The sequence below is a fragment of the Rhizobium sp. CG4 genome (assembly GCF_023701965.1).
GTDB lineage: Bacteria > Pseudomonadota > Alphaproteobacteria > Rhizobiales > Rhizobiaceae > Agrobacterium.
The window spans coordinates 1-113,385 of the sequence record NZ_JABAEG010000003.1 but is presented as its reverse complement, the minus strand read 5'-3'; the positions used below and the strand labels follow the sequence as shown (position 1 = coordinate 113,385).

General features: G+C 54.9%; 111 protein-coding genes and 2 pseudogenes (1 of these 113 only partly in view). 49 read left to right on the top strand and 64 right to left on the bottom strand.

What is annotated here, in order from left to right:
- Window positions 1–516 carry the 3' portion of a membrane protein insertase YidC gene (gene yidC / locus HGO37_RS10795; RefSeq protein WP_250983333.1) on the top strand. 1,287 nt of this gene lie to the left of the window's left edge, so the window shows 516 of its 1,803 coding nt (coding positions 1,288–1,803); the start codon falls outside the window, past its left edge; it ends in the stop codon at window positions 514–516.
- A complete protein-coding gene (gene yihA / locus HGO37_RS10790) occupies window positions 513–1,166 on the top strand; it encodes a ribosome biogenesis GTP-binding protein YihA/YsxC (protein ID WP_192486682.1) in 654 nt (217 codons plus the stop codon). Before yidC ends, yihA begins: the two co-directional genes overlap by 4 nt.
- Before the next feature lie 17 nt (window positions 1,167–1,183).
- On the opposite strand, the gene HGO37_RS10785 is transcribed toward yihA, so the two are convergent.
- Window positions 1,184–1,555 carry a hypothetical protein gene (locus HGO37_RS10785; protein WP_250983332.1) on the bottom strand — a complete coding sequence of 124 codons (372 nt, stop codon included), beginning with the start codon at window positions 1,553–1,555 and terminating at the stop codon, window positions 1,184–1,186.
- Window positions 1,556–1,786: 231 nt separating this feature from the next.
- Here HGO37_RS10785 and argB point away from each other — a divergent pair, with 231 nt between their 5' ends.
- A complete protein-coding gene (gene argB / locus HGO37_RS10780; protein WP_192486680.1) occupies window positions 1,787–2,671 on the top strand; it encodes an acetylglutamate kinase in 885 nt (294 codons plus the stop codon).
- 69 nt (window positions 2,672–2,740) lie between these two features.
- Here the strand turns inward: argB and HGO37_RS10775 are convergent, their stop codons facing one another.
- Window positions 2,741–3,643, bottom strand: a complete 903-nt coding sequence (locus HGO37_RS10775; protein WP_250983687.1) for an EamA family transporter — start codon at window positions 3,641–3,643, stop codon at window positions 2,741–2,743.
- A gap of 208 nt (window positions 3,644–3,851) precedes the next feature.
- On the opposite strand from HGO37_RS10775, the gene HGO37_RS10770 reads away from it, so the two are divergent.
- Together HGO37_RS10770 and HGO37_RS10765 are read left to right on the top strand one after the other, a co-directional pair.
- Entirely contained in the window at window positions 3,852–4,577 is a 726-nt protein-coding gene (locus tag HGO37_RS10770) for a pyrimidine 5'-nucleotidase (RefSeq protein WP_192486679.1), read from the top strand.
- A gap of 123 nt (window positions 4,578–4,700) precedes the next feature.
- Window positions 4,701–5,297, top strand: a complete 597-nt coding sequence (locus HGO37_RS10765; RefSeq protein WP_250983331.1) for an EF-hand domain-containing protein — start codon at window positions 4,701–4,703, stop codon at window positions 5,295–5,297.
- Between the two features lie 96 nt (window positions 5,298–5,393).
- Here the strand turns inward: HGO37_RS10765 and HGO37_RS10760 are convergent, their stop codons facing one another.
- Together HGO37_RS10760 and HGO37_RS10755 are read right to left on the bottom strand one after the other, a co-directional pair.
- Window positions 5,394–5,651: a BQ00720 family protein gene (locus HGO37_RS10760; protein ID WP_192486677.1), complete on the bottom strand. Its 258-nt coding sequence runs from the start codon at window positions 5,649–5,651 to the stop codon at window positions 5,394–5,396.
- Between the two features lie 130 nt (window positions 5,652–5,781).
- Complete coding sequence (locus HGO37_RS10755; protein ID WP_250983330.1) at window positions 5,782–6,207, bottom strand: Hsp20 family protein; 426 nt, start codon at window positions 6,205–6,207, stop codon at window positions 5,782–5,784.
- A gap of 191 nt (window positions 6,208–6,398) precedes the next feature.
- Between HGO37_RS10755 and HGO37_RS10750 the strand changes: the two genes are divergently transcribed.
- Window positions 6,399–7,340, top strand: a complete 942-nt coding sequence (locus HGO37_RS10750) for a nucleoside hydrolase (protein WP_250983329.1) — start codon at window positions 6,399–6,401, stop codon at window positions 7,338–7,340.
- Between the two features lie 99 nt (window positions 7,341–7,439).
- Here HGO37_RS10750 and HGO37_RS10745 read toward each other — a convergent pair whose 3' ends face one another.
- Window positions 7,440–9,773, bottom strand: coding sequence for a methyl-accepting chemotaxis protein (locus HGO37_RS10745; RefSeq protein ID WP_250983686.1), 2,334 nt, complete (start codon window positions 9,771–9,773; stop codon window positions 7,440–7,442).
- Window positions 9,774–10,025: 252 nt separating this feature from the next.
- On the bottom strand, window positions 10,026–10,895 hold the full coding sequence (locus tag HGO37_RS10740) for an LOG family protein (protein WP_250983328.1): 870 nt from the start codon (window positions 10,893–10,895) through the stop codon (window positions 10,026–10,028).
- Window positions 10,896–11,122: 227 nt separating this feature from the next.
- Between HGO37_RS10740 and dapD the strand changes: the two genes are divergently transcribed.
- The 3 genes from dapD to HGO37_RS10725 are packed head-to-tail and all read left to right on the top strand — an operon-like array spanning window position 11,123 to window position 13,769.
- A complete protein-coding gene (dapD, locus tag HGO37_RS10735; RefSeq protein ID WP_192486672.1) occupies window positions 11,123–11,977 on the top strand; it encodes a 2,3,4,5-tetrahydropyridine-2,6-dicarboxylate N-succinyltransferase in 855 nt (284 codons plus the stop codon).
- Between the two features lie 15 nt (window positions 11,978–11,992).
- Window positions 11,993–13,186: a succinyl-diaminopimelate desuccinylase gene (dapE, locus tag HGO37_RS10730; protein ID WP_250983327.1), complete on the top strand. Its 1,194-nt coding sequence runs from the start codon at window positions 11,993–11,995 to the stop codon at window positions 13,184–13,186.
- Window positions 13,173–13,769, top strand: coding sequence for a hypothetical protein (locus HGO37_RS10725; protein WP_250983326.1), 597 nt, complete (start codon window positions 13,173–13,175; stop codon window positions 13,767–13,769). The genes dapE and HGO37_RS10725 overlap by 14 nt, the downstream gene beginning before the upstream one ends.
- A gap of 29 nt (window positions 13,770–13,798) precedes the next feature.
- Here the strand turns inward: HGO37_RS10725 and truA are convergent, their stop codons facing one another.
- From truA to HGO37_RS10705, 4 genes are all read right to left on the bottom strand, one after another.
- Window positions 13,799–14,605, bottom strand: coding sequence for a tRNA pseudouridine(38-40) synthase TruA (gene truA, locus HGO37_RS10720; RefSeq protein ID WP_250983325.1), 807 nt, complete (start codon window positions 14,603–14,605; stop codon window positions 13,799–13,801).
- Window positions 14,605–15,540, bottom strand: coding sequence for a methionyl-tRNA formyltransferase (fmt, locus tag HGO37_RS10715; RefSeq protein WP_250983324.1), 936 nt, complete (start codon window positions 15,538–15,540; stop codon window positions 14,605–14,607). The genes truA and fmt overlap by 1 nt, the downstream gene beginning before the upstream one ends.
- Window positions 15,541–15,606: 66 nt before the next feature.
- Window positions 15,607–16,119: a peptide deformylase gene (gene def, locus HGO37_RS10710; protein ID WP_250983323.1), complete on the bottom strand. Its 513-nt coding sequence runs from the start codon at window positions 16,117–16,119 to the stop codon at window positions 15,607–15,609.
- Window positions 16,120–16,214: 95 nt separating this feature from the next.
- Window positions 16,215–17,723, bottom strand: a complete 1,509-nt coding sequence (locus HGO37_RS10705; protein WP_250983322.1) for a globin-coupled sensor protein — start codon at window positions 17,721–17,723, stop codon at window positions 16,215–16,217.
- 194 nt (window positions 17,724–17,917) lie between these two features.
- On the opposite strand from HGO37_RS10705, the gene HGO37_RS10700 reads away from it, so the two are divergent.
- Together HGO37_RS10700 and HGO37_RS10695 are read left to right on the top strand one after the other, a co-directional pair.
- Window positions 17,918–19,108 carry a DNA recombination protein RmuC gene (locus HGO37_RS10700; protein WP_250983321.1) on the top strand — a complete coding sequence of 397 codons (1,191 nt, stop codon included), beginning with the start codon at window positions 17,918–17,920 and terminating at the stop codon, window positions 19,106–19,108.
- A gap of 46 nt (window positions 19,109–19,154) precedes the next feature.
- Entirely contained in the window at window positions 19,155–20,054 is a 900-nt protein-coding gene (locus HGO37_RS10695) for a ribokinase (protein WP_250983320.1), read from the top strand.
- A gap of 86 nt (window positions 20,055–20,140) precedes the next feature.
- Here the strand turns inward: HGO37_RS10695 and trmB are convergent, their stop codons facing one another.
- The 8 genes from trmB to miaB form a co-directional block, all read right to left on the bottom strand.
- Complete coding sequence (gene trmB / locus HGO37_RS10690) at window positions 20,141–20,845, bottom strand: tRNA (guanosine(46)-N7)-methyltransferase TrmB (protein WP_250983319.1); 705 nt, start codon at window positions 20,843–20,845, stop codon at window positions 20,141–20,143.
- An 8-nt stretch (window positions 20,846–20,853) separates the two neighbouring features.
- Entirely contained in the window at window positions 20,854–22,092 is a 1,239-nt protein-coding gene (metK, locus tag HGO37_RS10685) for a methionine adenosyltransferase (protein WP_250983318.1), read from the bottom strand.
- Window positions 22,093–22,298: 206 nt separating this feature from the next.
- Window positions 22,299–22,715: a helix-turn-helix domain-containing protein gene (locus tag HGO37_RS10680; RefSeq protein WP_192486661.1), complete on the bottom strand. Its 417-nt coding sequence runs from the start codon at window positions 22,713–22,715 to the stop codon at window positions 22,299–22,301.
- Between the two features lie 244 nt (window positions 22,716–22,959).
- Window positions 22,960–24,549, bottom strand: coding sequence for an apolipoprotein N-acyltransferase (gene lnt / locus HGO37_RS10675; RefSeq protein ID WP_250983317.1), 1,590 nt, complete (start codon window positions 24,547–24,549; stop codon window positions 22,960–22,962).
- Between the two features lie 339 nt (window positions 24,550–24,888).
- A complete protein-coding gene (locus tag HGO37_RS10670; RefSeq protein ID WP_192486659.1) occupies window positions 24,889–26,022 on the bottom strand; it encodes a hemolysin family protein in 1,134 nt (377 codons plus the stop codon).
- Window positions 26,023–26,037: 15 nt separating this feature from the next.
- On the bottom strand, window positions 26,038–26,547 hold the full coding sequence (gene ybeY, locus HGO37_RS10665; RefSeq protein WP_250983316.1) for an rRNA maturation RNase YbeY: 510 nt from the start codon (window positions 26,545–26,547) through the stop codon (window positions 26,038–26,040).
- Between the two features lie 30 nt (window positions 26,548–26,577).
- Window positions 26,578–27,633, bottom strand: a complete 1,056-nt coding sequence (locus tag HGO37_RS10660; RefSeq protein WP_250983315.1) for a PhoH family protein — start codon at window positions 27,631–27,633, stop codon at window positions 26,578–26,580.
- A 38-nt stretch (window positions 27,634–27,671) separates the two neighbouring features.
- Window positions 27,672–29,075, bottom strand: a complete 1,404-nt coding sequence (miaB, locus tag HGO37_RS10655) for a tRNA (N6-isopentenyl adenosine(37)-C2)-methylthiotransferase MiaB (protein WP_250983314.1) — start codon at window positions 29,073–29,075, stop codon at window positions 27,672–27,674.
- Between the two features lie 223 nt (window positions 29,076–29,298).
- Between miaB and HGO37_RS10650 the strand changes: the two genes are divergently transcribed.
- On the top strand, window positions 29,299–30,423 hold the full coding sequence (locus HGO37_RS10650; protein ID WP_250983313.1) for a helix-turn-helix transcriptional regulator: 1,125 nt from the start codon (window positions 29,299–29,301) through the stop codon (window positions 30,421–30,423).
- Between the two features lie 3 nt (window positions 30,424–30,426).
- On the opposite strand, the gene olsA is transcribed toward HGO37_RS10650, so the two are convergent.
- From olsA to sppA, 19 genes are all read right to left on the bottom strand, one after another.
- Window positions 30,427–31,218 carry a lyso-ornithine lipid O-acyltransferase gene (olsA, locus tag HGO37_RS10645; RefSeq protein ID WP_250983685.1) on the bottom strand — a complete coding sequence of 264 codons (792 nt, stop codon included), beginning with the start codon at window positions 31,216–31,218 and terminating at the stop codon, window positions 30,427–30,429.
- Window positions 31,219–31,241: 23 nt separating this feature from the next.
- Window positions 31,242–31,670 (bottom strand): Fur family transcriptional regulator, encoded by a 429-nt coding sequence (locus HGO37_RS10640; protein WP_250983312.1) that lies wholly within the window; start codon window positions 31,668–31,670, stop codon window positions 31,242–31,244.
- A gap of 72 nt (window positions 31,671–31,742) precedes the next feature.
- A complete protein-coding gene (gene rimI, locus HGO37_RS10635) occupies window positions 31,743–32,237 on the bottom strand; it encodes a ribosomal protein S18-alanine N-acetyltransferase (protein ID WP_192486653.1) in 495 nt (164 codons plus the stop codon).
- Window positions 32,238–32,277: 40 nt separating this feature from the next.
- On the bottom strand, window positions 32,278–32,946 hold the full coding sequence (gene tsaB, locus HGO37_RS10630; protein WP_250983311.1) for a tRNA (adenosine(37)-N6)-threonylcarbamoyltransferase complex dimerization subunit type 1 TsaB: 669 nt from the start codon (window positions 32,944–32,946) through the stop codon (window positions 32,278–32,280).
- A 17-nt stretch (window positions 32,947–32,963) separates the two neighbouring features.
- Window positions 32,964–33,527 (bottom strand): NifU family protein, encoded by a 564-nt coding sequence (locus HGO37_RS10625; RefSeq protein WP_192486651.1) that lies wholly within the window; start codon window positions 33,525–33,527, stop codon window positions 32,964–32,966.
- Between the two features lie 222 nt (window positions 33,528–33,749).
- Window positions 33,750–34,241 carry a universal stress protein gene (locus HGO37_RS10620; protein ID WP_192486650.1) on the bottom strand — a complete coding sequence of 164 codons (492 nt, stop codon included), beginning with the start codon at window positions 34,239–34,241 and terminating at the stop codon, window positions 33,750–33,752.
- Window positions 34,242–34,364: 123 nt separating this feature from the next.
- Window positions 34,365–35,429, bottom strand: a complete 1,065-nt coding sequence (gene trpS / locus HGO37_RS10615; protein ID WP_250983310.1) for a tryptophan--tRNA ligase — start codon at window positions 35,427–35,429, stop codon at window positions 34,365–34,367.
- Between the two features lie 80 nt (window positions 35,430–35,509).
- Complete coding sequence (locus HGO37_RS10610; RefSeq protein WP_250983309.1) at window positions 35,510–35,929, bottom strand: VOC family protein; 420 nt, start codon at window positions 35,927–35,929, stop codon at window positions 35,510–35,512.
- Window positions 35,926–37,518 carry a murein biosynthesis integral membrane protein MurJ gene (gene murJ, locus HGO37_RS10605; RefSeq protein ID WP_250983308.1) on the bottom strand — a complete coding sequence of 531 codons (1,593 nt, stop codon included), beginning with the start codon at window positions 37,516–37,518 and terminating at the stop codon, window positions 35,926–35,928. The genes HGO37_RS10610 and murJ overlap by 4 nt, the downstream gene beginning before the upstream one ends.
- Window positions 37,515–40,337 (bottom strand): [protein-PII] uridylyltransferase, encoded by a 2,823-nt coding sequence (locus tag HGO37_RS10600; RefSeq protein WP_312946690.1) that lies wholly within the window; start codon window positions 40,335–40,337, stop codon window positions 37,515–37,517. The genes murJ and HGO37_RS10600 overlap by 4 nt, the downstream gene beginning before the upstream one ends.
- A 97-nt stretch (window positions 40,338–40,434) precedes the next feature.
- Complete coding sequence (gene mutS, locus HGO37_RS10595; protein ID WP_250983684.1) at window positions 40,435–43,086, bottom strand: DNA mismatch repair protein MutS; 2,652 nt, start codon at window positions 43,084–43,086, stop codon at window positions 40,435–40,437.
- A 214-nt stretch (window positions 43,087–43,300) separates the two neighbouring features.
- Window positions 43,301–44,182 carry a l-ornithine N(alpha)-acyltransferase gene (gene olsB, locus HGO37_RS10590; RefSeq protein ID WP_250983307.1) on the bottom strand — a complete coding sequence of 294 codons (882 nt, stop codon included), beginning with the start codon at window positions 44,180–44,182 and terminating at the stop codon, window positions 43,301–43,303.
- 134 nt (window positions 44,183–44,316) lie between these two features.
- Entirely contained in the window at window positions 44,317–46,563 is a 2,247-nt protein-coding gene (locus HGO37_RS10585) for a hybrid sensor histidine kinase/response regulator (RefSeq protein WP_250983306.1), read from the bottom strand.
- A 55-nt stretch (window positions 46,564–46,618) separates the two neighbouring features.
- The gene (gene lspA, locus HGO37_RS10580; RefSeq protein WP_502941407.1) at window positions 46,619–47,104 is read right to left on the bottom strand and encodes a signal peptidase II; all 486 of its coding nucleotides are present in this window, start codon (window positions 47,102–47,104) and stop codon (window positions 46,619–46,621) included.
- A 14-nt stretch (window positions 47,105–47,118) separates the two neighbouring features.
- Window positions 47,119–47,979 carry a TrmH family RNA methyltransferase gene (locus tag HGO37_RS10575; protein ID WP_250983304.1) on the bottom strand — a complete coding sequence of 287 codons (861 nt, stop codon included), beginning with the start codon at window positions 47,977–47,979 and terminating at the stop codon, window positions 47,119–47,121.
- Window positions 47,976–49,133, bottom strand: a complete 1,158-nt coding sequence (locus HGO37_RS10570; protein ID WP_250983303.1) for a class I SAM-dependent methyltransferase — start codon at window positions 49,131–49,133, stop codon at window positions 47,976–47,978. Before HGO37_RS10570 ends, HGO37_RS10575 begins: the two co-directional genes overlap by 4 nt.
- A gap of 128 nt (window positions 49,134–49,261) precedes the next feature.
- Window positions 49,262–49,609 (bottom strand): DUF1049 domain-containing protein, encoded by a 348-nt coding sequence (locus tag HGO37_RS10565; protein WP_192486640.1) that lies wholly within the window; start codon window positions 49,607–49,609, stop codon window positions 49,262–49,264.
- A 70-nt stretch (window positions 49,610–49,679) separates the two neighbouring features.
- Entirely contained in the window at window positions 49,680–49,991 is a 312-nt protein-coding gene (locus HGO37_RS10560; RefSeq protein ID WP_192486639.1) for an integration host factor subunit beta, read from the bottom strand.
- 26 nt (window positions 49,992–50,017) lie between these two features.
- Complete coding sequence (gene sppA, locus HGO37_RS10555; RefSeq protein ID WP_250983302.1) at window positions 50,018–50,971, bottom strand: signal peptide peptidase SppA; 954 nt, start codon at window positions 50,969–50,971, stop codon at window positions 50,018–50,020.
- Between the two features lie 249 nt (window positions 50,972–51,220).
- Here sppA and lptC point away from each other — a divergent pair, with 249 nt between their 5' ends.
- From lptC to HGO37_RS10520, 7 genes are all read left to right on the top strand, one after another.
- Complete coding sequence (gene lptC, locus HGO37_RS10550; RefSeq protein ID WP_192486637.1) at window positions 51,221–51,886, top strand: LPS export ABC transporter periplasmic protein LptC; 666 nt, start codon at window positions 51,221–51,223, stop codon at window positions 51,884–51,886.
- 81 nt (window positions 51,887–51,967) lie between these two features.
- On the top strand, window positions 51,968–52,462 hold the full coding sequence (locus tag HGO37_RS10545) for an LptA/OstA family protein (RefSeq protein ID WP_250983683.1): 495 nt from the start codon (window positions 51,968–51,970) through the stop codon (window positions 52,460–52,462).
- A gap of 33 nt (window positions 52,463–52,495) precedes the next feature.
- Window positions 52,496–53,281 (top strand): LPS export ABC transporter ATP-binding protein, encoded by a 786-nt coding sequence (gene lptB, locus HGO37_RS10540; RefSeq protein WP_192487798.1) that lies wholly within the window; start codon window positions 52,496–52,498, stop codon window positions 53,279–53,281.
- 154 nt (window positions 53,282–53,435) lie between these two features.
- Window positions 53,436–54,971 carry an RNA polymerase factor sigma-54 gene (gene rpoN, locus HGO37_RS10535; RefSeq protein WP_250983301.1) on the top strand — a complete coding sequence of 512 codons (1,536 nt, stop codon included), beginning with the start codon at window positions 53,436–53,438 and terminating at the stop codon, window positions 54,969–54,971.
- 250 nt (window positions 54,972–55,221) lie between these two features.
- The gene (gene hpf, locus HGO37_RS10530; RefSeq protein WP_192486634.1) at window positions 55,222–55,797 is read left to right on the top strand and encodes a ribosome hibernation-promoting factor, HPF/YfiA family; all 576 of its coding nucleotides are present in this window, start codon (window positions 55,222–55,224) and stop codon (window positions 55,795–55,797) included.
- 72 nt (window positions 55,798–55,869) lie between these two features.
- Entirely contained in the window at window positions 55,870–56,331 is a 462-nt protein-coding gene (gene ptsN, locus HGO37_RS10525; protein WP_192487797.1) for a PTS IIA-like nitrogen regulatory protein PtsN, read from the top strand.
- 133 nt (window positions 56,332–56,464) lie between these two features.
- Window positions 56,465–57,610, top strand: coding sequence for a dienelactone hydrolase family protein (locus HGO37_RS10520; RefSeq protein WP_250983300.1), 1,146 nt, complete (start codon window positions 56,465–56,467; stop codon window positions 57,608–57,610).
- A 60-nt stretch (window positions 57,611–57,670) separates the two neighbouring features.
- Here the strand turns inward: HGO37_RS10520 and grpE are convergent, their stop codons facing one another.
- Both grpE and hrcA read right to left on the bottom strand, forming a co-directional pair.
- The gene (grpE, locus tag HGO37_RS10515) at window positions 57,671–58,321 is read right to left on the bottom strand and encodes a nucleotide exchange factor GrpE (protein WP_250983299.1); all 651 of its coding nucleotides are present in this window, start codon (window positions 58,319–58,321) and stop codon (window positions 57,671–57,673) included.
- A gap of 119 nt (window positions 58,322–58,440) precedes the next feature.
- Entirely contained in the window at window positions 58,441–59,532 is a 1,092-nt protein-coding gene (gene hrcA / locus HGO37_RS10510; protein WP_192487796.1) for a heat-inducible transcriptional repressor HrcA, read from the bottom strand.
- A gap of 186 nt (window positions 59,533–59,718) precedes the next feature.
- On the opposite strand from hrcA, the gene rph reads away from it, so the two are divergent.
- The 3 genes from rph to hemW are packed head-to-tail and all read left to right on the top strand — an operon-like array spanning window position 59,719 to window position 62,299.
- Window positions 59,719–60,435 (top strand): ribonuclease PH, encoded by a 717-nt coding sequence (rph, locus tag HGO37_RS10505; RefSeq protein WP_192486631.1) that lies wholly within the window; start codon window positions 59,719–59,721, stop codon window positions 60,433–60,435.
- A 14-nt stretch (window positions 60,436–60,449) separates the two neighbouring features.
- Complete coding sequence (rdgB, locus tag HGO37_RS10500) at window positions 60,450–61,094, top strand: RdgB/HAM1 family non-canonical purine NTP pyrophosphatase (RefSeq protein ID WP_250983298.1); 645 nt, start codon at window positions 60,450–60,452, stop codon at window positions 61,092–61,094.
- Entirely contained in the window at window positions 61,094–62,299 is a 1,206-nt protein-coding gene (hemW, locus tag HGO37_RS10495; RefSeq protein WP_250983682.1) for a radical SAM family heme chaperone HemW, read from the top strand. Before rdgB ends, hemW begins: the two co-directional genes overlap by 1 nt.
- A gap of 18 nt (window positions 62,300–62,317) precedes the next feature.
- On the opposite strand, the gene HGO37_RS10490 is transcribed toward hemW, so the two are convergent.
- Window positions 62,318–62,629, bottom strand: a complete 312-nt coding sequence (locus HGO37_RS10490; RefSeq protein WP_250983297.1) for an Rdx family protein — start codon at window positions 62,627–62,629, stop codon at window positions 62,318–62,320.
- Window positions 62,630–62,759: 130 nt separating this feature from the next.
- Between HGO37_RS10490 and HGO37_RS10485 the strand changes: the two genes are divergently transcribed.
- The 4 genes from HGO37_RS10485 to HGO37_RS10470 all read left to right on the top strand — a co-directional run bounded on the left by HGO37_RS10485 (window position 62,760) and on the right by HGO37_RS10470 (window position 66,028).
- On the top strand, window positions 62,760–63,209 hold the full coding sequence (locus HGO37_RS10485) for a DoxX family protein (RefSeq protein WP_250983296.1): 450 nt from the start codon (window positions 62,760–62,762) through the stop codon (window positions 63,207–63,209).
- 121 nt (window positions 63,210–63,330) lie between these two features.
- Window positions 63,331–64,086: a type 1 glutamine amidotransferase gene (locus tag HGO37_RS10480; RefSeq protein ID WP_250983295.1), complete on the top strand. Its 756-nt coding sequence runs from the start codon at window positions 63,331–63,333 to the stop codon at window positions 64,084–64,086.
- Between the two features lie 373 nt (window positions 64,087–64,459).
- Window positions 64,460–65,524, top strand: coding sequence for a glycoside hydrolase family 25 protein (locus tag HGO37_RS10475; protein WP_250983294.1), 1,065 nt, complete (start codon window positions 64,460–64,462; stop codon window positions 65,522–65,524).
- 150 nt (window positions 65,525–65,674) lie between these two features.
- Window positions 65,675–66,028: a hypothetical protein gene (locus HGO37_RS10470; RefSeq protein ID WP_192486625.1), complete on the top strand. Its 354-nt coding sequence runs from the start codon at window positions 65,675–65,677 to the stop codon at window positions 66,026–66,028.
- Window positions 66,029–66,163: 135 nt separating this feature from the next.
- On the opposite strand, the gene lepA is transcribed toward HGO37_RS10470, so the two are convergent.
- The 3 genes from lepA to HGO37_RS10455 all read right to left on the bottom strand — a co-directional run bounded on the left by lepA (window position 66,164) and on the right by HGO37_RS10455 (window position 69,536).
- The gene (gene lepA, locus HGO37_RS10465) at window positions 66,164–68,002 is read right to left on the bottom strand and encodes a translation elongation factor 4 (RefSeq protein WP_250983681.1); all 1,839 of its coding nucleotides are present in this window, start codon (window positions 68,000–68,002) and stop codon (window positions 66,164–66,166) included.
- Between the two features lie 61 nt (window positions 68,003–68,063).
- Complete coding sequence (locus tag HGO37_RS10460) at window positions 68,064–68,933, bottom strand: carbon-nitrogen hydrolase family protein (protein ID WP_250983293.1); 870 nt, start codon at window positions 68,931–68,933, stop codon at window positions 68,064–68,066.
- 3 nt (window positions 68,934–68,936) lie between these two features.
- A complete protein-coding gene (locus HGO37_RS10455) occupies window positions 68,937–69,536 on the bottom strand; it encodes a GNAT family N-acetyltransferase (RefSeq protein ID WP_250983292.1) in 600 nt (199 codons plus the stop codon).
- Window positions 69,537–69,644: 108 nt separating this feature from the next.
- Between HGO37_RS10455 and HGO37_RS10450 the strand changes: the two genes are divergently transcribed.
- The 3 genes from HGO37_RS10450 to HGO37_RS10440 all read left to right on the top strand — a co-directional run bounded on the left by HGO37_RS10450 (window position 69,645) and on the right by HGO37_RS10440 (window position 71,318).
- Entirely contained in the window at window positions 69,645–70,046 is a 402-nt protein-coding gene (locus tag HGO37_RS10450; protein WP_250983291.1) for a ketosteroid isomerase-related protein, read from the top strand.
- Between the two features lie 111 nt (window positions 70,047–70,157).
- Complete coding sequence (locus HGO37_RS10445; protein ID WP_250983290.1) at window positions 70,158–70,727, top strand: helix-turn-helix domain-containing protein; 570 nt, start codon at window positions 70,158–70,160, stop codon at window positions 70,725–70,727.
- Between the two features lie 72 nt (window positions 70,728–70,799).
- The gene (locus HGO37_RS10440; protein WP_250983289.1) at window positions 70,800–71,318 is read left to right on the top strand and encodes a GNAT family N-acetyltransferase; all 519 of its coding nucleotides are present in this window, start codon (window positions 70,800–70,802) and stop codon (window positions 71,316–71,318) included.
- A 45-nt stretch (window positions 71,319–71,363) separates the two neighbouring features.
- Here HGO37_RS10440 and HGO37_RS10435 read toward each other — a convergent pair whose 3' ends face one another.
- Window positions 71,364–72,437 (bottom strand): alpha/beta hydrolase family protein, encoded by a 1,074-nt coding sequence (locus HGO37_RS10435; protein ID WP_250983288.1) that lies wholly within the window; start codon window positions 72,435–72,437, stop codon window positions 71,364–71,366.
- 181 nt (window positions 72,438–72,618) lie between these two features.
- Here HGO37_RS10435 and HGO37_RS10430 point away from each other — a divergent pair.
- Window positions 72,619–73,744: pseudogene (locus HGO37_RS10430) on the top strand (helix-turn-helix domain-containing protein).
- Here HGO37_RS10430 and HGO37_RS10425 read toward each other — a convergent pair.
- A complete protein-coding gene (locus tag HGO37_RS10425; RefSeq protein WP_250983287.1) occupies window positions 73,708–74,811 on the bottom strand; it encodes a TRAP transporter substrate-binding protein in 1,104 nt (367 codons plus the stop codon). The pseudogene HGO37_RS10430 and the gene HGO37_RS10425 sit on opposite strands and share 37 nt — an antisense overlap.
- A 416-nt stretch (window positions 74,812–75,227) precedes the next feature.
- Between HGO37_RS10425 and HGO37_RS10420 the strand changes: the two genes are divergently transcribed.
- On the top strand, window positions 75,228–77,621 hold the full coding sequence (locus HGO37_RS10420) for a phosphoketolase family protein (protein WP_250983286.1): 2,394 nt from the start codon (window positions 75,228–75,230) through the stop codon (window positions 77,619–77,621).
- 55 nt (window positions 77,622–77,676) lie between these two features.
- Here the strand turns inward: HGO37_RS10420 and HGO37_RS10415 are convergent, their stop codons facing one another.
- Window positions 77,677–78,144, bottom strand: coding sequence for a group III truncated hemoglobin (locus tag HGO37_RS10415; protein ID WP_250983680.1), 468 nt, complete (start codon window positions 78,142–78,144; stop codon window positions 77,677–77,679).
- A 150-nt stretch (window positions 78,145–78,294) separates the two neighbouring features.
- On the opposite strand from HGO37_RS10415, the gene mbfA reads away from it, so the two are divergent.
- Window positions 78,295–79,278, top strand: coding sequence for an iron exporter MbfA (gene mbfA, locus HGO37_RS10410; RefSeq protein WP_250983285.1), 984 nt, complete (start codon window positions 78,295–78,297; stop codon window positions 79,276–79,278).
- Here the strand turns inward: mbfA and HGO37_RS10405 are convergent.
- Both HGO37_RS10405 and HGO37_RS10400 read right to left on the bottom strand, forming a co-directional pair.
- Window positions 79,218–80,843, bottom strand: a complete 1,626-nt coding sequence (locus tag HGO37_RS10405) for an ABC-F family ATP-binding cassette domain-containing protein (RefSeq protein WP_250983284.1) — start codon at window positions 80,841–80,843, stop codon at window positions 79,218–79,220. The two genes, mbfA and HGO37_RS10405, sit on opposite strands and share 61 nt — an antisense overlap.
- A 247-nt stretch (window positions 80,844–81,090) precedes the next feature.
- A complete protein-coding gene (locus tag HGO37_RS10400) occupies window positions 81,091–81,489 on the bottom strand; it encodes a RidA family protein (RefSeq protein WP_192486614.1) in 399 nt (132 codons plus the stop codon).
- 205 nt (window positions 81,490–81,694) lie between these two features.
- Between HGO37_RS10400 and HGO37_RS10395 the strand changes: the two genes are divergently transcribed.
- On the top strand, window positions 81,695–82,288 hold the full coding sequence (locus tag HGO37_RS10395) for a TetR/AcrR family transcriptional regulator (RefSeq protein ID WP_250983283.1): 594 nt from the start codon (window positions 81,695–81,697) through the stop codon (window positions 82,286–82,288).
- Window positions 82,289–82,324: 36 nt separating this feature from the next.
- Here HGO37_RS10395 and HGO37_RS10390 read toward each other — a convergent pair whose 3' ends face one another.
- A complete protein-coding gene (locus tag HGO37_RS10390; protein ID WP_250983282.1) occupies window positions 82,325–82,939 on the bottom strand; it encodes a transglutaminase-like cysteine peptidase in 615 nt (204 codons plus the stop codon).
- Between the two features lie 97 nt (window positions 82,940–83,036).
- Complete coding sequence (locus HGO37_RS10385; protein ID WP_250983281.1) at window positions 83,037–83,849, bottom strand: alpha/beta hydrolase; 813 nt, start codon at window positions 83,847–83,849, stop codon at window positions 83,037–83,039.
- Window positions 83,850–84,030: 181 nt separating this feature from the next.
- Between HGO37_RS10385 and infC the strand changes: the two genes are divergently transcribed.
- The 6 genes from infC (at window position 84,031) to pheT (ending at window position 89,991) form a co-directional block, all read left to right on the top strand.
- Window positions 84,031–84,567, top strand: a complete 537-nt coding sequence (gene infC, locus HGO37_RS10380; protein WP_250983679.1) for a translation initiation factor IF-3 — start codon at window positions 84,031–84,033, stop codon at window positions 84,565–84,567.
- Window positions 84,568–84,726: 159 nt separating this feature from the next.
- Entirely contained in the window at window positions 84,727–84,930 is a 204-nt protein-coding gene (gene rpmI / locus HGO37_RS10375) for a 50S ribosomal protein L35 (protein ID WP_192486610.1), read from the top strand.
- A gap of 40 nt (window positions 84,931–84,970) precedes the next feature.
- Window positions 84,971–85,375, top strand: a complete 405-nt coding sequence (rplT, locus tag HGO37_RS10370) for a 50S ribosomal protein L20 (protein WP_192486609.1) — start codon at window positions 84,971–84,973, stop codon at window positions 85,373–85,375.
- A 226-nt stretch (window positions 85,376–85,601) separates the two neighbouring features.
- Window positions 85,602–86,480: a BUD32 family EKC/KEOPS complex subunit gene (locus HGO37_RS10365; RefSeq protein ID WP_192486608.1), complete on the top strand. Its 879-nt coding sequence runs from the start codon at window positions 85,602–85,604 to the stop codon at window positions 86,478–86,480.
- Complete coding sequence (gene pheS, locus HGO37_RS10360; protein WP_192486607.1) at window positions 86,473–87,555, top strand: phenylalanine--tRNA ligase subunit alpha; 1,083 nt, start codon at window positions 86,473–86,475, stop codon at window positions 87,553–87,555. The genes HGO37_RS10365 and pheS overlap by 8 nt, the downstream gene beginning before the upstream one ends.
- A 12-nt stretch (window positions 87,556–87,567) precedes the next feature.
- The gene (gene pheT / locus HGO37_RS10355; protein WP_250983280.1) at window positions 87,568–89,991 is read left to right on the top strand and encodes a phenylalanine--tRNA ligase subunit beta; all 2,424 of its coding nucleotides are present in this window, start codon (window positions 87,568–87,570) and stop codon (window positions 89,989–89,991) included.
- Between the two features lie 79 nt (window positions 89,992–90,070).
- Here the strand turns inward: pheT and HGO37_RS10350 are convergent, their stop codons facing one another.
- On the bottom strand, window positions 90,071–90,964 hold the full coding sequence (locus HGO37_RS10350) for a DMT family transporter (RefSeq protein WP_250983279.1): 894 nt from the start codon (window positions 90,962–90,964) through the stop codon (window positions 90,071–90,073).
- A gap of 157 nt (window positions 90,965–91,121) precedes the next feature.
- On the opposite strand from HGO37_RS10350, the gene HGO37_RS10345 reads away from it, so the two are divergent.
- Complete coding sequence (locus HGO37_RS10345; protein ID WP_502941406.1) at window positions 91,122–91,994, top strand: helix-turn-helix domain-containing protein; 873 nt, start codon at window positions 91,122–91,124, stop codon at window positions 91,992–91,994.
- Window positions 91,995–92,003: 9 nt separating this feature from the next.
- Here HGO37_RS10345 and HGO37_RS10340 read toward each other — a convergent pair whose 3' ends face one another.
- On the bottom strand, window positions 92,004–93,005 hold the full coding sequence (locus HGO37_RS10340; protein ID WP_250983278.1) for an aldo/keto reductase: 1,002 nt from the start codon (window positions 93,003–93,005) through the stop codon (window positions 92,004–92,006).
- Between the two features lie 115 nt (window positions 93,006–93,120).
- Between HGO37_RS10340 and HGO37_RS10335 the strand changes: the two genes are divergently transcribed.
- Window positions 93,121–94,011 (top strand): LysR family transcriptional regulator, encoded by an 891-nt coding sequence (locus tag HGO37_RS10335; protein ID WP_250983277.1) that lies wholly within the window; start codon window positions 93,121–93,123, stop codon window positions 94,009–94,011.
- On the opposite strand, the gene HGO37_RS10330 is transcribed toward HGO37_RS10335, so the two are convergent.
- The 4 genes from HGO37_RS10330 to HGO37_RS10315 all read right to left on the bottom strand — a co-directional run bounded on the left by HGO37_RS10330 (window position 94,012) and on the right by HGO37_RS10315 (window position 97,088).
- Window positions 94,012–94,455, bottom strand: a complete 444-nt coding sequence (locus HGO37_RS10330) for a GNAT family N-acetyltransferase (protein WP_250983276.1) — start codon at window positions 94,453–94,455, stop codon at window positions 94,012–94,014.
- Window positions 94,455–95,405: an aldo/keto reductase gene (locus HGO37_RS10325; RefSeq protein WP_250983275.1), complete on the bottom strand. Its 951-nt coding sequence runs from the start codon at window positions 95,403–95,405 to the stop codon at window positions 94,455–94,457. Before HGO37_RS10325 ends, HGO37_RS10330 begins: the two co-directional genes overlap by 1 nt.
- Window positions 95,406–95,523: 118 nt before the next feature.
- Entirely contained in the window at window positions 95,524–96,528 is a 1,005-nt protein-coding gene (locus HGO37_RS10320; protein ID WP_250983677.1) for a GlxA family transcriptional regulator, read from the bottom strand.
- Window positions 96,528–97,088, bottom strand: coding sequence for an isochorismatase family protein (locus HGO37_RS10315; RefSeq protein ID WP_250983274.1), 561 nt, complete (start codon window positions 97,086–97,088; stop codon window positions 96,528–96,530). The genes HGO37_RS10320 and HGO37_RS10315 overlap by 1 nt, the downstream gene beginning before the upstream one ends.
- A 184-nt stretch (window positions 97,089–97,272) precedes the next feature.
- On the opposite strand from HGO37_RS10315, the gene HGO37_RS10310 reads away from it, so the two are divergent.
- Entirely contained in the window at window positions 97,273–98,259 is a 987-nt protein-coding gene (locus HGO37_RS10310) for a Gfo/Idh/MocA family protein (RefSeq protein WP_250983273.1), read from the top strand.
- Between the two features lie 25 nt (window positions 98,260–98,284).
- On the opposite strand, the gene HGO37_RS10305 is transcribed toward HGO37_RS10310, so the two are convergent.
- A complete protein-coding gene (locus HGO37_RS10305) occupies window positions 98,285–98,671 on the bottom strand; it encodes a GtrA family protein (protein WP_250983272.1) in 387 nt (128 codons plus the stop codon).
- Window positions 98,668–99,672 (bottom strand): glycosyltransferase, encoded by a 1,005-nt coding sequence (locus HGO37_RS10300; protein WP_250983271.1) that lies wholly within the window; start codon window positions 99,670–99,672, stop codon window positions 98,668–98,670. Before HGO37_RS10300 ends, HGO37_RS10305 begins: the two co-directional genes overlap by 4 nt.
- A 123-nt stretch (window positions 99,673–99,795) precedes the next feature.
- On the opposite strand from HGO37_RS10300, the gene HGO37_RS10295 reads away from it, so the two are divergent.
- Complete coding sequence (locus HGO37_RS10295; RefSeq protein ID WP_250983270.1) at window positions 99,796–101,640, top strand: hypothetical protein; 1,845 nt, start codon at window positions 99,796–99,798, stop codon at window positions 101,638–101,640.
- Window positions 101,641–101,669: 29 nt separating this feature from the next.
- Here the strand turns inward: HGO37_RS10295 and HGO37_RS10290 are convergent, their stop codons facing one another.
- Window positions 101,670–101,900, bottom strand: a complete 231-nt coding sequence (locus HGO37_RS10290; RefSeq protein ID WP_250983269.1) for a hypothetical protein — start codon at window positions 101,898–101,900, stop codon at window positions 101,670–101,672.
- 189 nt (window positions 101,901–102,089) lie between these two features.
- Here HGO37_RS10290 and xseA point away from each other — a divergent pair, with 189 nt between their 5' ends.
- Window positions 102,090–103,691, top strand: coding sequence for an exodeoxyribonuclease VII large subunit (xseA, locus tag HGO37_RS10285; protein WP_250983268.1), 1,602 nt, complete (start codon window positions 102,090–102,092; stop codon window positions 103,689–103,691).
- 49 nt (window positions 103,692–103,740) lie between these two features.
- Here xseA and HGO37_RS10280 read toward each other — a convergent pair whose 3' ends face one another.
- Together HGO37_RS10280 and HGO37_RS10275 are read right to left on the bottom strand one after the other, a co-directional pair.
- Window positions 103,741–104,943 carry a mandelate racemase/muconate lactonizing enzyme family protein gene (locus HGO37_RS10280; protein ID WP_192486594.1) on the bottom strand — a complete coding sequence of 401 codons (1,203 nt, stop codon included), beginning with the start codon at window positions 104,941–104,943 and terminating at the stop codon, window positions 103,741–103,743.
- 61 nt (window positions 104,944–105,004) lie between these two features.
- Window positions 105,005–105,712 (bottom strand): FadR/GntR family transcriptional regulator, encoded by a 708-nt coding sequence (locus tag HGO37_RS10275; RefSeq protein ID WP_250983267.1) that lies wholly within the window; start codon window positions 105,710–105,712, stop codon window positions 105,005–105,007.
- Between the two features lie 547 nt (window positions 105,713–106,259).
- On the opposite strand from HGO37_RS10275, the gene HGO37_RS10270 reads away from it, so the two are divergent.
- Window positions 106,260–107,123 (top strand): EamA family transporter, encoded by an 864-nt coding sequence (locus HGO37_RS10270; RefSeq protein WP_250983266.1) that lies wholly within the window; start codon window positions 106,260–106,262, stop codon window positions 107,121–107,123.
- Between the two features lie 3 nt (window positions 107,124–107,126).
- On the opposite strand, the gene HGO37_RS10265 is transcribed toward HGO37_RS10270, so the two are convergent.
- The 3 genes from HGO37_RS10265 to HGO37_RS10255 all read right to left on the bottom strand — a co-directional run bounded on the left by HGO37_RS10265 (window position 107,127) and on the right by HGO37_RS10255 (window position 109,365).
- A complete protein-coding gene (locus tag HGO37_RS10265; RefSeq protein ID WP_250983265.1) occupies window positions 107,127–108,374 on the bottom strand; it encodes an aminopeptidase in 1,248 nt (415 codons plus the stop codon).
- A 152-nt stretch (window positions 108,375–108,526) separates the two neighbouring features.
- Window positions 108,527–109,003 carry a Cys-tRNA(Pro) deacylase gene (ybaK, locus tag HGO37_RS10260; protein WP_250983264.1) on the bottom strand — a complete coding sequence of 159 codons (477 nt, stop codon included), beginning with the start codon at window positions 109,001–109,003 and terminating at the stop codon, window positions 108,527–108,529.
- Window positions 109,004–109,014: 11 nt separating this feature from the next.
- Window positions 109,015–109,365 carry an ArsC family reductase gene (locus HGO37_RS10255; protein ID WP_250983263.1) on the bottom strand — a complete coding sequence of 117 codons (351 nt, stop codon included), beginning with the start codon at window positions 109,363–109,365 and terminating at the stop codon, window positions 109,015–109,017.
- Between the two features lie 181 nt (window positions 109,366–109,546).
- Here HGO37_RS10255 and HGO37_RS10250 point away from each other — a divergent pair, with 181 nt between their 5' ends.
- The 4 genes and pseudogenes from HGO37_RS10250 to HGO37_RS10235 form a co-directional block, all read left to right on the top strand.
- On the top strand, window positions 109,547–109,714 hold the full coding sequence (locus HGO37_RS10250; protein ID WP_250983262.1) for a hypothetical protein: 168 nt from the start codon (window positions 109,547–109,549) through the stop codon (window positions 109,712–109,714).
- A 298-nt stretch (window positions 109,715–110,012) separates the two neighbouring features.
- Window positions 110,013–110,651 carry a 5'-methylthioadenosine/S-adenosylhomocysteine nucleosidase gene (locus HGO37_RS10245; protein ID WP_250983261.1) on the top strand — a complete coding sequence of 213 codons (639 nt, stop codon included), beginning with the start codon at window positions 110,013–110,015 and terminating at the stop codon, window positions 110,649–110,651.
- Between the two features lie 82 nt (window positions 110,652–110,733).
- Entirely contained in the window at window positions 110,734–112,296 is a 1,563-nt protein-coding gene (gene guaA, locus HGO37_RS10240) for a glutamine-hydrolyzing GMP synthase (RefSeq protein ID WP_250983260.1), read from the top strand.
- 800 nt (window positions 112,297–113,096) lie between these two features.
- A pseudogene (locus HGO37_RS10235) lies at window positions 113,097–113,321 on the top strand (LysR substrate-binding domain-containing protein); the annotation flags it as partial.
- Between the last annotated feature and the right edge of the window lie 64 nt (window positions 113,322–113,385).

The window sequence follows — 113,385 nt, the reverse complement described above, 5'->3', positions numbered from 1 at the left end:
CAGCAGGCGATGATGGCGCTTTACAAGGAAGAGAAGATCAACCCGGTGGCCGGTTGCTGGCCGATGCTGCTGCAGATCCCGGTGTTCTTCGCGCTCTACAAGGTTATCTACGTTACCATCGAAATGCGCCATGCGCCGTTCTTTGGCTGGATCCACGACCTTTCCGCGCCAGATCCGACCTCCCTGTTCAACCTGTTCGGTCTGCTGCCTTATGACGTACCACACTTCTTGATGATTGGTGTATGGCCGCTCATCATGGGTATCACGATGTTCCTGCAGATGCGCATGAACCCGACCCCGCCAGATCCAACACAGGCCATGATCTTCACTTGGATGCCGCTGATCTTCACGTTCATGCTCGCTTCCTTCCCGGCTGGTCTGGTTATTTACTGGGCATGGAACAACACCCTGTCGATCAGCCAGCAGGCACTTATCATGAAGCGTCATGGCGCAAAGATTGAGCTGTTTGACAATCTCAAGGGCTTGTTCAAACGCAAAACGGCCGAACCGAAATGACGACAGGTTTACCTCAGGAAAAACCGCTGTTCGGACGGCCATGGATCTTCATTCGCGGTGTACCCGCCATGAAGTTCCTGCCGCCTGAGGGACCGCCGGAAATCGCATTTGCCGGGCGCTCCAACGTGGGCAAGTCCTCGCTTATCAATGCGCTGGTTGGCCATAAGGGTCTGGCCCGCACATCGAACACGCCGGGCCGTACGCAGGAACTCAACTACTTCGTGCCGGACGGTTATTCGGGCCAGGAAAACGATCTTCCGCCGATGGCGCTGGTCGATATGCCCGGTTACGGATACGCACAGGCTCCGAAAGAGCAGGTCGATGCATGGACCAAGCTGGTCTTTGACTACCTGCGTGGCCGTGCGACGTTGAAGCGCGTTTATGTGCTGATAGATTCCCGCCACGGCGTGAAGAAAAACGACGACGAAGTGTTTACGCTTCTGGACAAGGCCGCCATTTCCTATCAGCTCGTTCTGACCAAGACCGACAAGATCAAGGAAGCTGGCGTACCGCGTCTGATGAGCGAAACTCTTGAGAAAATCCGCAAGCACCCTGCCGCTTACCCGGAAGTGCTTGCCACATCGTCGGAAAAGTCATCCGGCCTTGATGAATTGCGGGCTGAAATAGTGCGGACTGTCGGCTACGTCTGAGATACAGCTCCTGTCATTCAGTGCATGAATGACAGGAGTACCGCAAAAAATATCGCCGCGAAGGCGATGGCGCGCCAGAAGCGCACAGAATTCCAAAGATATGCCAGAGTCAGTCTTTTTGTCGCGTGTTGCCGCGCCTGCATCATCGCAATCGCTGCAGTCTGTGTCTGTAATTTTCCGGCATAGGCTGTGTGAGTAGCCTGTTCTTCAAACGCGACCTGCTGCAAATTGGCCTGCCAGCGGCTGACCATTAGCGCAAATGACCGGTCTTGCCGGATACGCCGCGTCAATTGCTCGTGAACCTCAGGCGGCAATGCACCCAGCACATATTCTCCGGCCAGTATCTCGTCTTTCATACCGCTTTGCTTGTTGCTGTCCGGCATGGTCATTTGCCGTCCACTCCCTGTCATCACTTTTGTTGTTTTGACACATGCGCCTCCCGCACAATGTGCCCTATCCGACCAAGCTCTGCCTATTCCCCGCGCCTGTCAATCGCCGGAAAATCACACCCTCGCGGAATTTATGGTTTTAACGTCCGTCAGGCACATTAAGCGATTGAGATTATTCCCTCCGTCAAAAACTTGCGCTAAAAGGCCGCAACCAACGACGAGGGTTTTTCCATGGCAAGTTCTGAAAGCGAAATGCAAGCACGGCTTCTGGCGCAAGCCCTGCCCTTCATGCAGAAATACGAAAATAAAACCATCGTCGTGAAATATGGCGGCCATGCCATGGGCGATCCTGCACTGGGCAAGGCCTTCGCCGAAGACATCGCACTTCTCAAGCAGTCCGGTATCAACCCTATCGTCGTGCATGGCGGCGGTCCGCAGATCGGCGCGATGCTGGCCAAGATGGGCATTGAATCGAAGTTTGAAAATGGTCTGCGCGTTACCGACGCCAAGACCGTCGAAATCGTTGAAATGGTTCTGGCCGGTTCAATTAACAAGGAAATCGTTGCCCTGATCAACCAGACCGGCGAATGGGCCATCGGTCTGTGCGGCAAGGACGGCAACATGGTGTTTGCTGAAAAAGCCAAAAAGACGGTTATCGACCCGGACAGCAACATCGAGCGCGTTCTCGATCTCGGCTTCGTCGGTGAAGTTGTTGAAGTCGACCGCACGCTTCTCGACCTGCTAGCCAAGTCTGAGATGATTCCGGTTATCGCACCTGTTGCACCGGGCCGCGATGGCGCGACCTACAACATCAACGCCGATACCTTTGCCGGTGCTATCGCTGGTGCGCTGCACGCCACACGCCTGCTTTTCCTCACCGACGTTGAAGGCGTTCTGGACAAGAACAAGGAACTCATCAAGGAACTGACCGTGTCGCAGGCCCGCGCGCTGATCAAGGACGGCACGATTTCCGGTGGCATGATCCCCAAGGTCGAAACCTGCATTGATGCGATCAAGGCTGGCGTTCAGGGCGTTGTCATTCTCAATGGCAAGACCGCCCACTCGGTTCTGCTGGAAATCTTCACCGAAGGTGCCGGCACGCTGATCGTTCCCTGATCATCGGATTTAATCGCCGTTTTACATGCCCGGCCGGAAAGTTTTTTGCACTTTCCGGCCGGGCTTTTTTTACCAGAACAATAGACCCAAGATGCCGCTGACGATCAGCAGGCACCCTGCAAGCTCCATGGCATTGATCCGTTCGCGAAACAGGAACCATGACGCCATGAAGGTGAATATCAGTTCGATCTGGCCAAGCGCCCTTACATAGGCCACCTGCTGCAAGGTCATCGCCGTAAACCAGCAAGCCGAGCCCACAACACCAGCTATTCCCACCAGTGCAGACGAGCGCCATGTGACAAGGACCTGCACGATTTCCCGTTTGTCTTTCCATGCCATCCAGATCAGCATGAAGGCCGTCTGAAAGGTGGTGACGCAGGCAAGCGTAACCGCGGCAGACATGATCGGCCCCGCCCCTTCAAGAGACAGCGACGCGCTGCGATAGGCAACCGCTGAAATACCAAAAACACCGCCAGACGCGATGCCGATCAGGGCTGTCCGGCTGGTCAGAGCCGTCAATGTATTGCGCCAGGAAAGCGGCATGCGCGCCATGGAAATTGTCATTACGCCGATAACACCGACAAAGATTGCCGCGATGGTACCCGTCGTCAGCTTTTCACCCAACAGTATAAAACCGAACAGGGCTGCCTGCACCGGCTCGGTCTTCGAGTAGGCGGTACCGACCGCGAAATTCCTCAGCGAGAACAGATGCACCAGCAGCATCGTGGCGAAGATTTGCGCCAGTCCACCGATCACTGCCCAAGCAAAAAAGGCCGCATGAAAGCTGGGGAATGTCTGCACGGCTGCGAAATACAGAAATAGCACATAGGCTATGGCAATCGGAAAGCCGTAGCCGAACCGCACAAAGCTCGCACCGCGTGTTCCGAGCGAGCCCTGCAAATGCTTCTGCAATGCCGAGCGCAGGTTCTGCATGAAGGCAGCAGCGATAGTGATGGGTATCCAGAGTTCCATGATGTTTGACGACAGCATCGGCTCGAAAATCGGGCAGGATTTCCGGAAAGCTCGGTGCGAAGCTTCCATAGGTTAGAGCATCCTTTGAGCGTCCTGAAGGACGTATGGTGCATTATCATGCGGCACTTGCAGGCCCCAAGCCCGGAAAGCGGTGCAAGCCGTCACCTTTTCGATTTTCTTTGCCGTTGCGAGGGTGCATAAGAAAGCTATGACAGCAAAGCCACACAATCTCCCTCAGAACTCTGATTTCGACCACGTACGCGACTGGGTGTTTGACCTCGATAACACTCTGTACCCGCACCACATCAATCTGTTCGAGCAGATTGATCGCAACATGACCGCCTACGTGTCAGAGCTGTTGCAATTGGAGGCCGACGAGGCCAGGGCTTTGCAAAAACGGTATTATCACGAGCACGGCACCACCCTGCAGGGGTTGATGATCCATTATGGCATTGATCCCAATGACTTCCTCGAGAAGGCACATGCCATCGACTATTCGCCGCTTCTGCCACATCCGGAGCTGGGTGAGGCAATCAAGGCGCTTCCGGGCCGCAAGTTCATTCTGACCAATGGCAGCGTAAAACACGCCCAAGCCGCCGCAGGGGCACTGGGTATTCTCGATCAGTTCGAAGATATTTTCGATATTGTTGCCGCAGGCTACCTACCAAAACCTGCCAGCGCGACCTATGAAAAGTTTGCAGCCCTGACCAAGCTCGAAACAAATAAGGCCGCAATGTTTGAGGACTTGCCACGCAATCTGTCAGCGCCAAAGGCGCTCGGCATGAAGACCGTGTTGCTGGTGCCGCGCAATCTGGAAGGCATCGTCATGGAGCGGTGGGAAATTCCCGGCGAAACCGATGCCCACATCGATTACATCACCGATGATCTTACATCGTTCCTGACCCATCTGACAGGAATGAAAAATCCGGTTTAAAAAAGGCAGATAAGCCTGCTTTAACATTACAAAATCGTCACCCACATTACGGATGTTTAAGTGGTGTGGAGCGTAATGCGCCATTACTTTTTCCTCAGGGACACCAAAGGAAAGGTACTAGCGATGACTACAAAAAAGATCACCCTCACCGCTCTTGGTGCAGCACTTGTTCTTGGCAGCACAACAGTGGCCAGTTTTGCCGCACCAAGGGATCGGCACCCGCCGATGCCGCGTGAGGCGCTGTTCATTCATTTGCTCAAAGTAGCCGACACCGACAAGGATGGTAAAATTTCCAAGGCGGAATTCGACGCGAGACAGGAAGCCCTGTTTATCGAAGTCGACAAGGACAAGGATGGCTCGATCACGCCAAAGGAAATGCGCGAATACCGCAAGGCGAAGTTCGAGGAATTCCGTGCCAATAACCCGCGCCCGGAACGCGCAAATGCCGATGCTCCCAAAGATAAAAAGCATGAAGAGCACGCCAAGAACGATGACCGCCGTCACGGCGAAGGTCGTCATGGCGCTAAAGGCTGGGGTGAAGGTGGTCACGGCGGCAAGGGTGCCGGTTTCATGCTGATCCGTATGGCGGACAAGGACGAAAACGGTCAGCTCAGCAAGACCGAGGTTACTGAAGCCAGCGCAAAACTGTTTGAACGGCTGGATCGCAACAAGGATGGTGTCATCAGCATTGACGACATGCCAGATCGTCCATTCCCCTGAACGGACATGATCTAAAAAATAATGCCCGCCCGGTTTCTTGCCTGGCGGGCCTTACGGTCCACTAAGCTGCACACGCAGCTCCGTGTGACAAATCGATCAGTGAAGACTTACGGTCTTGAGGTGGTCTTCGGCAGCCTTGAAGAAGGTGCTGGAACGATTGTCAGTCAGCAGGATCGGTGTACCATCGGCACCGAACAATGCCCAAAGGTCAAGCTGCGGGTCGACATCAGGCGCTTCAGGAAAACAACGGCTGATTTCTTCAGCGCGCATGCGTCTGATGTAACCAACCTCACCTGCCCCAATATGAGCAAGCTGTGACTGCGTAAGGCGCGAATGCGCATCCTTCAAAAGCATTTTATGCCTCCACATTTGCGAACGCTGTCACCAGCGCCCTTCGGAACCTTACGTTCTCATGAACGTCCCTACGGTTCCGCCAAGACCTGTCGCACTCAGTGCCCTTATTCAGCAGACGGTGCGTTGCGTCCTACTGTGAAACGGAAATGTTAATTTTCTTCACCATATGGGAAATTTCCGGACGGACGAGATCAATGGAAAGCAGGCCATTGCGCAGACGCGCTTCACCCACTTTCATGCCCTCAGCCAGAACAAAAACGCGCTGGAATTGCCGGGCGGCAATACCGCGATGGAGAAAGTCGCGTTTTTCCTGTTCTTGCTGGCGCCCACGGATTATGAGTTGATTTTCGACTGTTGTGACATCAAGCTCTTCTTCGGAAAAGCCGGCAACAGCGATAGTTATGCGCAAGACATCATGTTTTCCGTCTTCGCCATGCAATCTCTCTATATTGTAGGGGGGATAGCCGTCATTGCCCTTGATCATGCGTTCAAGGGTCTTTTCGATAGCATCGAAACCCAGCACCACCGGGCTACCAAAAGGCGTCATACGGCTCATCTTCTGTCCTTGTTTTACCCAAGCGACGTTTTGCGAACCCGTCAATCGGCACTCGCAGACTTCAATATGGGAAGAGAAAGCCTGCCCTGCAAGGCCGTGTGGTGGACACATCCGCGGCTTCTGTCCAGCCAACTTGACAATCCACTTCGGAACGGTCGAAAAGAACCACCTCACTCAATTGCAGGCGCACCATGACCGAACGCAGAAAAATCATTATCGACACAGATCCCGGCCAAGACGATGCAGCTGCCATCATGCTGGCACTGGCGAGCCCGGAGCTTGAAGTTCTGGGCCTGACAGCCGTTGCCGGCAACGTGCCATTGCGTCTGACCAGCCGTAATGTCCGCATTATCTGCGAATTGTGCAATCGTACCGACGTTCCGGTTTACGAAGGCGCAGAGCGCCCGCTGGTGCGTGAACCGATTACCGCCGAACACGTCCACGGCAGTACGGGCCTCGATGGCGCTGACTTCGATGAACCGACCATGGCGGTGCAGGACCAGCATGCCGTTGATTTCATCATCGAGACGCTGCTGCGCGAACCGGCTGGCACAGTCACATTGTGCACACTGGGCGCCCTGACCAACATTGCCACGGCCCTCAACAAGGCACCTGAGATCGCTCCGCGCGTCAAGGAACTGGTGATGATGGGCGGCGGCTATTTTGAAGGCGGCAACATCACGCCAGCTGCAGAATTCAACATCTATGTCGACCCACAGGCGGCCGACATCGTGTTCCGTTCCGGTATTCCGATCGTCATGATGCCACTTGATGTGACACACAAGTTGCTGACAACAAAGGAACGCGTCGCGAAAATTCGTGACATCGGCACACGCCCGGCGCTGGCCATGGTTGGCATGCTGGAATTTTTCGAACGTTTCGATGTCGAGAAATATGGCTCGGACGGCGGCCCACTGCACGATCCTTCGGTTATCGCCTATCTAATCAAGCCGGAACTGTTCACCGGTCGTGATTGCAATGTCGAGATCGAAGTCAGCTCGGAACTGACCATTGGCGCAACAGTCGTTGATTGGTGGCACGTGACTGATCGCAAGCGCAATGCCCGTGTGATGGGTGGCGTTGATGCAGACGGTTTCTTTGCGCTTCTGACCGAGCGCTTCGCCCGCCTCTAATGCGGTGCTGAAATCACCAATACACCCATGAAAAAGCCACCGGATTGCGCCGGTGGCTTTTTTGTTTGGCAAACCTTGGCTTGTCTGGTCAGGCTTGGCTCAGAACTCAGTCCAATCTGCTTCCGCCAGCGCATTGGCACCCGACACGCGCGGCGCGGGACGCGCTGGCGCTCTTTTCACCTGATGTGACGGTGCAGGCGCGGCAGCAGAGCGCATGGTGCTGGCGACAGAGTGCAATGGATGGCCGGCAGTACCGGACACCGCAAACCTCGCCACCAGCGTTTTCAGCGTGTCGGCTTCGCCATTCAACGTCACGCTGGCAGCGGTCGTTTCTTCGACCATCGCAGCGTTCTGCTGGGTCACCTGATCCATCTGGTTGACCGCAGAGTTGATCTCCTTCAGACCGACGGCCTGCTCGCTGGCAGAAGCCGAAATCTGTCGGATCAATCCGTTAATCTCCATAACCTGCACGGCAATACGGTCCATTGTTTCGCCAGCACGACCGACGAGATCAACACCCTCATGCACCTGCGTGGACGAGGTGTTGATGAGTGCCTTGATTTCCTTGGCCGCGGTTGCGGAACGCTGCGCCAATTCACGCACTTCCTGCGCAACAACCGCAAAACCCTTGCCGGCATCACCGGCACGCGCCGCTTCAACACCGGCATTCAGCGCCAGCAGATTGGTCTGGAACGCAATCTCATCGATAACGCCGATAATCCGGGAAATTTCCTGCGAGGACTGGGCAATGCCGTTCATGGAATTGACGGCCTGCTTGACGACGTCACCGGACTTTCCAGCATCATCACAGGCGTGATTGACGGTCTCAGCCGCACGTTGGGCATTTTCGGCACTGGAGTTGACCTGAGCAGTCAGCTCGTTCAGTGCTGCGGCCGTTTCTTCAAGGCTTGCCGCCTGCTGTTCCGTACGGTGTGACAGGTCGCTGGCAGCACGGGTGATTTCACCGGTACCGTTGCCGATGCTGAACACGGTTGCGTTGACAGTCATCATCGTGTCTTCAAGGCTGGTCAGAGCGGAATTGAAATCGGTCTTGAGCTTTGCGTATTCGCCTGGGAAGTCATCCGTAATACGGAAGGCGAGATTGCCCATTGAAAGTTCATTCAAACCCCAGCCAAGCGCTGAAACGATATGCATCTGGATGCGGCCGTTTTCATTGCGCTCGGCTTCAGAGCGATTGCGCTCAACCTCGGCGGCGCTGCGCTGATGATCTGCATCCTGCTGGATGCGCAAGGAATCTGCCAGTTTGACACGGAAACCTTCCAACGCTTTAGCCACCTCACCGGTCTCATCCAGTCTTTGCTGGCCGGACACCGTGTGGTCGTAGTGGCCATTTTCCAGCGTCTTTACATCCTTTACCAGGGCTGCAAGCGGATTGCGCACGAAGAAGCGCACGGCGAAATAAAGCGTCGTGATAACCGCCGCCAGAATAACCAGCGCGCCGATCACCATCAGGAAGGTCTGCTCATTGACCGGCGCATTGAGTGCGCTATGCGGAATATCGACAAGCACGACCCACGTGGCATTGAGGCCCGGAACGGCAAATGGATAGACCAGCCGGTTGAACGGCGTGTCGGTATCCATGCCAAGATTTTCGATCAGCCCGCCAGTGCTATTGGAAATCGCAGCCTTGACGGTATCTGCGCCATTATCGGCATAGGCCTTCATATTGAGATCAGCAGAGGGCGGCACCAACCATTGTCCGCCCTGCGATACCAGAGTCACGCGACCAGTTCCGAATGGATGGATGGCCTGCAGCTTGGTCGAGAGCGATGCCAGCGAGATATCGACGCCCGCCACACCAATCATCTTGCCGCCGGACAAAACCGGATAGGCAAGTGAGGTCATGGTTGTCGGAACCTGGGTTCCTTCTGCCAGATACGGCTGGGTAATGGCACCTTTGCCGGTTTTTGCCGCCAACGAATACCATTCGGCGGCGTAGTCATTGTTGAAGGTCGAGAACTGAATTTCGCTGGTCTGGGTTTTCGACCAGTAAGGCGCAAATGCACCATTGGCGTTCATGCCAAGTTCGGTCTTGCCCGCCAGTTCCGTTGTCTGGCCATCAAACAGGCCGATCTGCTCGCAGAACCAGCTGCCGAAAGCAAATGCATTCTGTTCAACATTGGCTTTGAGGATGTTGACGATACCGGGGCGGTCCATCGACTTGCCCTCATGGGCACGTCCGATAACCCCGGCCATGGAACGCGCCGCACTTGCCATTTCCCCGACATCTGCGGAGATGGTGTTGGCGATCGCGCGCGCTTCCGTGTTGGCCTGCTCCATCGTCAGCGCGTGCACACGTTCGCTGGTCTGAAGGATAAGAAATGAATTGGATGCAACGAGAACCGTTGCAATGGCACCGCCTGTCGCAAGAATCAGCTTGGTCGAAAGCGACCTGATCTTGATATTGAACATCATTGCCTCAAATAAAACGCGCGAGTTTTGGCAAACCGGCACAATGGGTAACGAATAGGGGGATGTCTCCATCATGGAGGGTCTGTTCAGTGCAGACGGGTCGCATTAATCTCGACAATTGCAATTTATTCGATGTTTCCTAAAATTATTATAAATAGAGTCCGAAGCTCAAAAAAATAAACGGTCCACATCCCTAGATGGAGACCGTTTATCCTTGGGTTGTACTTTCACTCATCAAGTAATTGGCAAAAGTTAAACTGTATCCGGCTCATAAAACGACGCTACGATATCCCATGCCTGTTCTGCCGTTTCGGCAAAATGCAGCAATTCCATATCTTCCGGAGCAATGGTGCCGAAATCGGCCAGACCCTGGAAGTTGATGATCGAGTGCCAGAACTTCTCGCCAAACAGCACAACCGGAATACGGGCCATGCGCTTGGTCTGGATCAAAGTCACGCATTCAAACAGTTCATCCAGCGTGCCGAAACCGCCGGGGAAAATAACCACGGCCTTGGCGCGCATCAGAAAGTGCATCTTGCGGATGGCGAAATAGTGGAAGTTGAAGCTCAAATCCGGTGTGACATATTCATTGGGTGCCTGCTCATGCGGCAACAGAATGTTCAGACCAATCGATGGTGCGCCAACTTCCGAAGCGCCACGATTGCCGGCTTCCATGACGCCCGGACCGCCGCCTGTGACCACGACATATTCACGGTGATCGTATTTTGCGGCCTCTTCGGCGCACAGGCGAGCAAATTTACGGGCTTCGTCGTAGTAGACAGACGCCGCTTCAAGATTGGTCTTCTGGACATCATTCTTGGCAGCCCAGGCGGGCATGCCAGGGGCCGGAATTCGGGCACCGCCAAACATCACAACGGTGGATTTGATGCCGCGCTCGGTCAGCACCATTTCTGTCTTGAGAAGCTCAAGCTGCAGGCGGACCGGACGCAATTCTTCACTGCACAGGAAATCCGTGTCGACAAAGGCAAGGCGGTAGGACGGTGACGCCGATTGTGCGGTTTTCGGAATGACTTCCGCCTGATCGCGATCCGTCGAACTGCTTTTCAAAGGATCCCAAACACCGTCCTTCCGATGCAGCTTGCCGTTCTTTATTTTTGCCATTGCATTGCCTTTCCTTCACTCACGCCAACAGCGTTGACGCCATTCTCAAATCAGCGATCACCCTGCATGTCACCACACATGGTAAAGTCCATTCCGTTTTTTTGAAGCCATCTGCCCGACAGATCAAAAATTCATTCCGATTCCCGGACCAATGCTGTAGAGCATTTCCGAACATTGCCCGGGCTCTCCCGTCTGCAACGATAGTCAACGAAGTTTAAGGAATTCTCATGAGCAGCACCGATCTCGCTTCGCTTGAGCGCATCATTGAAACCGCATTCGACAATCGCGACACCGTTACGATTTCGACACGCGGTGAAATTCGTGATGCGGTCGAAACCTCCCTCAATCTTCTGGATGGTGGCAAAGCGCGTGTTGCTGAAAAGCAGGCTGACGGTTCTTGGAAAGTTAACCAGTGGCTGAAGAAGGCCGTGCTTTTGTCTTTCCGCCTCAATGACATGGGCATCATCAAGGGTGGTCCGGGTGCGTCCGTCTGGTGGGACAAGGTACCATCGAAGTTCGAAAACTGGGGCGAAAGCCAGTTTCGTGAAGCCGGTTTCCGCGCTGTTCCCAACGCTGTCGTGCGCCACTCTGCCTATGTGGCCAAGAATGTCGTGCTGATGCCATCCTTCGTCAACCTCGGCGCTTATGTCGATGAAGGCACCATGGTCGACACATGGGCAACCGTCGGCTCCTGCGCGCAGATCGGCAAGAATGTTCACCTGTCCGGCGGCGTTGGTATCGGTGGTGTTCTCGAGCCGCTGCAGGCCGGCCCGACCATCATCGAGGACAATTGCTTTATCGGCGCACGTTCCGAAGTGGTTGAAGGCTGTATCGTACGTGAAGGCGCCGTGCTTGGCATGGGCGTTTACATCGGCAAGTCCACTCGCATCGTTGACCGCGCCACCGGCGAAATCACCTATGGTGAAATTCCGCCATACTCGGTCGTGGTCTCCGGCACGATGCCGGGCAAGCCATTCCCGAACGGTGAGCCGGGCCCAAGCCTGTACTGCGCTGTGATCGTGAAGCGCGTCGATGAAAAGACCCGTTCCAAGACCGGCATCAATGAACTGCTGCGTGACTGAGTGAAAGTGCAAGACATGTCCGTGACCGATCCCGTTTCCAATCTCGCCGCCCTTATCCGTTGCCCGTCCGTGACACCGGCAGAAGGCGGCGCGCTATCATTGCTCGACAACTTGCTGACACCACTTGGTTTCAAAGTGGAGCGCATGACAGCGACGGAGGCGGGAACGCCGGACGTGGAAAACCTTTACGCCCGCATTGGCACCGATGGCCCGCACCTGATGTTTGCGGGTCATACCGACGTTGTGCCGGTTGGCGATGAAGCTGCGTGGAGCCACCCGCCTTTTTCCGCCGAAATTGCCGGTGGTGAAATGTATGGACGCGGTGCGGTGGACATGAAGGGCGGCATTGCCTGCTTTGCGGCGGCGATTGCCCGTTACATCGAAAAGAACGGCGCTCCGAAGGGTTCCGTCTCTTTCCTGATCACCGGTGACGAGGAAGGTCCGTCCATCAACGGCACCTCCAAACTTCTGGAATGGGCGGCGGCCAAGGGTGAAACCTGGGATGCCTGCCTGGTGGGTGAACCAACCAATCCTGACAGGCTCGGCGACATGATCAAGATCGGTCGTCGCGGATCGCTGTCCGGCCGTGTCACCGTACATGGTGTTCAGGGTCACGCTGCCTACCCGCATCTGGCCGACAATCCGCTTCGCGGTCTTTTGCAGTTGACGCATGCCCTGATGGACCCACCATTCGACCACGGCACGGAAAATTTCCAGCCGTCCAATCTGGAAGTCACCACAATCGACACCGGCAACCCGGCGACCAACGTCATTCCGGCCAAGGCGACCGCGTCGTTCAACATTCGTTTCAACGATACGTGGACCGCCGACAGCGTGAAGGCTGAAATCGTACGTCGTCTGGATGCCGCAGCGGCCGATGGCGCGCTGCGCCCGGACAGAACACCCGCCAAATACGATATCGTCTGGGCGGATCGTCCAAGCCACGTCTTCCTGACCCGTAACAACGCACTGATATCGTCGCTTTCCGGTGCAGTTGCCGGAGTGACTGGCAACGAGCCAAAACTTTCCACGACCGGTGGCACGTCGGATGCCCGTTTCATCAAGGATTATTGCCCTGTGGTGGAATTCGGTCTGGTCGGTCAGACCATGCATATGGTCGACGAGCGGGTGGCTGTTGCCGATCTGGAAACGCTGACCCATATCTACGAAACCTTTATCGAACGCTGGTTTGCCAATGCCGCCGATTAGCGAAGTGCGCTCTTACATGCATGGCCTCTGGCTGATGTTCTGTGGCGACCCGAAAGGTCAGAGTTATCTCGACCTTACGGATCGCGGCATGATGCGTTCGTTCTTTTCGGCGATCTGGAGCCTGCCCGCACTTTTGCTGTCCTGGTTCTGGTGGCAGCGGGCCTTCAAGGTCGAGCAGGTTCTGGAGAGCATGTCCGGCCCTTCCTATTACCTCAGACTGGCACTGGTTGAAGCTATCTGCTGGGTGGTGCCACTGGTTTTGATAGGCGGCTTGATGTTGATGTCCGATGTGCGCGGCAAGTTTCCCGCCGTGGTCACCGTCGTCAACTGGCTGAACCTGCCCTTTGCCTATGCTTCTGCCGCACTGGTGCTGATTGCCGTGGCTGTGCCGGGCATGCAGGGCTTTGTAGCGCTGTTGTGGTTTGCGCTGCTGTTGACGCTCGTCTGGACGTTTTCGCGCATCCTTAGCCTCATCCTCGGTAAACAGCCGCTATTGGTCTCGACAGCTGTCATGACCCTGCTTATTCCCGGCATGTTGCTATCGGAAGTGCTGCAGCGCTTTCTGGGTGTCTACCCCGGATAACCGTGTCGCGCGATGCGCCACAAGGCGGATTATGATAGATCGTCGGCGTCACTGGTTATTTCCGCACGCTCTTTTCGTGGTAGAATAACATCAGGATAATCCACCTGCATGAAATACAGCCCTTCGGGCGGCGCCACGGGCCCACAGGCTTTTCTGTCTCGCGCCTCAAGGGCTGCGCGTACATCCTGCGGGGTCATGGTGCCTTCACCTGCCAGCTTTAGGGTCCCGGCGAAAGACCGTATCTGGTTGTGCAGAAAGCTCTGCGCCGAGGCGCGAATTTCGATGATGTTACCGTTCCGCGTCACATCCAGCCGGTCAAGTGTGCGCACCGGGCTGTTGGCCTGACAGTGTGCAGACCGGAATGTCGTAAAGTCATGTCGACCGACCAGTGTCTGGGCCGCCGCATGCATGGCGTCATGGTCGAGATCCTTCGACACCCACCAGGCGCGTTTATGCTCCAGCGCAAGCCGCGATTTGCGCGATATGATGCGGTACAGATAATGCCGACGAACCGCAGAAAAACGCGCGTCAAAATCTTCGGTTACCGACATGACATCCAATATGGCGACCATGTCGCCAGCCATGGCAATATGGGCGTTCAAGGCATTTCTGAGCTTATAGGGCTCCCACTCCCGCGACAGATCCGCATGAATGACCTGTCCCATGGCATGGACGCCAGAATCGGTACGGCCAGAGCCACGGATCGACACGGTTTCGCCCGTTAAAGACGAAATAGCGTCTTCAATGGCAGACTGAACGGAACGATCGTTTTGCTGCCTTTGCCAACCGACAAAGGCGGTGCCGTCATATTCAACGGTCATACGGTAACGTGGCATCAGATCAGCCTCGTGCCTTCAGGCAACGCCGTTCCGCGCAGGAAATCGGCTGCGGCAAGCGGTTTGCCTCCGGCCTTCTGCAGACGCTGAAGACGGATTGCCCCCTCTGCACAGGCAACCAGCAACTGATTGTCCAGCACGGTGCCGGCAACACCATTGCCGTTTTCAAGTGTTGTTTCAAGAACCTTTACGCGTTCCAGCTTGCCGGAAATTTCGGTTTCAAACCAGGCACCTGGGAAGGGCGCCAAGCCGCGGATGTGGTTATGCACATCACGGGCCGGCCGTGCAAAAACGATACGCGCCTCAGCCTTGTCGATCTTGGATGCGTAGAGAACGCCATCCTGTGCCTGCTCTTGTAGCGGCAAGTCGTCGGCCTCCAGCTTGTTCATAGCCTGCGCCATCGCGCGTGCACCGGCAAACATCAACGCGTCATGCAGCTGTCCGGCCGTCATGTTTTCGCCGATCGGCACCTTGACGGTCAAGGCAACAGGGCCGGTATCCAGCCCCTTGTCCATTTTCATGACCATCATGCCTGTTTCCTTGTCACCAGCCATGATGGCACGCTGAATAGGTGCAGCGCCACGCCAGCGCGGAAGAAGTGAGGCATGGCCATTGTAGCAACCAAGCCGGGTTCCGGTCAGAATGGCTTCCGGCAACAACAGTCCATAGGCAACCACCACAGCAACATCCGCATCGAACGAGCGGAATTGTTGCCGGTCTTCCTCGGCCTTAAAATTGACGGGAGTGAACACCGGAATGCCGAGCAATTCAGCGGCCTGATGCACAGGGGATTTTTGAAGGTCCAGACCACGCCGCCCACCGGGACGCGGTGGCTGGCTGTAAACGGCCACCACCTGATGGCCAGCCTCCACGAGAGCCCGCAAGGTTGCCACCGAAAATTCCGGTGTTCCCATAAAGATGATGCGAAGAGACACGGACGCCTCCCTGAGTTTTGCGGCCCGGAGAAAACCTTGCCGGTTTAATGACCGGCACAGGCAGGATCAGGCTTTCGCCTTGGCGATCTTGGTGAATTTCTTGATGACCATATCGCGCTTCAGGCGCGAAATGTGGTCGATGAACAACACGCCGTTCAAATGGTCGATTTCATGCTGCAGGCAGGTTGCGAGCAGACCATCGGCTTCAAGGGTCTGCTGCTTACCAGTGCGGTCGACGTAATTGACCGTCAATCCGGCAGGGCGCTCCACTTCCGCATAATAATCGGGAATGGAAAGGCAGCCTTCTTCATAGGTCGACAGTTCATCCGTGGTTTTGACGATTTCCGGATTGATGAAAACAATCGGCGCTTTTTCTTCATCCTCACGGGACACGTCGATCACCAGCATACGGCGAGCGACGCCGATCTGGATGGCAGCAAGGCCAATACCGGGCGCATCATACATGGTTTCCAGCATGTCATCGGCAAGCTGGATGATTTGTGAATCAACCTGTTCGACTGGTGTTGAAACCTGTCTCAGCAAGGGATCTGGAAGAATGATAAGTGGTTTGATGGTCATGGCTTCCCATAACCCATCTGATTGCCAGAGGAAATGAAAAAACACATCATCGTCTCACCACGATAAATCATGCACTAAGCAGTCAGCCGATAAGCTCAGCCCGCCCGGCGCGCGGTTTCCCAACCCGCATTGGACTGGCGATGTGTGTCTCTCGTTTTGAACTTGTTGAGTGCACCGACAAGCTGCTCGACCTGGTGACGAAGCGTGACGGTTTCGGCCGAGGTCTGCTCAACCATTGCAGCATTTTGCTGGGTGATGGTGTCCATGGCGCCGATGGCGGAGTTCACTTCGCGTAAGCCGCCTGACTGATCCTCCGCAGCCGTTGCAATTTGGGATACGATGCGATCAATGTCGCCAATCCTGTCGGTGATCATGCGCAGGGCATCACCGGCATTGTTGACCAGGCCGACGCCTGACTGCACCTGACTGGTGCTCTGGGAGATCAGGGCTTTGATTTCTCTCGCGGCGTTGGCACAGCGTTGCGCCAGTTCACGCACCTCCTGCGCCACCACAGCAAATCCGCGCCCCGCCTCACCGGCCCGAGCGGCTTCAACCCCGGCATTCAGCGCAAGCAGGTTTGTCTGGAACGCAATCTCGTCGATCACACCGATGATTTTAGAGATTTCGCTGGATGAATGGGCGATATCTCCCATCGCCTTGACGGCGCTGGTGACCACCTCGCCGGAGGTTTGTGCATCACTCAGAGCTGCGCCGACGGCTGAGGCAGCCTGCTGTGCACCATTTGCCGTGACTGCCACGCTTTGGGTCAGTTCGTGCAGTGCAGCGGTGCTTTCTTCTAGGCCCGCCGCCTGTTGCTCGGTACGCTGCGAAAGATTTTCCGTCGCATTGGCAATACTGGTGGCGACATTCAGAATTTCTTCTGCCGTGTGGCGCACCGCCGCGATGGTGTCATTCAAGGTTTCAACCGAGACATTATAGTCATTGCCGATCTTTTCGAAATTATCAGGCAATTTTTCTGTCAGACGCGTCTCCAGATCGCCCTTGGAAAGAGCAGACAAAAGATTGGTGAGTGACGCAAGCGCCTGTTGCTGTTCGCGCAGATTGCGCTGGCGCTCTTCTTCGAGTTGCTTGCGCTGTGCGTCAAGAATTTCGAGGTAGATGGAAATGGAATAGTCCATATCCAGCACCGAAGCCTTGACGATTGCCGAAACGTCTTCCGCCAGTCCCTTGGACTTGCGTTTGCCAAATCGGGATGGCCAACGCTCTCTGACAACCGCATGGATCAGTTGTTCCATCAGCAGAGCGTAACCACCCATGTACCAGCGGGGTTCGAGACCGATACGGGCATGCGCCTGGCCAACCGCCTGCACGCCTTCAACGTATTTTTCATCGTAGGCTGCGGCACCGACAACACCCCAATGCTCGACCTGACGTTTTTTCGCACCCTGAATGTGATTTTCGTTGCGGAAAAATGCAGCCGTCTCGGGCGTCGACCGCACCTTGGTGTAGAACGTATCCAGCGCAGATCCGACATTACCCGCAATCACTGGATCAAGATCTTTCAGCCTCTTGCGCGCCTCAGTGTCCAAACCAATAAAATCGAGCCGCTTGGCGAGCACCTGTTTGCTGTCGTTGTTTGTCATGCACGGTCCCCTTAACCCCGATAAGGCCACGATCCCGGCTAAACCCGTCCGGAAACATGGTTAACCCTTGGTTACACCAATATTCCTTTCGAATTTGCTAAATTTAGAACTTTTTTATATCAGACATAAGCAGACAGTGGCGCGTGTTCTCGTTTTGATCTTCCGAATCAAACTGAATCCGGGTAGGTTCGGCCATGAGCATCGATTTTCCCGCACTCGGCATTACGATCTTGACCATTGGCGGCATGCAGGTTTCGGCAGGCGCAATCATCATTTGTTTGCTGCTGCTTTCCATTGCGTTGCCGTTGTTCGTATCAATGCGGTTTTCAAGGCGCAACGACGATGCCCGCGGCGAAGTGAGTACGCTGTTGCGCACTCAGGCGGAGTTGCATGGGCGTATCTCGGCACTGACGGAAACACTTTCCAACAAGCAGTCTGAAATGAGCCAACACCTTAATCAGCGGCTCGACGGCATGTCGCAACGACTTGGTGCCACGCTGACCGAACAGACAAAATCGACACACGACAATCTCAGCAAGCTTCAAGAACGGCTTGCAGTGATCGATGCCGCGCAAAGCAATATCCAGACCCTGGCGCGCGACGTTGTTGGCCTCCAAGCCATTCTATCCAACAAGCAGACGCGTGGCGCTTTTGGACAGGCGCGCATGGAAACGATCATTGCCGACGCCATGCCTTCCAATGCCTATGCGTTGCAGCCGACACTGTCGAATGGTTCTCGCCCCGACTGTACGGTGCGAATGCCGAACAATGCACCACCGCTGGTCATCGATGCCAAGTTTCCGCTGGAAGCCTGGAATTCCATGCGCGAGGAAACTTCGCCTGAAGTGCGCAAGCTTGCGGCCCAGCAATTCCGGCGTGACATGGAAGTGCATATCCGCGATATCGCGGAAAAATACCTGCTGGCAGGTGAAACACAGGATACGGCGTTTCTGTTCGTGCCATCGGAATCGATTTTTGCCGATATTCACCAGCATTTCGAAGCCATTGTGCAAAAAGCACACCGCATGCGGGTTGTTATCGTTTCACCATCGCTGCTGATGCTGTCGGTACAGGTTATCCAGTCCGTGCTGAAAGACCAGCGCATGCGCGAGCAGGCACATCTCATTCAAGGCGAGGTCGCGCTTTTGATGGATGATCTGAACCGGCTGGACGATCGTACCCGCAAACTGCAAGGGCATTTTCTGGCTGCACAGAAGGATGTGGACCAGATCATGACCTCCGCAGACAAGCTGACGAAGCGCGGCAACAAGATCGAGGCTCTCGATTTTGGCGGCGATACACCGGAGCAGCCTCAAGCGCCTTCTCCACAATCATTGGAGAGCCGAATAGGCAGCCTCAAGTTCCGGGTGGTTGACGACGAGTGACCCTGTCGGGCAAAGTCGGCGCCATTGAACATCAATTGGACATATCATGATTACTGTATTCGGCTCCATCAACATGGACCTCGTTGCCACTGCACAACGCCTGCCCAAACCGGGTGAAACCGTAACCGGGCAAACCTTTGCAACGGCAGCAGGCGGCAAGGGTGCCAATCAGGCGCTGGCAGCCAGACGGGCCGGAGCAAATGTCCGCATGGCCGGCGCTGCAGGCGATGACACCTTTGCAGGCTCTGCACTGGAGCTTCTCAGTGACGCCGGCGTTGACCTTACCACCGTCAAGACATCGCCGGGCGCGACCGGCACAGCTGTCATTCTGGTGGGCGAAGGCGGAGAGAACATGATTGCCGTCATTCCTGCGGCAAACGGTACGATCACGCCTGACGATGCGAGCAACGCGCTCGACGGCATGACGTCCGGCGATATCCTGATGCTGCAATTTGAAATTCCCGTCGAGGCCATTGAAGCTGCCTTGGCTGGCGCCAAACAAAAGGGCGTCACCAGCATCATCAATACGGCACCATTGACGCAGGACGCTGCTCGCATTTCTGCATTGGCCGACATCATCATCGCCAATGAAACCGAGTTTGAACTGCTAATTGGCAAGCAGGGCATTTCTGGCGAAGAGCGCCAACAGGCCATGCAGGATATGCATGCTCGTACCGGCCAAACCATCATCATAACGCTGGGTGCTGATGGCGTTATCGCCATGCGGGATGGCCAGTTGCACAAGGCTGCCGGTCTGAAGATCGAGCCGGTTGATACGGTGGGGGCCGGCGATACATTCTGCGGTTATCTGGCAGCCAGCCTCGACAAAGGTCTGGATTTTGCGACGGCGCTGACGCGTGCAGCCGCAGCCGGATCGCTGGCTTGCACCAAACATGGAGCCCAGCCGTCTATCCCGCTGGCCAGCGAGGTCGATCAGCAGGTCTGAGGGCAAATTGCTCGCCCATAGGGTTAAAATGAAAAGGCCGGGTCAAAACCCAGCTTTTTCATTGAATTCATTTTGAACGAGATACCTCAGACGCGAATAAACGTCAGATAGGCGGATGTTCGGCCCTCTCGTTTAGCCTTTGCCTCATACCGGGTTCCCGGCCATCCGGCGTAAGGTGTCTTCCAGTCCTCAGCAGACTTTGCGGTCCATTCAAAGCCGCCATGGTCGCGACAGTGGGTCAGCGTCCAGTTCACATAGGTGTCGATATCGGATGCGAAACAGAAAGTTCCGCCCGGCTTCAACACACGATGGAAGCGGCTGAGATTAACCGCAGAGACAAAGCGACGTTTCCAGTGCTTTTTCTTCGGCCATGGATCGGCATACAGCAGATCAATCTGATCGATCGAGGCCTCTGGCAACCAGTCGAGAAGCTGCGTGGCATCGTCATCATAAAGGCGGATATTTTCAATGCCGCGGTCGCCAACCTGCCGGAGCAGTTTTGCCATCGAGTTTACGAATGGTTCAACGCCGATGAAGCCGGTCGTTGGCTCTTCCTGCGCGCGGTGAACCAGATGCTCACCGCCACCAAAGCCGATTTCCAACCGCAGCTGGTCGACTGCGTTTGGGTACAGCGAAACAAGCGATGCGGGCGGCGCAGCATTGAGGTCTATTTTCAGCTCCGGCAACAATGTTGCGATATCATCGCTTTGCCGGTCACGCAGGGGTTTACCCTTGCGTCTGCCGAAAAATGCCTCAGTTGCGCGTGCGCGCCGCTCGCTATCGTCTGTCATACCTTGCTTTAAGCCTTCAATGCTTCCTTGAGCGGCTTGACCAAATCAAGCTTCTCCCAGGAGAACGAACCGTCACGTCCGGACTTGCGTCCGAAATGTCCATAGGACGCGGTCTTAGCATAAATAGGCTTGTTCAGGTCAAGGTGGCGACGAATACCAGTTGGGGACAGGTCGATAACCTTGCGGATACCCGCCTCAACCTGATCTTCCGTGACCTTGCCGGTGCCATGCAGATCGACATAAACGGACAGAGGCTGGGCAATGCCAATTGCATAGGAAAGCTGGATCGTGCACTTGTCGGAGAGGCCAGCTGCAACAACGTTCTTCGCGATGTAGCGCGCCGCATAAGCAGCTGAGCGGTCAACCTTGGTGGTGTCCTTGCCGGAGAATGCGCCGCCGCCGTGAGGTGCTGCACCACCGTAGGTGTCCACGATGATTTTGCGGCCGGTCAGGCCTGCATCCCCATCCGGGCCACCGATGACAAATTTACCGGTCGGGTTGATGTACCACTGGCAATCGTCAGCGATCTTCAGCGTACCGAGCGCTTCGCGAATGTAAGGTTCGACAACGGAACGTACCTTCTTGGAGTCCCAGCTTTCATCGAGGTGCTGGGTAGACAGAACGATCGAAGCAACCTCGGCAGGTTTGCCGTCTACGTACCGGACTGTAACCTGGCTCTTGGCATCCGGGCCGAGTTTTGCAGCGTCGCCATCACCCTTTTTACGGGCTGTCGCCAGCAACTGCAGGATCAGATGCGAATAATAGATTGGAGCCGGCATCAGTTCCGGTGTTTCGCGGCAGGCGTAACCGAACATGATACCTTGGTCGCCAGCACCTTCATCGCCCTGCTTGTCGGCAGCATTGTCCACGCCCTGTGCGATGTCAGCGGACTGCGAGTGCAACAGCACGTCAATCTTGGCGGTCTTCCAGTGAAAGCCATCCTGCTCGTAACCAATGTCTTTGATAGCGCGGCGTGCAGCGGCCTTGAACTTGGCAGGATTGATAACGTCTTTACCGGCTTTATCCTTCTTCATCAGGCTTGGCGGCAGGCGAACTTCACCAGCGATAACCACCCGATTTGTCGTGGCCAGGGTTTCGCATGCGATACGAACGCCCCAAGGGTCGACTTTGCACTTTACAGCTTCACGATAAACGAGATCGACGATTTCATCCGAAATACGATCACACACCTTATCCGGATGACCTTCGGCCACGGACTCGCTGGTGAAAAGGTAGTTGGCACGCATACGGGATTCCCCTCAAAGAAATGGCCTCTGCGTGTGTTAGTCATTTCACGTCAAAAAAACAAGGACACAACGACATAAATATATCTTTATGTCAGCAATTCTGTCGAATTTTGCCGCGAAACTCTACCAAACTGTAAAAAGCAAAAAGCCACCGCGATCTTTCAATCACGGCGGCAATCATGAACCATTCACAGTTTGTCGGATGCTTACTCGGCCTCGCCCTCAGCGGAGAGCGCCTTGACCAGATCCACGATACGACGACGAACCTTCGGATCAGAAATCTTCACGAAAGCGCGGTTGAGCTGCAGACCTTCTGAGGAGGACAGAAAATCAACAACGTAGTTCGAGCTGGACGCTTCTGCGCCAGTCGCCGAACCTGGCTGATCGCCCGGCGCGTCTTCGAAGAAAAAGGAAACAGGTACATTGAGGATACCAGCAATGTTCTGAAGACGGCTGGCGCCAACGCGGTTGGTGCCTTTTTCGTACTTCTGAATCTGCTGAAAGGTGATACCGAGACTTTCACCCAACTTTTCCTGGCTCATACCAAGCATTGTTCGGCGCAATCTGATCCGGCTACCAACATGAATGTCGATGGGATTTGGCTTCTTTTTATTCTCGGTCATAGTCAATGTCCTGACATCGATACGTTGCGTAATTGCAAAATGGCCAGCCTAGCTGGTCACTGCGGGTACTTCGCATTGCCGCAGCATTTTCCGCATCTTAAACACGTCAAAAACATGTCATCCGAAGCATGGAACAAGCTGCCAGCGACATCTTCAACGAAACGGTAGACCCAAAGTTCCCCACCATATACCATCTGCGTTGTAGCTATATGCAATATCACTATGCCTTTTTAGGGAATTTTGGTCAATTCTCCTTAAAAACTAAACCAAAGCGCGAAACTATTGCTATTATAAGCAGTACTCCAAAGATCAACCAAAAGTGATCCTTGCGAACACCCAGACGTACAGATTGAAGATCAGCACTACTCAGGGTAGCGTCAAAAATTCCTTTTTGACCGCTCGCAAGCCCTGCGACAATTTGTCCCATTGGGTCAATTACAGCCGAAATACCGTTATTTGCAGCACGAATCATGCTGACGCCGTTTTCGACCGCCCGTAAACGGGCCTGCAAAAAGTGCTGCGACGGCCCTGGTGTCTGGCCAAACCAGCCGTCATTGGTGATGTTGAGAAGCAGGGAAGCGCCCGCCAATCCACTGGCCAGTTCATTCGGGAAAATGGCTTCGTAGCAGATCAACGGATAGAAGCTTTGGCCACTCGGCAACGTCAGCACACTACGATTTGCTGCTGCAGAGAAACCGCCAGGAAGATTGACGATATTCTCGATGCCAAATCGGGTGAGGATATTCTCAAACGGCACATATTCGCCGAATGGCACCAGATGCACCTTGTCGGCTGCTCCCAGAATCTGGCCCTGACTATCAATCATGTAGATCGAATTATAGAAGCGTGGAGGCATTCCCGGTGCAGCTTCTTCGAACCGCACCGCTCCAGTCAAAAGAATCTGGCCGTCTTCCAGTACATCGGCAATTCTGACCAGTGCATCCGGGTTCTGGGTCAGAATGAACGGTACGGAAGTTTCAGGCCAGATGATAATATCGGGCCGCTTTTTACCGGCTGCAGCTGGCGTTGCCGTCAGGCTAAGGTGTTCTTCGAAAATTGCCGCCCTGTCGGTGTTTTCAAGCTTGCGCGATTGGTCGATGGCAGGTTGGACGATACGAACTGTCAGGCCGTCCTCTGTTCGCGCAGGCGCGGTGTAAATGCGATATGCACCATACCCCAGATGCGCGGCGACAAGCAGGACGGCGATAGCAATTCCTTGCGCCGCTCCGCGTCGCGTACCCAACAACGCGGGTGTGGAAAATACGAAGACCGCCAACATGCTGACCCCAAAAAGGCCGATGGCATGCGAGGACTGCATCATGATCGGAATGGGCATGGCGCCGTAACCGATGGCGTTCCAGGGAAAACCGGTGGCAACAAAACTTCTCAACCACTCGGCAAGGCCGAAGGCGGCAGCCAGTGCGGCGATACGCCCAAAACCTTCTGACCAGAAGATATGGGCAAGGCCTGTCGCAAGACCATAAAACAGCGCCAGAACGGCTGGCAGGCCCAGGATCGCCAAAGGCAGAGCCCAGGCAAATTCATCCGCTTCCAGCAGAAGCGCGTTACCAAGCCACCACAGGCCAGCAACAAAATAACCAAAACCGAACAGCCAGCCGATCCGCACCGATGACCACCAGCGGCTGGTACCACCACCATTGGCAGAGCCGACGGAACCGTCCATCAGCCAAACAAGCAGGGTGAAGGAGATAAACAGGGCTGCAAAAAAGCCGACCGGCGGAAGTGCCAGAGCGCCGAAAGCACCGGCAGCGATAGCCAGAACAGCGCGCCAGAAGCCCCCCATGAGCATGACCCTACCTGCAAGCCGCTCCATGTGGTCTCCGTTCCGTTGACTAGAATTAGCAGGATGCCCCGACCGAAATCCTGCGAGCCTTCGATGTTGCATTTTATCCGTCACATCGGAATGGGTGTGATCGAATCAAATACGCTGTATCTTGTCAGATAAACCAATTGGCATCAGAGGCACAAATATATCCGGTAGACAGCAATATTGAATTTCAAAAATGGTCTGTTGTCCTGCGGACATAATATGGTTTCGGCGCAATATAAGGCAGCACTTCTTGCCGCCACACTGCAAAACCGACATCGTTTACTTGGGGTTACAGAACAGGCGGCGACACCATGCAATCATTTGCCACCGCCTGCTCAAAATTTATGGCGTTTCGGCCTGTCCGGAAGCCTGACGCGAAAGGGAGGATGCAGCGATCAGAGCAGCGATTGGCTTATCTCCGTCGTTGTCTTCTCCGCTTGCATCGTGCCGCGTGATGCGAACACGTTTTACGCGACGACTGTCGGCATCGAGAATTTCAAACTCGAAGCCAGCAACGGCATGAACGGTTTCACCGGCAACCGGAATACGACCGAGCAGGAAGAAGATAAGGCCGCCAAGCGTATCCACTTCTTCCAGATGTTCCGCCACGTCGAAGTCAGGACCGATTGCCTGTTGCAACTCAGAAAGTTCCGCACGGGCATCCGCCACAACAGCACCATCCGCAAGACGGGTGAACATGGCCTCTTCGTTGTCATGCTCGTCGTCGATATCACCGACAACCATTTCGACGATGTCTTCGTGGCTGACAAGACCGTCGGCGCCACCATATTCGTCGATGACAAGAGCAAGCTGCGTGCGCTGCTGTTGCATGCTTTGCAACAGATTGGCCGCCAGCATGGAGGACGGCACGAACAGGATTTTGCGGACAAGGCCTGCTTCCTGCACCGTCTTTGTGAGATCAACACGTGCGAGATCAAAATCAGCGCGTGGCGTCTTTGGCGCCTTCACACCCTCAGCCTGCGCTGGCCGCGTACCGACCCGACGTTTGTTGCGCGCCTGCTTGCCGATATAGGCGAGCAAATCGCGAATGTGGATCATGCCACGGGCATCATCGAGGGTTTCAAGGTAGACCGGCATACGCGAACGCCCAGTTTCCTCAAAAAGGATCATGGCTTCGCCGATTGTCATGGTCTGGTCGATGGCATCAATATCCGTTCGCGGGATCATGATGTCTTCGACGCGCACTTCGCGAAAACGTAAGATATTGTTGAGCATTGCCCGTTCTTCGGGCGCAAAGGCTGTGGCGACATCCGCATCGGTCATCAGCGCATCAGCCAGGTCCTCACGCAGGCGTTCACCTTGCAGCGGCCTCAAAAGGCGTGAGAGACGGGACCAGAGTGTCCCTTTGGTTTTCTGTATCGAGTCCTGTCGTAACGGACTACTGCCCTCTTCCGATGAGGACTGCTCTCCCGTTTCCTTGCCCTGCTCAGAGGGTCTTGTCGAATGTTCGTTCATGGCTCCAGACTATAATTATGACAGCGGATCCTGTCCCGCATAGGGATCAGATAGTCCAAGCGAAGCCAAAATGCGAGTCTCAAGCAACTCCATTTCTTCCGCTTCCTCGGTTTCCATATGATCATACCCGAACAGATGCAGAAATCCATGCACCATAAGATGTGTCAGATGATCATCAAAAGTCTTTTCCAAATCAACAGCTTCGCGCTCTACCGTTTCGCGCGCAATGACGATATCGCCAAGCATTGGACCCGGCATACCGCCCGGTTCAAGCGGAAAAGCTGGGAAGGAAAGGACATTGGTTGCCTTGTCCTTATCCCGCCATTCGGCGTTGATTTCGCGGATTTCGGCGTCGTTGGTAAAGACGAGAGAAATCTCTGGAGCCATTTTCGGGAAGGGCTGTTTCTCTTCCTTTGCAAGAAACTGGGCGGCAGCGCCCAGCACCTTTTCACAAAGCGCGAGTAAAACGTCTTCTGAGGGCCAGGCATCGTCTTCGACTCTGATCTGGATATCCATTGCTGTCATTTCAGTATTTCGCTTTTTCGTGTCCAGATTTTATCTGTCCGTGTTCAGACTTTCATCCGGAACCGCTGTCTGCGCCTCGTATGCACGCACGATACGGGCAACCATCGGATGACGCACAACGTCCACATCCTTGAAGCGGACCACGGAAACACCTTCCACGCCGTTCAAAATCTGCAGTGCCTCAACAAGGCCAGACTTCACCCCGCGTGGCAAGTCGACCTGGCTCGGGTCACCGGTCACAATCATGCGGCCGTTTTCACCAAGGCGCGTCAGGAACATCTTCATCTGCATCGATGTGGTGTTTTGCGCTTCGTCGAGAATGACGGCAGCGTTGGCAAGCGTACGGCCACGCATGAAAGCGAGCGGAGCGATTTCGATCACTCCGGCCTGGATGGCACGCTCCACCTTGTCGCCCGGCATCATGTCGTAAAGCGCGTCATAGAGCGGGCGAAGGTACGGATCGACTTTTTCCTTCATGTCGCCAGGAAGGAAGCCAAGACGTTCACCAGCTTCAACAGCCGGGCGCGACAGAATGATGCGGTCCACCGCACCACGCTCAAGCAGCTGTGCCGCATGGGCAACCGCCAGATAGGTCTTACCGGTACCGGCTGGACCAACGCCGAAAACCAGTTCGGACTGCTCCAGCGCCCGCATGTAGACATCCTGCGTCGGCGTGCGGGCAGAAATAGTCTTTTTGCGAGTGGAAATCTGCGCCATGGAAAGCTTAACCTTGCCCTCCATCGTCGGCAGTGTCAGTTGGTCGTCAGCAGCTAGGACCATTCGGATTACGCCTTCAACGTCAGAAAGTTCAACAGAGCGGCCTTTCAGCAGGCTCTCATATAGTAGATCAAGCACACGGCGGGCCTGATTGGTAGCCACAACATCGCCGGTAATGGCAACCGAATTGCCTCGCGGCCTCGCGTCGATATTGAGGCGCTGTTCCAGCAATTTCAGATTCTGATCGTACTGCCCGAACAGCTCCCCAGCGATCCTGTTATTCTCGAACGTGAGGACGAAGTGATTGGCGTCGGTCGCGGCTGAACGTGGCTGGCGCGATGAAGGTGATACCAATTCGTGTGCGTTCAAGCGGTCAGGCTCCCGTCCCAGTAAGCTCCGGCTCCATCTTAACGCTCTGCCACCTCGGCAAACAAGCTGTTTGGACCCGTCGCGGTGATTCGTACATTTACAATGTCACCGATTTGCGATGTTTTTGCATCAAGATTCACAGACTGAAGCCACGGAGAACGGCCAATAAGCTGTCCCGGCATGCGTCCCGGCTTCTCCAGCAGGATATCCATGGTCTTGCCAACGAGCGATGCGGCAAATTCATTCTGCTGTTTCAGAAGCAAATTCTGAAGTCTTTCAAGGCGTTCCGACTTTACGTCTTCCGCAACCTGATCCGTCAGATCCGCTCCCGGCGTTCCCGGTCGTGTGGAATATTTGAACGAAAAAGCCTGTGCATATCTAACGGTTTCGACAATCATCAACGTGTCTTCGAAGTCCGCATCCGTCTCGCCGGGGAAACCAACGATAAAATCACCGGACATGGCGATGTCGGGACGTGCGACACGAATGCGCTCGATCAGCCGTATATACTCCGCGCCGGTGTGGCGACGGTTCATGGCTTTAAGAATGCGGTCCGAACCGGACTGCACCGGCAAGTGAAGGTAAGGCATGAGGATGCGCAGATTGCTGTGCGCGTCGATAAGACAGTCATCCATGTCGCGCGGATGGCTGGTCGTGTAACGAAGACGCGCCAAACCAGGGATTTCCGCCAGACGGTAAAGAAGCTGTGCCAGGCCCCACTCTTCACCCTTGGGGCCGGTTCCCTTCCACGCATTGACGTTCTGGCCAAGCAGCGTCAACTCGCGAACACCACCGTCAACCAGCTTCATTGCCTCGTCGACGATCTGCGAAACGGGACGCGATACTTCAGAACCACGGGTATAAGGCACCACGCAGAAAGTACAGAACTTGTCGCAACCTTCCTGAACGGTAAGGAACGCAGTGACACCACGCGTGCGGATCTTCGCCTTGTCGGCGACAGGCAGATGTTCAAATTTGTCTTCAACCGCGTAATCGGTCTCGATCACACGCTCGCCATCGCGCACCCGTTTCAGAGCGGCCGGCAGGCGATGATAGGTCTGCGGGCCAATCACCACGTCAACGGCCGGCGCACGGCGCAGAATTTCTTCGCCTTCAGCCTGTGCAACACAGCCGGCGACGCCAATCATGAATTCGCGGCCCTCTTCCTGACGCGACTTCTTCATGTCACGCAGGCGACCAAGCGCGGAATAGACCTTTTCAGCGGCCTTCTCGCGGATATGACAGGTATTGAGCAAAACGAGATCAGCCTCAGCCATGTCCTCTGTGGGCACATAACCGTCCTTCGCAAGAGCATCGCTCATGCGAACGGAATCGTAAGCATTCATCTGACAGCCGTAAGTCTTGATGAAAACCTTGCGGCTGTTGCTACCGTCACGGAGCGATTGATCTGTTTCGGCGATTGCTGTCGTTTGCTGTGTCATGGCGGTTACCTAGTCATTTTCAGGACCATATTAAACAGAAAAATATGCTGCAGGCTATTTTCGTCTTTAAAGCGCCTGCTAAGAGCAGCCGCGTTGACAGACTAAAGCCAATTGATAATTGCTAAATTTTTGCGATTTTCCGTCTGTAACTCTTGTGATTTTTACTGCTTATATAAGCTTGAAAGCTATGTTGAAGTATTGATCTCAAACACTACAGTTTTACATGAGTGAAATTCACCACGATATTGTCAGTCAAATCTATGCGGCAGGGCTTCTTCCAGAACTTTGGCCTTCTGTTATCGACAGCCTGTCAGATCAGGTCAAAGGGCGTGGCGGTTCGCTGTTTATCCTGACGGACGGACAATTGACCTGGGATGCACCCCAGGCGACTAAAACCATCATGGAAGAGTATATTGCCGGCGGGTGGGCGGACCGGAACGTGCGTCTTCAGCGTCTTCTCGAAAAAAGCTACCCTGCATTTGTCGTGGACAAAGACTTTTTCGAAGAAGACGAAATACAGAGCCTGGCGATTTTTCGTGACTTTCTGTCGCCAAGAGACATCGCATTTACTGCCGCGACGGTCATAAAAGGCTCTGGCGACGACATCGCGGTGTTTTCGGTCGATCGGCGGTTTGCGGAAGGTCGTTTCGCAGGTCCAGAGCTTGATTTCCTCAACACTATTCGCCCCCACCTCGGGCGAGCCGTGGCCCTCGCTGGCCGATTGAGGATGAAACAAACGATGACAGCAATGGCGACGCTGCAATTGCTTGGCATTCCGGCCGCAGTTCTGTCCCGGAATTCAAAGGTCATCGCCACCAATGCCTCGTTTGATAGGCTGGCAGGCCAGATGTTCCTTCCGGCAGCCTTCGGCCGTTTGGCCCTTTATGACAAACGCGCGGATGGCCTTTTACGGCAGGCGCTTGAAGGCACCATTGTGCAGCAGCGGTCGGTTCGTTCGATTGCCGTTCGCTCCGAAAACAGACTACCAACAGGCATCCTGCACGTCATTCCGGCCTGCATGCAGGCGCAGGATATTATCGGGGCTGGCGGAACATTGCTTATTCTGGCTCGTCCCATCGGGGATATCACCCTGAATGCGGAGTGGCTGAAAGGTCTTTATGATCTGTCACCCACTGAAGCACGGATTGCAGCCCAGCTTTCCGAAGGAAAGAGCTTGGAGAAAATCGCTTCGCAGACAGGGACCGCCAAGGAGACAGTGCGCACACACGTTAAACATCTGCTGCAAAAGACCGGATTTGCGCGCCAGATCGATTTCGTGCGTGCTGCCGGCAGCCTTGCCGCCATTCAACCGCAACTGTCGGACACCGCAGTGCTTTCCGAAGTGTAGCGACTACCGCCAATATCCACGAAGACTTTGCTGCAACATGCGGCGGATCGCTGCTGTAACACCAACCGCCAGATGTTTGCGGTTGTCACCGCGCTTGAAAGCGACGCTATCGCCGAATGTGACGTCAACTTCGAGCGCGCCTGATTTCAGGACGCCGACCAGATGCGGCAGAAGGGTTAGAGATCCCGGCCATGCGACGAGCGGACGATGGTAACGCCCCATCGCCATTCCATGAACACCGGTATAGGCTATTGCCACCGGTTGCACATAGACAATGCCACCCGGCACCTGCTCCACGGCGGTGGATGCAGCGCCAAACAGCGATGACTTGACCTCAAGAAGCCGGTTACCGTCCGATGTCGTTCCCTCAGGAAACAGCACAACAACCTCGCCGCCCGCCATCCTTTCGGCGATCTCGTTCACCTGCGTGCCCGTGCTGCGTTTCTGCTCACGGGTGACAAAAATGCTTTTCTGTAAACGTGCCAATACGCCGAAGACCGGCCAGTCTCGCACCTCAGTCTTGGCGATAAAAACCACATCAGTAATGCTGCCAAGGATCATGATGTCCTTCCAGGAGGCATGATTAACCGCCAGCATCAACGGGCGGTTTTTATCCGGTGTTCCATGGACGGTGATTTTCAGGCCAAGGGTGTGGCAGGCAGCACGATGCCAGAAACGCGGCAGCCAGCGTCGTATCTTTAGATCAAATGCCAGACCCAAAAGCTGAAATGGCAGCATAAGTAGGGTCAGCAACGTTAGAACGAAAACGAGATAGATAATCCGCAGCCACAGCATCATGACGTGACTACTCGCACCGCTCAGTGATCTTCAGGTTTTAGCGGTACACCGTAAAGTTCAAGACGGTGGTCCACCAGCTTGAACCCGTGCTCGCGAGCGATCTTTTCCTGCAGTGCCTCGATTTCTGCAGAGCGGAATTCAATCACAACGCCGTTCTTAAGATCAATCAGATGATCGTGATGTTCTTCTGGCACAGTTTCGTAACGAGAGCGACCATCACGAAAATCATGCCGTTCGATGATACCGGCATCTTCGAAAAGCTTTACAGTACGATACACGGTCGAGATGGAAATGCGTGGATCAACCTCAGACGATCGTCGATACAGCTCTTCCACATCAGGATGATCTTCCGATTCTTGTAAAACGCGGGCAATGACCCGACGCTGATCGGTCATGCGCATGCCACGTTCGGCGCATAGCTCTTCTAGCGTTTTGTTCAGATCTGTCACGTTGTAAGGCCTTCATATCAACGCCCCGCCCTCACGGAGAAGGCGGGATATAGAAAATGGTCATAAACGCAACTAGCGAAGATCGCGCCGCATGACAAGCGCCGTCGACTGTGTACCGTCGGGGGCTGTATAATAGGCCTTGCGTTCCGCGACCTGCTGGAAGCCCAGCTTGCGGTATAGCCCAAGACCTGCGGCATTGCTGGTATCAACTTCGAGGAACATGGAATCGGCGCCACGGCCTGCGGCCTCACGCACCGCCGCCTGCATCAGACGCCAGCCAAGACCCGCACGGCCCAATTTTTCCTGCACGGCAATGGTCAGAATTTCTGCTTCGCCACCTGCCTCACGGGCCAGCACAAAACCGGACAATGGCTTGCTGAAGAACGCGTTGGTCTGGCGTGCTACGAAGCCATAGCAATTGGATTGCACGAGAAGATTGCCAAACTCGTCTTCACTCCACGGCCGCGAGAACCGCAGCTTGTGCAGTTCGGCTATGGCATGGCTATCGTCTTGTACTAAAGGTACAATTTCGAACTGGGGCTTTAGTGTCAAATACTGATCGATCATCGCAGGGAATCACCGCATAAATACATATCATGCCCGATTATCAGGCATGGGCACGTCGTTCCAGCGCAAATCCCGTTTGCGGTCTGGCATCAGGGCCACGCAGGTAGAGCGGAGCCGGGCGAGGTCCGCCTTGCGGCCTGGCAGCACCAAGGCGTGCGACGGCGGTAATTTCAAACCGGTCAGGCTCCGCGGCATTGGCTTCGCCATTCAAAAGAATTGCAGCCGACCCGAAAACCTCACCACCAAGGCGTGAGAACAGGGAAATCGCATCATCCAATGGCAGCAGTTCCGCATTCGTGACAGACGAGCCATCGGCCGCAAAGGACTGGATGTAAACCTCGCCACGACGCGCATCCAACGCGATGGTGACAGGTTTCTGTCCATGCTGGTCCTGCCAATCCTTGGCCATCACCTCAAGCGTGGTTAGGCCGACAGCCTCAATGCCAAGGGACAAGGCAAAACCACGCGCGGCTGAAACACCGACACGAATGCCCGTGAAGGAACCAGGACCAATAGTGACAGCAATCCGCTGCACGGCCTTCAGGTCAAGATTGGCTGCTTCGAGTGCCTTATCGACGATTCCCATCAACCGCTCGGCGTGGCCTTTGCCGATGGTTTCACACACTCTGCCAAGGACGGCATCGCTGGCGCTGTCATAAACACAGGCGGCGCAGTCGCCTCCCGATGTATCAAGCGCCAGAACGATCATGCCATTTTGCCTTTGTATTAAACGGATTCGACAGCCTGCACTTCAGGAACGAAGTGCTTGAGCAGGTTCTGAACGCCGTGTTTCAATGTTGCGGTAGAAGATGGGCAGCCCGAGCATGCGCCCTTCATGTTAAGGAACACGGTGCCGTCCCGGAAACCACGGAAGGTGATGTCGCCACCATCCTGCGCCACAGCAGGACGAACGCGGCTGTCCAGCAGTTCCTTGATGGTAGCAACGATGGTCTCATCGCCTTCATCGAAGAACTCGTCTTCTTCGTCAGAAAACTCGGCGGTGCGTGCTTCACCCAGAATCGGACGACCCGACATGAAATGTTCCATGATCGAGCCCAGGATCGCAGGCTTCAGATGGTGCCATTCAGCACCTTCCTTGGTCACGGTGATGAAATCGAAACCGAAATACACACCGGTTACACTTGGAATTTCAAACAGTGTCTGCGCGAGCGGAGACGCCTGCGCCTGCTCTGCGTTCAGGAATTCTGCCGTGCCGGTTTCCAGCACAACGCGTCCGGGAAGAAATTTCAGCGTAGCCGGATTTGGAGTGGCTTCGGTCTGAATGAACATCACATGTCTCCTTCGGAGCGATCGGCGCCCCTGAATTTAGAATAGTTCAAAAATACGCCGGACAGGCTCATTCTTCAAGCCCGGACATGAGAATACATTCAACAAATGAGCTTTCGGCAAAGAAAGTCAATTTGTGCGTTTAAAGCATGTTGAACCGCACATCACCAATAGATGGTGCTTGCGCTGTTTGTTTTCGCACGCTCCTTGCCGCTTGGCGGACGCTCAGCAAAGTGCGTCAATTTCCTCGTCGCTCAGCGTATCTGGCAATACGGTAACAGGAATGGGGAATGCAGCCCCCCTGCCCGCTATGGACGAGACCAGCGGACCCGGGCCTTCCTTGGTTGAACCGGCAGCCAGGACCAAAATGGCAATATCCCGGTCTTCTTCAATCAAACCATGGATCTGTTCGGCGGCGGCACCTTCACGAATGACCACTTCCGGCTCTATACCGACGGTCTCACGTACTTTCTGCGCCGTTTTCGCCATCGAGGCTTCTGCCTCTTCCTGTGCCTCTGCCCGCATGATCTGCTCGACACCCAGCCACTGCTGGAAATCGCCATCCGGAATTACGTAAAGCAAAACAAGGCCGCCATTGGAGTTCTTGGCACGGCGACCCGCATAATGAACGGCCCTTTCGCATTCGGGCGTCCCGTCGATGACCGCCAGAAATTTACGGCGATGACCTTCAAGTCGAGACAGCCGTTTTGAAACCATAGAGCGTGCTCCCTGTTTCTGAAATTCCAGACGATGAAACTCGCCTTTGATACGATTGAGGCGGAGCTTATAGAAATTTGTCAAGCTGACAAGCCGCCCGCACAGACTGCGGGCGGCAAGTTATCACCTGAGAAAGCCAACGATATCGCGGACTTCATTCATGGTTTTTTCCGCAATCACGCCAGCCCGTTCAGAGCCATCTCTCAGAATGGCGTCGATGTGGTTGGTGTCGTCAAGCAGACGGCGCATTTCAAGATTGATCGGCGCCAGAACATTCACAGCCAGATCAATCAGTGCAGGCTTGAAGGCCGAGAACTGCTGTCCTCCAAACTCCTGCAACACCTCTGCCTTGGATTTATCAGCCAGAGCCGCAAAAATACCGACCAGATTTTCTGCCTCCGGGCGGCCTTTCAACCCCTCGGTTTCCCTCGGCAAGGCATCCGGATCTGTCTTTGCCTTGCGAATTTTCTTCGAAATGGCATCCACATCATCCATCAGGTTGATGCGCGACAGGTCCGACGGGTCGGACTTGGACATCTTCTTTGAACCGTCCTTGAGCGACATGACACGCGGCGCAGGACCACCGATCAGGGGTTCAACCATTGGGAAATAAGCGTGCACCGGCTCTTCGCCAACCACGATATCCAGCCCAAGGCCGGCACTTTTGATCTGGCCACCAAAGTCGATATTGAACTTCTGGGCAATGTCACGCGCCAGTTCCAGATGCTGTTTCTGGTCATCGCCAACAGGTACATGGGTTGCGCGATAAACGAGAATGTCAGCCGCCATGAGGCTTGGATATGCCAGAAGGCCAAGCGACACCTGCTCGGCATTCTTGCCGGACTTGTCCTTGAACTGCGTCATGCGCTCCATCCAGCCGATGCGCGCCACGCAGTTGAACACCCAAGCCAGTTCGGCGTGCTGTGGCACGGCCGATTGGTTAAACACGATGTGTTTTACCGGATCGATACCGGCTGCGATGAATGCGGCAGCGATAGACCGTGTCTGCGCCCGCAGATCTTCATGCACCAGCTGTGCCGTGATGGCATGCAGGTCAACAACGCAGTAGATGCAGTCACTGTCTTCCTGCAGCGCCACGAACTTGCGAATTGCGCCGAGATAATTGCCAAGATGCAGATTACCGGTTGGCTGAACGCCCGAAAAAACCAGTTTCTTGAATTCGCTCATGAGTGTCCTCGAAGGCTTGTGGAGGGCCCTGCTCCTTGGTTAGATTTCGCGGGCGCTTATGCACCCGCAACACCGCGCAATCAAGTGGGTGAATGACTGGGTTCCAAAAGATCCCAGCGATTGCCGTAAAGGTCTTCGAACACGGCCACGGAACCATAGATCTCATGGCGCGGCTGTTCCAGAAAATGTACACCCTTGGCCAGCATGGCGGCATGATCGCGGGCAAAGTCATCCGTGTTCAAAAAGAAACCGACACGACCGCCGGTCTGATTGCCAATGGCCAGCATTTGTTCACCACCGTCCGCCTCGGCCAGCAACAGACCGCAACCATCAGTTCCCTTCGGTTTTACCACCAGCCAGCGTTTGCCATCGGGCAACGGTTCGTCAGCAAGGCACTCGAAACCGAGTGTCTCGCAGTAAAATGTTTTGGCCCGATCATAGGTGTCAACAACTAACGTAACCAACGCAACGCGGCGGTTTTGCGCAAAATCGGCACTCATGCTGTTTCATCCTTGGCGGGAGTATTTTTTGCACCGCCCCGTTTGAGATTGCGTCTGACCATGGAAAGCTGCGCTCCACCGGTGGCAAAAGCCAACGCAAAATAAACCGCCATGGCAACGACAATCAAACCGGCAATGGTGCCAGCCCGCACAGCGAAATGCCCATTGGACAACCAGGGATGCAGCCAGCCCATGGCAAACCAGATCAATGTCGCCATAACCGCTGACGCAAAGAGCAGGCGCGGGATACGGGTCAGAAGCGGCGTATCAATCTGCCAATGGCCACGCTTTACCAGCATTGCAAACAACATGGCGGCATTGACCCAACCAGCCACGATTTCCGCAGTGGCAATGCCAGCGCCATCAAAACGCGGAAACAGATAAAGTGCCAGCGACACGTTTACTACAACGGAAATGCCAGCAAACATCATCGGCGTTCTGGTATCTTCGCGTGCAAAAAATCCGGGAATGAAGGCTTTGATCAGAACGAATGCCGGAAGGCCCAGTCCGTAGATACCAAGAATTTCAGCGACCTTGACCGTCGCACCGGCTGAGAAGTTACCGCGTTGGTACAGCAACTGAACAATCGGCTCTGCCATGACCAACAAAGCTGCTGCGGCAGGAAGTGTCAGAAACAGGACAAACTCCACGGAGCGGTTCTGCAAAGTCGCTGCTTCAACATGCTGGCCGCCTCGTAGGGCACGCGACAGTTCGGGCAGCAACACGGTGGCAACGGCAATGCCGACGACGCCAAGCGGCAGTTGATAAACGCGATCGGCATAGGCAAGCGAGGCAATAGTCCCCTCGCCGCCCGACGCGATCGCCGTATTGATCAGCAGGTTGATTTGCGTGATGCCACCAGTAATTGCCGCAGGCAACGCCAATATCAGTAGCCGGCTAACGTTTTTCGTCAGGCGGGGACGGCGGAATCCAATTCGCATGCCAGCATTGCGAACGGCAACCCAGACGATGGCAAGCTGCACGACACCGGCAACCATGACACCCCAAGACAGGCCATAACCCACTTCCAGCGGATCATGGCCACCATACCATGCCCAACCGAGGACACCGATCAGGATGATATTGAGGAAAACCGGTGCGATGGCGGCTGCAAAATAACGGTGCAGCGAATTCAGCATGCCGCCCATCATCGCGGCCAGCGACATGCAGGCCAGATAGGGGAACATGATGGTAGCAAGCTGAACGGTGTTGTCGAACTTGACTGTATCGTCGACAAAGCCCGGCGCGATGATGGTGCGCACCAGAAGCGGCATGGCCAACTCCATGGCGATTGTCAGGGCCATCAGCACAGTAAACAGGACGCCGAAAACCTCTTCTGAAAACCGCCTTGCACCCTCCATGCCGCTCGCTTCGATTTCCTTGGCAAACAGCGGCACGAAGGCCGAATTGAACGCACCTTCGGCAAACAGGCGTCGGAACGTGTTGGGAAACCGGAATGCGGCGTTGAACGCATCGGCCACGGGTCCCGTACCAAGTGCCGCAGCCATCAACATTTCACGCATGAAACCAAACACGCGGCTGCCCAGCGTGCCGGCGCCAACCGTTGCGAATTTTTTGAGAAGGCTCATGCCTGTGCTTTCATGCGATTGTTTGCGGCTTCCGCTGAGGAAACAGTGGCCGCCTCACCGGTTGCGGCCAACAAATCCTCGGGGTCGGCCATGATGTTTTTCAAACGCGCCACAATTGTGGACTGACGGTTGTCATTCATCACCTTCTGGCCAGTAAGATCGGTGACATAGAAAGTATCGATGACCTTTTCACCGAAAGTCGTGATGCGTGCCGAGGCGATATCGAGCGACAGATCGGCAATGGTCGCGGTGATGTCAGCCAGCAGACCCGTACGGTCAAGGCACTCGACCTCAACAACCGTGAACTTGTTTGACAGACCGTTGGAGATGATAACCGACGGCGGAATGTTGAAGGTCCGGTTCTTTTTCTTCGACTTGGTGCGAGTCGCAATAACTTCCGGCAAACGTTTGGTGCCCGACAGCACTTCTTCGATCAGCTTGCAGATGTTGGCGCCACGGCGCATCTCGTCTTCATCGATCGGGAATTCGCGATTGATGAGAATGGTGTCGAGTGCGCGACCGTCAGAAGTCGTGAAAATCTGCGCATCAGCAATGTTGGCACCGGCAGCGGCACAAGCGCCGGCAATCACCGACAGAAGACGCGGATGGTCAGGCGCCAAAATGGTGATTTCGGTAATGGCATGGAAGGAGTGGGTGCGTACCATGGTGGCAAGCGCTTTTTCTTCCTTGTCGGCCGCCCTCAGGAACTTTGTGTGGCGTATCTGGTCATCGAGATCGACCGACAGAAGATAGGGTTCATAATGCAGACCGGTATATTTGCGACGTGCCTTCTGGCCCCAGTCGGTAAGCGCGTCATAGAGTTTTTCGCGAGCAACCTTTGCGCGTTCTTTACGGGAAACTTCAGAAAAACCGCCAGATAGCAGCAGTTCTGTTTCGTAATAGAGTGTGCGCAGAAGCTGGCCTTTCCAGCCGTTCCAAACATCAGGCCCTACGGCACGAATATCGCAGACCGTCAGGATTAGCAGCATTTTCAGCCGTTCCATCGACTGTACCTTATCGGCAAAATCGGCAATGGTTTTGCGGTCATGCAGATCGCGTGTCTGCGCGACCATCGACATCAGCAGGTGCTGTTCGATGAGCCAGGTCACGGTTTCCGTCTGCTTTACGTTCAAACGGAAACGTTGGCAGAATTTACGGGCGACGCGTGCACCGGCAATCGAGTGATCTTCCTGCCGTCCCTTTGCAACGTCATGCAGCAGCACAGCAACGTAAAGCGCTTCGCGGTCTTCGATCATCGGCATCAACTGGTTGACCAGCGGATGCGTATCGATGGCTTGGCCCTTTTCGATTTCCGAGAGAACCGCAACAGAGCGGATAAGATGTTCATCAACCGTATAGTGGTGATACATGTTGAACTGCATCATCGCGACGATCTTGCCAAATTCCGGAATGAATTTGCCGAGAACACCCGCCTCGTTCATGCGTCGCAGCATCAAAGCGGGGTCGCGCCGCGATGTCAGGATCGACAGGAAAAGACGGTTGGCCTCGTCATTTTCCCGCACCTTGTTATCGATCAGCGACAATGAGCGAGTGAGAACACGCAGTGCATCCGGATGCAGTTCCAGATCATTGATGTCGGCAATGTGGAACAGACGAATGATGTTGACAGGATCGCGCTTGAAGACATCGGGATCGGCCAGTGCAATACGACCGCGGTCTTCTACAAATTCCACGCTGCCAGCAATCTTACGCACGCGGTTGGTAAACCGGTTCAGAACACCGGTGAGGCCGGGAACAGCCTTGGCCTGCCGGTCTTCCAGCGCCGCGCAGACGATGCGCGTCAGATCGCCCACGTCCTTTGCGACAAGAAAATAGTGCTTCATGAAACGTTCAACGGCGGACAGGCCGGGACGCGGCTGATAGCCAAGCGCGGCGGCAATTTCCCGCTGTATATCAAAAGACAGCCGCTCTTCTGCTTTATTGGTCAGAAAGTGCATCTGGCAGCGAACGGCCCAGAGAAAATCATCTGCTTTTTCGAACAGCTTCAATTCGCGGCGTGAGAGCACGCCGAGTTTTACGAGTTCAGCGGCGTCGCGTACGTGGTAATAATATTTGGCGATCCAGAACAGCGTGTGCAGGTCGCGCAGACCGCCCTTGCCTTCCTTGACGTTTGGCTCGACAAGATAACGCGTGTCACCTGCCTTGCGGTGGCGCTGGTCGCGCTCAGCCAGCTTGGCGGCAATAAATTCCGGCCCGGTACCGGTGATCACTTCGGCGTCAAAGCGTTTTTGCAGATCGTCGGACAATGCCATCTTGCCGCAGATGTAGCGCATTTCCAGAATGGCGGTGCGGATGGTCATGTCGGATTTTGAAAGGCGGATACATTCCTCAACCGTGCGGGTGGCATGGCCAACCTTGAAGCCCAGATCCCAGAGAATGTAGAGAACAAACTCGACTGCCTTTTGCATATCCTGCGAATTCTTGGGTGGCAGAAGAAACAGAAGGTCGATGTCGGAGCCAGGCGCCAGCGTATCACGGCCATAACCGCCGACGGCGGTCACGGTAATTTCAGCAGCATCGCGTGGATAAACGTAACTGACCGCCAGATGGTACAACACCTCAATCAGACGGTCCTGCAACCAGGATATACGGCGTGCACAATCCAGTCCCCCACCGTCCGCATCCAGAATCTGGCGTGCCGTTTTCCGTCCATCGTTGCTTGCCTTGCGGAAGATTGGCAATAGTTGCGAACGTGCATCCAGAAGCGGTTTGCCGCTTCCGGCAAACACTGCGTCGCATTCCTTCTGAAAAGCCTCGACGTCGAGGATTTCGGAGTAATCGATTTCCTTGTGGGCCATAAAGCCTGCATCCATTCTGCTTAAGGGTCGCCATAGCCTACCGTAATGGCAAAGGCCTATAGCGATTTTGGGGCGTCATGGACAGGCAATTTAGCGCTCAAGCATTGCCAAGTTGTTTCTTGAGCGCATAAAGCGCGTCCAGAGCCTCACGAGGCGTCATCTCATCGGGATTGAGGGCCTTAACCGCTTCCTCTACCTTAGAAGCGCTGGTTTTACGGGTGTCCTCACGACGCACGGCCATCTGGAACAGTGGCAGGTCATCGATCAACTGGCTTGCCGGATTCTTGCGATCGGCATCTTCAAGTCGTGTCAACACATCGCGCGCACGATCCACCACCGAGGCTGGCAAGCCAGCCAGTCGCGCCACCTGAATACCGTAGGAGCGGTCTGCCGCACCGGGGCCGACTTCGTGCAGGAAAATAACCTCGCCGTCCCATTCCTTGACGCGCATGGTAGCGTTGGACAGTCGGCCAAGTTTTTCCGACAACACGGTCAGTTCATGGAAATGCGTGGCAAACAGACCGCGGCAGGCATTGATTTCATGCAGATGCTCAACGGCTGCCCATGCGATGGAAAGACCATCAAATGTCGCTGTGCCACGACCGATTTCATCAAGAATAACCAAGGAGCGTTCGGTCGCCTGATTGAGAATCGCAGCGGTCTCCACCATCTCAACCATGAAGGTCGAACGGCCGCGAGCCAGATCATCGGATGCGCCAACCCGCGAAAACAGACGGTCGACGATACCGATATGAGCAGTCTCGGCCGGTACGAAAGACCCTGCCTGTGCCATGATGGCTATCAAAGCGTTCTGGCGCAGGAAGGTCGATTTACCGCCCATGTTCGGGCCTGTCAGCAACCAGATTGCACCATTCTTGTCGCCGTTCTGCGCAGAAAGATCACAATTATTGGCAATGAACGGACCGACAGACTGGCGTCGCAGCGCCTGTTCGACCACCGGGTGGCGTCCGCCCTTGATTGCAAATGTCATCGAGCCATCAACGACCGGACGGCAGTAGGCCTGCTCAACCGCCAGATAGGCCAGACCAGCCGCGACATCGATAACCGCCAGCGCCAGCGCGCCAGCCTTGATGGCTTCAGCTTCTGAAACCACCGCCAATGTCATCTGCTCGAATGCCTCAAGCTCCATTGTCAAGGCCTGGGCTGCTGCATTGGCAATGCGGCTTTCCAGATCCGCCAGTTCTGTGGTGGTAAAGCGCATCGCACCGGCCATGGTTTGACGATGGATAAACCGGGCCTTTGCCTCATCGGTCGCCATCATGACGTCGGCATTACCGGCCGTCACCTCAATGAAATAACCAAGCACATTGTTGTGTTTGATCTTCAACGATTTGATGCCGGTTTCCTCGGCATATTTCAGCTGCAAACCAGCCACCACCCGCCGTGACTGGTCACGCAGTGCTCGGACTTCGTCCAGTTCCGCGTTGGCACCGTCGCGCAGAAAACCACCGTCTCTTTTCAACAGCGGCATTTCGTCGGCTAGCATGGAGCCGAGCATGGCCTCCAAGCCGTTTGGCAGGGATTTGAGGGCCGAGAGCGCGCCAGCCAGTTCTTCCGGCAACAGACCTTCCTCAAGTAGCGAGGCAATGCTGGATGCGATCGAAAGGCCTTGGCGGATGGCACCGAGATCACGTGGGCCGCCGCGTTCCAGTGCCAGACGCGACAAGGCGCGCGGCATATCCGGCACATGTTTCAGGGCTTCACGCAGCCGCTCTGCCATTGCGTTATCATCGATCAGCCATGAAACCGAATCAAGCCGCGCGTTGATCTTGTCCGGATCCGTCAGAGGTGACAGAAGGCGCTCGGCCAGAAGTCTGGCACCCCCACCGGTAACGGTGCGGTTGATAGCACTCAGCAATGCGCCTTCGCGGTCACCGGAAAGCGTTTTTGCGAGTTCCAGATTGGCGCGGGTGGCAGGATCGATAAATAGGGTTGATGCTGCACTTTCGCGCTCCGGCGCGCCCAAAGGTGGTCGCTCTGAAATCTGCGTTTTTTCGACATACGCAACGGCCGCAGCCGCTGCAGCCAGTTCCACACGCGAAAAACTGCCAAACCCATCCAACGTCGTGACGCCAAAATAACGGGCAATACGGCCTTCTGCCGTTGCGCTGTCGAACAAAACAGCAGGCTGCGGGACGGCAACACGGCCGAGCACATCAAATACCGGCTTCAGTTCGGCATCGTGAAACAACGTATCGGCAACGATCAGTTCGCGCGGGTCAATACGCCAGATATCGGCGAGAAGCCGTGTCAGGTTCGTCTCTGAAAGGCGGAAAACGCCCGTTGAAATATCGATCCAAGCCAGTGCGAACTGCACTTCGGCACCGCCACGAATGCGGGTCAGCGCCATCAGGTAGTTGGACTCGGTTGCAACGAGCAATTTTTCTTCGGTGAGTGTACCGGGTGTAACAAGACGCACCACGTCGCGTCGGACGACGGATTTCGAACCACGCTTTTTGGCTTCGGCCGGATCTTCAACCTGTTCACAAACGGCAACCCGGAAACCGCGGGTAATCAGTTTCTGAAGATAATCATCCGCTGCATGCACGGGCACGCCGCACATCGGAATATCCTGTCCCAGATGCTGGCCGCGTTTGGTCAGTGTAATGCCAAGCGCACGCGATGCCGCAACGGCGTCGTCGAAAAACAATTCGTAAAAATCGCCCATGCGATAGAACAGCAGCGAACCGGGATTGTTCGATTTTATCTCAATATACTGCTCCATCATCGGCGTTGCCGATGCACGGCTTTCTTCTGATATCAGCGAGGCGTGGGAATGAACGTCCGTCAATGGCTTAGTCGACAATCTGGTCTGTTGCGGGAAACGAACGGCCAAACTAGCGGTTTTGCCCCTTGCAACACAACATGGGCGGCACCGCTTCCCACAGGAAGCTGGTGCGACGAGCCTTTATTCGAGCGCGGTAAGCACCCATCAATACAGGTCAGCTGGCGAAACGGCCAGCATCTGCGCCATAATAATTGACGTAACGACCGGCGATTGCCGACACCGGAAGCACGACCAGTACATCCGTTGTGTTGAAGGCGTGGTCAACAACGGCACCGGAACCGAACATCGCACCAAGGCGCATATAGCCCTTGACCAATGGTGGCATGGACGACACGGCACGGCGGGCATGGACGGCCTCGACTGGCATGAGGTCCATGTCACGGTGAAGTTCGGGACGTGCACTGACTGCCCATTCGCCCTTTGCCGTGTTGTGATGATGCAGGAATGATAGCGCAAGCGCATGGCTTTCCGGGCTGACACCCGGGAAGGATGCGCAACCGAACATGCCGTCCATTCTGTGGCGCAGGGCATAAGCCCAATTTCCTTGCCACAACAATTCAACGGTGCGCTTGGTGCGGTATTCCGGCAGCACGCACGACCGACCTAGTTCCATGAACTGCTTGTCTGGGTGGCGCTCCAGGAGATCACCGATCTGGAATTCCGAAGCGGAATAAAAACCACCATGGGCCAGAGCCGTTTCCTGCCGCAGCAAACGGTATGTGCCGACGATCTGGTCTTCCGTATCGCCTTCGATGGCGCGGTCAAGCACCAGAAGATGATCACAGATAGCGTCGTAGGCATCGACGTCGCGTTTGCGCCGCATGGCGTCGGACGGAAGGCTTGCCTTCATCTCCTCGACAAACACCCGGTAACGGACGGATTGGGCCGCATCAACCTCGCGTTCATTGACCGCAAGGCGGGTTTCCAATGTACCGATACGGCCCAGAAGACCGCTGTCACGTTGCGGTTTGCCGATGACCTGAGCGACCGACGCGCCCTGTTCGGAAATATCGCGGTTCAGTATTTCTGTGACCATGGAGAATCGCTCCGCCACCGATTGAGTTCGGTTGTCATAAATCACTTATTGACGACAGAATAGTGACAACACAGCCCTGCGGCGAAAAGGAGCATCTGTCAATTGTGACAGGGAAATCCACTTAAGGTTGGTACCTACTGCACCATGCTTTCCATCTGCGGCAACAGGGCGTGAATTTCCTCCAGCAGTTGCTTGGGATCGGCCGGTTTTGCCAGAACCGTACTCACGCCTGCGTCTAATACGGATTTGCGCGTTTCAGCCGATGTGTCGGCGCTTAAAACGATAACCGGTACGCGTGGCCAAAGCGCATATTCCCGGCAGATATGCGGGAGAACATCCAGGGCTTCGCCGCCTGGCATATTGAGGTCCGAAATAATCAGGTCCGGACGAATGGCGGCACCGGGGACTGCGGCGGCCAGCAGCGCTGGAAAATCCGTCACCAATTGCACATCGTGGCCGGATTTTTCCAAAACAGCGCGCAGAATACGCGCGTTGACTGGATCATCTTCTGCCACCAGAACCATCGGCTTGCGGCCGGCCGGATGTTCGATATCAGCACCGCCAAAACCGGGCTGGTTGTCATTGATGGCATCACGACGCTCCATGCCACGAAGACGCCCACTCAATACATCCGCGAGTGATTTTTCCCGCAATGGACGGATGAGCCAGGCGTCGTAACCGCCCTGAAGTTGGGTTGCACGCTCCTCGGGATTAACCATCAGGATGCGGCGCACTGGTTTTTCCGACAGGCAAGGCCAGCGTTTGACAATATCATCGAACAGGGTGGCACAGCGATGGTCGACAATGATGTCGCTGATCGCCTCGTCCTCCCGCGCGCTATCGAGATCAAGCGCCTCTATGCCTGCCATATCCGATACAACACGGCACCGCCCGCCCAAGGAGTGGATGGACGCCTTGGCGGCCATTGCTGTCATCCCCTCCGGCGATAGAACCAACACATTGCTTTTGGTCAGCATCGTGCGGCGGGCTTCATCATCCTCGCCCGCGGCATCGGCAACGGCCCGAAAACGCAGGATGAAGACACTGCCCTTGCCCTTGGCGCTTTCAACGCTCAAGGAGCCACCAAATTCACGCACGATACGTGCAGAAATTGCCAATCCAAGTCCCGTTCCCGCACTGCGTTGGCGGGCAGAGCCGGCCTGTTCAAATTCTCCGAAAATCCGCGCCTGTTCCGTTTTGGTCATGCCCGGACCCGTATCGGATATCGAGAGAAGAAGATCGTCTCCATCCATCAAAGTGCGGATCAACACCCCACCTGAGGTGGTGAATTTGACTGCATTTCCGATCAGATTAAACAGCACCTGGCGCAATCTTGCCGGATCAAAATCCAGATATTCCGGCACATCGGCTGCCACCGTCGAGGCAATCTCAATGCCTTTTTCATGGGCACGATGGGCAAGCATTTCGACGATGCTTTCAATGAGCCGACGGAGATTTTCCGCACGCGGGTTCAGGCGGAAACGGCCAGCTTCCATGGTCGAAAAATCAAGCAGATCCTCGACCAGTTGCACGAGTGCCTGCCCGGACTGGCGGGTGCCATCAAGGTAGTTGCGCTGCTCATCATTGAGCTTTGTCTGCGACAACAAGTGGTTCATGCCGAGAATACCGCTGAGAGGCAGGCGAATTTCATGGGCGACAGTGGCCAAAAGCCTGCTTTTGACAGCACTTTCCTTTTCGGCTTTTTGCCGTGCTTCCTCGCGCATCATCAAGGCCCGACGTTCATCCGTCACGTCGCGTGCCACGGACTGGATAACCAGACGGTTACTTTGCCCCAGACGCACCACGGCATCCTGCCAGGTGAAAATGCGCTGTCCATACGGAGTCGCAATTTCCACGTCGTAACAATGCGCCTTGCCGCCGGGACGGAATGCAACGCCGATTTCCTCGCAGCTCATGCCATCAGGTGCATTGCAGCCAGTCATTTCCCGAAACGTATCATTGGCCTCGATGATACGGCGGTCCATGCCACGCAGAACCGCGATATCACCCATGGCATCATGGATGGCTGGCAAGAAGGATCCGACTACCTGTTCATCCGGGCTGTCACTTGAGGTTTTGACAGAGTGATTCAGCCCGCGGAAAACCGGAACCGCAACAGCGCCCAGTGTAGCCAGAGAAGCGAGCGAAAGAGACCAGCCGGCAAGCCCGCTCCACACAAAAGGCAGGGCGGAAACAACGGCAGCACCCGCGGCAAGCCAGATGAACGGCGCTCTGCTCTGCTGACCCGACGGGTCAACGGAGAGCTGATCCGCAGGGGTCGCGGTCTGCGCCTGATATCTGCCGTCTGCCTTGTCTTGCAGGGCAGACGCATCCTCAAAGACGCCGGAAATTTGCTTGCGAAGATGTGCAGGGTCGCTCATACCCAATCTCTACCATGTCAGCGGTTTTGATTGGCTTTGCCTAAACGATAAAAGTTTAATCTTTCTGCGCGTCTTTGGCCGTTTTCATCTGCAAAACTTCATCCAGAATGACGCAGGCCGCCCCGATGCTGATGAAGCTGTCGGCAAGGTTAAACACGGCAAATGACCATGTTTGCGTGTGAAACAGTATGTAGTCGATGACGTGGCCATACAGAAAACGGTCGAAGATATTGCCGAGCGCGCCGGCAATGATCAGTGCGAAACCCAGATGCGCAAAACTGCGGTCCTTGGGCGTTTTTTTCCACATCCAGATGACAAAAACCACAATGACCAGACGCATGGTCACGATGAACCAACCGTCCATGTCCGACAGCATGGAAAATGCAACGCCCAGATTATAGGTCCGGTAGAGCGCCAGCATCGGAATAACAGGCACCATTTCCTGCAGAGGCAGATAAAGCTCAACCAGTGTTTTGACGATCTGGTCGATCACCAGCAATAAGACAATGAGCGCCAAAGCCGGGACCAATCGGGAAAACATGCCTGTTTTTTCCATTACGTGCGGAGCTCCAGATCAAGCAGATGTCGCCGCGCTTCAAAAAGCATCACGGCTGTTGCCACCGCAAGGTTGAGTGAATCCGCCCTACCTTGCTGGGGAATACGCGCCAGACGATCCGCCTTGGAGGCAAGTTCCTCTGGCAGACCGGACTGTTCGTTGCCCATCATCAGCACAACCGGCTTGCCCTTGTACGCAATGGTCCGGTAATCGACCGAGCCGGCCAGATGCGTGGCGACAAGATTGACGCCGGACTGCTTTTTCCATTGCAAGAACTCGTCGACGCTGGCCCTGGTAACAGGAACAGCAAACACGGAGCCCATGGTTGCACGCACCGTTTCCAGCGAAAACGGATCCGTGCAATCGCCAATCAGGATAACGCCGGATGCGCCAGCCGCATCAGCGGTGCGGATAATCGTTCCGAGATTGCCGGGATCACGCACTCTGTCGAGCGCCACGAAGGTCTGGCTTTCCGATGGCTGAATATCGCGCAGCGAGCGCCATTTCTGCTCGAAGATACCAACGACCATTTGTGGATTATCGCGACGGGTGATCGAAGAAATAACCTTCTCGCTGACTTCCAGAACCAGTCCGCCTGACGCAACTGTTTTTGTCGCAACCTTTTCCACCAGAGGCTTGCCCTTGGCAGCCTTGGCATAGACGAGCGTGCGGATTGTCCAGCCCAACTCCAATGCGTCGATGACCAGCTTCAAGCCTTCCGCCATGAAGGTACCGCTCTCTTCGCGACCTTTTTTCTGGGTCAGAGCCTTGATATCCTTGACGATGGGATTGGTCAGGCTGGTGACTTCCTTCACCTGGCCAACGCGCCGCGGTGTTCCGGCTTGATAGTCCTTACTCATTTCGGCTCCCACCGGCTAAACAGGGATGTAGACAGAGCACGACCCGGCGTCTTGCCATCAAGCCCCGCTTCACGAATAACGAGTTCGCCGGAGGCAATCGTTCCACCGGCCCCGCGCATGATATCCATCAGCAGCTCATGGGTGGAATAGAAACTGGCGCGGATCGAATAGGCCGTGAGAACAAGGCCTACTGCCTTTGGTGACAGGATTTCACGGCAGATATCCAGCATCAGCGGCAGGTGGTCGAAAAGCTGCCACACCTCACCATTGGTACCACGACCGAACTTTGGCGGGTCCGTCAGAATGATATCGTAGGTGCTGCCACGGCGCTCTTCTCGCTGAATGAACTTCATGGCATCTTCGCAAATCCAGCGGATTGGCGCTTTTTCAAGTCCGGCAAGTGCCTGGTTTTCCTTTGCCCAGTTGATCGCCTTTTTTGACGCATCGACGTGGGTTACTTCTGCGCCAGCAGCGGCGGCAACAAGGGAGGCAACGCCGGTATAACCGAAGAGGTTTAGAACCTTGACCGGACGGCCTGCATTTTCAACGGCATGTTTCAACCACTGCCAGTGCACGATTTGCTCCGGGAACACGCCAACATGGCGAAATGCCGTGAACCGTCCGAGAAAATCGACGCCCAGCAGCGACAGCGGCCAGGTTTCACCAAGAGCCGCCTTCGGGAAACGCCAGCGTCCCATACCGTCTTCGTCGGTGTCGCCGGTAAAGACAGCGTCGACATTTTCCCAGACACGCGGGGCAAGATTTGGCCGCCACAGCGCTTGCGCTTCCGGTCTGACGATACGGTATTCACCATATTGCTCAAGCTTCAGGCCATTACCGCTATCGATCAGGTGGAAATCACCGGCACCGGTCGATTCCAGAATGACCGGCACCTGTTCTACAGGGCGTTCACCGGTGCGGTTCATCAGGCTACGCTGCGGGATGGGTGCCGCGGATGCAGCAGCAACATCCTTTTGCGCAATCTTGTCTTTTGGCGCCACAGCGGGTCTGGCAGGCCGAGTGTCCTCCTGGCGGCGCTGCGTTTGCCCGCGCTCCCTGGAGGATGCGGATTTTTCCGGGCGGACCGGGCGGGATTGTTTTTTATCCTGTCCGGCAAAGTTCTTGCCACCGGACCGGTTATCTTTTTTCTTCAACGGAAGTTTTCCCATTTCAGGCTATTTTGTCTTGCCAAAGCCAATAGCATCAGTGTGGCGCGTGGCAAAGGCCTCAGCGCGATTGCACGAAAAACAGCGATAGAAAAGGCGTTAATTCGCGCCAGCGTTCACTTGGCTGGCAGCTGGGCGTCTGAATGAACGACGGTTGCGCGGGCGGCGACAGCCTTCTGGCGGTCCGCTTCGGCATGCCAACGATTGGCTTCCTTCGCCTCAACACGCGCACGCTTGCGATGTTTGCCCTGTGTGACCCAGGTTGCCGCCGAGCCTACGAGAATACCGAAAATAACGGCGAGAAACAGGAAAACAAAAAACGGTGCGGAGAAAGACAAAACGCTGTCTTCCGGCCGGAACGGATTAAGCGCCAGCGTAACCGACTGGCGATTGGCAACGGACAGGACGATCAGCACGATACCCAGCGGAACCAGAACCAGAAGGTTGATGATCTTTTTCGACATGGGGTACTCCGTTCATGCTTTTCATCATGATGCGCAAAGGATGAAACCATCCAGCGGCATCCTCACAAACTCAATCTTCGTCGTCGTCTTCGACATCGCCCATACCAGGGTTCAGGCGCTCACGCAGTTCCTTGCCGGTTTTAAAGAAAGGAACCCACTTTTCTTCAACGAAAACCGATTCACCTGTACGTGGGTTGCGACCGGAACGAGAAGGACGGTTTTTAACCGAAAAGGCGCCGAAGCCACGCAGTTCAACGCGGTTTCCACCCGCCAGAGCATCCGTGATTTCGTCAAGAACCGCGTTGACGATGTTTTCCACGTCACGGTGATAAAGGTGCGGATTACGCGCAGCAACAATCTGCACCAGTTCAGACTTAATCACGACTGCCCCCTGAAAGAATTGGCTTTTTAGTGTGGCTCAACCTGCCAAACCGAAACGAGACCGTCAAGAAACAACTTGTCGGTTGCCTCGCTTGCGGCCCCTGCAAGTGGCAGAAAATCCTCATATCCGAGCATTCTGGCAACTTTTGCCAACCCGAGAAGTGAAAATGGCGTGGATGATGACGGCGCGCGCCAGTCAGCGACCGGCAGATTTTCGTCTATATCACGCTCTTTAAGGTAAGCGCGAATCTCTTCATCGCCACCCAAACGGTCCACAAGCTTCACGGCCAGCGCCTGCCGACCGGTAAAGATCGAGCCATCTGCGAGTTTCAGAACCTCCTCGCGGGACAGTTTGCGACGATCGGCAACCAGATCAACAAACCAGTCATAGGTATCCATGATCATGCTTCGGATCATGGTTTTCGCCTCTTCAGGCGGCTCATGGAACGGTGACGGCTCTGCCTTCAACGGCGTCGATTTGATTTCCTGCAAGGACACGCCGAGCTTATCAAGAAGTGGGCCTACCTGTGGATACTGGAAAATAACGCCGATGGAACCGGTGATCGATGTTTCACCAGCTACGATAACGTCACCGGCACTGGCGATCATGTAACCAGCAGATGCTGCAAGAGTGCGGACGTCAGCGACAACCGGCTTCTTGTCAGACACGGCGCGAATTGCCTTGAAGATGCGTTCGCCGCCATAGGTCGTGCCGCCGGGCGAGGAAATGGAAACGATAAGCGCCTTGGCATTGTCGCTCTTGGCAATCTTGTCCAGCCGTTCCAGCAGTTCCGTGTCGTCACGAATCAAACCGGAAATCTCAACACGGGCAACATGCGCCGAGCCGGATTTTGAGCTTGGAGTGTAAACCATGCGATATGCGGTAAAGCAGGCTGCTATAAGAAGAAGTACCGCTGCAACACGCCAGAATGTCAACTTACGGCGTAATTGCCGCCTGTCAGCGATTGCCATGCGATCCATTTTTTCACGTCCCTTGATGAGGTCTAGCGAAGGCTTAACACTATTTGCGTTACAGCCGGTTTTATATTGCCGCTCACGGGAAACAAATAAAAAAGCCTGTTTTCGGTAAAAATCACGCCCTACTTGTATGGCACGCATAAAAAACCATATTGGCAGAACCTTTCGCACATGCCAAAGACAAACGTTGAAACACAAAGGCCGACCCGGATTTATGGTATCCTGTCCGCTTTTACCCGGGACATCTAAGGAATGCTCGACAAGCTACGCGAATCGCCAGCACTTGCGTCTGTGCCCACCGATGGTGGCGCAGCCTATGGCACTGCTATGCGACATTCTTCGCGCGTTCGCCGGCTGAAAATCATTCTTCCGGCTGCTGCACTGCTGATTTCCATGGTTTTTATTGGTGTGTCGCTGATCAAGGCCTGGTGGCCAGCTGACGTATCGGTAGAGAGCGCGACGATTGAAAACGGCAAGATCGTCATGGAAAAACCGGCTGTTGCGGGTCGAAATGATGATGGTATCGCCTATTCGATGACCGCCGATCGTGCCTTGCAGGACATTGCCAGCCCAAATTTGATGACACTTGAAAATGTGCTTGCCGCCGTTCCCATGAACGATATTGTGGCTAAGGTAACAGCAAGCGGCGGCGTGTTTGACCGCAACACCAACAAGATGCAAATGACTGCGCCGTTCGAGATCAATATGACCAACGGCATCAAGGCAAAATTCCAATCTGCAGATGTTGATTTGCGTGCTGGCAAGATGCAAACGAGTGAAGCGGTAGACATTACTACCAAAGATGGTTCGATTGTTGCACAAAGCATGCAGATCGCAGATAATGGCAGAACAATAATTTTTTCGGGGCAGGTTCGGGCACGGCTCGCTGCATCGACCATACAACAAGCTGAAAATTGAAAGCCCGACCCGATGTCACGATCCTTACGTTGTTCGATTTTCCCAATCCTCGCGCTGCTGTCCGGCTCGGCTGCGGTTTTGATGCTGGCAGGAACTGCCTCCGCGCAAAACACAACGAGCCAGATGGAGGGGCTGAAGCTCTCCAATGACCAACCGATTGCCATTGAAAGCGATCAGTTGGAAATTCAGGACCAGGAGCGCAAAGCCTACTTCACAGGCAATGTGAAAGTTGTTCAGGGAACTACAACCTTGAAGGCCGGCAAGATGACCGTGCTTTACAAGGGTGAAGGATCGTCGCTCACCAGCGGTAATGCCGATATCGAAAAGATTTTCGTCGATAACACGGTGTACCTGAATTCCGGCACACAGGAAGCAACGGCCGATCATGGCGAGTTCGACATGGCAGCCCAGACCTTTATCCTGTCGGGCAAGCAGGTGGTGCTATCTGAAGGCAAAAACGTTTTCACCGGCTGTAAGCTGACGGTGTTCATGAACACCGGACAGGCAAAGCTGGACAGCTGTGGTGGGCCGGTTCGCATTTTGCTCGACCCGAAATCACAGAAAAAACAGCCATAAGACTTGCTCGTGAAAATTCCTTCTCTATCTCGCCTGTTCTCCGACAAAGCCACGCCCGGCAACCCCCTCAATCTCTCAGGGGATAAAAGCCGTTACGAAGGCACACTGATCGCGCACAGCTTGTCGAAAACCTACAACACCCGCCGGGTAGTGAATGGGGTTTCCCTTGTGGTGCGCCGTGGCGAGGCCGTGGGCCTGCTTGGACCCAACGGTGCGGGCAAGACAACCTGTTTTTACATGATCACTGGCCTTGTGCCGGTTGATTCCGGGCGTATAGCCATCAATGGCAATGACGTGACGGGAATGCCGATGTACCGCCGCGCCCGCCTTGGCGTTGGCTACCTGCCACAGGAAGCATCGATTTTCCGAGGCCTGACGGTTGAGGACAATATTCTTGCCGTTTTGGAAGTGCACGAAAAAGATCGCAAGAAACGCGATACCAAGCTGAATGAACTGTTGGAAGAGTTCCACATTGCGCATCTGCGCAAATCGCCGGCGGTTGCATTGTCGGGTGGTGAACGCCGACGTCTTGAAATTGCCCGTGCGCTCGCCACAGACCCAACCTTCATGCTGCTCGACGAACCATTTGCCGGTGTCGATCCTATTTCTGTGAGTGACATCCAGAACCTTGTGCGACATTTGACGGCACGTGGCATCGGCGTTCTCATCACCGATCACAATGTGCGTGAGACGCTGGGACTGATTGACCGAGCTTACATTATTCATGCCGGTGAGGTTCTCACCCATGGTCGCGCGACCGATATCGTGAACAATCCCGACGTGCGCAGGCTTTATCTCGGAGATAATTTTAGCCTGTAATCGCTCATTCGCGAAAGAATCTTCCTTTAGACGCTCCTGTTGTGCTTGACCAAATCTCATAAAAAAGCAATTTTTGGGCCAAGTGCTATTTCATTCACCGCCAACCTTAAAAAAAGCGGTCAGGAAGGCGTTGAAGGGGAGTTTCGCGTCCGTCATGGCATTATCCGCTAGCCTTTTTCTGCGTCAAAGCCAATCGCTCGTCATGACGCCACAGCTGATGCAATCAATCCAGTTGCTTCAGATGACCTATGGCGAGTTGGAACAATTTATTGCGCAGGAAGTCGAAAAGAACCCGCTGCTTGAATTTGCAGCAGGTGATGAGGGCGTGAGCAGTGAGACCCCCGATGACAGCTTTGGTGTTGCCGAGCCGGATTTTGAGCCTTCAGACACACATGCTGCCGATCAGGATGAGTGGTACAACGAACGCAGCACTGGGCTTGGTGAACAGCTCGATACCAGTTTCGAAAACGTATTTCCGGATGATGGTAACCAGCGCAAGGCGGATGCCCCTGAACTGGCCGATCAATGGAAATCGATGCCAGGCAATGATAGCGGCGAGGCTTATGACCTTGACGACTTCGTCGCGGCAAAAACCAATTTGCGGGATTACATCAACCAGCAAGTGCCGTTCATTTTGCAGGATGCCACTTCGCGGGTAATTGCCGATATCCTTGTGGATCAGTTGGATGAGACCGGCTACATCCACGCCGATACCGTGTCCGAGACAGCCGAGCGTCTGGGCAAGGATGCGCAGGATATCGAACGTATCGTTGCCGCCTTGCAAACGCTCGATCCCCCCGGGATCTTCGCCCGTTCTTTAAGTGAGTGCCTGGCGATACAGCTTCGACAAAAAGACCGGTTTGACCCCGCCATGCAGGCGCTCGTCGGCAATCTGGAGCTGCTGGCAAAGCGAGATTTTGTAACCCTGAAAAAGCTCTGCGGTGTGGATGAGGAAGACCTCCTCGACATGCTTGGCGAAATTCGTGCACTCAACCCGCGTCCCGGCTCAGGCTTTGAAGCCTCTGTTTCAGAAACGATCGTGCCTGACGTGATCGTTCGGGAAACACCTGATGGAACATGGCTTGTGGAACTCAATCCCGACGCATTGCCGCGTGTTCTGGTCAATCAGTCCTACTATGCGCAGATTTCGCGCCTGCCCGCCCGTAAGGGCGAGGACGAAGGATTTTTGTCCGAATGCCTTCAAAATGCAAACTGGTTGACAAGAAGCCTCGACCAACGCGCCAAGACAATTATGAAGGTTGCCAGCGAAATTGTCAGGCAGCAGGATGCGTTCCTGATGCATGGTGTTGACCACCTTCGCCCTCTCAATCTCAAGACCGTGGCGGATGCGATCAAAATGCATGAATCGACCGTCAGCCGCGTCACGTCAAAAAAATATATGCTGACACCGCGCGGCATGTTCGAGCTGAAATATTTCTTCACGGTTTCCATTGGTGCCGTGGAAGGAGGCGACAGCCATTCGGCCGAAGCTGTGCGTCATCGCATAAAAGTGATGATCTCTCAGGAGACGCCCGATGCCGTTCTCTCCGATGATGACATTGTGGACAATCTGAAGCAAGGCGGGGTCGAATTGGCTCGCAGAACAGTCGCGAAATATCGTGAAGCGATGAACATTCCCTCGTCTGTGCAGCGCCGGCGGGAGAAGAAAGCCCTTGCAAAACTGGGCTAAGGGCGCCGTTTGCCACCGACAGCACATTTACGAACCGTAAATATATGCCTCCAGCCGCCTTTAGTAGCATTGACTCCTGATTGCCCCAAGAGTAGAAGCGCGCACCTTTACGGGATGATCGAGACGAACAAACTCCCTTAATCGAAAGGCAGAACGCCGCAGCAAGGCCAAAGAGGTCTGGAATCGCTTGGATGAGCGCGTGGCTTGACGTAAGCTGGTATTCGCAAATCACTACAAAAAGGAAAATTCCATGAGTGTGCGTGTATCTGGTAAGCATATGGAGATAGGTGAATCGTTCCGTCAAAGGATCGAGGATGCGGTCGGCTTGGCGGTTACGAAATATTTCGATGGGGGGTATTCTGCTCAAGTTACTGTTCAGAAATCGACGTCCCATTTTTCGTGCGACTGCAAGCTGCATCTGGACACCGGAGTGGTTCTTCATGCTGCGGGAGAAGCAAACGAGCCGCAAGGCAGCTTCGACGCAGCAGCGGCCCGAATCGAAAAGAGGCTTCGACGCTACAAGCGCAAACTGAGAGACCACCATGCTGGTGGGCACGTCCCTTCCTTCGAGGAAATTCCTTATACGGTTATGGACGCCGTTCCGGATGAAGATGATGAAGTGCCGGACGATTACGCGCCAACAATTGTCGCGGAAAGCTCGAAACAGATTAAAACTATGTCTGTGGCAAATGCCGTGATGGCACTTGATATGACAGACGAACCGGTCCTGCTTTTCCGCAGCCCGGGAACCGAATACCTCAATATCGTTTATCGTCGTCACGACGGTAATATCGGCTGGATTGATGCAGCCGCGATAAAGGGTTGAACAGTCGGAATACGTTTGGCGGACGTGGTCACCACGCCCGCCAATCACTCCGGTGATACAAAGGAAGACGAAATGGCATTGGCAGACCTGCTGCAACAAGATGCGATTATCCCCGCCCTCAAGGTAAATTCCAAGAAACAGCTTCTCCAGGAACTTGCTGCAAAGGCATCCCGGATTACAGGTGTTCCGGAACGCGAGGTATTTGACGTCATTCTGCAACGGGAACGGCTTGGTTCCACCGGTGTTGGACATGGCATTGCCATTCCGCACGGCAAACTCGAAAGCATTTCATCGATCGTCGGTGTATTTGCACGTCTGGAAAGCCCCGTGGATTTCGAGGCGCTGGACGACCAGCCTGTTGATCTGGTGTTTTTGCTGCTGGCGCCTGAAGGTGCAGGTGCTGACCACCTGAAAGCCCTCTCACGCATTGCCCGCGTTCTGCGCGACCAGGATCTAGTTGCCAAGCTGCGTGCAACCGATTCGGACACGGCAATATATGCCTTCCTGAACCAAGAGCAGGCCAACGCCGCTTGAGGCTGCACGACGGCGTGCAGCAGTCTATCAACAGCGACCTGCTTTAATAATCCCCCTTAAAATCAATTCCGATTTTTCATTCCATGCGGTAAATCAACCGTCATCAGACGTGAGCGCTGATGACGGAGGATGCATGGAGCCGGAAAAGCGTGGGGCCAGCGTTGGTGATGACTGTTCATTTGACCTCGACCAGATGCCTGATGTGCAAATGACCGGTGTAACCGGAGACCACCTGCCGGTTTTCAGTGAGCGACTGAAACAGCGACTGACCTATTCAATGGCATGGACGCCTGAGGTCAGCGATCTCGAGGACTGGAAGGCTCGAGCTCGAGCAAAGATCTGGGAACTCACTTGGCAGACACCAGACAGAACTGGTTTTGATCCCGAAATTGTCGATGAAATCGACCGTGGTGATTTTATTGCCCGGAAGATTGCGTTCAACCTGACGCGCGACAGCCGGGTTATTGGCTTGCTCTTGTTACCCCAGGGCAAGGGACCATTTCCGGCAACTGTTTTCTACCATGACCATGGTTCCAAATTCGATATCGGCAAAGAAAAACTAATTTCGCCTTGGGATGGTCCAGATAAGCTGCACTCCGCACAAGGGTGGGCAGATAGACATTTTTCAGGAAGGTTTCCCGGTGACGAGTTGGCACGCCGCGGTTATGTCGTGCTTGCAGTCGACGCACTCGGCTGGGGTGATCGCGGGCCGTTGACGTATGATGGACAGCAGGCGCTGGCGGCCAATTTTGCCAATATGGGGAGTTCCCTTGCCGGTCTGATGGCGCTTGAGGACACCCGCACCGCAGAATTTTTGGCCAGCATGCCAGAGGTCAACAAACAACAGATCGCATCAGCAGGGTTTTCCATGGGCGCATTCCGCGCCTGGCAGGCTGCGGCTCTGACCGACACTATCACCGCGACGGTGGTGGTAAACTGGATGGCCACAGCAAAGGGTCTGATGGTACCCGGCAATAACCAGCTGCGCGGTGGTTCTGCGTGGCACATGGCCCATCCGGGCCTTATGCAGTTTCTGGATTATCCCGATGTTGCAAGCCTTGTGGCGCCGCGGCCCATGCTGGTCTTTGCCGGCAGGGAAGACAGGCTTTTTCCAGTCGGCTCCGTTACTGAAGCCCTGCAAAAAATGGGGAGCGTATGGGCTGCATGGCAGCGTGCAGACTGCCTGGACAGCAAAATCTGGCCAGGTGCCCATGTTTTCGAAGCCGAGCAGCAGGACTACGCGTTTGATTGGCTCGATCGGCAATTCTCCCGATCCTGATACTAAAAAACCCCGGCTGATGACCGGGGTTTAAAAGTTTCAAACGAGGGTGATCAGAGATCACGCATCTTTTTCATTCAGGCTGCCAGTACCTGGCTCAGCCCCTGCTGCGGCTTCACCCTTTGGGCCACCCTTGGCAACACCGACCATGGCAGGACGCAGAACACGGTCACCAATGGTGAAGCCTGCCTGAACGACCTGAACAACCGTATTGTTGGGAACCGCAGGGTTTGGAATTTCAAACATCGCCTGGTGGAAGTTCGGGTCGAACTTTTCACCTTCCGCTTCGATCTTGCGAACACCGTGGCGTTCAAGGGTCGAAAGCATCGAACGCTCGGTCATTTCAACGCCTTCGATAAGACCTGCAATGCCGGCTTCAGCATTTTCCTTCAACTCGGCAGGAATTGCTTCGAGCGCGCGACGAAGATTATCTGATACGGCCAGCATATCGCGGGCAAAACCAGCCACCGAATAAGCCTTGGCATCCTTCACATCGCGTTCTGTGCGGCGACGCAGGTTGTCCATTTCAGCAGCAAGGCGCAGGAACTTGTCGCGCAGGTCGTTGTTTTCCGCCTTTAGCGCCTCGGAAGGATCAGGTGTTTCTTCGACAGGCGCGAAATTTTCATCAACCGTAGCGTCCGCTACAGTTTCTTCATATGCCGTTTCCGCTTGCTTTGCGTCAGATCCGGTCTTGTTCGTGTCGTCGGTCATGACGGTCTCCAGATTAAATTTTGATGTTGCGCCCGATATCGATGTTTGACGGGCAAAAATCAAGGCTTAGCCGCCATTCGGTGCGCAAAGAACTGTCAGTTGAGGAATATGGCAGCTAACTATAGCGGTTTTCGCGATAACCGCCCCATCAACTGTGCCGTATAATCGACCATCGGCACAATACGGGAATAGTTTAGCCTTGTCGGCCCGATAACGCCAACAGCACCAACAATGCGATTGTCATCATCACGGTAAGGCGCGACGATCAGCGATGAACCGGACAGAGAAAACAACTTGTTTTCCGCCCCGATAAAAATACGTACCCCCGGCCCGCTTTCAGCCAGGTCGAGAATTTCAATCAGATTGTCCTTGCGCTCCAGATCGTCAAACAGCAGGCGCAGGCGATCCATATCTTCTTCGCTGCCAAGCCCTTCCAGCAGATTGGAGCGTCCCCGAACAATAAGACGGCCGGGTTTACCCTCTTCGCTATCGCCGGCCCAAACGGCCAGACCACGTTCCACCAGATCCTGCGCCAATGTACCAAGTTCGGTCTGCACCTGTAATTTCAGCGCATTCAGTTCACTTCGCAGTTCATCCAGTGTCTGCCCGGACAAGTGGGCATTGATAAAATTGGCAGCCTCCGTCAACTGCGAAGATGTGATGCCGGCCGGCAGATCAATGATACGGTTTTCCACCTGATTGTGTTCACCGACCAGAATGGCGAGTGCTTTGAACGGCTCAAGCCGGATGAACTCGACATGTTTGATGACCACATCGTTTTTGGTGGTTATGACTAGCCCAGCGCCCCGCGACATGCCCGACAGGGTCTGGCTGGCCTGCGTCATCATTCCCTGCAGGGGTTGTTCGCGATTGGACAGTGGCGCGATATTCCGATCGATATTGGCGCGTTCGTCATCAGACAAGTTTCCGACCTGCATGAAGGCATCGACAAAAAACCTTAGGCCCGAATGTGTCGGCAGGCGGCCCGCACTGATATGCGGCGAATAAATAAGTCCGAGCTCCTCCAGATCGCTCATCACATTGCGAACGGAGGCAGGTGAAAGCGACATGGGCAAAAGCCGCGACAGGTTACGCGACCCGAGCGGCTCTCCCGTCTCGAGATAACTTTCTACGATACGGCGGAAGATTTCGCGCGAACGTTCGTCGAGCGACGCGAATTGATCCTGTGCTATCGGAATGGAAAAACCCATATTGACCGTCATCTCTGTCGATTGCCTGAGACCATCAACTATAATCACTGATCGACCTTCGGCAAAACGGAAATTCCACTTCCCAAGATCGGTTTTGCGGCGCAAAACCGGGATAGATGGGCCAGAGCCTTCCAATTGCTTGGGAAAGGCACTAGAAGGCTCCGACCAATTCAAGAGGAGTCCGTCATGCGGCCGTCAGGCAGAAAAACAGACCAGATGCGCAAGGTTTCATTCGAGCGCAATTTTTCCAAGCACGCCGAGGGCTCCTGTCTCGTCAAGTTTGGCGATACGCATGTACTTTGCACTGCGAGCCTGGAAGAAAAGACCCCACCATGGCTGCGCAACAGCGGCAAGGGCTGGGTGACTGCTGAATATGGCATGCTGCCGCGCTCTACCCATGAACGCATGAAGCGCGAAGCTGCATCCGGCAAGCAGGGTGGACGCACACAGGAAATCCAGCGCCTTATTGGCCGTTCCTTGCGCGCTGTCGTTGACCTGCAGGCGCTGGGCGAACGCCAGATCAGCATCGACTGCGACGTCATTCAGGCCGACGGCGGTACCCGTACCGCTTCCATTACTGGCGCATGGATTGCCCTTCATGACTGCCTGAAATGGATGGAAAGCCGCAACATGCTGAAGGTCGAAAAGGTTCTCAAAGACCATATCGCTGCCATTTCCTGCGGCATTTTCGCAAACCAGCCAGTTATCGATCTCGATTATCTTGAAGATTCGTCTGCTGAAACGGACGCAAACTTCGTCATTACCGGTTCCGGCGGTATCGTTGAAATCCAGGGCACTGCCGAAGGCGCACCGTTTAGCGAGCAGGAATTCCTGACGCTGCTCGGTCTTGCCAAGACAGGCTGCGCCGAACTGGTTTCCCTGCAAAAGCAGGCAATCGCCTGAGATCCGGATAAGACATGCGTAAACTCGACACCCGCACCATCGTCGTTGCCAGCCACAACAAGGGCAAGATTGCCGAAATTGCCGAGCTGATCGGTCCGTTCGGTTTTTTGGCAAAGTCGGCGGCAGAACTGAACTTCGAAGAGCCGGATGAAACCGGCACGACTTTCGAGGAAAATGCTGCGATCAAGGCGCTGGCCTCGGCGAAGGCTTCCGGTCTTCCAGCTCTGTCCGATGACTCCGGTCTGGTGATTGATGCGCTCGACGGCGCCCCCGGCGTTTACACCGCCAATTGGGCAGAAACCGCCGATGGTACGCGCGATTTCGCCATGGCCATGGAAAAGGTTGAAAAGGCGCTTGCTGACAAAGGTGTGACAGATCCAAAGGATCGTGCTGCCCGCTTCGTCAGTGTTTTGTGCCTTGCTTGGCCTGATGGTCACACGGAAATGTTCCGTGGCGAGATCGAAGGAACTGTTGTGTGGCCGCCACGCGGCACGGCAGGTTTCGGTTACGATCCGGTGTTCCAACCGAAAGGTTTTGACACGACGTTCGGTGAAATGCCGTCTGAACAGAAACATGGCTGGAAGCCAGGCGACGCGACTGCACTTTCGCACCGTGCCCGCGCCTTCAAGCTTTTTGTTGAAAGCTGCCTCGAAGCATGATGACCAGCGCCGGGAGCGGTACTCTATCTGCACCCGGTGCTACTCTATTGCCTGATACCGGGGAACCCGGTTTCGGAATATATGTGCATTGGCCATTTTGCGCGGCCAAATGTCCTTACTGCGATTTCAATAGTCATGTCCGCCACAAGCCGGTCGATCAGGAGCGTTTTACAGCTGCGTTTCTGAAGGAAATGCAGACCATGCGCACGCTTGGTGGCCCTAAGGTTGTCAGCAGCATCTTTATGGGTGGCGGCACGCCATCACTCATGGAGCCTTCGACCGTCGGCGCCATTCTTGATGGCATCGCCAAATACTGGCATGTGCCCGACGGGATTGAAATCACTATGGAAGCCAACCCGTCCAGCGTCGAGGCTGAACGCTTCCGCGGCTACAGGGCCGCGGGCGTCAATCGCGTGTCGATGGGCGTTCAGGCTCTCAACGATCGGGATCTGAAGTTTCTGGGACGTCTGCATGACGTCGCGGATGCGCTGAAAGCCATCAAGCTGGCGCGCGAGATTTTCCCACGCATGTCGTTTGACCTGATCTATGCCCGTCCCAATCAGACGGTGGAAGAGTGGGAAAAGGAACTGGCCGAAGCAATTTCCTACGCGGTGGACCATCTGTCGCTTTATCAGCTGACAATCGAAGAAGGCACAGCCTTTTACGGGCTGCACAAGGCCGGAAAACTGATTGTGCCGGATGGGGAGCATTCTGCCGTGCTTTACGAGGCAACGCAGGAGATTACCGCCCGTCACGGCATGCCGGCCTATGAAGTTTCCAATCATGCCCGCCCCGGCGCTGAAAGCCGCCATAACCTGACCTATTGGCGTTATGGTGACTATGCTGGCATTGGTCCCGGCGCGCACGGACGCCTTTCGCAAAGCAAGGTGAAACTGGCGACCGCCACAGAGCGCAACCCGGAAGCGTGGCTTGAACTGGTTGAGCGGCAAGGCCACGGCATGATCGATCAGGAAATGCTGGGTTATGACGAGCAGGCAGACGAATTGCTGCTGATGGGCCTGCGCTTACGCGAAGGGATCGATCTGGTGCGCTGGCAGTCGCTGTCCGGGCGCGAACTGGACCCGGACCGCGAAGATTTCCTCATTCAGCATGGTTTCGTCGAGCGTCTCGGCAATTCGCGCATTCGCTGCACGCCGTCAGGTATGTTGATCCTCGACAGCGTGGTTGCAGACCTCGCTTCGTGAGGTCATACATTCCGCAAGTCAGGTATCCAGCCCCTCATCGGCTTTCCGATCCGTATGGCCAAGATCACGTTCGGGATCGATCACGTCACGAATACGCTGCTTTAGATCTTTGGGTCCGGGAAACCCGCCATCTCGCTTGCGCTCCCAGATAAGAGTGTCATTTACCGTGATCTCAAAACGGCCACCGGTCGAGGGAACGAGTGCAACTTCGCGGAGGTCCTGACCAAAGGTTTGCAGCAATTCCTGCGCCATCCAGCCGGACCGCAGCAGCCAATTGCACTGTGTGCAATAGACGATGGCAACACGGGGTTTGGCGGTCGTATCGTTCACGGGCTTCTCCATCATCAAATCTCGTTCACGGAAATATTAACAAAAATAATCATGTTTTGACACGATGCTTGATTGTCTTCACGTCATACAGCTTTAGAGAAAACACCATGTTCAATTCATGGAGTTTCTTATGACGAATAAAATTCAATCATCGCAGCGTCTCATCGTTCCGGCTATCGCACCCGTCTATAACAGCACCCATCAAATCGTTGAAACCATTCTGCGTGTTGCTGCCGGTGTTCTTCTTGTGACGCATGGCTACGGCAAGATCATGGACCCCTTTCGCGCCGTTGGCATGGTGGAAAGCCTTGGTTTTTACCCCGGCGTGTTCTGGTCACCTTTGCTGGCCGCGACAGAGTTTTTCGGCGGCATTCTGATTGCCATTGGTCTTTTCACGCGTCCTGCGGCTTTTGCCGCAACTATCGTTTTGCTTGTGACCGTTTACTTCCACGGCATCGTCAAAGCCGAGGGCTTGGCGGGCAGTGAGAAGTCGATCCTGTGGGCCGCTATCTTCCTGTTCTTTGCAGTGCGTGGCGGCAACAGCCACTCCGTGGATGCCAAGCTGAAAAAAGTGTTCTGATCTTTCTGACGCGCACAGAAAAATAGCTTCGACCAAAGGTGGCCAGCGCTGCCTTTGGTCTTGTCAAGCGACCAGTCGCATGGTCAATTTAGCGCGCTAAATTCGCTTACAGGTAGACTTCATGCGCGTCGCAATCATTGAGAACATGGCAGGTACACCCCACGGACAAGTGGGCGCCGCCCTGGCCGAGGTTAACGCCGAGCTTGACGTGATCAGCGTTTATCTCGGCGAGGCTGTGCCTGACAATGCAGACAGTCACGATGCGCTTGTGGTGTTCGGCGGCGAACAAAGCGCCGTGGACGACGAAAAATATCCCTACCTGCCCAGACTTGCTAAATTGATGCGTGACTTTACCGAAGCGGATAAGCCGGTTCTCGGTATCTGTCTCGGCAGCCAGTTGTTGGCGCGTGCCCATGGCGGCGAAAACCTGCTGAAGGTGACGCGTGAATTTGGCTGGGAAAATATAGAGGTCAACGAAGAAGGCCGACAGGATCCAGTGTTTTCCAGTGTTGGCGATAACTTCCGTATTTTCCAGTGGCACTATGACAGCTTTACATTGCCACATGATGCGGTGCGGCTAGCCTCCAATGGCGCAGCAATCAATCAGGCTTTCCGGATTGGCCGCGCCTCCTACGGTACCCAGTTTCACTTCGAGGCAGACACCTCGGTGGTTGAGGGTTGGCGCAGCAATTTTGCCGACAGCATTGAAACGATTTCACCGGGCTGGCTGGCCGGTTATGCCGACCAGAAGGCACAAAACGGCACACAGGCTGACGTGGCGGGACTTGCCCTGGCCCGCGCCTGGGTAAAGCTGATCGAGCAGAATGACAACACCACGCAAAAGCAGGATCAGCAACCGGTTCTCGCCGGCTCGTAACGCTCAAAAACCGCGGTTCCGGCCTTATTGTCATTTTTTCAGCAAGCTTTGCGTGTGGTTGACAAGGCCTTAACGGCGTTCACCCACATTCATCAATCCTGCCACATTTCGCGGGCCTGAATTTCAAGTCTCTAAAAATGAATGGTTTTTACCATGTGGTCTCGCCACATTTCCTAACAGATCATCATGGTTGGCAGGTTCGGTTTCCGCTGAATGCGGCGCCGAAACCTCGGAAAATAGCCGTTTTACGGCCATAAACACATTCTGGTCGGACGCAATTTAATCTTTCTTGATAATTGTTCTTTAATCCTAGCAGAACGTTAGCGAGGAGGCTTTTCTCGTATTTTCTGTTTTGTTTTGAGTACGGATTCCCATGCGTTCATCTGTTGTGCCAGCATTGCTCCTTGCCTGCCTGACAATGTCCGGCTGTACATCCAGTTCTGGGCCAGAGAGCATCATGACAGGTGTTTCCTCTCCGTCCAGAGAAGTCACCAGCTCTGTAACTCCGACATCCGGCCCCATTCCTTCGGCAACAGTTGGCGCCGCACAGGCCTCCGGCTCGAATGAGCATCAGGAACTGCTGGCATGGGGCGGTCCCGTGCCGGAAGAACCTCAGGCATTTTCCGTTGTCGCGCCAAACGTTGGCATGCCGGTTCCCGACCAGCGCCCGGTCACGATGGCGATGGCAGCAAGCCCGGCGATCATGGCAGGCCCACAGGTACGCTCTCGGATCTATAGCCGCCAGTTCCGTGACGCTAAGCCGATCAATTTCGGCAAGGTTACGCCTAATCATTACGCCGTGCACGGCGTCGACGTTTCGCGCTGGCAGGCCAATATCGATTGGCAAAAGCTGCGCACACAAGGCGCAAACTTTGCCTATATCAAAGCAACCGATGGCGGCGACCATCTTGACCCGATGTTCAAGACCAATTGGAGGCTGGCCAAGGAAGCAGGTATTCGTCGCGGTGCTTACCACTTCTTCTACTGGTGCCGCCCGGCCAGCCATCAGGCCGAATGGTTCATTCGCAACGTGCCGCGGGACCCGGATGCCCTGCCGCCGGTGATCGACGTTGAATACAACGGTGAGTCCAGTTGCAAGATGCGTCTTCCACGCGCCAAGGTTCTGGAAAAGATGCAGGTGTTTATGGACATGCTGGAACGCCATTACGGCCAGCGTCCGGTTATCTACACCGCACCTGACTTCTACAAGGATCACCTGTCCGGCGAATTCCTCAACTATCCATTCTGGCTTCGTGCCGTTGCCCAGCATCCTTCCAAGGTTTATCCGGGCCGCAAGTGGGTGTTCTGGCAGTATTCCGGTTCGGGCCTGTCACAAGGCGTGTCCGGCAAGATCGATCTGAATGTGTTCAACGGCAGCATCGAAGACTGGCATCGCTGGGTCGCCAGATCCGGCCCGGCTCGCACCGCCAGCCGCTAGGGTTACCATTAAGACAAACTAAAAGCGCCGTGGATAGCCCCGGCGCTTTTGTCATTTATGGCCAACGTTCCTCATGTTTTTAACCCTTGTTGACCGCAACTGGAACTCTTTTGCCGATCACGCGTTCTTGATCCAGAAGGAGGAAGTAACATGACGTATGATCCAAATGACAGAAATCCTGAACTTCGCCCACGGCCGGATTTGAATCCAAATGTGCCACCGCATATTGATCCAAATCTGGCACCGCCAGCACGCTCATCATCATCATGGGTTCCGTTCGGCGCTCTGATTGTGCTCATTCTGGCGGGTGTATTTATCTGGTCGCAGATGGGTGGTCCAACAACGGACCCAACAACAACATCGTCAACGACCACACCGCCAGCCGCAACGGAGCAGGCTCCCGCAGTTCAGCCTATGGCACCAACAACGCCAGCTGAGCCGCCAGCCAACAATGCTGCGCCTGCTGCCCCAGCAACGGGTGGTGGCACATCGACCACCCCATAACCTAACGGTTACCGGGAGGAGCGAGAGCTGTCCGTCTTTCGAGGCGGGCAGTTTTCTTTTTACAGACTGTCTATTCGGAACAAAAAAGGGAGGCGTTCACCTCCCTTTTTTGTTGTGGATTTTGATGTGTAACGCTTAGTCGTCGCTCATCTTCAGGGCAGCAATGAACGCTTCCTGCGGAATATCAACCTTGCCGAACTGACGCATGCGCTTTTTGCCTTCCTTCTGCTTGTCCAGAAGTTTGCGCTTACGGGTGGCGTCACCACCATAGCACTTGGCTGTCACGTCCTTGCGCATGGCTGAAATCGTTTCACGGGCGATGACGTTTCCGCCAATAGCCGCCTGGATCGGGATCTTGAACATGTGGCGAGGGATAAGATCCTTCAGCTTTTCGCACATGTCGCGACCGCGCTTTTCGGCAGCGGTACGGTGCACCAGCATAGAAAGCGCATCCACCGGTTCGCCGTTGACCATGATCGACATCTTGACGAGGTTGCCTTCACGATAACCATCCAGATGGTAATCGAAGGACGCATATCCCTTGGAGATGGATTTCAAGCGGTCGTAGAAGTCGAACACAACTTCGTTCAGCGGCAATTCATAGGTAATCATCGCACGCTTACCGACATAGGTGAGTTCGGTCTGGACGCCGCGGCGATCCTGACAGAGCTTCAAAATGCCACCAAGATAATCGTCCGGCGTCAGAATGGTCGCCTTGATCCATGGTTCACGAATTTCGGCAATCTTCACCACATCCGGCATATCAGCCGGGTTGTGCAGCTCGCGCTCGGAGCCATCGGTCATCGTCAACTGGTAGACCACCGAAGGTGCAGTCGCGATCAGATCGAGATCGAACTCACGTTCGAGGCGCTCCTGAATAATTTCAAGGTGCAGAAGACCAAGGAAACCGCAGCGGAAACCGAAACCGAGAGCGGCGGACGATTCCATTTCAAACGAGAACGACGCATCGTTGAGGCGCAACTTGCCCATGGCGGCACGCAGGTCTTCGAAATCTGCCGCATCGACCGGGAACAGTCCGCAGAAAACCACTGGCTGCGCGGGTTTGAAGCCCGGAAGTGCCTTTTCAGTCGGGCGCTTATCTTCAGTGATGGTATCGCCAACGCGCGTATCCGCCACTTCCTTGATCGAGCCGGTGATGAAACCGATTTCGCCCGGGCCGAGGCTATCGACAGCGACCATCTTGGGTGTGAGAACGCCGACGCGCTCCACCTGATATTTTGCATCCGTGCCCATCATGCGGATGGTTTGACCCTTGCTCAAAACGCCATCGAGCACGCGCACCAGAACCATGACGCCTAGATAGGTGTCGTACCAGCTATCGACGAGAAGCGCCTTCAGCGGGCCCTTTTCACCAAGCTCACTCTTCGGTGGAGGCAGCTGATGGACGATGGCTTCCAGCACGTCTGGAATACCAAGGCCGGTCTTGGCCGAGATCAAAACAGCTTGGCTGGCATCAATGCCAATGACTTCCTCGATCTGTTCCTTGATACGATCCGGCTCTGCAGCGGGCAGATCGATCTTGTTCAGAACGGTAACGAGCTCGTGGTTGTTATCGATCGCCTGATAGACGTTGGCCAGCGTCTGGGCTTCTACGCCCTGCGATGCATCCACCACCAGTAGCGAGCCTTCGCAGGCAGACAGAGAGCGCGAGACTTCATAGGCAAAGTCGACGTGGCCGGGGGTGTCGATAAGATTGAGAACATAGGTCTCACCATTGTTGGCCTTATAGTGCAGACGCACGGTCTGGGCCTTGATGGTAATGCCGCGTTCGCGCTCGATATCCATATTGTCGAGCACCTGCTCGGACATATCGCGTTCGGCAAGACCACCGGTCGACTGGATCAACCGGTCGGCCAATGTCGATTTGCCATGGTCGATATGGGCAACGATCGAGAAGTTGCGGATATGGTCAAGCGGGATGCGGTTCGGATTTGTGCTCATGCCCCGGGCTATAGCAGGGGCTTCGATAGTCGAAAAGTGGGAATTCGTTAAAAGGCCACTAAATATGGACCTTTCATACGTCAAATTGCTCCGGCCAGTCACGGCGGGTGGCCACCTGCCCGTCGGTTCGCAGTTTTGCGACGGCGCCGAGATCGATGTCAGTGATCAGCCAATGGCTATCGACCACATTGTCGCTTTCGCTTTCTGCCACAATGCCCGAAGGCGGCATGCCGTAGTCAGAGGGAACGTAGAGAGCCGCGCGGCCACGATTTTCATCAACCGCTGGTGACCAAGGTGCTTCACCCGCTGTTGGGGAGGACAGTACGGCATACTGATTTTCCAGCGCGCGGGCCTGCGCGCCGATGCGCACCCGGAATGCACCGGCCAGCGTGTCAGTGCAGCTGGGTGCTAGAACTAACTCTACACCCAGTTCCGCCAGCTTGCGGCCAAGCATCGGGAATTCGTTATCGTAACAAATCAGAATGCCGAGTTTGCCAACCGGCGTGTCAAAGGCCTTAAGCCCCTCGACACCGGCGGCAATGTTCCATTTTTCCCGCTCAAACCGGGTCATGATCTGCTTGTCCTGATACCCGATCAACCCGTTCGGTCCAAACAGCCAAGCACGGTTGCGATATTTGCCATCTGGGTTCTTGACCGGCGCGCTACCCGGCTGAAACACGATGCCATGGCTGCGTGCCAGTTCTTCACATAGTTCCAGCCAAGCCGGTAGCAGGGGCTGCAGGGCATCGATGGACTTGTGCAGATCGGAACGGATATCAGCCGGCAGCAGGCCAGTCAGTGTTAGCGCAGAATATTCCGGCAGAAGCGCAAGTTCGGCACCGGTCTCTGCCGCTTGTCGTACCAAAGCGCTTAAATGTGCAACGTAATCTTCCCAGCTTTCGATGAGTTCAATGGCGTATTGGCAAGCGGCAAGTCTGGTCATGAATTACGCCTCGATCTTTCGCATCCAGAAGGAAAGGGTTTTCGGGCTTTTTGCCGTTTCATCCAGATCCTGCCAGGTGAATGTGGTGCTCAGTTCCGGCTTGTGGACGTAACCGCGATTTTCCCAGAAACTGTTGAGTGGTTTGTAGTCTGTGGGCCGTCTTGGATGATCCAGCGGACGCTCCACCGCACAGAAGGTGCAATAGTCAAAACCGCCAAGCCGTTTTGCCTGCGCTTCTCGCTCTTCAAAAAACCGAACACCAGCGCCCTGCCCGCGATATTGCGGCAGAAGCACGCTCTCGCCGAAATAGAAGATCCGATCAGGATTATAACCGGCTGCGATGAAAGGCTTTTTCACCTCATTAGTTTCTGACGCCATTGGAATTCCCGTCGACATACCAACGACTTTGCCGTCATTCAGCGCCAGCACCACAACGGCACCTTGCGAATTGGCATAGGTGGCCAGATATTCCCGCTCATGTTCAATCGTGCCGTCATACAGATAGGGGAATTCCCGGAAAACACCGATACGCAAACGGGCGAGGTCATCAAAATAAGGTGCAATATCGGCACCGGATGCGGATTTGATTTCGAGTGCTTTCATGTCAGTTGAGATACTTTCCGATATACAGCATTTTCACCTTGGTTGTGCCCGGTTATATCGTGACGACCAAAGTGAGCCAAGTTCTGTTGCAGACCCATGGAGATAAAGATGACAGCAGCCGCCACCATCCACGCCTATTACGATGCTTTCAACCGTCAGGACATGGATGCCTTCCTGGCCCTGCTCGACGAAAACGTGGTTCACGACATTAATCAGGGTGAGCGCCAGACCGGCAAGGCGGTGTTTGCGAAGTTCATGGATCACATGAACCGTTGCTACAAGGAAACCCTGACCGACATGGTGATTATGGCCAGCGAAGACGGCAAACGCGCGTCTGCAGAATTTGTCGTCAACGGTGAATATCTGGTGACCGATGAAGGTCTTCCAGAGGCCAATGGACAGAAATACGTGCTTCCAGCGGGTGCCTTTTTTGAATTAAAGGACGGCAAAGTTAGCCGGGTAACAAACTACTATAATCTGAATGACTGGATCGCTCAGGTCGGCGCATAAGACTATCAAGAACGACGAACCTACTTTCACGCAGGTTCGTCACTTTTCGAATATTCCACTATAATACCCATTGACTCCACTATAAGAGAATGCAATTCTCTGATCATGGACATGGAAAACGACATTCTCGAAAAATCGATCGGCGAGCGGGTCCGCACGTTGCGTGCTGAAAACGATATGACGCTCGACCAGCTCAGTCTTGCTTCGGGCGTCAGCCGGGCGATGATCTCGCGTATTGAACGCGGCGAGGCGAGCCCTACCGCCTCGCTCCTGGCCCGGATTTGCGCCGCACTTGGCCTTTCGCTGTCAGACTTTTTTGCTGAAGACGAGACAGTCACTCCAATCGTCCGCAAGGCAGAACAGAAAATCTGGCAGGATCCGGAAACCGGATATCTACGCCGCGCCATTTCACCGCCGCGCGTCGGCTCGGATGTCGATATTGTTGAGGTGGAGTTTCCAGCTGGCGCAAAAGTCAGTTTTCCACCGCACTCTGCTTCGCATGGCATGACCCAACATGTCTGGCTGCTGCAAGGCACGCTGGAAATGACGACACAACAGGATGTCTATCTCCTTTCGCCGGGCGATTGCCTGTTCATGCCGGTTGGCGAAGGCCACGTTTTTCACAATCCGGGTGAGCGGCCCGCCCGCTACTGCGTCGTTTTGGACCGGCGAGCCCGCTGACACGCCGATAAAACACATCACAAATTTCTCAATGACAGTCCCTCATCGATTTACGTTTACCGGCAGGTACCTATGGCAACGATCCGAATTTTAGATGCAGCAGATACATTAAATGCCCTGCCTCACCTGTGCGAGGTTTTGTCGGATTGCGTCAATGACGGGGCATCGGTTGGTTTCATGCTGCCCTTCACTCCGCAAGACGGGGCAGACTTCTGGCGGAATGTGGCTGCCGGCGTCGATACCGGTGACATCATTCATGTCGTCGCGGAGGTTGACGGCGTTGTTGTCGGAACCGTTCAGATCGGTCTGGCATCCAAACCGAACCAGCCGCATCGTGGTGACCTGATGAAACTGCTCATTCATCGTTCGCAACGCGGACAAGGACTTTCTCGTCTGCTGATGGATGCGGTGGAAGCAGAAGCTACCAAACGCGGGCGCACGCTTCTCGTTCTTGATACGGCAACCGGTAGCGATGCTGAAGCAATCTATCCACGGTTCGGCTGGCAACGGGTAGGCGTTATCCCCGATTACGCTCTGTTCCCCGATGGCCGGTATTGCAGCACGACGATCTTTTACAAACGCATCGCGTGATAAAACGCCGGGTTTTCCCGGCGTTTTGTTTTACTGACATTTGGTTCAATGGCCGTATTTCAGGGTGCGGGTGAAGCTATCGACAATGGTTTTAATGAGTTCCTGATGAATCTCAGCGCGGTCCCGCAGACCGGCATCGCTGCAAATGGGGTCCAACTCACCAATGGATTCAAGAAAAGCATTGGCGTCCTTTTTGCAAACCGGCAGAAAGCTGAAATGGTCGGCACCGCCGAGCCGAACATAATTTGCCGAGGAGATCTGATGCGACAGCTCATCCGCTTTGACGGCAACCGGAACCTTGCCCTCATCGCCGAGATTGATGAAAGTCAGTGGGATTGTCACGTCCTTGATGCTTTCGGGCTGGATGACCGTTGCCAGAGCGGGATCAACAAGAACCGTCGCCTTTATGCGCGGGTCCCTGTTGGATTGCTCAAACCGTCCCTTGTCGACGGTGCGCAAATCAAGCTTCGGCACGGATACCGCTTCGTCATTCACATAACCGCGCCCACCGGCAAACCAGCGGCAATCCATCATGTCTGAATGGTCTTCACAATAACGCACAAACGAATCAAGATCGGCACGCAAACCGGAAATTTCCATGGCCGCCGCACCGCCCAGCGAAAAACCCAAGACACCTACACTGCTCTGGCTGATGGAAGACACCCAGGCCTTGTCGGTGGTCAGGCTTGTGACAAGGTTTGAGAGGTCTTGCGTACGCTCCCAGATTTTTGGTGTGTCCTGTGGTGTAGAATAACCGCTCGTGGTGCCGGGATGGTTGGTGCCAGCCACGATAAAACCGGCCTCAGCCAGTTTCACCGCAATCCATGCCATGCCTTCGACCCTTGAACCTGAGCCATGAGACAACAGGACGAGCGGAAACAGGCCGGTTTTGATGGTGGCATTCTTGAAAGCCTGTGAACCTTCAAAAATCCTGGTATCGCTAACCAGTGTTTTTTCGCCGTCCCCCGCTGACGGGTACCACACCGTCACCTCGAGATTGCTGTTCCGCTGTGGGGAAAAAACATTGATGTCGCGCACACCGACCTGCTCTGCTGAAAAGGCACCCGAGCCAGCCGTGCAGGCCATAAGAAGGGCCACGATGAGAAGTTGAAACCGCATAAAAAACCTCGTTGAGTTGGATGAACGATGGCTCATGCTGGCAAAAATCAGGTATTTAGCGACCTTAATCACGATCAAGGTCGTACCGGAACGCGATCTGGTCCATTCATTGAATACTCAACCGAAGCAATCGGCTTGTGCTGCGCTTTCGCGCATAACTTCGTTCCGCAAGGCCTTTAACGTGCTGTTTATTCCCCTGCCCTTTGTCGTTGCCCTGTTGCTCAGTATCACCTTGATCGCATTGTTCAGGGCCCGTGAAAAAAAAGCCAACCGACCATTTCTGGCGCTGATCGGCCTTTGTGTGCTGCAATCGATTTCAGTCGGAGTGCGCTGGGGTTATGGTGTCGAGGACGTGCGTTATGTCTTGCCTATTATTGCCGGATGCCTGCCGCCGCTTGTCTATGCCAGCTTCCGCAGCCTGATGAATGACCAACCTGCCACCCGCAACTTTACCCTGACCGGTATCGTCGTTTCTCCGCTGATCATTCTGTTGCTGATGCTCGTCTATCCGCTGGCGATCGACTTTGCGCTGATTACTCTGTTTGTCGGTTATGCGGTTGCCATCATTGCGCTAGGTCGTTCAGGTCCTGACGGGTTGGACGAGGCGCGTTTTGCGAGTGTAGTGCCTGCCCACCGCGCGCTCTACATCGCCGCGGGCGCGCTGTGCCTGTCTGCCTGCTTTGACTTTCTGGTGCTCCTGGACTTCGAGTGGACACGCGGTGCCAATGTCGCCGCCATCGTCAGCAATGCCAATCTTCTAGGCCTTTTCTTGATCGGTCTGACGGCGTCGGTTGCAGAAGGCAGCAAGGTCGAGCCGGAGGCTGGCACAGAGGCGCTCAGCGACACGCCTATTCCACCTTCCACTGAAGACCGTGAAGTGATGGAGCGGCTGGAGCATATCATGCAAAAGGACAGGCTGTACCGCGATGAGAATCTCAATCTCACACGGCTGTCGCGCCGACTTGGCCTACCCAGCCGACAGATTTCCAATGCCATAAACCGGTCTGCCAATATGAACGTATCGCAATACGTCAATCAGCTGCGTATCCGGGAAGCCTGCCGTCTTCTGGAAGAAACCGAGCAATCGGTGACCTCGATCATGCTGGATGCCGGTTTCCAGACCAAATCCAACTTCAATCGCGAATTTCGCCGCATAACTGGCCTGAGCCCAGTAGCATGGCGCGAACGTGAGGTGTGGAAGCTGGTCTCCACCCACAAAAACGGTCACCCGGACCAAACCGGGTGACCGCATAACAATTACCGTCGATGATTACAGCGTGCCGTTGCGCTGCTGGATCATCATGTAGGTGTCGTAGGTGTATTCAGCGATCTGCGCCCAGAGATAGGCGTCCTTCTTGAAAGCCTGCTGGCTGTCATAGATTTTCTTGAAGGCTGGGTTGGATGCGGAAATTTCAGCGTAGGTTTCCAGTGCTGCCTTGTGGCAAACATCGAGAATTTCCTGGCTGAACGGACGCAGCACAGCACCCTGTGCGACCAGTTCCTTCAGTGCCTTCGGATTATGAGCGTCGTAACGCTCCAGCATGCTGGCGCTTCCGGCCGCGCAGGCGTCCTTCAAGATGCGCTTGTAGTTTTCTGGCAGGCTGTTGAACTTTTCGAGATTGACGAAAGCATGAACAGCCGGGCCGCCCTCCCACCAGGCAGGGTAGTAATAATACTTGGCGACCTTGTAGAAGCCGAGCTTCTGGTCGTCATACGGCCCAACGAATTCGGTCGCGTCGATCGTGCCCTTTTCAAGCGCTGCATAAACATCACCGCCCGCGATCTGCTGCGGCGTGACGCCTACCTTCTGCATGACCTGACCGGTCAGGCCGGCGATCCGCATTTTCAGACCCTTGAGGTCATCGATGGTGTTGATCTCCTTGCGGAACCAGCCACCCATTTGCGCACCGGTGTTGCCGAGCAGGATAGAGTAAATGTTGTGCTGGGCTAGGAATTCGTTGAGCAGTTCATTACCGCCAGCCTGATTGAACCAGGAGTTTGTCTGGCGTGCATTGAGACCGAACGGAACCGACGTGCCAAGCGCGAAGGTCGGGTCCTTGCCCACGTAATAATAGGAGCAGGTATGCGCCATTTCGACCGTACCGGCCGTCACCGCATCAGCAGCCTGCAAAGCTGGAACGATCTCGCCGCCGGCAAAGTGTTGGATGGTAAAGTTACCGCCGGTTGCTTCCTTCACATGGTCAGCAACAATCTGGCCTGCGCCAAACAGAATATCCAGACCCTTGGTAAAGGATGAGGTCATGCGCCATGTGATTTTCGGGTTTTCTTGAGCGATGGCCGGAGCGGCCAATGCAGTTGCCGTGACACCGGCGCCAACCGCGCCTGCATTGCGGATAAAAGATCTGCGATCCATGTTGGTTTGCCTTGTTATGAAGAGTTTCATAAGGCGAACCGCCGGGTACGCCTCCCACAGTTTACTAATCATTTCTTCTTGATTGCTTCAAGTGGGAAAATCGATCCTTTCGCAAAAGGCGGCTTTGGTGTTCCGAATCTTGCGCGGGCAGCATTTTAACAGCTGAGGATTGCAAGACTACGCCATATGATTGTAGCCTTTGGTCGCTAATCGTAGACAAGCCGTAACATAACTTGACTTGCGTCAAGGAGAAGCCGGTCCAAGCAGTATCTTCTACGCATGGAACTGCACCAGCCCGCAAAGTGGGTTACGATTTTTGGGACCAGTCTGGTGCGTCGCAGTGAATTTTCTGGAGAATTTTGTTGCGTCCAATCGGGGCGTAACTCTCCAAAACATCACCAGAGTGAGGAGCACGTATGACGCAGGCAACAAAAGCAGTATCCGGTGAAAAAACATTGACGGCAGATGAGCTTTCGCTGATCGATCGCTACTGGCGCGCCGCTAACTATCTGTCCGTCGGGCAGATTTACCTTCTCGGCAATCCCCTTTTGAAAGAGCCTCTACGCGCAGAACACGTCAAACCACGCCTGCTGGGACACTGGGGCACCACCCCCGGTCTCAATTTCATCTATGCTCATCTCAATCGGATCATCAAAGCGCGCGACAGCAACGTCATCTATATCTGCGGCCCGGGCCACGGCGGGCCAGGCATGGTAGCCAGCACCTATCTCGAAGGGATCTATTCGGAAATCTATCCTGGAATTACTGAGGATGAAGCCGGGATGCTGAAGCTGTTCAAACAGTTCTCGTTCCCTGGCGGCATTCCCAGCCACGCGGCACCGGAAACACCGGGTTCGATCCATGAAGGCGGCGAGTTGGGTTACGCGCTGGTACATGCCTATGGTGCGGCCTTCGACAATCCTGATCTGGTCGTTGCCTGCGTGGTGGGGGACGGCGAGGCCGAAACCGGACCACTGGCAACCGCGTGGCATTCCAACAAGTTCCTGAACCCGGCAATTGATGGGACCGTGCTGCCAATCCTGCATCTGAATGGCTATAAAATTGCCAATCCGACCGTGCTGGCACGCCTACCCGACGAAGAGCTGACACATCTGTTTACCGGCTATGGCTATGAGCCGTTTTTTGTCGAGGGGCATGAGCCGGAAGCCATGCACCAGCAAATGGCGGCAACGCTGGATGTCATTTTCGATCGCATCAAGACAATCAAACAGAAGGCGCAAAAAGACGCGTCCGAGCGTCCGCGTTGGCCGATGATCATCCTGCGTTCGCCCAAGGGCTGGACCGGACCCAAGATGGTGGACGGCAAGATCGTCGAAGGCCATTGGCGTTCGCATCAGGTGCCGGTGGCCAATTGCCGGCAGGATGCCGGGCACCGCAAGATCCTTGAAGATTGGTTGAGGAGCTACAATCCGGAGGATCTGTTTGACACAAACGGCACCCTGAAAGAGGAACTGAAAGCGCTGGCACCGCAGGGTGAGCGACGCATGGGCGCCAACCCACATGCCAATGGCGGATTATTGCGCAAGGAGTTGCATACGCCGGATTTCCGGACCTACGCCGTTTCCGTCACCACACCCGGTGCAACCGAGGGGCAAGCGACCAAGGTTCTCGGCGATTATCTGCGAGATGTTATCCGGCTAAATGAAAGTGAGAAGAACTTTCGTATCTTCGGGCCAGACGAAACGGCGTCAAACCGTTTGGGCAGTGTGTTTGAGGCCACCGACCGCGTGTGGATGGCGCGGACGCTGGAAACCGACGACAATCTCGCCCCGCAAGGCCGGGTGATGGAGGTATTGAGCGAACACCAGTGCCAAGGGTGGCTGGAAGGATATTTGCTCACCGGCCGACACGGTTTATTCTCTTGCTACGAAGCCTTTATCCATATTGTCGATTCCATGTTCAATCAGCATGCAAAATGGCTGAAGGTTTCGCGTGAACTGGAATGGAGAAAACCGGTTTCGTCACTCAATTATCTGCTGACGTCGCATGTCTGGCGGCAGGATCATAATGGGTTCTCCCACCAGGATCCGGGCTTCGTTGATCTGGTTGCCAATAAAAGCTCGGAGATTGTGCGGGTCTATCTACCACCGGATGCCAATACCCTTCTGTGGGTTGGCGACCATTGCCTGAAAACATGGGACCGGGTGAACGTGATAGTGGCGGGCAAACAGCCCGCCCCGCAGTGGTTGACCATGGAAGAAGCCGAGCACCATTGCGAAGCAGGGCTTGGCATATGGGAATGGGCGGGGACCGAGGACGGACTGGAGCCAGATGTGGTGATGGCTTGCGCCGGCGATGTGCCAACCATGGAAACACTGGCGGCGGTTGATCTGTTGAGGCAAGCATTGCCACATCTGCGCATTCGCGTGGTGAATGTGGTGGATCTGATGACACTGCAGTCACCGCAACATCATCCGCACGGCATATCCGACGAGCAGTTCGACCGGATATTCACCACAGATCGGCCGGTGATCTTTGCCTATCACGGCTACCCCTATCTCATTCACCGGCTGGTCTATAAGCGCACCAATCACCCGAACTTCCACGTGCGTGGTTTTATTGAAGAAGGAACGACCACAACTCCGTTTGATATGGCCGTGATGAATGAGCTGGACCGCTATCACCTGGCAATCGAGGCGATCAACCGGTTGCCGGTTCTCAAGGAAAAGGCCGCAGATGTCGTGACCGCGCTTCATGAAAAGCTGATGCAGCACAAGATGTTTGTGTGTGAACATGGCGAGGACATGCCGGAAATCCAGAACTGGAAATGGCCTTATCCCAAACCATAGTCAGAAAATAACCGATTGGGCGCGCCCTGCCGAGGGGCGTGCCCCCCTTGCCCTGTCAGGTCCGTTTTATCGCAGGATCATCCAGTGCCGGATTGTAAAACAGTGACAATGTCAGGCTGCGGGCGATACGCTCGGCCGTTGCCATGAACCAGTCATGCGCTTCACGGCTGGGGGCGATGTCACTCAGCGTTTCCGAAAAGAGCGCCAGCCATTGCGGAAACAGACCGGACGTCATGCCCTGTACACCAACATGCGCCTGCACCGGTTTTCCCGCATAACCACCATTCTTGAATGCGATGGCCGACCAGAAACTCTTCATCTTGGCCATATGTTCAGGCCAGCGGCCGTGCAGCCTGCCATCAAACACCGGCCCCAGCTCCGGGTGGGCGAGAACACGACCGTAAAAGGTCTCTACGAGATGATCGATAAAAGCCGCATCGATCCCCATCCGCGCCATCTCATCCTCGGCACGGCGCTGAATTCCAGCGTTGTGGGCGGCTCTTGCCTGTAGATCATCGCTCATGCTGGTTCCGGCGGTTCTTTCTGCACTCATGTCTTTCTGCCAGCCTCATATGGTCTTCATGGGCAATTTTCGCAATGCGACCTTTTGCATCCCTTGCTTCCCAGCGCGACATTGAATATATTTAGAATAATTCTAAACTAGGACATTCCCATGTTGCGCTCGCTGTTTGCCTCTTCAAAACGTGATTTTTCTTCGCTAAGCGAACAGGAGATATTGGCACTGGCCATTGCGAGTGAAGAGGACGACGCCCGGATCTACCGCGCCTATGCCAGCATTCTGAGGCAGGATTACTCGGCATCAGCCAAAATTTTCGACGACATGGCCGAGGTTGAGCAGACGCACCGCAATATGCTGATCGACATGCACATACGCCGGTTTGGCGACAATATACCGCTTATTCGCCGTGAGCATGTCAGCGGTTTTTATGACCGCAAACCGGACTGGCTGGTTAAGAACCTGTCGCTTGAGAAAATCCGCCTGCAGGCCGAGCTCATGGAACAGCAGGCGGCGAATTTTTATGACCAGGCGGTCGCCCGCGTGTCCAACGCCGATACCCGCAAACTGCTTGGCGATCTGGCAGATGCGGAACGTGGACACCAGGACATCGCCGAGATGCTGGAAAACAAACATCTGGCCGACGGCGTTGATGAGACCGAAAAAGAAACTGCGAAACGCCAGTTTCTGCTGACCTATGTGCAGCCGGGTCTTGCCGGTTTGATGGATGGTTCGGTTTCGACACTGGCGCCGATTTTCGCGGCGGCCTTTGCCACCCAGGATACTTGGCAAACATTCCTCATTGGCCTTTCCGCCTCCGTCGGTGCCGGCATCTCCATGGGCTTTACCGAAGCGGCCCATGATGATGGCAAACTTTCCGGCCGAGGCTCACCGCTCAAACGCGGCCTTGCCTCGGGTATCATGACCGCCGTTGGCGGCCTTGGCCACGCATTACCCTATCTCATTCCACATTTCTGGACGGCCACCGCCATAGCGGCCGTCGTGGTCTTTGTTGAACTGTGGGCAATTGCCTTCATCCAGAACCGCTTTATGGAAACGCCATTCATGCGGGCAGTCTTTCAGGTGGTGCTGGGTGGATCGCTGGTGTTGGCAGCCGGTATAATCATCGGCAATGGCTGATAACGGTTTATACCGATTGCCTCCAGAAACACCTCGTCATGGCTGACGACCAGCAGCGCGCCGTCATAGGCGCGCAATCCCGCTTCTAGGGCTTCGATCGCCTCCACATCCAGATGGTTCGTCGGCTCATCCAACACCAGCAAGGGTGGCGGCGATGAACCACCTACCGTGCAGGCAAGCCCTGCCCGCAAAAGCTGACCGCCACTGAGACTTCCGGCAATCTGCAGGGCAGCGTCGGCACGGAACATGAATCTCGCCAGTGCGGCCCTGCGTTGATTGTCATCGGAATTCGGGTTCAGTCGGCGGAAGTTATCAAGAATTGAGGTCGCGCTATCCATCAGGCTGACCTGTTGGTCGAGCATGACCCAGGGGGTGAACACACGCACCTGACCGGCCCACGGTTTCAGCGCACCTGTAACCAATGACAGAAGGGTAGATTTTCCCGCACCATTTTTGCCTGTGATGGCAATACGCTCCGGTCCGGTGATGGTAAAACTGACATCGCGCAGAACGGGTGCTTCAGGCTGATAGCCTGCTGTGACGTTTTCCATCTGCAGGACCATTTTGCTGGCTGGCAGACCGGTTGACGCCAGTGTTACCACCAATGGCTGGAGGATTTCCTTACGACGTCGTGCCGTTTCCAGTGCTGCTGTGGCTTCAGTCTGGCGGCGCTCGGTCAATCGCGCATAGCCTCCACTGGTACTTTCGCTTCGCCCTTTCATGGCGCCAAGCAAGATACGTGGCTGATCACCCTTGGCGGCGTTCTGCTTACCCGTGCTATCCTTGCGTCCCTTGGCTTCTGATCTCGCCTGCGCTTTGCGTGCAACGTCGTTAAGCTGCTTTTCGGCCTCGGACATATCCTGCTCGATAGCGGCAAGCTCCAAGGCTTTGGCTTCACGATAATCGCTCCAGTTGCCACCGCAACGATTTGCGCCAAGCGAGGTCAATTCCACGATGCAATCCATCGTATCCAGCAATTCACGGTCATGGCTGACGACAAGTACACCGCCGCGCCATGTCGACAGAAAATCGATGACTGCTTGGCGACCTTCGCGATCCAGATTGTTGGTAGGCTCGTCAAGAACGATAAAGTCAGGTTGCGTGAATATCAGTGCCGCAAGGCCGGCACGGGTTCGTTGCCCACCGGACAAGCTGGAAAGCAGGGTTTCAGCCGTGACAGCAAGGCCCAGAAGATCAAGCGACGCGCGCATGCGATCTTCCAGCGTCCAATCGGCATCCGCCAGTTCTTCCATTGTCGCTTCGCCATTTTCAGCACGGCGAAGAATGGTGAGAGCACCAGACACGCCAAACAGATCCGCAACGGTTTCATCAGTTGCGATCTGCACAATCTGCTTCATGGCGCCAACGCTGCCAGAGACCGAGATATCACCCGCCAGCGGCTGCAGTGCACCGGTTATCAGTTTCAGAAGTGTCGATTTACCGACGCCGTTGCGGCCGACAAGGCCGGTCCGTTCTGCCTCGAAAGCAAGCGTAAGGTGGGAAAAAAGCGGGCGCCCCTCAGGCGTCGACCAGCTTAGATTGGAGAGTGTTATCGAAGTTGACATGAACAAGGACTTTCCCGTGAACAACAAAATTTGTGACTGTTGTTGCTGGGTTGAAATCCATGTTGCACACATCCTGTAAGCATTAAAACTGGACCATATAATAGGATCCAGTTTCCTTGGCTTCAAGAAAAATGGTTTGTGTGCCAAGTCTTACCGCACAAATCCCGTCGCTGTGAGTGATGAAGGCGGGTGGGCATGGGCCGGTAAAGCACGCAAATACCCCACGTGCTTCACCGGGAACAAACAATCAGTTCGATTGCGGAATGCGGGCAATGACCTTGATTTCGAAGTCGAAACCGGCCAGCCAGTTCACACCGACAGCGGTCCAGTTCGGATATGGCTTTTCCGAAAATGCCTTGTTCTTGGCGGCCATCACCACCTCGAACTGGTTGGCAGGGTCGGTGTGAAATGTCGTGACATCGACAATATCATCAAAGCTGCTGTTTGCTGCTTTCAGGACCGCTTTGAGATTGTCGAAAGCTAGCTGCACCTGCTTTTCGAAATCCGGTTCTGGAGATCCATCTTCACGGCTGCCGACCTGGCCGGACACAAACAGCAGATCACCGGATCGGATTGCTGCGGAGTAACCGTTGATTTCATAGAGTTCTTGCCTGCTGGCAGGGAAAATAGCATCGCGTTTGGTCATTGTGTGCTCCTTTAAAACGCACTCGTCCAATTCCAGAACACGGGTCTGCCTTACGCAGTGGCGTTCTTGGATAAATCGGTCGATTTTTCATTGCTTTAGTGAGCGGGACGCAGCATTGATATACGGCCCGTATGCCAATATATGTTAGCATACATCGCGTATGTCAATACGCATACGGACCGTATGTTAATTTCAGGAGAGCCGAATGGCTGCGAAAACACGTGCCCAGATGGTTGAAGAAACCCGCGCCAAGCTCATCACTGCAGCGCGAAAAGCTTTCGCAACAAAGGGTTATGCCGCGGCGTCCATGGACGACCTGACGGCCGAAGCCGGTTTGACGCGTGGGGCGCTCTATCACAATTTTGGTGACAAAAAGGGCCTCCTATGGGCCGTCATCGATCAGATTGATGGTGAGATGCTGGCACGGTTGCGCATCGTCCAGGAGGATGCAGCGACGCCCTGGCTCGCATTGCTCGCTGAAAGTACCGCTTATATCGAAATGGCCCTAGAGCCTGAAATCCAGCGTATCATGCTGCTGGATGGTCCGGCGGTTCTGGGTGACCCCGCAAATTGGCCTAACCAGACGGCTTGCCTGCAACGGATTGAAAAAACCGTTCAGGGCCTGATTGACGATGGAACACTGAAAAGAGTCGATGCAAAGGCTGCGACATGGCTGCTGAATGGCGCTGTGCTGAACGCAGCACTATGGATTGCCGCCGCTCAAAATCCGGAAGAGGCATTTCCAAGAGCTGTCGATGCTTTCCAGCATCTTGCCTCGGGATTGCTGGCTGACACGTAAACTGAAGCCTGCACAGGCAGGCTTCACTTAAGACAGTTATCTCAGAGCACCAACCAGAACGTCGCGACCATCTTCGATGGAAACCCAACGGCCGGAGTTAAACGAGGCCTGGCGCTTCAGGTATGTGTATTGTGTGTCTGTCCAGAGTTTTACCTCATCCGACAGGTTGTCGAGAATGAAGTCACCTTCAGTGGTGCGCAATGTCAGTACAGCGTGTCCCTCGCCATCAGGCTTGCGAACGACGGTGATCAGAAGGTCGGACACGGAAAATCCGTTCTCGATCAGCATCTTTCTTTTCAAAAGAACATAATCTTCGCAGTCACCAGCCGTGGTCGGATATTCCCAGACCTCATCGCGACCATAGATTTCCTGATCTGTCATGGCGATGATGCTGTTGTTGACCGACGCATTGATCTCGCGCACCAGCTTCCAGCCATATTCGGTCACACGTGGTGGAGCTGTCAGTTTGCTGCGCACATTGCACTCGGCTGCGTATTTCTGACAGAACTCATAATGGCCAATTGGCTGCGAGGTGACACCGCCTGTCACCATAGACAGGCTGCCCTTGTTTTCCGCCTGCACGGAAGCCGCAGAGAATAATCCCGCGACAGCTGCTATCAACAGCGCACGCGCCAGCGGTGCTTTCATCATGAAACCGTCCCTTACATTCTTAACAAAACGTTAAAATGAGGGACGGCTTTGAGTCAATCATTAGCGATTGCTGAAGGCAGAGAGATGTTGAATATGGTTAAGACCGTTGCGGTTTTGCCGAAAACGCCATGTCTTTTACCGCCTGCAGCATACGCTCGATATCCTGCGGGCGTGAAAGCCGGTGGTCGCCATCCTGTATCATGGTCAAAACCACATCATCGGCCGGCAGAAACTGCATCAACCTTAGAGCATGGGTGTAAGGCACATCAGGATCTTGTCCACCCTGCAGAATATGCACCGGGCAACCGGTTTCGATCATGCCCTTGAGCACCCGGTTTTCGCGGCCATCCTCAATCAGCGCGCGGGTAAAGATATTTGGTTCAGGGCTGTATTCGGAAGGCTCCTCGAAATAACCACGCTCTGCAAGCGAGGCTTTTTCTGCATCCGACAGGTTTGGCTCGATCAGTTCGGCTGTAAAATCCGGCGCCGGGGCGATCAAAACCAGACCGTCTATCGTTGCTGTCTTGAGCTTCTTTAATTCCTGCACCAGGCGCAACGCGATCCAGCCGCCCATCGACGAACCAATGGCAATGATGCTCTGCGGCTTCTGATCTGCGATCACGGCCAGCGTCTCATCCAGCCAGCGCGAAATGGTGCCCTTGGTGAAATCCCCGCCGGAGACGCCATGACCGGAATAATCGAACCGAATGCAGGCCAATCCATGTTCACTTGCAAAACGATCAAGCTCGACGGCTTTGGTTCCGGACATGTCTGAACGATAGCCACCCAGCCACAAAAGGGTCGGACCCTTCGCACCAGCCTTGGCAGGACGAACTATCATTCCTATATTGCGCGCATCATCATCGTTACCGACAGTGATGTATTGAACCGGATTTTCGCTGTTTTGCATGCCTGCACTCCTCGATTTTGACGTCTTGTAGAGCAGATTCGCAAAAACCGCGACAAGTGGTGATTTTTTCCAGCACTTATGCTATTGACTTCGCCACGGCAATCACGACATTTCCGCCATTTGCTTCGGCAGGAGGTCATTGCCGCAGCCAATCCGGAAAACAGTTCAGGAGAATACGACCATTCGCAGACCTTTCAAAGCCGATGCCCCCGTCAAGGAGGGCCCGCGCTCCAACCGGGAAATTCGGGTTCCCCGCGTTCAGCTCATCAATGAAGAAGGCACAAACCTCGGCCCGATGCCGACGGATCAGGCCCTGAAACTGGCAGAGGAGGCCGGTCTCGATCTCGTTGAGATTTCGCCGAACGCCGAACCGCCGGTATGCAAGATTCTCGATCTCGGCAAACTGAAGTACTCGACCCAGAAAAAGGCCGCTGAAGCTCGCAAGAAGCAGAAGATTGTCGAAGTCAAAGAAATCAAGATGCGCCCCAACATCGACACCCATGACTATGAGGTGAAGATGAAGGCAATCAGCCGTTTCTTCGAAGAAGGCGACAAGGTGAAAGTGACCTTGAAGTTCCGTGGCCGTGAAATGGCGCACCAGGAACTCGGCATGAAGCTTCTTTTGCAGGTTAAGGAAGACACATTGGCGATTGCCAAGGTGGAAGCCGAGCCGAAACTCGAAGGCCGTCAGATGATGATGGTTCTCGCCCCCAAATAATAAAGCCTGACAGGGCTTTTTATAAAGAGTTGCGCTTTTGGCCGACTGCGGTTATAAGCGCGCGTCCGAACGGTCCGGCAGGGCATGCCGAGGCCGTTCCAGAATAGCTTGAAACAAGGCCTCATCCGCCAGTTTCGATACAAAAAACGGAGTAGCAAAATGCCCAAGATGAAGACTAAATCGGCTGCCAAGAAGCGGTTCAAAATCACCGCAACCGGCAAAGTCGTTGCAGCCGCTGCTGGCAAGCGCCACGGCATGATCAAGCGTTCCAATAAGTTCATTCGCGACGCGCGCGGAACCATGGTTCTCGCCGAGCCTGACGGCAAGAAAGTCGTCAAGAACTACCTGCCGAACGGTCTCTAAGACTTTTCCGCGTATTTGGACACTTTAAGGAGATCATGATATGGCTCGCGTAAAACGTGGCGTTACTTCCCGCGCCAAGCACACCAAGACACTCAAGGCCGCTAAGGGCTTTTACGGTCGTCGCAAGAATACTATCCGTACAGCTAAGGCTGCTGTCGACAAGTCCAGACAGTATGCAACACGTGACCGCCGCGTCAAGAAGCGCAACTTCCGCGCTCTCTGGATCCAGCGTATCAACGCTGCTGTTCGCGAATCCGGCCTGACCTACGGCCGCTTCATCGACGGCCTGAACAAGGCTGGCATCGAAGTTGACCGCAAGGTTCTGTCTGACCTGGCAATCCATGAGCCTGCAACGTTCGGCGCACTCGTAGACGCTTCCAAGAAAGCTCTCGAGTACCTCAAGGAAGCCGGTACGAAAAACGAGTTTGAAGCTGCTGTAAACTAATACGGCGCTGAACATCTTCGTTCTTATTAAACCCGCGCCGGTTCATCCGGCGCGGGTTTTTTCTTTCGATGACATGCGTCCGGAGCATTGGACCGAAAACGCCCAGCGGTTCTCGATCTGATGCCAAATGACAGCTTGGAGCGACGGAACTTAATCCAGTTCATCTCTCGCCGCTCTGCACATGAAACAGGGAGGATCGCCAGCATAACGCGACGATCGGAGGCTTATGTTAAATGCAACGGATATGGACACGAAAAAGCGTGGGTTCCGCGTCACGCTGAAAGATACGGATATTGCCGCCCTTATGCAGGCACTTCTGGCCAGTGACCGGCGCATCCAGCGGCTTGAGCTTGACAGCGGCGCTGTCTGGATCAAACGTCAGGGCACGGAGAATTCCTCCTGGTGGATTTCGCTGCAGGCTTTCCTGGCAAAGCTCCTGCCCTATTCATTTCTCAAGCCGTCACCACTTCTCAAACCTGCCGCCATGATGGCGCGGGAAATCCGTCGCATGGAGCGTTTTGCCGAAAAGGGCTTTCCTGTTGCAGAGATTGTCTATGCGTCCGATACCGCAATTGTGCTTGGTGATGTCGGCCCGACCGTCGAGGTCATGCTCAAGGGTTTGAAAAACGCCTCTCCGGCAGAAAATGACGCACTGCTGGTCAAGGCAACAGAAGCGCTTGGCGCACTGCATGCCACCGGTCTGTGCCATGGACGCCCACATGTGCGCGATTTCTTCCTGCGTGACGGCCGCATCGGCTTCATGGATTTCGAAGAAGAGCCGGAAGCTGTCATGCCGCTTGAATCTGCGCAGGCCCGCGATCTGTGGCTGCTGTTTCTGATCGTTGCGACCCGCTCCGTCGAACAACAAAAAACCTGTGATGAAGCCTTCCGCCTCTGGCGGAAGCAGGCCCCTGCCGCCACCGTTCAAGAATTGCAGCGTCTGGTGACCGTTCTTGCGCGATTTTTACCGCTTGCCCGGTTGATCGGGCGCGTGCGGATGGGTAGTGATCTGCGACGCTTTATCATGGCGACCGACTATCTGAAGAATGCTGTGAAACCGCAAGCCGCTGGAACATATCCCGGCGAGGCAGGAAAAGATGACTGAACTTGATACTTTGAAATCGCAATTGATGTCGGAGATCGCCGCAGCCGGTGATGAGGCAAGCATTGAAGCTGTGCGTGTTTCGGCGCTGGGCAAGAAGGGTTCGGTTTCCGAACTTCTCAAAACCTTGGGCACAATGACACCGGAAGAGCGCCAGACACGCGGCGCGGCTATCAACCAGCTGAAGAATGAAGTCACCGACTTTATCACTGCACGCAAGAGCGAACTAAAAGATGCAGCCATCACGGCCCGCCTGAAAGCGGAAACAGTCGATGTCAGCCTGCCTGTTCGTCAGTCCCCTGCCGAGCGCGGCCGCATCCATCCGATCAGCCAGATCGTTGATGAGATCACCGCGATTTTTGCCGATATGGGTTTCTCGATTGCCGAAGGTCCGGATATCGAAACCGACTATTACAACTTCACGGCTCTGAATTTCCCGGAAGGCCACCCGGCCCGCGAAATGCACGACACCTTTTTCCTGCCTGCCAATGACAAGGGCGAGCGCAAGGTTCTGCGCACGCATACCTCGCCAGTCCAGGTGCGTACGATGGAGGCCCAAAAGCCGCCGATCCGCATCGTCATTCCGGGCAAGACCTACCGTCAGGACTCTGACGCCACCCATTCGCCGATGTTTCATCAGGTCGAAGGCCTGGTGATCGACAAAAAGGCAAATGTCAGCAATCTGCGCTGGATTTTGGAAGAGTTCTGCAAGACCTTCTTCGAAGTCGACAGCGTTGTGATGCGCTTCCGCCCGTCATTCTTCCCGTTCACGGAGCCGTCTTTCGAGGTGGATATCCAGTGCGACCGCTCCGGCCCGATCGTCAAGTTCGGCGAAGGCAAGGACTGGATGGAAATCCTCGGCTGCGGCATGGTACATCCCAATGTACTGCGGGCAGGGGGACTGGATCCGGACGAATATCAGGGCTTTGCCTGGGGTATGGGTCTCGACCGCATTGCCATGCTGAAATACGGCATGCCTGATCTGCGTGACTTCTTCAACGCCGACGTTCGCTGGATGAACCACTATGGCTTCCGCCCTCTCGACATCCCGACCCTGTTCGGCGGCTTGAGCCAGTAAGGAGAAAAGACGATGAAATTCACACTCTCCTGGCTGAAAGAGCATCTTGAAACCGATGCCACGCTTGATGAAATCTGCGAGCGCCTGACAGCCATCGGTCTTGAGGTTGAAGACGTGGATGACAAGGCTGCCTACAAGCCCTTCGTTATTGCCAAGGTTCTGACGGCTGAAAAACACCCAGAGGCAGACCGCCTCAGGGTATTGAGCGTTGATGCCGGTGACGGCAAGCCGGTTCAGATCGTCTGCGGTGCACCCAATGCACGCGCCGGTCTCGTTGGTGCGCTGGCGCGTCCGGGCACCTATGTTCCTGGCATCGATGTGACCCTTTCGGTCGGCAAGATCCGCGGCGTGGAAAGCCACGGCATGATGTGCTCCGAAAAGGAACTCAACATCTCCGACGACCATAATGGTATTATCGATCTACCGGAAGATGCGCCAATCGGCACATCCTTCGCAGCCTATGCCGGTCTTGATGACCCGGTTATCGAAATCAACCTGACGCCAAACCGTCCGGACTGCACGTCGATCTACGGTATTGCCCGCGATCTGGCCGCATCCGGCCTTGGCACGCTGAAGACAAAACCGGCACCGGCTTTCAAGATCGAGGGCCTGACACCGGTCGACGTAAAGCTGGATCTGGAAGACGCGGCCCTTTGCCCCGGCTTCTCCCTGCGCATCGTCCGTGGCGTGAAAAATGGCCCCAGCCCAAAATGGATGCAGCAGCGCCTGATGGCGATTGGCCTGCGCCCGATCAACGCGCTGGTTGATATCACCAACTACATGACGTTCGATCAGGGCCGTCCGATGCACGTGTTTGACGCTGCAAAGGTCAAGGGTAATCTGGTGGTCCGTCGCGCTCAGGAAGGTGAAACTATCCTGGCGCTTGACCAGCGAGAATACAAGCTTGGTCCCGCCAACATTGTCATCGCTGATGACAATGGTCTGGAATCCATCGGTGGCATCATGGGCGGCGAACATTCCGGCTGCGATGAGAACACCACAGACGTGCTGATTGAATCGGCTCTGTGGGACCCGATCAACATAGCCAAGACCGGTCGTACACACGGCATCATCACCGATGCCCGTTATCGTTTCGAACGCGGTGTCGACCCGGAATATATGGTTCCGGGCCTTGAGCGCACCACGGAACTGGTTTTGGAACTGTGCGGAGGCACAGCGGGTGAAGCCAAGATCGTTGGTTACAAGGGTTTTGAACCCAAGTTCGTTGACTTCCCGCTGTCCGAGGTCAAGCGCCTCACCGGTCTCGAGGTTTCGACGCAAGAAAGCCTTGAGATCCTCAAGGGGCTTGGTTTTGGCATTGAAGGTTCGGGTGAGCGCGTTAGCGTTTCAGTTCCATCATGGCGTCCAGACGTGGAAGGCAAAGCCGACCTGGTTGAAGAGGTCATGCGTATCCATGGCGTGGACAAGATCAAGCCACAGCCACTGGAAAGCCTTGGTGCCGTCAACGGCCGTATCCTGACCACGCTTCAAATTCGCACGCGCACCGCGCGCCGCGCATTGGCCAGCCGTGGCATGCTCGAAGCCGTCACATGGTCGTTCATTCCCGAGGCACAGGCCAAGCTGTTTGGTGGCGGATTGCCTGCCCTGAAGCTTGCCAACCCGATTGCGGCCGACATGTCCGACATGCGGCCTTCGCTGCTGCCAGGTCTGTTGACCGCCGCTCAGCGTAATGCCGACAAGGGTCATGGCGACGTTGCCATCTTCGAAGTGTCCGGCACCTATGAAAACGACACGCCGGAAGGTCAGCGTCGTGTTGCTGGCGGCGTTCGTCGCGGCACAGCATCGCTTTCCGGCGCTGGCCGCATGTGGTCCAACGCATCGAAGGGCGGCGGCAAGCCAGTTGACGTTTATGACGCAAAGGCCGATGCGCTGGCAGTGATCGAGGCCTGCGGCCTGCCAATGGCCAATGTGCAGATCGAGGCTGGCGGACCGGACTGGTATCATCCTGGCCGTTCCGGCACCATCAAGATGGGACCGAAAATCGTTCTTGGTTACTTCGGTGAATTCCATCCGAAAACACTTGGTGAACTCGACGTATCGGGCGTCTATGCCGGTTTCGAGATTTATCTCGATGCCATGGCAGAGCCAAAGAAAAAAGCCACCCGCACCAAGCCGGCGCTTGAGCTTTCGCCATTCCAGGCTGTGAAGCGCGATTTTGCTTTTGTGGTCGACAAGTCGGTGGAAGCTGGTGCGATCATCAAGGCTGCAACAAGTGCGGACCGCAAGCTGGTGACCGGTGTGAACGTGTTCGATGTTTTCGAAGGTGCGTCCCTTGGCGAGAACAAAAAGTCCATCGCAATCGAAGTTCAGATCCAGCCGGTCGACAAGACCCTGACGGATGAGGATTTCGAAGTACTAACTGCCAAGATCGTCGGCAATGTCGAAAAGACAACCGGCGGCGTGCTGCGCGCCTGAGACAGCATTGATTTTAAACGATCAAGGCCCGCGAAAGCGGGCCTTTTTGTTTTGGTTGGCTGTTGTTGCGGCAGACGTTTCAAGCCGTCGCCGTTTTTCGGGGTGTAGGTTGTTTTGCAAAGATCACCACATTGCCGGCCAGCGTCAGCAGCAGGCCAATGCCGCCAAGCAAAGTCCACTGATACCCTTCATAAAGCGTCGAAAGCGACAGCGCGACCACTGGAAACAGCACGGTGGCATAAGCGGCCCGCGACGATCCGATGCGCGCGACCAGCATCAGATAAGTGGTAAAGCCAACGACGGAACCAATGGCAGCGAGATAGAGCATGGCCAGCAGGTATCGTGTGTCGGGCGGTGCAACGACCGGCGTTCCAGTGACCGCAATCAAACCCAACAGAATGATTGCCCCATAGGTCATGCCCAAGGCATTAGCTGTGGCCGGTGTAATGCCAGCCGCACTGTTGCGGCGTGACACCATGTTGCCGAGGGAAAAGAACAGCGTGCCGAGCGCCGACAGGCTGACACCTTTCCACGTGTCGACATTGTAGTGGATGAGGATATCAGGCCCAAACAGCAACACCAGACCCGATGCGCCGAGAGCTGCCGCCACCAGTGTGCGCCCGGTAATCGCATCGCCGAAAAACAGCCGAGCATTAATGGCGTTGTAGATCGTCGCCAGCGAAAAGATCACCGAGATCAGGCCCGATGGCACGTAGCTTGCGGCATTGTAGAAACAGATGAAGTTGAGGCTGAACAGGCAAAATGCCTGCGCCAGAATAAAGGGCTGATTTTTCAGTGCCGGAATTTTCAGTTTTCCCATCACTATCAGGACGATGAGAAACAGAACTGCTGCGGTGGCAAAGCGGTAAAAGACCGAAACCAGGACCGGCACCGGCCCGACCTGCATGGCAATTGCGATCCAGGTGGTGCCCCAGATCAAGACGGTGGAAATAAATAGAATGATGTTGGCCATTTGGTCCTCGCGGTATTGCGAGAAAGATATGCGCCGCCCGTGAACCGCATTCTTGCATATTCTTGCGGTGAAATGATCTCGGCTTACCTGAACCGTTGCGTAGATTGTGACAGGACCCAAACTATTCGGTAGAATGGCCTCATCGTCAGGGTTCATCATGCAGGCTCAACCGCAATCCGTTTTCAGTTTTCTCAAGGCGTCGCCTTCCGCAGATGTGGTTGGTGCGATCGATCTTTCGTTTGGGCGCTCGGCAGCAATCTGGCGCAATGCGCATGACCGCATGAAATATGAGCGGACTGGCGGACACACATTCAGCCTTTACCTGCAAGGCGGCACCGGCACGCGGCGGTTGGACAATGGCGGTGTGAACGGTTGGCCGGGGGCCTTGTGTGTCATGCCGCAAGGCGCCTCGTCGGAATGGGAAATCACTGATACCTTCGAGTTTGTGCATCTCTACGTAGAGGATGACGACCTGCGCCGTTTCTATACGGAAATGTTTGATCAGGACGCCAGATTGATGGTGTTGCCCGAGGCAACCTTCGACAATGCGCCTGAAATGGCAAAGGCTTTGCAGCGCATTGCAGAGGCAACCCGGCAAAGTGATAGGATGGCCGCAGATGCCGCCGTGACCAGCGCATTGACTCAACTGTTTACCGATCCGCGTTACGGCGGAAAGCAGTTCCCTTCGATCAAGGGTGGCCTGACGCCAGCGGTACGGCGACGGCTTATTGATTATATCGACGCCAATCTTGGTCAGACGCTGACCCTGCATGATCTGGCAGGGATTGCCGGTCTCAGCGAATTTCATTTGCAGCGCATGTTCCACACCAGTTGTGGAGTTTCTCCGCATGTCTGGGTGATGCACAGACGCCTTGCCCGGGCCAAAGCGCTTTTGGCAGGACGCGATCCGATTGCTCAGATCGCGTCCGCTTGTGGTTTCAGCAGCCAGAGCCATTTGACGAGGGTGTTCAAGTCCCTTGTCGGCACTACGCCTTCAGCCTACCGCCAGGGTGTCCTCACTCACGCCTGAGGCCGCCTGTCAGCGGCTTGCCATCGAAGCCAGTTGCTGCGGATAACGACCGCCTGCCACCTTTGCCGGCGACAGCAGATCGCCAAGCTCCTTGACCTCTTCCTTGGTCAACACAACGTCTGCCGCAGCAATGTTCTTTTCCAGATTGGCAATCTTGGTGGTTCCGGGGATTGGCACGATAAAATCACCCTGCGCTAGGACCCAGGCCAGAGCCAGTTGACCGGCTGTTACACCCTTTTGTTCTGCCATCTCTTCCAGCAGTGCAACCAGCGCCAGGTTGGCATCGAAATTCTCCGCCTGAAAACGCGGAAGCGAACGACGGAAATCATTATCCGACAATCCATCCAGCTTTTTCAGTGCTCCGGTCAGGACACCGCGACCAAGTGGGCTGAATGGCACAAAACCGATACACAGCTCGCGGCAGGTGTCCAGCACGCCATTTTCTTCGACATCGCGTGTCCAGAGCGAATATTCGCTTTGCAATGCCGTGATCGGATGTTCGGCATGTGCCTTGCGGATGGTATCGGCACTGGCTTCGGAGAGACCGAGATATTTGACTTTGCCCTGCTTCACCAGATCAGCCATAGCGCCCACCGTCTCTTCAATCGGCACATTGGGGTCGACGCGATGCTGATAAAACAGATCAATAACATCAACGCCGAGACGTTTCAGCGAGGCTTCAGCCACGGCGCGGACATTTTCAGGGCGGCTGTCGGTGCCCACCATCATCTGGCCGGCCGGTTTGCTGGTATCAATCTTGAAACCGAACTTGGTGGCAATCACCACCTTGTCGCGGTAAGGCTGCAGCGCCTTGCCGACAAGGATTTCATTGTCGTAGGGACCGTAAACTTCCGCTGTGTCGAAAAAGGTGACGCCCAGTTCCACCGCCCGGTGCAACGTGGCAATCGAACTGCTGTGATCTGCCGAGGGACTATAGGCGTGGGTCATGCCCATGCAGCCAAGGCCAAGCGCCGAGACAGAAAGATCTTTTCCGAGAGTTCTGTTTTTCATTTTGTCCGTCCTTTCAGGAAGGAAATATTCTTTGAGGAACAGACACACCATATGACGATGCGCGGATAAAAATAATCGCTGCAAATTCGCGTGGGTTGTTCTAAATAATAGAACAATGAATCGTGTTCAGCTTTCACAACTGGCCGTTCTGGCCACCGTCGCAGAAGAAAAAAGCTTCCGCAAGGCGGCCGCTGAACTGGGCATTGCGCCATCCGCGGTCAGCCATGCGGTCTCTGCACTGGAGGCTAGCCTTGGCCTGCGGCTGCTTCACCGCACCACCCGCAGCGTTTCACCGACCGAAGAAGGCCGGCGGCTTCTTGAAACACTGGCACCAGCCTTGAGCGATATAGACACCGTCATCAGCACGCTTGCCGAACAGGGTGGTCGCCCGGCCGGACCGTTGCGCGTGACCTTGCCGCGCCTTGCAGCAGAAGAATTGCTGATGCCGCGGCTAAGCGAGTTTCTGGAGCTTTATCCCGACATTTCTCTTGAAGTCGCCACCCATGATAGCTTTGAGGATATTGTCGCCAAAGGTTTTGATGCCGGATTCCGGCTGGGCGAAAATCTGGAAGCAGACATGATTGCCGTTCGTGCCAGTGGCCCGTGGCGCGGCGCGATTGTCGCGTCACCTGGTTATTTCGAGCAACATCCAGCTCCCCATCATCCCCGCGAACTGATGCAACATCGCTGCATAAGCCGTCGTTTTTCAAGTGGGCGGATTTATCGATGGGAGCTGGAAAAGGACGGAAAACCGCTGGTCGTTGATGTGCAGGGGCAACTGATCCTTTCGGACCAAAACCTCATTTGCCGTGCGGCAATTGACGGTGCAGGTCTTGCTTTCGTGTTCGAACAACGGGTCGAAGACCACATAAGGGCTGGCCGTTTGGTGCGTGTGCTGGAGGACTGGTGTGCACCGTTTGACGGTTTTTATATCTATTACCCCTCGCGCCGGCAGATGCGGCCGGCGCTGAGGGCCTTCGTCGATTTTTTCCGCTTCAAGGGCTGATCAGAACTTGAGGCGGTAGCGGATATGGCCATCGCTTTCGACATAGCTGTCATAAAGCTTGCGAGCGCGCTGATTGTTTTCATCGGTGTGCCAATAGAGGCGTGACCAGCCCTTTTCCTTGCTGATGGCAATCAGATCATCAATCAGGGCGCGGCCGATACCCTTGCCACGAATGGTCTCATCGATGAACAGGTCTTCCAGGTAACAATCCGGGGCCTTAACCCAGGTGGAGTCATGAAAATGGTGAATGGCAAATCCCACCGTCTGCCCATCCAGGACCGCCAGACGCATGGACAGACGCGAGACCGGGTCCATCACCCGGGCCCAAGTATGAGCCGTTACCTCTTCAGCAAGATCAACATTGTAAAAGGCGAGATAATCGCGCCACAGTTTTAGCCAGTCGGCCTGATCCTGTGGCTGGGCATCACGAATTTGCAGGCTCATTATGCACCTGCCTTATCGAGAAGCGTCATCATGTCGTCTGTCAGTTTCAGGTCCGTTGCCCGCTTGAAACTCTCCAGCTGCGACAGGCTTGTGGCGCTGGCTATCGGTGCTGTCACAGCCTTTTTGCGCAGCAACCATGCAAGAGCGATATCTGCCAGCTTTGCACCGGTTTCGGCAGCCACTGTGTCCATCGCACCGAGGACAGCCAGTCCGCGGTCATTGACGTAACCTTCTACCCGATACGAGCGTGCAGCACCTTCCGTATCGACCTTGGCGCGGTATTTCCCGGTCAGGAAGCCAGCGGCAAGGCTGTAATAGTTGATGACGCCGATATCTTCCTTCACGCAGAGGTCGGCCAGCGGGCCTTCAAAATCGGCACGGTTATAGAGGTTATATTCCGGCTGCAGCACATCGTAACGCGGCAGGTTGTTGCGTGCAGCAACATCCAGCGATGCCTGAAGCTGTTCGGCACTATAGTTCGAGCAACCGATTGCGCGGATCTTGCCCTGCTCTTTCAGCCGCGCAAATGCGCCAAGCGTTTCCTCAAGCGGTACATCCTCATCCGGCTTGTGGGCCAGATAAAGGTCGATGTAATCGGTCTGCAGGCGCTTGAGCGATGCATCGACAGCCTCGTTTATCCACTTGGCGCTCAGACCTGTCTTGCGCTCATTATTATCGAAGCCGACTTTGGTGACGATGACAGCATCTTCGCGTTTTACCGAACTCTGTTTCAACCAGTTGCCGATGATTGCTTCTGACTCACCACCCTGATGGCCGGGAACCCAGGCGGAATAGACATCTGCCGTGTCGATGGCATTAAAACCCGCGTCAAAAAAAGCATCCAGAAGCTGGAAAGAGGTCTTTTCGTCGGCAGTCCAGCCAAACACGTTACCACCGAAAACAATGGGTGCGATGGATAGGCCGGTGCGGCCAAGGGCGCGTTTTTCCACGTCAAATACTCCTTTTCAAAACTGCTTTTGCCAAACTAGCAATCCTGCGGAGACATAACCATTGAATTTCCCTGATGGGATACTGCCTGCCCGCGTGATGAATCGCGGCGGTCACATCTCACGACAGATGCGAACGGTAATGACTGGGTGAGTGGGAATTATGTTCAGACCACACACGGCGAAGATGACGTGTCGAGGCAAAACCGGAGCGTTCCGCCACGCTCTCCATGTCCAGTCGCGAATTGCTGATCAGATCGCGCGCCAGATTTACCCGCATCAGGTTGACATAGTCCACCACGCTCATGCCGGTATGTTCGCGAAACAGCCGCGAGAGATGCCGCTGGCTGAGACCAGAACGTCCCGCCAGTTGCGGTAAAGACCACTCTTCGGCGGGTGCGGACATAATGGCATCCTGCGCCTTATGGATTGACGGATGAATATGGTTGCGACCGCTCAGCCAAGGTGAAATCTGCGGATCGTGACCGCTGCGGCGGAGATAGACGACCATGGTTTGCGCGATGCGCGCCGCGACCACGGGGGTCGTCAGACCCGACACGATATGCAGCAGCAGATCGATGCCGGTCGAAATTCCCGCACTTGAGAAACGTTTACCATCCTCGACAAACAGCCGGTTTTCCAACACCTGCGCCAGAGGTGCTACACGGCGCAATTCACTTATACAGTCGGTATGGGTGGTGCATTGGTGTTTGTCGAACAGTCCAGCTTGCGCTGCGATCAATGCACCGGAGCAGATGGAAATAATGACGGTATCGTCTCTGACGGTGCTGCGCAGCCAATCGGCCAAAGCACGCCTTTCCCGGCTGATATCACTGTCTGAACCGGCACCGGGCGGCGTGACAGAAGAACTGCCTGAAATCAGCACCATGGCATTATCAGGCAACTCGTTCGGCAGAGTCTCAAGCCCCGCCAAGGTCAGGCCAATGGTGGTGGACTGTGTTTCGCCTGACGCGATGAAATGGCAATCAAAATGAATGTGGTTTTGCTGTTGATTGGCATAACGCAGCACCTCCAGTGGGCCAGCGACGTCCAGCAGCAGAGTTTGCGGCGGCAGAACCACAAAGACAGAAATAATTGTTTTTGAAGCGCCGCCGCTTGTGTTCATCATGCTGTTGCTTTCGTTCCTACCAAAGCGTCATCGACCGTGGCGATACGCGCAAAACGTCCGGCGAGGACCAACTCGGTGCGTTTGGCAATCTGCTCGGGCGAAAAAACTTCACCGGAAGCACGTGTCATCGGGAAGGTTAGCGTTGCCTCGGTTACGTAGTCCACGCTGTAACCAATATCGGAGCCATGGCGGGTTGTCGTTTCGCAGCATTGCTCAGTGCGAATACCCGAAACGATCAATCGCGTGATGCGATTTTCTTTCAGCCAAGCGTCAAGCTGCGTGCCGACAAATGCCGAATGGCGGTTTTTGCGAAACGTCACGGCGGGGTTGATCTCAATGCCATCAAGCGTGCGAACAAATCCGTTTTCTTCGGAAAATGCGTGGTCACCGTCAACGTGAAAAATCTGGACGACCGGAATACCAGCAGTGTCTGCACCATCGATCAGTTTCTGCTGTGCCGAAAGATAGGTATTCAGACCGCTTTCCTCGAAATACGGTGTGTGCCGGAACGATTCCTGCACATCGATCACCAAAAGCGCTGTTTTCTCATCGGACATTTTCTGTATCTCCAGTTTTCAATGGATACAGTTTTTCGCATTTCTATAAAAGTAAAAAGGCGGCTACACGCCAAATGCAGGACATATCCAGCCATCAATGCGATCAACATATCCGGTCTTTCGTCTTCGGTTGCTTGTCTATCATGGCATGCTAAGGTGCTGTCCACATTCTAGGGAGATGAGCATGCTACGTTTTGGAATTCTGTCGACAGCGAAAATCGGCCGGGATCTGGTTATTCCTGCCATTCAAGATGCGGAAAATGCCGTTGTCACAGCGATTGCCAGCCGCGATCTTGCCAAAGCACGTCAATTGGCAGACCGCTTTTCGGTGCCACACGCCTTTGGTTCCTACGAGGAAATGCTGGCCTCCGACGTCATCGATGCCGTCTACATTCCTTTGCCCACTTCCCAGCATGTTGAATGGACGATCAAGGCTGCTGACGCTGGCAAACATGTATTGTGCGAAAAGCCGATTGCCCTGAAGGCCGATGAGGTCGACAACCTGATTGCCGCGCGTGATCGCAACAAGGTGCTAGTGTCGGAAGCCTATATGGTGACCTACGCTCCTGTATGGCTGAAAGTGCGCGAACTGCTCTCCTCTGGCGCGATTGGCACGCTGAAACATGTGCAGGGCGCATTTAGCTATTTCAATCGCGATCCGGGCAATATGCGCAATATTCCGGAACTTGGTGGCGGCGCCCTTCCCGATATCGGCGTATACCCCACCATCACCACCCGTTTCGCGACCGGCAAGGAGCCGAAGCGCGTGCAGGCCGTGGTGGAGCGTGACCCGGTTTTCGGAACCGATATCTATTCCAGCGTCAAAGCTGACTTCGGTGATTTTGAACTGAGCTTTTATGTCTCGACACAGATGGCCAACCGCCAGGTCATGGTGTTCCACGGCACCGAAGGTTTCATTGAGGTAAAATCACCCTTCAATGCCGACCGTTACGGCGCCGAGGAGGTCGAGTTGACCAACCAGAGCCATGGCCTGTCACAGATTTTCCGTTTTCAGGACAGCCGCCAATACCGATGCGAAATTGAAGCCTTTGCGGCGGCCGCAAAGGGCGGCGATGCCGATGTCGTGTCACTCGAAAGCTCTAAAAACAGCCAGCGTTTTATCGATGCGATTTATCGCGCGGCTGACAAGGATGGTTGGGAAACGGTGTAGGCCGTTTCCGTGTCCTTTAGCGCAATCAGCCACCTTCGCGGCGACGAAAGACGAACCGTGAGTAACCGAAGTAGCTGAATGCCATTGCCGACAGCGATGACAGAAACAGCGCGATGAACGGTTGCAGGTCGGGATTGCGCAGCAAAAGAAGAGCGTAAATGCCGTAATTGATCAGGGCCGCGACGATGCCAACAAAGGCATATAAAAAGCCCTCATGCAAAACACGGCGATCCGACTTGCCAAAGGTGACATGGCGATTGACCAGCCAAGTGAACAGCATGGCGGTGGCAATCGCAAAAATACGGGCGATGAAGGGACCAGCTGGCGTGTAGGCGATCAGCAACAGCGTTACGCCGGCATCCACGGCAAAACCCGAGCCGCCCGCTATCACAAACCAGAAAAGTTTTTTCACGCCACCCTCACATCCTTGTCGTTGCCGTTCTGGCGCGGGACAGGTGTTTCGGCAAGGGCTTTGGACGATATTTGTTTCTGATTCAGATAATGGATGCGCAGCTGTTCATTACGCGAGCGCGCAACGGAATCGAGAACCAGACCGGCTGTAAATATCAGGAACGAAATCATCAGCAGAGCCATGGAGAGAACCCAGGTCGGCATTTTCGAGACCAGACCTGTGGCGAAATACTCCGCCAGAACCGGCGTCATAAAGGCCATGCTGATCGACAGCGTTACCGCGCTTGTCATCGAGAAGAACGCGAAAGGCCGGGTCTCCTTCATCAGCATGGCGAACATCCATAGAATGCGCAGACCGTCCTTGTAGGTGGAAAGTTTGGAGTGCGATCCTTCCGGGCGGCGACCGTAATCCAGCTCCAGCTCACATACCGGTAACTTGAGACGCGATGCATGCACCGACATTTCGGTTTCAATTTCAAAGCCTGCCGACACCGCCGGAAAGCTTTTTACGAAACGTCGAGAAAACGCCCGGTAGCCGGAGAAAATATCGGTAAAATCGGTGCCAAAGATACTGCGATACAGGATATTGAACATACGATTGCCAGCAGCGTGGCCCTGACGTCCCGCATCAGCCGTGACGCCACGTCGTGTACCCACGACCATATCGGCGCGTTCCGTCAGCAATGTGCGGATCAGTTCTTCGGCATCTGCTGGAGAATAAGTGCCGTCTCCATCCGCCATAACGTAGATATCGGCTTCGATGTCTGCGAACATGCGGCGCACGACGTGACCTTTGCCCTGACGGCGCTCACGCAGAACTTCCGCGCCCGCCAACATAGCCTGCAGGGCCGTCCCATCAGTGGAGTTGTTGTCATAGACCACGATGCGGGCACTTGGCAGAGCCTCGCGAAAACCTCTCACGACACCGGCAATCGTTGCCGCTTCATTATAGCACGGCAATAACACGGCCACGGTTACATCGCTGCTGGGCGCAAAGGTCATGATTTCTACTCAATACAACAGAAAATCTTCAGCCGGAGAACAAGAACCAGCCCGTTTTACTATTTCTTGAGAAGGTTAAATCTAGGTTGAAGAGACTAGTAAACACATACGGAAAATAACAGCATGACAGACGAGACCCTGCCGGGACTTTCGAGGGAAACATGCAGGTCCAACCTGACAGAGGCAAACGGCAGCACTCTCTCCAATGGGCGTTTCTGGCTTATTGTGCTGGCCTATTTCCTGATCACGGCCGGTATTATTTTCTTCGGTAACCTGTTCACGGCAACGGATTATGTCGGCCTCGATAATGACGACACAATGCGTCTGGTGGAAGTACGCGACCTGCTTGCCGGTCAGGGATGGTTTGACCTGATGCAATATAGGCTTGGCCTCACCGGCGGAACGCTGATGCACTGGTCGCGCGTCATCGATGTGCCCATCGCCGCCTTGATCAGCTTTTTTGGCCTGTTCCTATCGCCTGAAGGTGCGGAGAGGGTCGCACTTGCTGTCTGGCCACTTTCGCTGCTGTTTCCGCTTTTTGCAGCAACGGCTCTTGCCGGTCGTCGCATGGGTGGAGAAGCCACCATGCATATCAGCCTGCTGATGGCCGCCCTGCTCGCGTTCGGCAGCAGTCGCTTCTATCCCGGTGCGATTGACCATCACAATGTGCAGCTTGTGCTGACGATGGTGATTGTCGCCATGCTTCTTGACCCCAAACTTCGAGCCTCAAACTACGCGGTGGCCGGTGCTTGTGCCGCCTTTGCCATTGCAATTGGTGCAGAAACAACGCCGCTGATTGCAGCAACGGCTCTTGCGGTCGCCTTGTCGTGGGCCATCATTGGTGAAGCATTCCGCGCTGCTGCCAAGGCGTTCGGCCTTTCTCTGACGCTCACGATATCAGCCCTGTTCTTTCTAACCGTTCCATCGTCATCCTATTCACTGGTAACCTGCGACAGCCTTTCTCTCGGCTTTTACGGGCTGTCCGCAATCGGTGGAACGCTACTTTTCCTTTCCGCCAGCGCCGCCTCAACTCTTTCCAGGACAAAACGCTTCGCACTTCTGGCGATCAATGGCGTTGCCATTCTCAGCACAGCATCGGTGCTGGCACCACAGTGCCTGCAAAGCCCACTTGCAAACCTCGATCCGCTGCTGGTCAAATTATGGCTCAACAATGTGGGTGAGGCGCGCAGTTTCGTTGCGCAGGCACGGATCGAGCCGGAGGGACTTGGTGCATTTTATGCGGCGGGCTTGCTGGCTATGGGGCTCTGCCTTTACCGAATTACCAGCGGTCACAAGGCCCTTCCTCACGCAGTGCTGTTTCTTCTGATCCTGATCTGCTGGGTAATTTCATTGATCCAGCTTCGCGTCGCAATTTTCGCAAATCTGATTTCCATTCCCGTTCTCGCGGTTACGATTGCGAACCTGCGCGAAGCAGCAATGCAAAAACGGTCTTCTGGTGCAAGCTTCGGCTATCTTCTGCTGTTTGCCATTTCCACGCCGCTGATCTGGGCTCTGGCGGCCTCTTGGTCGATTACCGGGTGGAATATGATTAGCGGTCGCACAGTTGCTGCCGTCGGAGGTAACACAGCCTGCGTGAGCAGAGGCGATTTCGCGCAATTGGCACACCTGCCAGCTACCGTTGTCGCGGCCCCTGTCGATAGCGGCGCCCCTATCCTTCGATTTACCGATCACAGGGTGCTCAGCGCACCTTATCACCGCAATCAGGGTGGCATGCTGGCAGAAATCCATATCGGCCTGTCATCGCCCACGGAAGCAGAGGCTTTCCTGCGTGGTGCAGATGTTGGCATTCTTGCCTTCTGCACCAGTGATATCGGCACGAAAAATCTTGTCGAAGCGGCACCGGATGGGCTGTACGCGTCGCTGGCGCGTGGTGTTGTCCCGGATTATCTGGAGGCTCTGCCCAAGGATGAAACGTCCAGCCTGCAGCTTTACACGGTTCGCCCCTGAGGCGGACCTGTTGGGTGATGACTTGAGTGTTAGGCGGCGCGCAGTCTGTGAACCAGCAGCATGCCGCAAAGCAGGCTGATGATACCGGTATTGTATCCGGCAACAGCGATCACCAACGGCAAGAAGGCGACAGGACCGGCTGAGACAAAAGCTGCAGCTGCGAAGGTGCCACCGATCATCAAACAGATGAGGATGATGCAAAATGCCGAGCGAAGCATAACGGCTGTCATGCCCAAAACCATGGCGGTTAAGAAGATCATTTGTCCGCCTCCTGTGCGACTTTAACTGACCTCAAAATGGCCCGCATATCCTAAAGAAACATTGCGATAGGTCATGGAAGCAAGCAGGTTTCAGCCCTTTGTAGGGTTATGGTTTCACCGTCATTAATCGTCACGTTACAATCTCTCCATAAACGTTCACAAACCGGTCATCATTGGCTAGAAACGGGAATGAGCAATTTTTTCGAGAGCGATTCTGGCAGCAATCTCACCGAGTTTTCCGTTTCGGAACTATCCGGTTCCATCAAGCGGACGGTTGAGACGGCGTTTGATCATGTGCGGGTGCGCGGTGAGATTTCCGGTTATCGTGGGCCACATTCTTCGGGCCATGCGTACTTCTCCTTGAAGGACGACAAGGCGCGGATCGATGCAGTGATCTGGAAAGGCAGTTTCAGCAAGCTGAAGTTCCGGCCGGAAGAAGGCATGGAAGTGATTGCCACGGGCAAGATCACCACATTCCCTGGCTCGTCCAAGTACCAGATCGTTATCGAAAACCTGGAACCGGCCGGCGCCGGTGCGTTGATGGCGCTTCTAGAAGAACGTCGCCGCCGGCTTGCTGCCGAAGGGCTGTTTGATCAGGGGCGAAAACAACTGCTGCCGTTCATGCCCAGGGTTATAGGCGTCGTAACTTCGCCCACCGGAGCAGTTATTCGCGACATCCTTCACCGTATTGCCGATCGTTTTCCGGTTCACGTCATTGTATGGCCGGTGAAAGTGCAAGGTGACGGTTCGGGAGAGGAAATTGCAAATGCCATCAGGGGCTTTAATGCGATCGCCCCCGGCAGCGCTATTGCCAGACCGGATGTACTGATCGTTGCGCGCGGCGGCGGCAGCCTTGAAGACCTATGGAGCTTCAACGACGAAATTGTGGTTCGTGCAGCCGCTGACAGCGATATTCCGCTGATATCTGCCGTTGGCCACGAAACCGACTGGACGCTAATAGACCACGCAGCCGATGTGCGTGCACCAACACCAACCGGTGCTGCCGAAATGGCGGTTCCTGTTCGTGCAGATTTGCAAGCGCAGCTTGCTGGACTTGCTGCACGACTTGCTGGTTCAACGACACGGCAAATGGACAATCGTCGCCAGGGTCTGCGGGCGCTGGTTCGTGCATTGCCTTCGCTAGACCAGCTTCTGGCCCTGCCCCGTCGTCGTTTTGACGAGGCTGCCAGTGGACTTGGTCGCGGGCTTGAGTTGAATACGCTGAACAAGCGACGCGCCTTTGAACGCATCGCCTCGGGCCTGCGGTTGGACATGCTGGTTCACCGCCTGCAAGTGCAGCGTCAGGCGCTTACTGAGCGTATGCAGCGGGCTGATCGGATTGTTGAACGTCGGCTGTTGCAGGCTACCGCTCGCGTATCGTCGTTTGATTCCGCCCTACGCACCTTGCCTGTGCGGCTGCTGGGGCAAGTTGAACGCCAAAAAGAACGGGTTACGGGTATTTCGCGGCGCGCCGATACAGCGGTTCTGCACCGCATGGCACAGAACCGCTCAGGACTGGCGGCACATGAGCGTATTCTACAATCTCTGTCTTATAAAAATGTTCTGAAACGCGGTTATGCTGTCATCCGCGATGAGGAAAACCGTACATTAACGCGCGCCGAAGCCGTAAGCAGCGGCATGTTTGTGTCAATGGAATTTGCCGATGGTCGTGTGTCAGCCGTTACCACGGATGAGACCGGGGCTGCATCTCCAACGGAGACGTCGGCGCCTAAAAAGAAGACGGCAAAGCCAGCATTATCCACTCCGACGGATCAGGGCAGCCTGTTCTAAAGGTCATCGCGCAAAGCTGGCTGGCAACTTTGCGCGATGAATGATCGGTTTAGATCGAATTGGCATCCGAGAAACGACGGCTGACGGTGAAGGCCTTCTCGAGATCCGGGTGCAGTTCCATGCCGAGGCCGGCACCGGGTGGCACAGTGATCATGCCGTTTTTCACTTCAGGCAACGCCGTCACCAGATCGCGGTACCAAGTCTTGTAGAAGGCACGGACACTTTCCTGAACCAATGCGTTTGGCGCGTTGAGCGAGAGGTGGGTAGAAGCGCACAGCACAACCGGACCGGTGCAATCATGCGGCGCGACCGGCAGATGCCAGGCTTCAGCCATGGAAGCGATCTTGCGGGCTTCTGAAATACCACCGCACCAGCTGATATCCAGCATCATCACGCCAGCGGCACCGGTTTCCAGCAGGTCACGGAACGCCCAACGAGAGCCGAGCGTTTCAGACGCCGAAATTGGTGCTGGCGATACGGCAGCGTAACGTGCGAGGCTGGACAGGCTGTCCATTTTGATCGGGTCTTCGTGCCAGAAGGTGTTGTAGGGCTCCAGTGCCTTGGCAATCTGCATGGCGGGCAGAAGTTGCCACATGGAGTGGAACTCCACCATGATGTCCATTTTGTCGCCAACGGCCTTGCGGATTTTCTCAAACGGTACCAGTGCGCTTTTCAGATCCGGCATCGAGATATACTGACCACGGGTCTTTTCGGCGGCCGCGTCAAACGGCCAGATTTTCATGGCTGTGATGCCTTCTTCCAGCAGTGAATGCGCAAGCTCATCGGCATTGTGCAGGAAGCCGTTGAGATCGTCATATTCCTTGCCGCCGGACAGGCCGTAATTGCCGGTCTGCTGACCGGTCGCTTTTTTGATATATTCCGTGCCTGCGCAGGTGTTGTAGGTGCGGATTTCCTTGCGGCTGAAACCGCCAAGGAGCTGGGCAATCGGCTGGTTCGTTACCTTGCCGAAAATATCCCAAAGCGCGATGTCAAACGCCGAGTTTCCGCGTACTTCGGCACCGGAAGACCGGAAACCGAGGTAACCGACCAGATCCTGCGCCAACAAGTCGATCTCCAGCGGATTACGCCCGATCACGCGTGGTGCAATATATTCATGAACATAGGCTTCGACGGTTTCAGCACCGTAGAAGGTTTCACCCAGACCGGTTATGCCTTCGTCTGTGTGAACCAATACCCATAGAAGGTTCGCCCGTTCCGCGACGCGGACGGTTTCAAGTTTCGTAATTTTCATGGATTTCCTCCTGGAAAGCGGTTCAGGGAAAATCAGCTGCCCCTGAACCACATAAGACAGATTATGCTATTCCTGCTGCGATGAGTGCGTGCACGCTCTCGTCGAAATGTTTCGCCATCAATGTCGCGGCGATTTGCGGATCACCTGCGGCAATGGCCTGCCCGATGGCAATGTGAAGTTGGCCTGCCGCATGGCGTTGTTCGTCCGATGTGCGGCTTTTCCAGCCAATCGGCCATGTCTGGCGTGTGACATTCTGAAACGCACCCAGAATGAGCTCAAACACCGGATTTTTAGAGGCTTTTGCAACGGCAAGATGGAAGGCGAGGTCGTGTTCCATGACCTTTTCATTGTGGCCAAAATCCACTTCCATCTGGTTGGCATGGTGCAGAATGTCCAGCGCCTCGCTGTCGGTGCGGCGTAGCGCAGCCAGCGTAACCGTCCGCACCTCTATGGTACGACGAACATCGTAGATCTGCTGAATAGTGATCTGTTCGGTATGAATGCCATGTTCGAACATCAGCGACATTGCACCATGATCAAGCGTGGCAACTGTTGCACGCTTGCCGGGACTCATATCAATCAGCCGCATGGCGGAGAGCGACCGGAATGCCTCACGCACAACGGTGCGCGACACACCAAGCTGCTGCGACAGCGTCATTTCGCTTGGCAATTTTTCACCCGGAGCCAATTCATTTTCTCTGATATGGCGGGTGATGGCGCTGATGGCACCACTGACAAGGCCAAGGTCCTGCGAAACCTCTGTAAACATTTCTCCTCCAACCTGTACTACAGGTTTATGGATTATTGCGTACAAGAGTTCGTTGATATGTGCAAGGTCACGTTACGGCATAATTCGCCAAATCGCAGCCTAATTTAGGAAAAAATTATGCAGTGAATTGCCGAGTAGCAGGATTCCCAATGCACTATCGGCGGCAATACAAGTGAAAGATTGTCCAGGCTTGCCCAAACTCACCGGGCGACCGCTGCGTGGTCTTGTCGTGTTCTAGGGCACGGTCATCACGCCGATCCAGCAAATCGACGATCAGGACGACACAATCCTTTTCTTCCTCGGCCACCTTACCCCGACAACGCTAAATGCAACTGACTGAATGCAGCAGAGATACAGGTTTCTCAGAAGGTGGTTCAGGTCAATTCAGCCGCTACACTGCCTGTGTTCTGCGAACGCGGTCGGGAGTTCGCATTCGACCTGCATTCAGCATCCCCGCCCAAACTCCAAAGTGACTGGCCACCAATATTATCTTGACATCAAGACAAAATACATCAATCCTGATTTATCTTGATGTAGAGATTGTTTTATGATGCGAAATTTCCGATACACAACCGATGTTGCAGCGACGGCCATTGCCCCAGCGATCTGGGGTAGCACCTATTTTGTCACCACGTCGTTCTTGCCGCACGGCTACCCATTAACAGTTGCTATGTTGCGCGCCCTCCCCGCTGGCCTGCTTTTAATGTTGCTGGTGAGAAAACTGCCAAACGGTATCTGGTGGGGGCGCAGCTTCCTTCTCGGAAGCCTTAACTTCTCGTTCTTCTGGGCCATGCTATTTGTCTCAGCATACCGATTGCCCGGCGGTGTCGCCGCTACAGTTGGCGCAGTTCAGCCTTTGATCGTGATTGCCCTTTCACGCGTCTTCCTTGGCACGCCAATCCGTTTTCTTGCGATTGTTGCTGGCCTGATCGGCATAGCGGGCGTGGCACTGCTGGTTTTGACACCTCAGGCCGCGCTTGATCCCATCGGTGTCGCTGCGGGTATCGCAGGTGCGGTATCGATGGCGTTTGGCACGGTTCTGACGCGTCGCTGGCAACCGGCAGTTTCCAGTCTAACCTTTACAGCGTGGCAATTGACAGCCGGTGGAATTTTGCTTGTACCAGTGGCGCTGCTGCTGGAGCCAGCTCTGCCGACGCCCAGCACAGCAAATATTCTGGGTATTGCCTATCTCGGCCTGATAGGTGCAGCATTCACCTATCTGCTCTGGTTCCGCGGGCTCTCCCGTATTGAACCGTCAGCCGCTGCTTCTCTTGGCTTTCTTAGCCCACTGGTCGCAACATTGCTCGGCTGGCTGGCGCTTGGTCAAAGCCTAGCGCCAGTCCAAATTGTCGGCTTCATAATGGTGCTGGGCAGCGTCTGGTTAAGTCAGCGCAGCCAGATGCCCCGATAAAGATCAGGCCCATTCGCCCTTGCGCATGACGGGCACCTTCGTACCGTCTGCGCGAACACCATCGATATCGACCTTGTCGGAACCGATCATCCAGTCGATGTGAATAAGGCTTGAATTGCCGCCTTGGGCCTTGATCTGCTCCTGGCTGAGCGAGGTACCATCAAGGAAGCACTTTGAATAGCATTGGCCAAGGGCAATGTGGCAGGATGCATTTTCATCAAACAGCGTGTTGTAGAACAGAATGCCGCTGGCCGAGATCGGCGAAGAATGTGGCACCAGCGCCACCTCGCCCAACCGGCGAGCACCTTCGTCTGTATCCAGTACCTTGTTCAGGACCTCTTCACCCTTGCTTGCCTTGGCCTCTACGATACGGCCAGCCTCAAACTTCACCTGGATGTTGTCGATCAAGGTGCCCTGATGCGACAAAGGTTTGGTACTCGAGACATAACCATCGACCCGCAGCGCATGCGGTGTGGTGAACACTTCTTCGGTCGGAATATTCGGATTGCAGGTCACGCCATTTTTTGCCGTCGATGCACCGCCATGCCATTCATGGCCATCAGCAAGGCCGATCGTCACATCCGTACCGGGGCCGGTAAAGTGCAGGCTGGCGAAACGTTCGCCATTCAACCACTTTGAACGCTTGGCAAGGTTGGCATTGTGCTGAACCCACGCAGCGACTGGATCAGCCACGTCAACACGCGAGGCCGCAAATATCGCATCGGCCAGTTTATTGACCGCCTCGTCTTCCGGCACATCGGGAAATACCAACTTGGCCCAAGAAGGGTTGGGGTAGGAAATGATGTTCCAGTTGATATCAAAATTGGAAATCTTCTCCAAAGCAGGTTTGTAAGCCATGGAGTTGGCCTTGTTGGCGCGAGCAACCTTTGCCGGATCTTCCGCCGAAAGCAGCATTGGATTGTCGCCGGAAATAGCCAGGCGTGCGGCGCCGTTTGCATAGGCTTTTGCCATGCCTTCGTACAGCCAGCCGGACGCTCTGTCGAAATTGCCATCGCTGGCATAGCGATAACGCGCCAGCGTGGTTTCCTCATCCGAATAGAATGTCGTCACCAATCCGCTGCCAGCCAGATAGGCGTGCTTGGTCAAAAACCGAACCAGAGGCAGGGCAGCGAGCGGCGCCGTGATGACCAGATCCTGATCCTTCTGCAATTGCAGACCCACCTTGATGGCCACTTCGGCCAGCTTTTCAAGTTTGACAGGATCAATGGATGACGAAGATGAGAGTGTCATGATTTACCTCGAACTTTGTTACCAGAACGGAACGCAGGGCTGGATTCTTAGAGCCTGCGGCCCGACTTGGGAACCATGAACGTGATAAATTTCAGGCGGCGAACAATCACCTCTCTCCGTCGACCCGCAACACCACCCTGTCTTGAGAATAACTATTCCGCGACAATCGGGGCGACAATGGCATTGAGTGTTGTGACAGCATCTTGTGGCGACAGGCGCACCTGAAGGCCACGCTGACCACCATTGATGTAGACATACGCCTCAGTCATCGCCTGCTGCTCAACTGCTGTTGGCACTTTCTTTTTCTGTCCAAACGGGCTGATACCCCCGACGTGGTAACCGGTGATGCGCTCCGCTTCCGCAGGCTTCATCATCTGGGCCGACTTGCCACCAAAGGCCAATGCCAGCTTTTTCATGCTGACTTCCTTATCTGAAGGAACTACGACGCATACAGGTTTGCCGTCCAATTCAGCCATCAATGTCTTGAGAACGCGATGCGGAGGCTCACCGATCGCCTCTGCCGCCTGCAGACCGATGCGATCCGCCCCGGGGTCATAGTCATAGGTGACGGTCGAAAACGTGATCTTGTTCTGGCTGAGAGCCTGCGTTGCTCGCGTGGTCTTGGACATTATTTCTCACTTCAAGCGGAAAACAGGCGCTCGTAAATTTCAGGCTTAAAACCGACTGTTACGGTTCCGTCCTTTTCGAGCACCGGACGTTTGATCATCGAGGGTTGTTCGAGCATGAGGGCAACTGCCTTATCTCTCGACAAATCAGCCTTAGATGCATCGTCCAGATTTCTGAAGGTCGTGCCGGCGCGATTTAGCACCGTTTCCCATTCCGCCTTGTCACACCAGTTTTCAAGGTGCGCACGGTCAATGCCTTCCGCCTTGTAGTCGTGAAATCGATAATCGATGTTGTGCACTTCCAGCCACGTGCGGGCCTTTTTCATCGTGTCGCAATTCTTGATGCCATAAATGGTGACTGTCATCGGCTTCCCGTATTCTTGATCAAACAGATGCAATCCATAACAAATTCTGGCGACTGTGCAAATTTCCCGAGCAGCTTTTGCGCGAGATCAAACATTTCTGCATGGCTTGCCTGCTATATCATCGGTTGTAAACAGTCTCTTCAAGCACCATTATTAGGGCGTAAAAGAAACGGAGAGTAAAATGCGTAATATCGCAAAGAATTCGCGTAATTTCATTGGCCAGACGATCGCTATCTTTGGTGCCGCTGCATCGGTTTCTGCCGCTGTTCGCGCTCACCGCAAGCCAGCGCAGTCCGACCTTGAAGCCCTTGGTATCGATGCTGCTACTTTCGACAAGGTGCAGCTTTAATTCCGAGTCCACAGCCTGTTGCGTGGCGAGACATCTGTCTCGCCCTGTTGAGAAAGATTCGGCGCATCTAGCCTGAAAACACTTGAAGCCTCACCATATTGCTTAAAACCACGCAAGGTGATGCACTGAAAATATAACGATATATATTTTCACTTTATTTCCCGCATAAATTTTTCGTTAACGATATACTTGGATCGCGTGAGGCCGCCGTCATACGCCGCGCCCATACCATGCGCTAGGCATCGTCATATTCATCGGCTAAACAAAGGCCTTTCAGCACGTTGAAAGGTATAGTCATATGGATTTTCAACTTCTTGATATTGCCGGGAAATCAATTCTTTTTGCCATGGCAGCAGAAGCGGAGTACGGCCCACACCTCAAAGCAAGAATATCGCCACTGATGATTGGCGTTGGACCGGTCGAAGCTGCTGTGTCCCTGACCGCCGCCCTGTCTCTGCTCAAGACCAAAGGTGAGCTGCCTGACCTTGTTGTTTCACTTGGCTCTGCCGGCTCGCGCAGTTTGGAGCAAACAAGTGTTTACCAGGCAACATCCATTTCCTACCGCGACATGGACGCATCCCCCTTGGGCTTTGAGAAGGGCCGCACGCCATTTCTCGACCTTCCGGCGGAAGTAAAGCTGCCGTTTTTCATTCCCGGAATTGAGGGTGCTCGACTATCGACCGGAGGCAACATCGTATCCGGTTCCGCCTATGACACGATCGACGCGGATATGGTGGAGATGGAGAGTTTTGCCGTGTTGCGCGCCTGCCAGTATTTTGGCATTCCAATGGTAGGTTTGCGGGGAATTTCCGATGGCAAGGCAGAGCTTCACCACGTCAATGACTGGACGGAATATCTTGATATCATCGATGAGAAGCTGGCGCTGGCCATTGATCGACTGACATCAGCGGTTGAACAGGGCCAGATTGCCCTTTGAACCATTGCCTCACCGCAGAAATTCTGCCGTTTGGGGTCATCTGACAGTTGCCTAATCTGCCGGATTTCTTTAAAGGCTCGCCATGGAAAACACAACACATCCCGACAGCGTTCTCATCATCGATTTCGGTAGCCAGGTCACGCAGCTCATTGCGCGCCGTGTCCGTGAAGCCGGCGTGTATTGCGAAATCGTTCCCTTCCAATCAGCTGAGGACGGTTTCAAACGTCTGCAGCCCAAAGCGGTTATCCTTTCTGGCAGCCCAGCCTCGACACTGGAAGACGGTAGCCCACGCGCTGCACCAGTTCTGTTCGATAGCGGCGTTCCAGTTTTTGGTATCTGCTATGGTCAGCAGACCATGTGTATGCAGCTCGGTGGCAAAGTCGAAAGCGGGCACCACCGCGAATTCGGTCGTGCCTTCCTCGAGATCGACAAGGACTGCGCCCTGTTTGACGGCGTCTGGTCTGTTGGTTCTCGCCACCAAGTGTGGATGAGCCATGGTGATCGCGTAACGGCTCTGCCAGACGGTTTTGAGGTGGTTGCTACCTCATCCAATGCGCCGTTTGCATTCATCGCCAACGAAAAGAAGAAATATTACGCCGTTCAGTTCCACCCGGAAGTCGTGCATACGCCCGATGGCGCTAAACTGATTTCCAACTTTGTTCACAAGGTTGCGGGCATCAAGGGCGACTGGTCGATGTCGGCTTACCGTGCCAAAGCTGTTCAGGCTATCCGTGACCAGGTTGGCGACAAGCGTGTTATCTGTGCCCTCTCTGGCGGCGTAGACAGCTCTGTCGCAGCGCTGCTCATCCATGAAGCCGTTGGTGACCAGCTCACCTGTATCCTCGTGGATCATGGCCTGATGCGCAAGGACGAGGCAGCCAATGTGGTTGCCATGTTCAAGGAACACTACAACCTGCATCTCGTTCACGTTGACGCTGTTGATCGCTTTATCGGCGAGCTCGAAGGCGTCAGCGATCCTGAGACAAAACGCAAGATTATTGGTCGCCTGTTCATTGAGACCTTTGAGGACGAGGCCAAGAAACTTGGCGGCGCCGATTTCCTCGGCCAGGGCACTCTTTACCCTGACGTTATCGAAAGCGTCTCCTTTACCGGCGGCCCGTCCGTGACCATCAAGTCGCACCACAATGTCGGCGGTCTGCCTGAGCGTATGAACATGCAGTTGGTTGAGCCGCTGCGCGAACTGTTCAAGGACGAAGTGCGCGTGCTTGGCCGTGAACTTGGCTTGCCGGACAGCTTTATCGGCCGCCATCCTTTCCCAGGCCCTGGTCTTGCCATTCGTTGTCCGGGCGGTATTACCCGCGAGAAGCTCGAAATCCTGCGCGAAGCTGATGCCATCTATTTGGATGAAATCCGCAAGGCTGGCCTTTACGATGCTATCTGGCAGGCGTTTGCCGTTTTGCTGCCGGTTCAAACCGTTGGCGTCATGGGCGATGGCCGCACATACGAATTTGTCTGCGCCCTGCGCGCTGTAACCTCCGTAGATGGTATGACAGCCGATTTCTATCACTACGATATGGAATTCCTTGGTCGTGCAGCAACGCGCATCATCAACGAAGTACGCGGTATCAATCGCGTTGTCTATGATGTGACCTCGAAGCCACCTGGCACGATCGAGTGGGAATAAGGCTCGTCTTTTGACAGATGCTTCTTGAACCAAGTAACTGAGGGCCGCCGCTGGAGATATCCATCGGCGGCTTTTCTCTGGCCGGCGCTGGGGGCATTTTTCCTGAATGGGCTTGTCGGGAGCAGAAGTGAAATCCGGCCGTCTAGTGCTGCCGCATTCTCCTCGCCTATTCTCTTTTCGCTGGAGATTTTTCTTTGACTTCGTGTTGCTCGACGCCTTTTTTCGCCTCACCCTATTCACTCCAGTCGACACTTCTTCTTTGAAGTGTCGTTCCTTGCCAGTTTCTTCAAACGGTGCTTTTTCAAAGCAGGTGGCTCCGGCCTTTTAGATTCCGGCTGTATTTTTTTACCCGATTAAACCGGGACCTATTCTGATACGCTGGCCGCCTGTTTTCTGCTTTTGCTTCATCGCGATTTGTACGCCTCTCTCTGAGCGTTTCGTTCGTCCACTATGACATAGGAGCTGGCTCGTTGCGCAGCGGTTCCTATGCCTCTGTGGCCCGTCCGACTTTTGCTTTTAGGTGATTGAGGTTTGCCCCGTGATGTAGGTTTGCGCCTTCCAGTTCGCCTCCGGAGGCCGCGCGCGCAGAGTTATTCTGCGACCTGGTTGAGAGGCGGCGCTTACATTGCGGTCATTGTCGCCCTCTGAGGTGCAAGCAAGTCGATCGATCAGCTCTATTCCGCCCTGCCTTTCGCGCCGGGCCGATCATAAGAAGTGGTGCAGCACGTTGTGCTGCCTTTTTTGGCGCCGGCCGTCGTGTTGTTCGGTCTCCGCTGCGCGCCTACAATGATTTCGTCAAGGCGATGCGGCGATTGTGCCTTGAGGGTTTAGGCTTGGGGCGTGTTGGCGGTTTTCATGTGGAGGAAGATATTGAAGCGGGCAGACTTGTGTCTGTTCTGGACGATTATAACCCAGGCGATGTCGAGGTTATCTGGTGTGTCTATGGTGGTTCGAGACCATTATCTGGCCGGGTACGCGCCTATTTGGATTTTCTGAGCGAGCATGTTGTGCGAGCGTGGCCTTGATTTTCTGGTGGGACGTCTACCATTGGTTATTGAGCGTTTTGTCGCCGGCGGTTTTTCGTGGCTT

What these genes read in the sequence shown, in the direction of transcription:
- yihA (WP_192486682.1), top strand. Translation starts at nt 513, where the DNA reads ATGACGACAGGTTTACCTCAGGAAAAACCGCTGTTCGGACGGCCATGG.
- HGO37_RS10785 (WP_250983332.1), bottom strand. Translation starts at nt 1,555, where the DNA reads ATGACCATGCCGGACAGCAACAAGCAAAGCGGTATGAAAGACGAGATA.
- argB (WP_192486680.1), top strand. Translation starts at nt 1,787, where the DNA reads ATGGCAAGTTCTGAAAGCGAAATGCAAGCACGGCTTCTGGCGCAAGCC.
- HGO37_RS10775 (WP_250983687.1), bottom strand. Translation starts at nt 3,643, where the DNA reads ATGGAACTCTGGATACCCATCACTATCGCTGCTGCCTTCATGCAGAAC.
- HGO37_RS10770 (WP_192486679.1), top strand. Translation starts at nt 3,852, where the DNA reads ATGACAGCAAAGCCACACAATCTCCCTCAGAACTCTGATTTCGACCAC.
- HGO37_RS10765 (WP_250983331.1), top strand. Translation starts at nt 4,701, where the DNA reads ATGACTACAAAAAAGATCACCCTCACCGCTCTTGGTGCAGCACTTGTT.
- HGO37_RS10760 (WP_192486677.1), bottom strand. Translation starts at nt 5,651, where the DNA reads ATGCTTTTGAAGGATGCGCATTCGCGCCTTACGCAGTCACAGCTTGCT.
- HGO37_RS10755 (WP_250983330.1), bottom strand. Translation starts at nt 6,207, where the DNA reads ATGAGCCGTATGACGCCTTTTGGTAGCCCGGTGGTGCTGGGTTTCGAT.
- HGO37_RS10750 (WP_250983329.1), top strand. Translation starts at nt 6,399, where the DNA reads ATGACCGAACGCAGAAAAATCATTATCGACACAGATCCCGGCCAAGAC.
- HGO37_RS10745 (WP_250983686.1), bottom strand. Translation starts at nt 9,773, where the DNA reads ATGTTCAATATCAAGATCAGGTCGCTTTCGACCAAGCTGATTCTTGCG.
- HGO37_RS10740 (WP_250983328.1), bottom strand. Translation starts at nt 10,895, where the DNA reads ATGGCAAAAATAAAGAACGGCAAGCTGCATCGGAAGGACGGTGTTTGG.
- dapD (WP_192486672.1), top strand. Translation starts at nt 11,123, where the DNA reads ATGAGCAGCACCGATCTCGCTTCGCTTGAGCGCATCATTGAAACCGCA.
- dapE (WP_250983327.1), top strand. Translation starts at nt 11,993, where the DNA reads ATGTCCGTGACCGATCCCGTTTCCAATCTCGCCGCCCTTATCCGTTGC.
- HGO37_RS10725 (WP_250983326.1), top strand. Translation starts at nt 13,173, where the DNA reads ATGCCGCCGATTAGCGAAGTGCGCTCTTACATGCATGGCCTCTGGCTG.
- truA (WP_250983325.1), bottom strand. Translation starts at nt 14,605, where the DNA reads ATGCCACGTTACCGTATGACCGTTGAATATGACGGCACCGCCTTTGTC.
- def (WP_250983323.1), bottom strand. Translation starts at nt 16,119, where the DNA reads ATGACCATCAAACCACTTATCATTCTTCCAGATCCCTTGCTGAGACAG.
- HGO37_RS10705 (WP_250983322.1), bottom strand. Translation starts at nt 17,723, where the DNA reads ATGACAAACAACGACAGCAAACAGGTGCTCGCCAAGCGGCTCGATTTT.
- HGO37_RS10700 (WP_250983321.1), top strand. Translation starts at nt 17,918, where the DNA reads ATGAGCATCGATTTTCCCGCACTCGGCATTACGATCTTGACCATTGGC.
- HGO37_RS10695 (WP_250983320.1), top strand. Translation starts at nt 19,155, where the DNA reads ATGATTACTGTATTCGGCTCCATCAACATGGACCTCGTTGCCACTGCA.
- trmB (WP_250983319.1), bottom strand. Translation starts at nt 20,845, where the DNA reads ATGACAGACGATAGCGAGCGGCGCGCACGCGCAACTGAGGCATTTTTC.
- metK (WP_250983318.1), bottom strand. Translation starts at nt 22,092, where the DNA reads ATGCGTGCCAACTACCTTTTCACCAGCGAGTCCGTGGCCGAAGGTCAT.
- HGO37_RS10680 (WP_192486661.1), bottom strand. Translation starts at nt 22,715, where the DNA reads ATGACCGAGAATAAAAAGAAGCCAAATCCCATCGACATTCATGTTGGT.
- lnt (WP_250983317.1), bottom strand. Translation starts at nt 24,549, where the DNA reads ATGGAGCGGCTTGCAGGTAGGGTCATGCTCATGGGGGGCTTCTGGCGC.
- HGO37_RS10670 (WP_192486659.1), bottom strand. Translation starts at nt 26,022, where the DNA reads ATGAACGAACATTCGACAAGACCCTCTGAGCAGGGCAAGGAAACGGGA.
- ybeY (WP_250983316.1), bottom strand. Translation starts at nt 26,547, where the DNA reads ATGACAGCAATGGATATCCAGATCAGAGTCGAAGACGATGCCTGGCCC.
- miaB (WP_250983314.1), bottom strand. Translation starts at nt 29,075, where the DNA reads ATGACACAGCAAACGACAGCAATCGCCGAAACAGATCAATCGCTCCGT.
- HGO37_RS10650 (WP_250983313.1), top strand. Translation starts at nt 29,299, where the DNA reads ATGAGTGAAATTCACCACGATATTGTCAGTCAAATCTATGCGGCAGGG.
- olsA (WP_250983685.1), bottom strand. Translation starts at nt 31,218, where the DNA reads ATGCTGTGGCTGCGGATTATCTATCTCGTTTTCGTTCTAACGTTGCTG.
- rimI (WP_192486653.1), bottom strand. Translation starts at nt 32,237, where the DNA reads ATGATCGATCAGTATTTGACACTAAAGCCCCAGTTCGAAATTGTACCT.
- tsaB (WP_250983311.1), bottom strand. Translation starts at nt 32,946, where the DNA reads ATGATCGTTCTGGCGCTTGATACATCGGGAGGCGACTGCGCCGCCTGT.
- HGO37_RS10625 (WP_192486651.1), bottom strand. Translation starts at nt 33,527, where the DNA reads ATGTTCATTCAGACCGAAGCCACTCCAAATCCGGCTACGCTGAAATTT.
- HGO37_RS10620 (WP_192486650.1), bottom strand. Translation starts at nt 34,241, where the DNA reads ATGGTTTCAAAACGGCTGTCTCGACTTGAAGGTCATCGCCGTAAATTT.
- trpS (WP_250983310.1), bottom strand. Translation starts at nt 35,429, where the DNA reads ATGAGCGAATTCAAGAAACTGGTTTTTTCGGGCGTTCAGCCAACCGGT.
- HGO37_RS10610 (WP_250983309.1), bottom strand. Translation starts at nt 35,929, where the DNA reads ATGAGTGCCGATTTTGCGCAAAACCGCCGCGTTGCGTTGGTTACGTTA.
- murJ (WP_250983308.1), bottom strand. Translation starts at nt 37,518, where the DNA reads ATGAGCCTTCTCAAAAAATTCGCAACGGTTGGCGCCGGCACGCTGGGC.
- HGO37_RS10600 (WP_312946690.1), bottom strand. Translation starts at nt 40,337, where the DNA reads ATGGCCCACAAGGAAATCGATTACTCCGAAATCCTCGACGTCGAGGCT.
- mutS (WP_250983684.1), bottom strand. Translation starts at nt 43,086, where the DNA reads ATGATGGAGCAGTATATTGAGATAAAATCGAACAATCCCGGTTCGCTG.
- olsB (WP_250983307.1), bottom strand. Translation starts at nt 44,182, where the DNA reads ATGGTCACAGAAATACTGAACCGCGATATTTCCGAACAGGGCGCGTCG.
- HGO37_RS10585 (WP_250983306.1), bottom strand. Translation starts at nt 46,563, where the DNA reads ATGAGCGACCCTGCACATCTTCGCAAGCAAATTTCCGGCGTCTTTGAG.
- lspA (WP_502941407.1), bottom strand. Translation starts at nt 47,104, where the DNA reads ATGTTTTCCCGATTGGTCCCGGCTTTGGCGCTCATTGTCTTATTGCTG.
- HGO37_RS10575 (WP_250983304.1), bottom strand. Translation starts at nt 47,979, where the DNA reads ATGAGTAAGGACTATCAAGCCGGAACACCGCGGCGCGTTGGCCAGGTG.
- HGO37_RS10565 (WP_192486640.1), bottom strand. Translation starts at nt 49,609, where the DNA reads ATGTCGAAAAAGATCATCAACCTTCTGGTTCTGGTTCCGCTGGGTATC.
- sppA (WP_250983302.1), bottom strand. Translation starts at nt 50,971, where the DNA reads ATGGATCGCATGGCAATCGCTGACAGGCGGCAATTACGCCGTAAGTTG.
- lptC (WP_192486637.1), top strand. Translation starts at nt 51,221, where the DNA reads ATGCTCGACAAGCTACGCGAATCGCCAGCACTTGCGTCTGTGCCCACC.
- HGO37_RS10545 (WP_250983683.1), top strand. Translation starts at nt 51,968, where the DNA reads ATGCTGGCAGGAACTGCCTCCGCGCAAAACACAACGAGCCAGATGGAG.
- rpoN (WP_250983301.1), top strand. Translation starts at nt 53,436, where the DNA reads ATGGCATTATCCGCTAGCCTTTTTCTGCGTCAAAGCCAATCGCTCGTC.
- hpf (WP_192486634.1), top strand. Translation starts at nt 55,222, where the DNA reads ATGAGTGTGCGTGTATCTGGTAAGCATATGGAGATAGGTGAATCGTTC.
- ptsN (WP_192487797.1), top strand. Translation starts at nt 55,870, where the DNA reads ATGGCATTGGCAGACCTGCTGCAACAAGATGCGATTATCCCCGCCCTC.
- HGO37_RS10520 (WP_250983300.1), top strand. Translation starts at nt 56,465, where the DNA reads ATGGAGCCGGAAAAGCGTGGGGCCAGCGTTGGTGATGACTGTTCATTT.
- grpE (WP_250983299.1), bottom strand. Translation starts at nt 58,321, where the DNA reads ATGACCGACGACACGAACAAGACCGGATCTGACGCAAAGCAAGCGGAA.
- hrcA (WP_192487796.1), bottom strand. Translation starts at nt 59,532, where the DNA reads ATGGGTTTTTCCATTCCGATAGCACAGGATCAATTCGCGTCGCTCGAC.
- rph (WP_192486631.1), top strand. Translation starts at nt 59,719, where the DNA reads ATGCGGCCGTCAGGCAGAAAAACAGACCAGATGCGCAAGGTTTCATTC.
- rdgB (WP_250983298.1), top strand. Translation starts at nt 60,450, where the DNA reads ATGCGTAAACTCGACACCCGCACCATCGTCGTTGCCAGCCACAACAAG.
- hemW (WP_250983682.1), top strand. Translation starts at nt 61,094, where the DNA reads ATGACCAGCGCCGGGAGCGGTACTCTATCTGCACCCGGTGCTACTCTA.
- HGO37_RS10485 (WP_250983296.1), top strand. Translation starts at nt 62,760, where the DNA reads ATGACGAATAAAATTCAATCATCGCAGCGTCTCATCGTTCCGGCTATC.
- HGO37_RS10480 (WP_250983295.1), top strand. Translation starts at nt 63,331, where the DNA reads ATGCGCGTCGCAATCATTGAGAACATGGCAGGTACACCCCACGGACAA.
- HGO37_RS10475 (WP_250983294.1), top strand. Translation starts at nt 64,460, where the DNA reads ATGCGTTCATCTGTTGTGCCAGCATTGCTCCTTGCCTGCCTGACAATG.
- HGO37_RS10470 (WP_192486625.1), top strand. Translation starts at nt 65,675, where the DNA reads ATGACGTATGATCCAAATGACAGAAATCCTGAACTTCGCCCACGGCCG.
- HGO37_RS10460 (WP_250983293.1), bottom strand. Translation starts at nt 68,933, where the DNA reads ATGACCAGACTTGCCGCTTGCCAATACGCCATTGAACTCATCGAAAGC.
- HGO37_RS10455 (WP_250983292.1), bottom strand. Translation starts at nt 69,536, where the DNA reads ATGAAAGCACTCGAAATCAAATCCGCATCCGGTGCCGATATTGCACCT.
- HGO37_RS10450 (WP_250983291.1), top strand. Translation starts at nt 69,645, where the DNA reads ATGACAGCAGCCGCCACCATCCACGCCTATTACGATGCTTTCAACCGT.
- HGO37_RS10445 (WP_250983290.1), top strand. Translation starts at nt 70,158, where the DNA reads ATGGAAAACGACATTCTCGAAAAATCGATCGGCGAGCGGGTCCGCACG.
- HGO37_RS10440 (WP_250983289.1), top strand. Translation starts at nt 70,800, where the DNA reads ATGGCAACGATCCGAATTTTAGATGCAGCAGATACATTAAATGCCCTG.
- HGO37_RS10435 (WP_250983288.1), bottom strand. Translation starts at nt 72,437, where the DNA reads ATGCGGTTTCAACTTCTCATCGTGGCCCTTCTTATGGCCTGCACGGCT.
- HGO37_RS10425 (WP_250983287.1), bottom strand. Translation starts at nt 74,811, where the DNA reads ATGGATCGCAGATCTTTTATCCGCAATGCAGGCGCGGTTGGCGCCGGT.
- HGO37_RS10420 (WP_250983286.1), top strand. Translation starts at nt 75,228, where the DNA reads ATGACGCAGGCAACAAAAGCAGTATCCGGTGAAAAAACATTGACGGCA.
- HGO37_RS10415 (WP_250983680.1), bottom strand. Translation starts at nt 78,144, where the DNA reads ATGAGCGATGATCTACAGGCAAGAGCCGCCCACAACGCTGGAATTCAG.
- mbfA (WP_250983285.1), top strand. Translation starts at nt 78,295, where the DNA reads ATGTTGCGCTCGCTGTTTGCCTCTTCAAAACGTGATTTTTCTTCGCTA.
- HGO37_RS10405 (WP_250983284.1), bottom strand. Translation starts at nt 80,843, where the DNA reads ATGTCAACTTCGATAACACTCTCCAATCTAAGCTGGTCGACGCCTGAG.
- HGO37_RS10400 (WP_192486614.1), bottom strand. Translation starts at nt 81,489, where the DNA reads ATGACCAAACGCGATGCTATTTTCCCTGCCAGCAGGCAAGAACTCTAT.
- HGO37_RS10395 (WP_250983283.1), top strand. Translation starts at nt 81,695, where the DNA reads ATGGCTGCGAAAACACGTGCCCAGATGGTTGAAGAAACCCGCGCCAAG.
- HGO37_RS10390 (WP_250983282.1), bottom strand. Translation starts at nt 82,939, where the DNA reads ATGATGAAAGCACCGCTGGCGCGTGCGCTGTTGATAGCAGCTGTCGCG.
- HGO37_RS10385 (WP_250983281.1), bottom strand. Translation starts at nt 83,849, where the DNA reads ATGCAAAACAGCGAAAATCCGGTTCAATACATCACTGTCGGTAACGAT.
- rpmI (WP_192486610.1), top strand. Translation starts at nt 84,727, where the DNA reads ATGCCCAAGATGAAGACTAAATCGGCTGCCAAGAAGCGGTTCAAAATC.
- rplT (WP_192486609.1), top strand. Translation starts at nt 84,971, where the DNA reads ATGGCTCGCGTAAAACGTGGCGTTACTTCCCGCGCCAAGCACACCAAG.
- HGO37_RS10365 (WP_192486608.1), top strand. Translation starts at nt 85,602, where the DNA reads ATGTTAAATGCAACGGATATGGACACGAAAAAGCGTGGGTTCCGCGTC.
- pheS (WP_192486607.1), top strand. Translation starts at nt 86,473, where the DNA reads ATGACTGAACTTGATACTTTGAAATCGCAATTGATGTCGGAGATCGCC.
- pheT (WP_250983280.1), top strand. Translation starts at nt 87,568, where the DNA reads ATGAAATTCACACTCTCCTGGCTGAAAGAGCATCTTGAAACCGATGCC.
- HGO37_RS10350 (WP_250983279.1), bottom strand. Translation starts at nt 90,964, where the DNA reads ATGGCCAACATCATTCTATTTATTTCCACCGTCTTGATCTGGGGCACC.
- HGO37_RS10345 (WP_502941406.1), top strand. Translation starts at nt 91,122, where the DNA reads ATGCAGGCTCAACCGCAATCCGTTTTCAGTTTTCTCAAGGCGTCGCCT.
- HGO37_RS10340 (WP_250983278.1), bottom strand. Translation starts at nt 93,005, where the DNA reads ATGAAAAACAGAACTCTCGGAAAAGATCTTTCTGTCTCGGCGCTTGGC.
- HGO37_RS10335 (WP_250983277.1), top strand. Translation starts at nt 93,121, where the DNA reads ATGAATCGTGTTCAGCTTTCACAACTGGCCGTTCTGGCCACCGTCGCA.
- HGO37_RS10330 (WP_250983276.1), bottom strand. Translation starts at nt 94,455, where the DNA reads ATGAGCCTGCAAATTCGTGATGCCCAGCCACAGGATCAGGCCGACTGG.
- HGO37_RS10320 (WP_250983677.1), bottom strand. Translation starts at nt 96,528, where the DNA reads ATGAACACAAGCGGCGGCGCTTCAAAAACAATTATTTCTGTCTTTGTG.
- HGO37_RS10315 (WP_250983274.1), bottom strand. Translation starts at nt 97,088, where the DNA reads ATGTCCGATGAGAAAACAGCGCTTTTGGTGATCGATGTGCAGGAATCG.
- HGO37_RS10310 (WP_250983273.1), top strand. Translation starts at nt 97,273, where the DNA reads ATGCTACGTTTTGGAATTCTGTCGACAGCGAAAATCGGCCGGGATCTG.
- HGO37_RS10300 (WP_250983271.1), bottom strand. Translation starts at nt 99,672, where the DNA reads ATGACCTTTGCGCCCAGCAGCGATGTAACCGTGGCCGTGTTATTGCCG.
- HGO37_RS10295 (WP_250983270.1), top strand. Translation starts at nt 99,796, where the DNA reads ATGACAGACGAGACCCTGCCGGGACTTTCGAGGGAAACATGCAGGTCC.
- HGO37_RS10290 (WP_250983269.1), bottom strand. Translation starts at nt 101,900, where the DNA reads ATGATCTTCTTAACCGCCATGGTTTTGGGCATGACAGCCGTTATGCTT.
- xseA (WP_250983268.1), top strand. Translation starts at nt 102,090, where the DNA reads ATGAGCAATTTTTTCGAGAGCGATTCTGGCAGCAATCTCACCGAGTTT.
- HGO37_RS10280 (WP_192486594.1), bottom strand. Translation starts at nt 104,943, where the DNA reads ATGAAAATTACGAAACTTGAAACCGTCCGCGTCGCGGAACGGGCGAAC.
- HGO37_RS10275 (WP_250983267.1), bottom strand. Translation starts at nt 105,712, where the DNA reads ATGTTTACAGAGGTTTCGCAGGACCTTGGCCTTGTCAGTGGTGCCATC.
- HGO37_RS10270 (WP_250983266.1), top strand. Translation starts at nt 106,260, where the DNA reads ATGATGCGAAATTTCCGATACACAACCGATGTTGCAGCGACGGCCATT.
- HGO37_RS10265 (WP_250983265.1), bottom strand. Translation starts at nt 108,374, where the DNA reads ATGACACTCTCATCTTCGTCATCCATTGATCCTGTCAAACTTGAAAAG.
- ybaK (WP_250983264.1), bottom strand. Translation starts at nt 109,003, where the DNA reads ATGTCCAAGACCACGCGAGCAACGCAGGCTCTCAGCCAGAACAAGATC.
- HGO37_RS10255 (WP_250983263.1), bottom strand. Translation starts at nt 109,365, where the DNA reads ATGACAGTCACCATTTATGGCATCAAGAATTGCGACACGATGAAAAAG.
- HGO37_RS10250 (WP_250983262.1), top strand. Translation starts at nt 109,547, where the DNA reads ATGCGTAATATCGCAAAGAATTCGCGTAATTTCATTGGCCAGACGATC.
- HGO37_RS10245 (WP_250983261.1), top strand. Translation starts at nt 110,013, where the DNA reads ATGGATTTTCAACTTCTTGATATTGCCGGGAAATCAATTCTTTTTGCC.
- guaA (WP_250983260.1), top strand. Translation starts at nt 110,734, where the DNA reads ATGGAAAACACAACACATCCCGACAGCGTTCTCATCATCGATTTCGGT.